This window comes from Roseateles sp. P5_E1 (assembly GCF_054049335.1).
In genome coordinates, this window is record NZ_JBFUMN010000020.1 from 1 (window position 1) to 85,637 (window position 85,637).

The window sequence follows — 85,637 nt, forward strand, 5'->3', positions numbered from 1 at the left end:
CAGCGGCCAGGTCAACAGCCTGACCACATCCCAGGTCAACACGCTGGGCACGGCGGACCTGAACAGCCTGACCAGCGGCCAGTTCGGCAACCTTTCGTCGACCCAAGTCCAGGCGTTGACCAGCACGCAGCTCAGCAACCTCGCCACCGACAACCTGAACGCGCTGGGCACCAGCCAGTTCGCTTCCCTGAACTCCGGCCAGTTCGGCTCGCTGACCACCGCCCAACTCGGCAAGCTCGAGACCGCCGACCTGCGCGCCGTCTCGACGGCCGCGCTCAACGGCCTGTCTTCCGACCAGGTCGGCGCCCTGGCCAGTGACGCCGTCGGCTCGCTGACGACGGCACAGGTCGGCTCGCTGGGCACTGCCCAGATCAAGGGACTGACGACGGGTGACATGGTCGCCCTGACCTCCGGCCAGATTGCCGCCATCAACTCCAACCAGGCGGGTGCGCTGTCCACCGCCCAGATCGCCGCCATCGAGACAGCCGACGTCAAGTCCATCTCCACCGGCGCGTTGCGCAACCTGTCGACGGACCAACTCGACGCCCTGACGAGCGACCAGCTGCGCGCACTGAGCTCGACGCAGCTCAATGCGCTGACGACCGCCCCGCAGGTCAACAACCTGTCGACGGCCGATTTGAATGTGCTGACCACCAGCCAGATCGCCAATCTGTCGACGGCCCAGGTCCGCGCGCTGACCACCGACCAGCTCGGCCACCTGACCACCGACAACCTCAATGCCCTGGGCACCGCCCAATTCGCGGCGCTGAGTTCCAGCCAGTTCGGTGCGCTGAGCACCAGCCAACTGGGCAAGCTCGAAACAGCTGACCTGCGCGCCGTCACGACCGCTGCCCTCAATGGCCTGTCCTCAGACCAGGTCGGTGCGCTGGCCAGCGACGCCGTCGGCTCGTTGACCACCGCCCAGATCGCCGCGCTCGGCACCGACCAGATCAAGGGCCTGACCACGGGTGACATGGTCGCCTTGACCTCGGCACAGGTCGCCGCCATCAACTCCACCCAGGCGGGTGTGCTGTCCACGGCCCAGATTGCCGCCATCGAGACCGCTGACATCAAGTCGCTGTCCACGGCTGCGCTGCGCAACCTGTCCACGGACCAGTTGGATGCCCTCACGAGCGACCAGCTGCGTGCCCTGTCCTCCACCCAGCTCAATGCGCTGACCACCAGCCCGCAGCTCGCCAACCTGTCGACGTCCGACCTGAACTCGCTGACGACCGGCCAGATGGCCAATCTGTCGACGGCCCAGGTCCGCGCGCTGACCACCGATCAGCTCGGCCATCTGAGCACGGACAACCTCAACGCCCTGGGCACCGCCCAGTTCGCGGCGCTGAGCTCCAGTCAGTTCGGTGGCCTCGCCACCAGCCAGCTGGCCAAGCTCGAAACGGCTGACCTGCGCGCCGTCACCACGGCGGCTTTGAATGGCCTGTCCTCCGACCAGGTCGGCGCCCTGGCCAGCGACGCCGTCGGCTCGCTGTCCACGGCGCAGGTCGCCTCGCTGGGCAGCAGCCAGATCAAGGGTCTGACCACCGGCGACATGGTCGCCCTGACTTCGGGCCAGATCGCCTCGCTGAACTCCACGCAGGCCGGCAGCCTGACCACGGCCCAGATCGCCGCCATCGAGACAGCCGACATCAAGTCGCTGTCCACCGGCGCCCTGCGCAACCTGTCCTCCGACCAGCTCGACGCCTTCACCAGCGACCAGCTGCGCGCGCTGAGCAGCGGCCAGGTCAACAGCCTGACCACGGCCCAGGTCAACGCCCTGGGCACGGCCGACCTGAACAGCCTGACCAGCAGCCAGTTCTCCAATCTGTCCTCGGGCCAAGTCCAGGCGCTGACGAGCACCCAGCTCGCCAACCTCGCCAGCGACAACCTGAACGCCCTGGGCACGGCCCAGTTCGCAGCCCTCACTTCGGGCCAGTTCGGCGGCCTGAGCACCAGCCAGTTGGCCAAGCTCGAAACCGCTGACCTGCGCGCCGTCACGACGGCCGCCCTCAATGCCCTGAGCTCCGACCAGATCGGTGCCCTGGCCAGCGACGCGGTCGGTGCCCTGTCCACGGCGCAAGTCGCTTCGCTGGGCACCGCCCAGATCAAGGGCCTGACCACCGGTGACATGGTCGCCCTGACCTCGGCCCAGGTCGCCGCCATCAACTCGGCCCAGGTCGCCGGCCTGTCCACCGCCCAGATTGCGGCCATCGAGACGGCCGACATCAAGGCCCTGTCGACGGCTGCCCTGCGCAACTTCTCGACCGACCAACTGGACGCCCTGACCAGCGACCAGCTGCGCGCGCTGTCCTCGGCCCAGCTCAATGCGCTGAGCACCAGCCCGCAGTTCGCCAACCTGGGTACCGCCGACCTGAACGCGCTGACCACCGGCCAGATCGCCACCCTGTCCACGGCCCAGGTGCAGGCGCTGACCAGCACCCAGCTCGCCAACCTCACCACCGACAGCCTCAACGCCCTGGGCACGGCGCAGTTCGCGGCACTGGGTTCCAGCCAGTTCGGCGCGCTGACCACCAGCCAGCTCGGCAAGCTCGAAACCGCCGACCTGCGTGCGGTGACCACGGCCGCCCTCAATGCGCTGAGTTCCGACCAGGTCGGTGCCCTGGCGAGCGACGCCGTCGGCGCCATGACCACCGCCCAGGTGGCCTCGCTGGGCACTGCCCAGATCCAGGGCCTGACCACGGGTGACATGGTCGCCCTGACCTCGGCCCAGGTCGCGGCCTTGAACTCTGCCCAGGCCGGCTCGCTGTCCACCGCCCAGGTCGCCGCCATCGAGACCGCCGACATTAAGTCGCTGACGACCGGTGCCCTGCGCAATCTGTCCTCCGACCAGCTCGACGCCTTCACCAGCGACCAGCTGCGTGCCCTGAGCAGCGGCCAGGTCAACAGCCTGACCACGGTCCAGATCAACACCCTGGGCACGGCGGACCTCAACAGCCTCTCCAGCGGCCAGTTCGCCAACCTGTCCACGGCCCAGGTCCAGGCGCTGACCAACACTCAGATCGGCAACCTGAAGACCGACAGCCTGAACGCCCTGGGCAGCGCGCAGTTTGCAGCCCTGTCGTCCAGCCAGCTCGGCGCCCTGACCACCAGCCAGTTGGCCAAGCTCGAAACCGGTGACCTGCGTTCGGTCTCGACGGCGGCCCTCAACGGCCTGTCGTCGGACCAGATCGGTGCCCTGGCCAGCGACGCCGTCGGCGCCATGACCACGGCCCAGATCGCCGGCCTCGGCACGGCCCAGATCCAGGGGCTGAGCACGGCCGACATGGTGGCCCTGACCTCGGGCCAGATCGCGGCGCTGAACTCCGCCCAGGCGGCCAGCCTGTCCACGGCCCAGATCGCGGCCATCGAGACGGCCGACATCAAGTCGCTGTCCACGGCAGCCCTGCGCAACCTGTCCACCGACCAGCTCGACGCCCTGACCAGCGACCAACTGCGCGCGCTGTCCTCGGCCCAGCTCAATGCGCTGAGCACCAGCCCGCAGTTCGCCAACCTGGGTACCGCCGACCTGAACGCGCTGACCACCGGTCAGATCGCCACCCTGTCCACGGCCCAGGTCCAGGCGCTGACCAGCGTCCAGCTCGCCAACCTGGCGACGGACAGCCTCAATGCGATGGGTTCGGCACAGTTCGCGGCCCTGTCGTCCAGCCAGTTCGGCGCGCTGACCACCAGCCAGCTCGGCAAGCTCGAAACCGCCGACCTGCGCGGCGTGACGACCGCGGCCCTCAATGCGCTGAGTTCCGACCAGATCGGCGCCCTGGCCAGTGATGCCGTCGGCACACTGACGACGGCGCAGGTCGGGTCGCTGGGCACCGCCCAGATCAAGGGCCTCAGCACCGCTGACATGGTCGCGCTGACCTCGACCCAGGTCGCTGCCTTGAACTCCGCCCAGGCCGGCTCGCTGTCCACCGCCCAGTTGGCGGCCATCGAGACGGCCGATATCAAGTCGCTGTCCACCGGCGCCCTGCGCAACCTGTCCTCCGACCAGCTCGACGCCTTCACCAGCGACCAGCTGCGCGCACTGAGCAGCGGCCAGGTCAACAGCCTGACCACGGCCCAGATCAACACCCTGGGCACGGCCGACCTGAACAGCCTGACCAGCGGCCAGTTCGCGAACCTGTCCTCGGGCCAGGTGCAGGCCCTGACCAACGCACAGCTCGCCAACCTGGCGACCGACAACCTCAACGCCCTGGGCACCGCGCAGTTCGCTGCGCTGGGTTCCAGCCAGTTCGGCGCGCTGACCACCAGCCAGCTGGGCAAGCTGGAGACGGCCGACCTGCGCGCGGTGTCCACCGCCGCACTGAACGCGCTGAGCTCCGACCAGGTTGCTGCACTGGCCAGTGATGCCGTCGGTTCCATGACAGCGACACAGATTGGCGCGCTGGGCACGACCCAGATCCAGGGCCTGAGTACCGCCGACATGGTGGCCCTGACGTCGACGCAGATCGCCGCGATCAGCTCGACGCAAGCCGACGTGTTGTCCACGGCCCAGGTCGCCGCCATCGAGACGGCCGACATCAAGTCGCTGTCCACGGCAGCCCTGCGCAACCTCTCGTCCGACCAGCTCGACGCCTTCACCAGCGACCAGCTGCGCGCCCTGAGCAGCACGCAGATCAACAACCTGACGACGGCGCAGATCAACACCCTGGGCACGGCCGACCTGAACAGCCTGACCACCAGCCAGTTCAGCAACCTGTCCTCCGCCCAGGCCGAAGCACTGACCACCAGCCAGCTCGGCAACCTGGTCACCGACAACCTCAATGCCCTGGGCACGGCGCAGTTCGCCGCGCTGGACTCCGACCAGTTCGGTGCGCTGACCACCAGCCAGCTCGCCAAGCTGGAAACCGCCGACCTGCGCGCCGTCACGACGACCGCCCTGGCCGGCCTGGATTCCGACCAGTTCGCGGCCCTGTCGACCGACCACATCGTCGCGCTGAGCACCGCCCAGGTGCTGTCGCTGACCACCAGCCAGCTCGACGGCTTCTCGGCGGCCGACATGACGGCGATGAGCTCGACACAGGTCTCGGTGCTGACGACGGAACAGGTGGCCTCGCTGTCGACCGACCAGATCGTGGCCATCGACGCCAGCGACCTGGCCAAGCTGTCCACGGCCTCGCTGCGTGCCCTGACCGACACCCAGCTGGCAGCCCTGACGACCGACCAGCTGACCGGCCTGGCTGGCCGCGTCAATGTGCTGACGACCAGCCAGATCAACCACCTGTCCACGGACGACCTGAACTCGTTCACGGCCTCGCAGTTCGGCGTCATGACCTCGAGCCAGGTCCAGTCCTTCAGCACCGACCAGATGAAGGCGCTGGAGACCGACGACCTGCGCGCCCTGACCACGGCCAACTTCGCGGCCCTGAGCAATGCGCAGATCGACGCGATCACCACGGCCCAGTTCACGACGCTGAAGGTGACCCAGATCACCGCGCTGACGACGGACCAGGCCGCCGCGCTGACGACCGATCAGGTCCATGCCATCACGACCGACCAGGTCGCCGGCCTGGAGACCCGCGACATCGCCGCCATGAGCATGGCCCAGCTGGACGCGTTGACCAACGCGGCCGTCGGCGAGATGAACGGCGCCCAGCTCGACGCCTACTTCTCCAAGACGCCGATCGTGCTCGACCTGGACGGCCACGGCATCAACACGCTGGCCGCCGCCCAGGGCGTCAACTTCGACCTGATCGGCTCCGGCCACGTGGACAAGGTCGGCTGGATTGCCGGTGGCGACGGCCTGCTCGTCATGGACCGCAACCTCGACGGCATCATCAACAACGGCAGCGAGCTCTTCGGCATGGGCACCATCCTGGCCAATGGCAAGCACGCCAAGGACGGCTATGCCGCCATGGCCGAGCAGGACAGCAACCACGACGGCAAGCTCGACAGCCACGACACCAACTGGAAGCAGTTGCAGGTCTGGGTCGACGCCAACCACGATGGCAAGACCGACGCCGGCGAACTGAAGACGCTGGACGAGGTGGGTGTCGCCTCCATCGACCTGAACGCCGCCAAGGGTTCGGGCAGCGACCACGGCAACCTCATCGGCCTGGTCTCCAGCTACACGACGACCGACGGCGGCAAGCATGACGTGGCCGACGTCTGGTTCGCCAAGGACGTGCAGCCGCAAAAGGCCGACGACGGCAAGGATGCGACGGTCAGCCTGAGCGACCTGCTGACCGCGCCGGCCGACGCCCTGCTGGGGGCGCCATCCGTGGACCTGGCCAAGGCTGCCCTGCCGAGCGCCGACGCCCACCTCGCCGCCATCGACCGCAAGCTGGCCGAGGACGACGAGCGCCGTCGCAACAACGGCGGCAACTGGATCTGAGCCTGATCTCCTGACGCCGGCACGGGGTGCCGGCCCATGCAGGCCCTGTGGAGCAATCCCAGGGCCTGTTTTTATGACGGGCCAAAGAAAACGGCCCCGCAGGGCCGTGCAGAAAACAGACGTGAGCCCTTCAGGGTCTGTCGTTCAGGAGCTCTTCGCACTCGACCTGAGCCGCCGCTGCGGCCTGGGCCGCCAGGCTGGGTGCCGCCACGGCAGCGCGTTCGCCGGCTTCGACAAAGGCGGCCGAGAACTGGCGCATGACATGGTCCACGCCACGCGGCGACACCTCGCGCAAATCGCCCTCGAGGTACTGCCCAAAGCTCTGCGCCGACGAGATGATCTCGAAGGAGGGGAAATAGTCGACGTCGTCATGCGCGTCCGCGAACCGCCCGGCGACTGCGCGCAGCACCGCCTTGGAATAGCTGGACGCAACGATGACCGGATGCGCCGTCGCCGTGGCCACCAGCGGCACCGGTGACACCGTGACGATCCAGCGCATGCCCGGGTTCACGCCGGCGACGAACTCGCGCACCCACTCCAGGTCGGCCAGGATCTCCGGGTACTCGAAGTTGACGAAGCCATGCCGCTCGGCATCGAACTCGCCCGCCGCCGTGCCCGGGCAGACCGGGAAGACGACACCGCTGCCCTGCTCCACCCAGGCCTCGGTCAGGCCGAGCGTGAAGACGAAGACATCGCACTCGCTGAAAAGACGCCGCACCTGGGCCAGATGCCAGGTACGGTCGGCACGCAGGTCGGCCAGCGAGTCATAGCCGCCAGCCTGGACGCGCGGGCGCAGGGCGTCGAAGATGCGGCCCTTTTCGGTCAGCACCGGCGGGTCGCCCTCACGCAGGCCGAAGGCGAATTCGACGAGCTGGCGCAGTTGGCGCACCGTGTAGACATTGGCATAGCGGGCCGAGAACACGCCGTACTGCAGCTCACGCGCCCGCTCGGGCGTGAGGCCCGCGGGCGCCTGCTCCACCACCCAGTGGCTGAGGCCGAAGCTCTCCAGGCGCCTGGCCATGTGCTGGGCGAAGCAGGAACCAGCCGTCGCGATCTTCAGCGACGGGGTCAGTTTGAACTTGGTACTTGGCTTGAAGTCGAGCTGACCCCAGGCCTGGGCGCTGACGGTCTTGCGCCAGAAGGCCTGGGCCGGCATCGCCTCATACGGATGGGACATTTGCCAGCACCTCTCGAATCTGTTGCGCCAGCAGCTCGGCATAAAGCTCATTGCCATGCAGGCAGCCGCGCGCGAATTCGGCCTTGAGGCCGCCGTTCACCGTCAGAGCGCCTGCGGGCGGCGCAATGCTGACGACGCCCACCTGGGCCAGGCGCTGGTTCAGGTCGCCGTACATCAGCCGGTAGATGCGCTGGCGCATCGCGAACGGCTTGATGCCATGCACCGCGAACAGCGCACCGAAGGCCTCGGGATTGGCCAGGATGTGCTCGTGCGACTCCACCGGCGGCGGCGCCGGCACATGCACGATGCGGGCGCGTGGGAACTGCTGGCGCAGGGCCAGATGCGTCGTCCACAGCGGCTCGGCGATCTGGCGCACCCAGGCCAGTGCATCGGTGCGGGACATCCAGCGCCGGCCCGCCCCCATCTGCCCGTCGTCGCCCAGGAAGTCGGCATGCGAAGGGTCGTCGACGAGGGCCGCGATGGCGAATTCCTGGCCGCGCAGCAGCGAGAAGATGACTTCGGCTTCCTGAGGGATGTGACCGAGCACGCCCGTCAGCACATCCGGGATGTACAGCACCCCGTCCTTGAGCATGGGCGGTGGCCCGGCCACGGGGGTGTTGTAGAGCACATGTTCGCCGCGCCAGCCGGGCGGCGCATCCAGCTCGATGGGCTCACGGAACGGCACGCCGGTCGACCAGACCGAGCGGTACTTGGCCGACGACACCGGCCCGATATAGCGGTCGATCAGGCCGAAGAGATGCGAGCTGCCGATGGCAACGAAAAGCCGTGGGGTCATGATGCTTGGGGCCGAGCATAGGGGAGGCGCGGCGCTTGCCCAGGGGGCAAAAGGGCAAGGAATGGGCCTCAGTTTCCCCCTCACGACGCCGGGCGTCGGTCGGATACTGCAACGGATAAGCTCAGGAGAGCACCATGATCCCGAAGACCCTGCACATCATCTGGGTGGGCGACGAATCCAAGCGACCGGACAACTGCATAGACACCTGGCGGGTTCACAACCCCGACTGGCAGCTCAAGGTCTGGGGCAACGCCGACCTGATGTCTTACGGCTGGTACAACGCCGACCACATCCGCGCCATGTCCGGCCGCGAGCTCAACGGCGTGGCCGACATCATGCGCTGGGAGATCCTGTTCCGCGAAGGCGGCTTCGTCGTTGACGCCGACAGCATCTGCCGCCGCCCGCTGGAGCCCTGGCTGTTCGACTGCGAGGCCTGCGCCTGCTGGGAGAACGAGATCATCCGCCCCGGCCTGATCGCCGCGGGCTATGTTGCCTCCGAACCGCAGAACCCCTTCTTCCGCCAGCTCATCCTGGACGTGAAGGAAAAGGCGACCGTCATCGACCGCATGGCCTGGCAAAGCGTCGGTCCGCTCTTCCTGACCGAGGCGCACCGCCGCTACAACTACATCAACTTGACGATCTGGCCCAGCCACTTCTTCATCCCGCAGCACTACTCCGGCATCCGCTACAGCGGCAAGGGCCCGGTCTTCGCCGACCAGGAATGGGGCAGCACACGCAAGAACTACGACGAGCTGCATACACGGAGCCTGGCATGAGCGAGACGACGATTTCCACCGACACGGACCGCGGCCCCAAGCCGGCCCTGTGCCAGCCCGAGGGCCTGCCGCCGGTGTCGGCGCTGGAGCGCGCCCACTCGCCCTATTTCGTGCACCGCATCCCGGTCAGCCGCAACCTGATGGGCCACCCCCGCGTGGCGGTGCTGCAGGAGATGTGCCGCGGCAAGCGCGTGCTGCACGTGGGCTGTGTCGACTGGCCCATCACCGACCTGAACCGCTCGCTGCACCTGCAGCTCGACAAGGTCTGCCAGCTCGACGGCTTCGACATCCATGACGAGGCCTTCCCGCACATGCTGCCGCACCTGAAAGGCCGGCTGTTCTCGTCCTGGGGCGACATCAAGGATCCCTATGACCTCGTGCTGGTGCCCGAGGTGCTGGAGCATGTGCCCGACGTGAAGGGCTTCCTGGAGCAGCTGGACCGCGTCGGCGCCAAGGAATACGTCATCACGGTGCCCGACGCCTACAGCTGCTTCGCGCGGCATTTCGACTACCAGACCGAGGCCGAGACCTTCGTCGAGGTCGTGCACCCTGACCACAACTGCTGGTACACGCCCTACACGCTGGCCAACGTCATCCACAAGTACACGACGCTGGACCTGCAGGGCATCTGGTTCTTCAACAACATCTCGCTGCTGGCCATCGCCCGGCGCAAGGCCTGAAGCATCGCGATGCAGCCCTTCTTCTCGATCGTCATGGCCACGCACAACCGGCCGGCCACGCTGGCGCGGGCTATTCGCTCGCTGCGCGCCCAGACCTGCGCGGACTTCGAGATCCTGCTGGTCGCCGACGCGCTGGACGCCGAGACCGCCGCCGTCGTCGCCCGCGATCTGGGCCAGGCCGACAGCTTCCTCAAGCGCACCGGCGCCAACGGCCCGGCCGAGAGCCGCAACCAGGGCCTGGCCCTGGCGCGCGGCGAATGGGTCATCTTCCTGGACGACGACGACACCTTCGAGCCCCAGCATCTGGCCACGCTGAAGCCACATTGCGAGCGCGCGGATGCGCAACTGCTGTTCACCGACATCACCGTCGTCACCGAAGACCGCCAGCAGCCGGGCATCCCCGAGCTCGGCCGCCAGACCACGCCGCTGGCGGGGGCCGATGTCAACACGCTGTGGGTCAAGAACTTCATCCCCCTACATTGCCTGGCCTACCGCCGCAGCCTGCTGCAGGGCCTGAGTTTCGACGCGCATCTCGCCTCGCAGGAGGACTGGGACTGGTTGCTAGGCGTCTGCTCGCGCGCAATGCCCGTGCACGTTGCGGGCGGTGGCGCCGTCATGCACAAGGACTATGTGAACCCTGGCGCCCGCCGCGGCCAGCAGGAGGCGTCCAACAACACCACCGTGGTGCTGGACTTCCTGCATGTCTACCGGCGCTGGCCGGCACCGACGGCTGAGCTGAAGGCCGCGCGGGCGGGGCTGCTCAAGGGCGTGGGGCTGGCGTTGCCGGTGGAGTGGTTCTAGGGGTACGGCTTGGAAATCCCGGTCCTATAGTCGCGCCGCGCCGCGGCATTGCGCGGTCGCTGGAGCGCTGCCATGGCGGAGAAGCAGGCGAAGAAGCAGGCCAGGAAGCCGGTCACGAAGCCGGTGAAGGGCCGTGCCATCGGGCCCCGTGCGGCGGCCAGGATCGGCGAGGTCGTGGTCGGTCCGGTTGCGCCGCCCGTCGTGGTCGGCCCGACCCCGCCGCCCATCATCATCACGCCAGGGCCCATCCCGCACGCCATCGAGTACGTCGGCAACCTGTTCAGCGGCAGCCGCCCCGGCGATGCGGTGGTGCGGCCAGACGACCTCGTCGCGCTGCGCATCGAGCTCGTCAACGTCACCCGCAAGCCGGGCAGCAAACCGCCCGTGCTCGCCGCCAGCGGCAGCGGCGCCGCCTCGCTGATCGTCCACCATCCGCCCCAGTCGATTGCCGAGGAGGTGTTCTTCGAGCAGCAGGCCGCGGGCACCGGCACGCCGGACATGCCGCCGCCACTCGACGGCAAGCCCGTGCCCTCGGCGGTGGTGCCGGACAACGACGTCGACCCGCCGCCGATCCGCGCCCGCGCGGCCAACGAGTCGCGTGTCGTGTTCGAGTGGCCCGCCGGCTTCGAATGCCCCTACACGCTGGACGGGCTGCTGGGCGCCATCCGCACGCTGGACATGCGCGTGCCACCCGGCGCGCTGCCGCGCCCGGCGCAGCGCCGCGTGCTGGAACTGTGGCCGCGCTGGCAGCGGGCCGCAGGGGTGGTGGTGACCACCAAGACCAAAGCCAAGGCGACCAGCATCACGGCGACCACCCTCCTGCCGGTGCAAGCCATGGTCGGCCTCACCGGGCCGGCACTCAACGCCTTCAGCCTGCGCCAGACACAGATCGCCCGCCGCGGCGGCGAAGCCGCCCAGGCGACGCTGCGCCGGCGCCTGGGCGACGTGATCGGCAGCCAGGCCACGCTGCCCGACGCGGTGATCGTGGAGGTCCCGCCGGTCAGGCGCGTGCTGCCCAAACCCGCGCTGCCCACCAGCACCCAGACGGCGATCGAGCTGCCCTGGCGGCTCATCATCTCGCCGCACGACGGCGAGCATTGGCGGCATGCCACCAAGGCGGCCACATCGCCCTACTCCGGCCACACCGAGCTGTGGCACACGCGGCTGCTCGGCCCGGCGGGTGTCGACTCGCCGGCCCCCGACGCGGGGCGCACGGTGCGCGCCATCTGGGCCACCACGGGCTGGGGCCAGAAGGCGATGCAGGCAGCCTTCCCGTCCGGCTTCACGGAGCTGCCGGGGCCCGACGCGGGCAACCCCTTCGTCACCAGCGAGACGGCGCTGTCGGACTACGACCGCTACCAGATCACCCACCTGTCGTCGAACTTCTCGATGACGAACTACGAGCCCCAGCCCATCGACACGCGGCTGCTGATGCTGTCCAGCCAGGGCGCCTGGCTCGACAGCCGCGGCGACTGGGAGCCGCCGGGCCTGGATGTGGAGAGCTGGGTGCACCAGGCCACGCAGGGGCGCGACCACTATGTGCGCGTCGTCTACCGCGGCGTGCTCTTCCCCTTCGGCCACCGCGCGGTGCTCATCAAGGTCAGCGAGCGCAAGTTCCACAAGCTGCCGGGCAACCCGGCCTATCTGCGCCAGCGCATGTTCATGATCGTGCGCGAGAAGATCAAGCACTACGACGACGCGTCCACGTTGCGCCCCTTCGGCGCCGGGGACGCCACCGTCGAGCACGAGCTGCCCTTCACCTCGGTGCGCATGCTGACGACGGTGACGCCCGATCTCGCGCAGCCCATCAAGACCCAGGTCGAGCCGGGCCTGGGCCAGTTGCTCTTCTGGCCCGCCACGGGCCCGGGCGACTCGCCGACGCCCTTCCCCTTCCGCATGGCCGGTACCGACCTGGACGGGCGCGAGGTGCAGTTCGAGCTGCCGCTGATCTTCATGTCCAACACCATGGCCAGCCCCCGGGACAAGGTCGGCAACAAGCTCGTGCCCAAGCATTCGGGCACCGGCGGCGCGGCGGACACGGCCAACCGCGCACTCACCGGCTGGCGCAAGTTCCAGATCGCCGACGCGGTGGACGACCCGCAGGGCACCGAGCGCGCCACCGCCCAGCTCAAGCGCCAGCGCGTCACGCTCGCGCTGAGCAGCAAGCCCGGCGACACGGCGGTGGAAGTGGCTCATCTCACCTTCGACGCCCATGTGCCGTCCACGGTCGCCACGAGCACCTCGTTCAAGGCCTTCAAGGCCTTCACGCCGGACCTGCTCAAGCCCATGTTCTACCCGCGCGTGTCGCGACTGAAGGCGCGCATTGGCGCGATGGCCCAGCTGACCGGCTCCGACGGCTTCAACCGACTGCGCTGGAACACGACCTATCTGCAAAGCGGCTTCGACCCGGGCGTCAACAAGGGCGAGGTGTTTGCCGAGGTGGTGGAGCGCGCGGGCATGGGGCGCCTCGACTTCTCCAAGCAGGGTGACCGCAGCGGCGGCTTCGTCATGCCCAACCTCAGCCCGTCGGCGTTGTCGCGCTCGCTCGGGCCGGCGGCCGGCAATGTCGCCGACGTGGTGGGCGGCCAGATCAAGGCGACCAACTTCTTCCCGCCCGGCGGCGCGGGCGACCTGCCGCTGCCGCTGCTGTTCGGCTGCATCCCGCTGAGCGCGGTGATCCACGACATCACCCAGCTCTTCGACAACATCGACAAGGCGCCCAAGTTCGCCTCCGAGGCCGGCACCAAGGTCGAGGCCTTCTTCAACGACCTGATGCGGCTGTACCAGTTCATCAGCAGCCTGGCCTCCCAGCCCGGCACGCTGGGCAGCGCCGCGCTCGAGGTCGTCAAGGGCACGATCAACGACCTGCTGCAGCAGGCGGCCGCCTTCGGTGCGGCGCAGCTCGCGCCCATCACCACCAAGGTCAACACGCTGCTCGCCACGCTGGACAGCGTCAAGGCCCAGCTCGACAACCTGGGCAGCAAGAGCCTGGACGCCGCCAACCCGCTGGCCGGCATCAACCTCGCGGACGCCCTCGACGCACCGCAGGGCAATGGCGCGCTGCGCGCCAAGCTGGTCGACCTGAAGAACACCGTCCAGGCTTCGACAGTCATCCCCGCGGGCTATCGCCAGCAGGTCAACGCCGTGGTGGCCCAGGCCCTCACGGTGCTGGACTCCATCAAGCTCATCGCCGGCCTCGTCGGCCATGGCAAGACGCTGTTCGACGCGCTGAAGAACCTGCTGGACAACCCGGCCGCCGGCCAGTCCCTGGGCGAGCTGATCACCAAGCCGGCCGAGCTGGCACCCAAGGTGGAGGCCGTCAAGAACGCGCTCGGCGCAGTGAAGGGCGACGTCGCGGCCTTCCCGCTGCTTGAAGGCCCGCCGCGCAAGACCCTGCTCGACATCCTGGGCGTGGTGGAGGACGCCCTGGCCGCGGTGGGCCCCTTGCTGGAGATGCTGGAGAACCTGCTCGGCGAGGAACTCGTCGTGCGCTTCGACTGGAAGCCCGAGATCAAGAGCTGGGGCTTCGACCCGGCTTCGCCGCTCTTTGTCGTGCACGACAAGCATGCCTTCATCGTCGCCGTCGAGGCGCGCATGAAGAAGAGCGGCGGCGCGCCGAAGATCCAGGTGCTGTGCGGCCTGCACCATTTCGACCTCGTCCTCATCGCGCCGGCCAGCTTCATCGAGCTGAACTTCGAGAAGATCGAGTTCAGCGTCGACAGCAGCGCCAAGATGAACGTCGACGTGATGCTGTCGGGCATCAAGTTCGTCGGCCCGCTGTCCTTCGTCGAGACGCTGCGCGACCTGATCCCGCTCGATGGCTTCTCCGACCCGCCCTACCTGGACATCACGGCCCAGGGCATAGACGCGGGCTTCGACGTCTCCCTGCCGGCCATCACCTGCGGCGTGCTCAACCTCAGCAACGTGAGCCTGGGCGCGGGCTTCACGGTGCCCTTCATCGGCCAGCCGCTGTCGGTGCGCTTCAACTTCTGCACCCGCGAGCAGCCCTTCCATCTGACGGTCTACGTCTTCGGCGGCGGCGGCTTCTTCGGCATCACGCTGGACCCCAAGGGCGTGCAGATCCTGGAGGCGGCCTTCGAGTTCGGCGCCGCCATCAGCATCGACTTTGGTGTGGCCTCCGGCGGCGTGTCGGTCATGGCCGGCATCTACTTCCGCATGGAGGCCGATGCGGCGAGCCTGACCGGCTACTTCCGCCTCGAAGGCCATGTGGACGTGCTGGGCCTGATCACCGCGTCGCTGGAGCTCTACCTCGAACTGCGCTACGAGTTCGAGACCGGCAAGGCGGTGGGCAAGGCGACGCTGACCATCGAGATCGAGGTGTTCATCTTCTCGGGCAGCGTGACGATCAGCTGCGAGAAGAAGTTCGCCGGCAGCAACGGTGACCCGACGCTGCGGCAGTTGCTGGGCCTGTCGGCCGACCCGACGCTGGCGCTGGCCGCCGAGCTGGCCGCCATCGACGACAGCACGCGCTACGGCTGGCGTGACTACTGCGAGGCCTTCGCCTGAAGGAGCGACAACATGGCAAAACAAACGCTTCTTTGGACGGTGCTTCCCAACGGCCAACGCGGCGGACGCTGGTGCGTCTCCGTCGTCATCTCGCCCCGGCTGGAGCCCGGCAGCACGGCGGAGCGCCTGCTGGGCAACCCCGCCTGGCAGCCCTGGGCCGACTGGCCCAGCACGGCGGCTGGGCTGAAACTGGAACTGGTGCTGCCCAACGGCGCCGTGCCGCTGCAGCCCTTTGTCGCGGCGCCCGAGCTCAAGCCCGACAGCGCGTTGTGGAAGCAGCTCTTCCCGGCTGACCTGCCGGTGGCGCCCTTCAGCTTCATGGACATCTCGGCCAAGAACCTGCGCTCCTACCCGGTCCGCAGCGTGCTGGGCCTGCTGCGCCAGCACTACACCGCGCTCGCGCAGACAGCGGGCGACGGCGACCACCCCGTGCTGCTGCCCTGGCGCGCAGCCGACCCAGCCCTCAAGGGCCTGCTCACCGACCTCGGCACGCGCACGCTGAAGCAGGACTTCGGCAATCGCACCATCGAGGTCCCGTTCCCCGGCTTCGGGCGCTTCCATGCGCTGAAGGGCAACTCGCGGGTCCACGACCGGGCCATCGACGGCGGCGTCTTCAACGCCAACAGCTGCATCCCCGCGCCGGCCCGGCTGCCGGGGCAAAAGGGCGGCACCACCACCTTCCGCCTGCGCGCGCTGCCGCCGCAGTGGGAGGACCCCGCGCTGATCCGCAACGGCAGCATCGCCACCGACCCGGCCGACCGAGAGAAGCGCGCCCAGCTGATGGAGCAGTTCAGCGGCCCCGGCGAGTACGCGCTGTGGCAGAGCGACCGCTTCTACAACCGCCGCGTGCCGACCGCCGCGCAGAAGGCCATGCGCCGCCCCGGCTTCACCGGCGTGGAGGCCTCGCCGGTTGAGCCGGACTACGACTTCCACCAGCGCATCGCCAGCTACGGCGACCACCCCCACCTGATGCGCCGCCTCGGCCTGGTGATCGACTTCGTGCTGGAGAAGAACGACCTGCTCGACGCCCTCGTCACCGCGGCCGGTGCGTCGGCCGCCGCGGGCTTCATGCAGCTGCGCATCGTCAGCGGAACCATCGGCGACAGCCAGCGCCCGTGGACGGCCTTCACGGCCACGCGCAAGCGCTTCGTCGTGCGCGAGCGCACGGCTGATCATGCCGACGGCCTGCTGCGCCTCGTCGGCGCCAACGACAACTACCTGCAGGCGCGCAGCCCCTTCGACATCTACCAGGTCGACCCCGACGGCGCGTCGCTGAAGACCGTCAACTTCCTGCTGACGGCGCAGAACCTCGTCGCCAAGCACCTGGAGATGGGCGCGCACGGCGCCGTCACCTACACGACCGGCGACCGCCAGCCGGTGGCCAACCTGCGCTCCGGCGGCATCGGCGTGTCGCGCCACGGCCGCGCGGGCAGCGTGGGCATCAACGCCGCCACCGCAGCGCTGAACAACGCCGCCATCAAGGCCGGCGGCGCGGCCGCCGCCGCGGTGACGTTGTTCGCCGAGGACGTGCTGCGCGGCTACCGCATCGACGCCTGGGACGCGTCCGATCCCAAGTGGCGCAGCCTGGTGCAGCGCCAGGGCGCTTTTCGCGCGCTGGCCCGTGGCGCGCTGCCCGAGCGGGCAGTGGACCTGCCGGCCGACGAAGGCCATGTGAAGGGTGCATCCGCCACCGCCTCGCCCGGGGCGCCGGACGACCAGTACCTGCACGAGACCCTGTTCCGCTGGACCGGCTGGAGCCTGGCCGCGCCGCGCCCGGGGCGCACGCTACGCAGCGTGACGACGCCCGGCACGCACCTGCAGACCGAGGAGGTCGTGGACACGCCCACCGACACGGCCACGCACGGCAACGGCATGGCCGTGGCTGTTGTGCCCGTGAAGGGCAGCCTGCCGCGGCTGCGCTTCGGCCGGCGCTATCGCATGCGGGCCCGCCTGGTGGACCTTGCCGGCAACAGCCTGGCGCTGGACGAACCGGGCGCCGACGAGCAGGCCAGCGAACCGCTGGCCTATGGCCGCTTCGAACCGGTGGACCCGCCGGCCCTGGTGCTGACGGCCAAGGTCAGCGAAGGCGAGTCGCTGGAGCGGCAGGTGCTGCGCACCAACTACGACAAGGATGCCGCGGGCTATGTGGCGCAGATCCAGGGCCCGCTGTCCACCTTCTACGACAACCCCGACTTCGAATACGGCGCCAGCAGCGACCGCCACGTCGTGCCGCCCAAGAGCTCGCAGCAGCAGTGCGAGCTGCATGGCATGTTCGACGCCTCTATCGGCGGCGCCACGCCGGCGCGCATCAAGGCCGGCTACGCGGTTGCGGCGCGCGAGAACGGCAGCCTGCTGCACCCCACGCCGGGCGCCACCATCGAGCTCGTGACGCCCGCCAAGGCCGCCCTGGCGGCGACTGTGCAGTCTGGCGCAATAGCGCCGCCCGAGCAGGCCGACGACACCAAGGACCGCTTCGCGGCGGGCCAGTACCTGGTGCACCGCGAGGCCATCGTGCCCGTGCCCTACCTGCCCGACCCGGCCAGCGGCGGCATCGCCATCGAAGGCGTGCCCGGGCTGAGGGCCTGGATCGTCGGCAAGCCCCTGGTGCTGCTGGCGCCGGGGCTGCACGGCTATGTGCTCGACAAGGGCGCCCGCGCGGTGTTCCTGGACGACCACAAGGACCGCCTCATCCTGCTGCTGGACTTCGACCGCGACCCGGCCAACGGCGCCCTGGCCAAGACCTGGCCCGACGACACCCGGAGCCTCCGCCTGCAGCTGCACGAGCAGCCCGGCGAGGTGGCCACCCCGCCCTGCGGTGACGACTTCACCGTGCCCGACGCGCCGAAGTGGGACTTCAACAAGGGCATGCTGCGCGTCTTCCTGCCCAAGGGCCACGTCGCCCGGCTGCGCTACGCCAGCTTCGTGCACGACGAGCTGGTGGGCCACCTCGCGCTGCCCTACTGGCAGCCCAGCACGGCCGGCGTGCAGCGGCTGCAGGCCCAGGCCCTGGCCGGCGTCAACTGGATGCTCACGCCCTGGCGCGACCTGACCTTCGTGCACGCCACGCAGCAACCGGTGTGCGAGCCCCGTGTCGAGAGCGCCAGCGTGATGCGCCAGGCCGGCTGGCAGCACGCCGACCTGCGGGCCCGCGCCGTCCTCCTGCACGGCCCGAGCACCGGCAAGTTCGAGATCGTCGGCGAGTGGGACGAGTGGGTCGACGACCCCCTGGCCGACGACCCGGCCGACCCCGGCCCCAAGCGCGTGCCTCACGAGGCTGTGCTGAGCGAGATCCGCCTCGCGGAGATGCACGGCAACCGCTTCACGCTGGAGCAGGCGGTGGCCGAGCAGACGGCCTTCACGCCGGTGGGCGGCCAGCTGCTGCCGGCCGACCTGGCCAAGCATCCCGCTGTGCCCGGCAACCGCCACGAGTTCGGCGATACCAAGTTCCGCTTCGTGCGCTACCACCTGCGCGCCACCACGCGCTTCCGCGAATACCTGCCACCGTCCCTGTTCGCTCTGACCGAGCGCATCACGCGCAACGGCCCCATCGTCGAGACCGACCGCGTGCAGATCCAGGCCCACACCCTGCTGGGCGAGGCCAAGGACGCCGGCGCGCCCATCGCCGACGTGGGCACCGGCGGCACGGTCGGCACCGTCATCCGCTCAACCAGCCCACCCGACATTCCCCAGGTGCTCTACGTCGTGCCCACCTTCCGCTGGGACCGCAGCGTGCGCGACCGCAGCACGCGGCTGGGCAACGGCCTGCGCGTCTACCTGGAGCGGCCCTGGTTCTCGTCCGGCAACGGCGAGTTGCTGGGCGTGGTGCTGCAGCCCAACGACGGCAAGTTCGCCGACCTGCCCGCCGAGCGCATCCCCTACCTGACCCAGTGGGGGCGCGACCCGCTGTGGGATTCGGCAAACGCCGGTGACGTGGCCAACGCCGATGCCTTCGGCGCGGCCGTGCGCACCGAGCAGGTGCTGCTGCTGGAGGACGGCCAGCCGGCCACCGTCGCGGGCCACCGCGTCTACTTCGACAAGCAGCGCAAGCTCTGGTACTGCGACATCGAGCTCAACACCGGCTTCAGCTACATGCCCTTCGTGCGGCTGTCGCTGGTGCGCTTCCAGCCCCATGCGCTGGCCGAGGCCAAGGTCTCACGCACGGTGCTGTGCGACTTCGCCCAGGTGCTGCCGCGCCGCGTCGCGATCATCAAGCGCGAGCGCAACACTGTGCAGCTCGACGTCTACGGTTCGGCCGCCAAGCGCGGGCCGATGCGCCGGCTCAATGCCGGCGGCCAGGCCGAGTCCCCGCTCGCCAACGCCTCGGTGATCTCCGACTTCACCGGCACCCACCTCGAAGACGGCCGCAACCGCATGGAGGCCGTGCTGCAGCGCCAGTCGCTCGACTTCGAAGGCGACATCGGCTGGCAGGACGTGCAGATGCTGGGCGGCCAGCTCGTCGGCGGCGACGCCGCGTCGCGCTCCCTGGCCATGAAGGCCCTAGAGGCCCCGGCCCCCAAGCGCGCCGCCGAAACCGTCGTGCGTACCACCCGCGGCGGCGAGACGCTGCGCTTCGACCGCCTGGAGCAGCTCAAGCCCGTCCCCGGCCTGGTGAGAGACGTCGTCGTCGGCCCTGTTGGCCCAATCGGACCGATTGGTCCTATCGGCCCGATCGGCCCGCTCTTCGATCCTCCCATCTGGTCTCACACCGGGCCCCTGCCGACCCTGGCCAGCGGCTGGCGCTACCGCGTGCTGCTGCGCGAGTTCGAGCGCTTCTACACCGACAAGACCGTCCCCGACCCGCGCAACGCGACCTGGCGCAAGCTGGTGGTGGAGGAGAGGCTGACGTATGCGGAGGCGTTCGAGGTCTGAACGGAGGGCATCGCGAGGCGGCTGAAGTCGAAAAGCAAGCCCGCGCGGTTCGGCGAGTCTTTGTTCTGGACCATGGGGGCTCACCGCACCGGGCAAGCCATCGGCCGGCAGTCCCGGCGGGCGCCCGATGGCGCGGTGCAACTGGTGGATCGCGTCATCTCGCATGTGCCGGTGCGCCAGTGAGTGTGATCGGCTTGCTGCTCGCTGACGATCAGCACCGGCCCGTACTCGTGAACGGCAACCCCGTGACGGCCCGAGGTGAGGACACCGTCATTCGACAGCTGCAGACTCGTTCTCTGTGTGCCGGTCAGGCTCCGTGGTGCGGAGGATTTCGTTCAGAACGGAAGTGGCGTAATTCCCGGCGGGCAAAGAGAACGTGAGCACCAGTTGGTTGGCTTGCGGCCATTCCCATGACATTTCCACCGGCCTGGCCACCAGGGCGCGGCGCTCCTGATCCAGACCGGCGTGTTCCATGCCGTCGCACAAGGTGGCGTGACGTTCAGCCACGCCGTTCTCCAGGGCCTGCGCTTGATCGGTGGTGATCACGCGGCCCCGTCCCCAGAGCGGTCCGGTGGGCCGGCCCGCCTCGTCCATCACGTCACCGGGCAGGGTCTTGCCCCAGAGTCCCTGCTGAATTCGCAGCGCCAGCGCTTCATTGAAGACGAAGGAGCGCACCGCCGACAGGTAGATGCCCTTCTTCTTCGGGTTGCGCACGCGGATTTCCCGCGCCAGCATGGCCCGGCCCTGTTCGACGTTGCCGCCGTCATGGCCGAAACGCTGAGCGCCGAAGTAGTTGGGCGCGCCATGTGACGCAACGGCCTTGAGATTGGCCTCCATGGCGTCGCGGTCGCCGGCCACGTCACGCAGCACGATGCGGAATCGGTTGCCCTGCAGATCACCGCGGCGCAGCTTTTTCACGTGGCGGCTCTGACTCAGCACCTTGAATTCCGGGTGCTGAAGCAGGGTCAGGTCGGGCGTCTCACCCTTCGGCAAGTAGATGCTGAACCACTGACGGGTGATGGCGTAGCGGTCCTTGAGGCCGGCATAGCCCACATCCCTTTCTTGAACGCCAGCGGCCTCGGCCAGCTGCTGGGCGACGAAGGCGGTGTTGGCACCGTTCTTTTCGATGTCCAGCCAGATGTGTTCGCCCTCACCGCAGGGCAGCTGCAGCGGCAGTTCGGTCACGATGAAATCCTCGTTGAGGAGTTTCAGGGTGGCGCTGGCGCCGCTGGCCGGATAAGCGTTGGGCCACTGCGGCAAGATCGTGTATTGAGCGTCGGTCATGAGCGGTCTGACGGCACCGGCTGTAGATAGGGATTGGCTGTCCAGCCGACAGGGGGCAGTCCAGACAGTGATTCTCTCCCTGCCCGTATGCCTTAACGAGCATCAACAGATGCGACTTCAATGGGAAGCGTTGCGCGCTACGACAGGCGGCTTCCGGGCGGCGACGTCAACTCACGGACCCGGCCAGGAGCGGAAGTGCGTCGGGCAGTGGCCAATGACTGTGCAAGGCTGGTCTGAGTCATTCGCGTGCCGATGCATAAGCGGCAGCAACTGCCAGAAACGGTCATTGAGCGTCACTGGACCTGGCCGACAGCTGGTCGGGTCTGCATGAGAGACCGGTCAGTGTGCTTGACAAAAACGAAGCCTCAACGCGCATCAGAACCCGCGCCCGTCAGATTGCACTCGGAGACAACAAGCCGTGTCCTGCCGAGCAAGCTGCCGAAGGCAGCCACCCTACATTGACCGCATTGGTCGAGAGACCACACGTGACGGCCCTCCCCCGTCGGTCCTCCCTGAATCCAGAGCGATAGGTTTGAGTTAGATGAGCGTCAACAGCCCTACCCACTCCACCGGAGCCGCTTCAATGGCGAGTGGCGATGGCTACCTTCTCCAGACAGAAAGTACGCTTGCCCAGGCCGTCAACTACGCCATTGAGCGCAGCGCTGCGTTGGGGGCTGGTGAAGCCATCGCCATGGTCAGCGAACAGGGCGGGATTACCCTCACCGTCGCTGGCGGCAAGGTTGAGACCGCTGTGCGCGAAGGCAATCAAAGCCTGCGCATCACGGTCTATGCCGATGGCCGCACCGGCGTCGCGTCGACCGAATCCCTCAGTCGCAGCGCCATTGACCGGGTGGTTGAACAAGCGGCCGCCATGGCTCGCCAGCTTGAACCCGATCCGGACGCTGGACTGGCCGACCGCGCAGCCTTGGCATGGGCGACGCCGGACGTGCCCCTTTTTTCGCCCTCCGGCCAGAACGCTGAGGATCTGACCCAAGCCGCGCTGGCCATCGAGGCGGCCGCCCTCGCCACCGCCACTCACGACGAGCTGCGAGTTTCGGAGGCAGGCGCCGCCAGCCAGGACATGCGCTTTGCGCTGGCTACCAGCCACGGGTTCTGTCGGACGGGTAGCGGCTCGATGCAGCAGCGCTGGTGCCAGACCATCGCCCAGCGTGGCGACGACATGCGCCAAGGCAACTGGTCGTCCATCGACCGGCGTCTGGAGGGCTTGCGGCCCGGCGCTGACGTCGGCCGCATCGCGGCCGAGAAGGCGCTCGGCATGCTGGGTGCAGAAGGACTGGCCACCCGCCGCGTGCCGGTGCTGGTCGATGCGCCGGTCGCTTCCAGCCTGGTGCGCGACATGTGCCGGCAACTGGGCGGTGCTGCGCAGTTCCAGCGCATGACCTTCCTGCCCGACGCCATGGGCAAGCAACTGGCCGCCTCGCACCTGACGCTGGAAGAAGATCCCTTCGAGCCCTTTGGCCTGGCCAGCAGCACATTCGATAGCGAAGGCGTGCCAGGCTCGCGCCGTGACATCGTGCGCAGCGGCATGGTAGAGGGACTGTTCCTGGACACGCGCATGGCGCGCAAGCTCGGGCGGGCTTCCACGGGTAGCGCCGGCGGCATGCGCAACCTCACCCTCACCAGCACGACCACCGAGCCGGGCGACAACCTGCCGGCCATGCTGCGCAAGCTGGGCACCGGCTTGTGGCTGACGCGCTTCATGGGCGGCGGCAGCAATCCTGCCACCGGCGTCTATTCGCAGGCGGCAGCCGGCTTCTGGGTTGAGAACGGCCAGGTCGTGCGCCCCGTCCACGGCTTCACGGTTGCCGGAAATCTGCAGGACATGCTGAAGGCCATCGTCGCAGTGGGCGCCGACGTGCACCGTGAAGGCGCGATCCGGGTCGGCTCGATCCTGCTGCCCGACATGCAGATCGCCGGCCGCTGATCGAGAACCACTTGTTGAAAGAACTGATTTCCATGCCTCTGACCGCCTCCAATCGCCTGACGCTGGCTCAGGACAGGCTGCTTGTCGCCAACGACCTCGACATCACCAAGCTTCAGCAAGCCCTGTCCGGCCTGTGGGCACGGGGCGCCGATTACGGCGATCTCTATTTCGAAATGACGACCCGCGATTCCTGGTCGCTGGAACGCAGCAAGGTGACGCGCGCCGCTTTCTCGATTTCGCAGGGCGTGGGCGGACGCACCGTGAACGGGGACAACACCGCGTTTGCCTATTCCAGCGACATCAGCAACAAGGCGATCTCCGCCATCACCGCTGCAGCGCGCGCCATGCAGGCCCATGGCCAGGATGCCGGCGCGACCGGCCGCGGCGTGGCGATTGCCGGGGTGGCTCGTGATTCGAGTGCCTACGCCACCATCGAGGCGGCCGGCGGCATGGACAGCATCGAGAAGGTGGCGATATTGCAGCGGCTCGACCGGCTGACCCGCGCCGTTGATCCGCGCATCACCGAGGTTTCGGCCACGTTGCTGGTGGAGGATTCGACCGTGCTGGTGGCGGCCACAGACGGCACGCTGGCCGGCGATATCCGGCCACTGGTGCGGCTGGATCTTTCGGTCATCGCCGAAGGCAACACCAAGCGCGCCTCGGGCTCGGCCGGAGCCGGCGGGCGGTTCGCGCTAAGCGAAATCACCGAGGCCCGGCTGGAAAAGATGGTGCAAAAGGCGACGTCCATTGCACTCACCAACCTGAAGGCCAAGCCGTCACCGGCGGGCGAGATGACCGTGGTGCTGGGCTCGGGCTTCCCCGGCGTGCTGCTGCACGAAGCGATCGGCCACGGGCTGGAAGGCGACTTCCATCGCAAGCGTGAATCGGTGTTCAACGGCATGCTGGGCGAGCGGATCGCCGCCCCCGGCGTCAACGTGTTCGACGATGCAACGCTGGCCAACGCCCGCGGCTCACTCAATGTCGACGATGAGGGCGTGATCGGCCAGCGCACCCTGCTGATCGAGGACGGCCGCCTGGTCGGCCTGATGCAGGACAAGACCAGCGCCCGGATCATGCGCGACACCGCGACCGGCAATGGCCGGCGCCAGTCCTATTCGGACTTGCCTATGACCCGCATGACCAACACCTTTTTGGAAAAAGGACCGTATGACCCGCAAGAGATCATCGGGTCGGTCCGCCATGGCATCTACGCCGTCGAGTTCAGCGGCGGCACTGTCGACATCACGTCGGGCCAGTTCAATTTCTCGGCCGAGAAAGCCTTCCTGATCGAGAACGGCAAGGTGACGGCCCCCATAGAAGGAGCCACGCTGATTGGCGTGGGGAACCGGACGCTCAAAGCCATCTCGATGATCGGCAACGACCTGGCCCTGGATGCCGGTGTCGCGATCTGCGGCAAGAACGGCCAGATGGTGCCTGTCGGCGTGGGCCAGCCGACGATTCGAATCGACAACGTCGTTGTCGGTGGGGCAGCAAGTTAAATCATGCGGGCAAAGACACAAACACCGGCACAGCGCCACAGCAAGCTCCTGATTATCGGCTCGGGGCCGGCGGGCTACACGGCGGCGATCTACGCCTCGCGCAGCGCGCTGGAGCCGATGCTGATCGAGGGCCTGCAGCCCGGCGGGCAGCTGACCATCACGACCGAGGTGGAGAACTGGCCCGGCGACACGAGCGTGCAAGGCCCCGAACTGATGACCCGCATGGGCGACCACGCGCGGCATCTGGGCACCGAGGTCATCAATGACTACATCGTCGAGGTCGACCTGTCCCTGCGCCCCTTCGTAGTCGTGGGCGATGGCGGCGCGCGCTACACCGCCGACAGCCTGGTGATCGCCACCGGCGCCAATGCGCGCTGGCTCGGGCTGGACAGCGAACGCCTCTATCGTGGCAAGGGCGTTTCGGCCTGTGCGACCTGCGACGGCTACTTCTTCCGCAAGCGCGTGGTAGCGGTGGTAGGCGGCGGCAATACCGCGGTCGAGGACGCGTTGCACCTGGCCAACTTTGCCAGCGAGGTTTACCTGATCCATCGCCGCGACAGCCTGCGCGCCGACAAGACCAACCAGGCCCGTTTGTTGGCCAACGAGAAGATCAAGCCGATCTGGAACACGGAAGTGGCCGAGGTGCTTGGCGACGGCAAGAAGGTCACCGGACTGCGCCTGAACCACCACCTGAGCGGCGAGAGCTCCACCCTCCCCCTGGACGGCTTGTTTGTGGCCATCGGCCACGATCCCGCCACCAGCCTGTTCAAGGGTCAGCTGGCGATGGACGAGGATGGCTATCTGCTGGTGACACCCGGCTCGACCGCCACCAGCGTCGCCGGCGTGTTTGCCGCCGGCGACGTGCAGGACAAGCACTTCCGTCAGGCGGTGGTGTCGGCCGGCATGGGCTGCATGGCGGCCCTGGAGGCCGAGCGCTTTCTCATCGATACCCGGCCTGGCGCCAGCCAGCCGCAATAACTCCTCGTACCGGCCGCCACTAGCGAGCGGCGCCACTGCACAAAGGATCAACCCATGTCCCTTCTCAAAATCACCACCACCGACCGCTTCGAGGCCGATGTGCTCGACTCGTCGATTCCGGTTCTGATTGATTTCCATGCCGCCTGGTGCGGCCCGTGCAAGGCCTCGGTACCCGCTCTTGAGGACGCGGCGCGCGAGTTCGAGGGCGAGATCGCCTTCGTCAAGGTGGATATCGAACAAGAGCCCAAGCTCGCCGAGGCCTACGGCGTGCGGAGCGTGCCGACTTTCATCCTGATCAAGCATCGCGAGCAGGTGGAGCGCTTCATGGGCCAGGCCTCGCGCGGCAAGCTGGCATCGGTGCTCGAACCCTATGCCGGAGGCAGCCAGTGATTGCCTACCGCGCCTTTGGCAACGAAGCCACCAAGCAGGCCCTGAGGGCCGATATCCGCGCCAAGGGGTCGGTGTACACCGCGTGGCTGACCCAGGCGTCGATGGAGGGCGATCTGACGCCGATCTCGCAGGACTATGGCCTGCACCCGGCGCTGGCCCGGCTGTTGCCCGCGCTGGGCGCCTTTGGCGAGGGCGATGAAGCCCCCGCGTTCTATGACGCCCTGCTGGATGCCATTCCGGTCGGCGCCGAGACGGGCAACCTCGCTCGCCGCGCGGTGCTGCTGGCCTGGACGGACCCGGTCTATGGTCGCGCCCAGAGCGTCGAGGCAGGCCCGGTCCGCGAGGCTTGCGAAGCGGTCATCGCCCTCGTGCGCCAGTCCATGACCACCCCGGTCGACAAGCAGGCCTGGCGCGCGGCCCGCGCCAGGCTGGCACAGGCGCATCGGGAACCCTCAGCCCCCGAGAAGGTGATTGACCTGGTGCTGTCGTTGGCCTGGGATCTTGAACAGGCGCCCGGCGCGGTTCAGGATGCGATGCTGGCCTGGACGTCGCAGCTGTCCGCAGAGGCAGACGCGGCCGACGAGGATCAGTTCACCGAGGCCGAAGCCGCGTTCTTCAAGTCCACTATGGACCGCATCAATGAAGAGATAATCGCCACCACGAGCGATAAGAGCAGCGATGACGACTTCAACTACGAAGCGTTCATGGAAGAGGTAAACAGGCGCTGGGTCGCTAATCCGGTCGCCCAGGCGCTCAGGGTGCGAGCCCTCGCAAGGCGGGCTCGCGTCAACGCCAAGCTTGCCACCTGGCGGACCGTGCTCCAGCAAAAGGTGGTTGATGACGCCGCGTCGCTGGTCGTGTAATCCGGCTATGTCCAGCTAGGGTCCGGCGAGCAGCCTGACCGATCACGGAACGTATGTCAGTGACGCCTTCGCTCGTTGCAGCCGTCTTCAACGACACCTCTCGCGGTTCTCGCGAGGGCGAGGGCTGGCGCATCAGCAGCGTTTCGCGTGACATCGCCACTGTGCACCACATCGCCGCGGGCGCCTTCGCCTGTTCCACCGAAGGCGGCGCGGCCGCAGACGGCCGGGGCTTCAGCACGCACATCATCTTCCTACGCTCCGGAAAACTGACGGTAGCCCAGCATGGACATCAGCGCAGGCTGATGGCTGGCGACATCTTTGTGGCCTGCGGGTGGCAACCCATGGCCCTGGCCGGGTCCGGCAAGGTGGACATGTTGGTCATCACCTCGCCAGGCTGGTGGGCGATGCAGCGCTTCCTGGATGGGTACCAGATGCTGCCCGACCTCTACATCAGCAAGGAATACTTCGCCGCCCCGATCATTGCCGACTTGGCGCAGCTGATCCTTGATCTCGACGAGGGCGACACGCTGACCATTCCCCAGGCACTGACGATGCTGGCAGACCTCCTGCGCACGGCGTTGGCCGCTGGCACCAAGGCTGAAAGCGTCATGCCGCGGGCACGCGGGCGCATGGGAGAAGTCCTGTGGTTCATCGCCCAGAATCTGGAGCAACGCGGCCTCTCGGCCGCAGATGCTGCCAAAAACCTCAAGTGCTCGGTCCGCACGATCTACAACACCTGTGCGGCCCATGGCACCAGCTTCAGCGCGTTGGTCACGGAAACCCGACTGGTCTCTGCACAGTACCAGCTCATTCGCACCCGTGACCGCATTTCGCAAGTGGCCTATGAGGTGGGCTTCTCAAGCCTGTCCCACTTCTCGCGTTTGTTCCGGGCGCGGTTCGGCGTCACGGCCAAGACGATGGTGGCGGGCAACCGTGCCGAGATCATTACCGGCCGCAAGGCCTGAGTAGCTCACGAGCAGAGCGTGAAACGGGGCCCGCGCTACCCCGTGGCAGACGCGGGTGCCGCCGCGGTGGGTCAGAAGTGCTTGCGCAGCGTCAGCGTGTAGCGACGCAGACGCGGATCAAGATAGGACGTCGGGCCCACGCTATAGGCAATGGCGCTGCTGATCGTCGAGCCCTGGTTGTTGAACACGTTGTTCACGCCAAAGCTGACATCAGTGCCGCGCAGGGCGCCAGCATAGAAGTCATAGCTCACGTAAACGTCGTGATACATATGGCTCGGCACCTTGCTTGCGCCCTGCCATGTCTCCCACTGGCTGCAGGAGAAGGCCGACAGGGTGGACTGGCAGGCCCGGTAGCTGTCGTAGTACTGGGCGTTCCAGCCCGCGCTCCAGGCGTTCTGGCTCCAGTCCACCCCGATGTTGGCGCGCCACTTCAGCGGGCCGTCGGAGAAGCCGGCACGATCCACCGCCGGAGCACCCGCCAGCACACTGCGGCTCAACTCCTTCGTATGGGTTGCTGCGGCATGGAAGCGCCACTGCCCCAGGGTTTCGCTGCTGGTGGCGTACTCCGCCTGGAAATCGAAGGCCCGAAGCCGAGTGCTGGCCATATTGAACAACGTCGAGTCAATCTGCGTGATGGCGCCCGGCTGCCCGCCGGAACCTGGCTCGCGGACGACGCGCCCCGGGAACGCGGCTTCGTTGTCGACAAAAAAGTTCAGCGGCAGCTTGCTGACCTCATCGGTCTTGTGAATGTCGGTGTAGTCCACCGACAGTCGCAGCCCTGGCACGATGCGCGGAGTCAGGATCAAGCCCATCGAGGTGCTCTTCGATTTTTCCGGCCTAAGCGACGGGTTGCCGTCGGCCAGCACGGTCAGCGGCCCGGGAATGAGCGCGTTGCCCAGCTTCGGATCGCGCAGGTCCAGCAGGGAGATCAGGAAGGACGGGAACAGGGCCGGTGGCGCACCGCGGATCTGGCCGAGGTCGGGCGGCAGGAAGCCCGTGCCGCGGCTGGCGCGCAGCGTGATATCGCGCGTCGGTGCATAGCGCAATCCCAGCGTGTGGCTGGTCGAGCCGAAGCTGTTGACCGAAGGCGTCTGGGGCGCGAACGGCCCGGTGGCGCTGTCGACCTCGATTGAAGAGCCCGAGAACTCCGTCCGGTAGCCGTCGTGGCGAACCGAGGCCATCAACTCCAGCAGGTTCACGAAAGGCACGTCGTTGCGGGCCGAGATCAGTGGTGCGCGCAGCTCCACATATTGCGCATCAACCTTGCGGCGTGCTTCGGGCGTCCAGTAGAAGGTGTTCGTACCTCCCACGTTGCTGGTGTTGAGGGAATCGTCGCTGGTTTCTTTGCGTCGTTCCAGGAGCGCCGTGGCGGTCAGCTTGCCGCCTGGGAGCTCCACGACGGGGCCGCTCAGCCGCAACGACAGAGTCTTCAGCGTGTTGCCCATGTCGCCGTTCTGCTTGAAGAGCGTGAACAGCGAGTCCGGATTGCTGAGAGGCGAGGCGGCAAGATCGCGGAACACCGCGCCCTGGAGGATGTCGTCGGCGTCCGGCGACGCAGCGCCGAGGACGGTGCTGTTGGCGCTGGAAGAGGTGCTGCGCAGCCAGCCGTAGTCCAGCACCGCGCTCCACTGGTAAGGCAGGCGCGCGATGACGCCAGCGTAGACGCGGGTGTTCCTGAGCGTCTGACTCTGCACCAGCCCACTGGGCACGGTGAGGTAGGAGAGCACATCCTGCTGGAAGGGATTCACCGCGGCGCTGGCCGGCGCGTACTGCAGGAGCTGCGTCGGCATCGACAGGGCATTCCTGGAATGGTCCTGCGCGAAGTCCACATAGGCTTCAATGCCGCTCGCGAACTCGCGGCGGGCATTGAAGCTGAACGTCGTGGTGTCGGGCACAGACCAGATGGGAACCGCAGCCCTGTCGAACTGCAGCTGGCCCGCCTTGTCCGCCAGCGCCGCGCCGCCATCGCCGGCCGCGCCGGTGTACTTGCCGGGAACACTGGTGAACGCCGAAGCCAGCGACGCACCGCTCTTGAGCTGCAAGGGCAAAGTGGAGCAGGTAAAGCCGTCCTCGGTAGAACAGATGTTGGCGCCCCCGAGCAAGATGCTGGGATCGGTCGGATCGTTGCGCAGCTGCTGTTGCGCACCCCGACGGGCGAAGCCGCGCTGCGATGACAGCAACACGCCGCCATCGGCGTGCGAGGCCGAGAACAGCACACGAGTTTTCCCGTCTTCCAGCGAGAAACCGCCACTGACACCGAACCGGTATTGGTTCACCGTCCCATCGAGTGCATTACCGTAGCTGGCGTCGACGTCGATCCCGGCATAGTCCCGCTTCAGGATGATGTTGATCACGCCACCCGTGGCGCCGCCCCCATAGATGCCGCTCGCCGTCGCCGGCAGGATCTCGATGCGCTCGATCTGCGATATCGAAATGCCGTTGAGGTTGGCCTGCTTGAAGGAATCGCCCGTCGAGATACTGGGCAGACGGCGCCCGTCAACCAGGATCAGCGTCTGGTCCGAGCCCAGGCCGCGCAGGTCGATGCGTCCATTCGGCGACACCTGCGGACCCAGCTGCGAGCTCGTATTCTGCTGCGCATTCATCGGCAGATAGGTCTGCAGAAAATCCTCGATGCTCCGCGCCCCGCTTTTGGCGATCTGTTCCGCATCGAACACCACATAGGGCTGGATGTCATCGCGGTCGCGGCGGATGTCCACGTTGAGCGTGCGCTTGCCGCGTACCAGAATCGTGGGCATGACTTCGTCGACGGCGCGCCCATCGATCTCGGCCTTGGCCTTGGCTGTGCTGGCCTGATCCTGAGCATGCGCCGTGCCGCACAGAGCCATCCCCATGGCCAGATTGCTCAATCCCATCAGCGTCCGAAGACGGGCGCCTTTAACGACAAATCTCATCTGCTTCATCCTCTGACAAGGGTTAATTGATTGGCGAGGCGCTAGCCCTGCCTTGTTCGATCCTGAGAAGCTGCTGGTGAAAGGCCGCGACGCTTTCACGGTGAGCCACGGAGATGAGGGCCGCCATGGGCAAATGCTCGACGATCGTTTGGTAGACCTTCGCTTCCGACTCGGCATCGAGGGCGCTGGTGCCTTCGTCGATGAAGAGAAAGTCAGGCTGGCCCAGGATGGCGCGCGCTGCCGCAATACGCTGTTGCTCACCGGGCGACAGGATGCGGCTCCACGGCTGATAGGCGTGCAAATGCGGAATGAAGCGCTGCAGGCCCAGCGCATTCAGGAGCTCGATGTATTGCTCGTCGCTGTAGTGATCCGGCCCATGCGGATAGGCCATCAGGCTGGCAATCGAGCCGTTGGGCATGTAGTTACGCTGGGGCAGGAAAGCGACCGACGCGTTGGCGGGAAGATCGACAGACCCGCTGCCGTAGGGCCACAACCCGGCGATGCTGCGCAGCAGCGTGCTCTTGCCGGCGCCCGAAGTGCCCTGCACCAACACGCGCGATCCTGCGGCGATCTCCAGTTCGCCAAGAACCACCATCGGCTTGCCATCCGGGAAGGTGATGTTCAGATCATGGGCGGCGATATGCGGCGCAGGCTTTTCGTTGATCGCGATGCCGCTGCTGAAGGACTGCTGCGACAGCGCCTCGTTCAGCAAGCGCAGACGCGCGATGGATGAGCGCCAGGTCGCGATCTCGGCATACTGCGTGATGAACGCGCCAATGCCGTTGTAGACCTGGCTGAACGAGGCCGACACGATTTGGATGTCGCCAATCTGCATGCGCCCGTCGAGCACGAACGGAATGCATAGCAAATAGGGCATCAGCATCAACAGAATGTCGGGAAGCCCGGTCGCAATCGCGATCCGCATGTTGGCGACGGTGTACGTGCGCCAATTCATCACGATCAGCAGGAAGGTGTCGGCCAGCCGTCGACGCTCAAGAGGCGCCGCGCGGACGAACGCGATCGATTCACCGTTTTCCCGGACAGCGTGCATCTCCGAACGGAACTGCGCTTCAAGCCGCTGGCGAACAACCTCGGCTCGCGTCAGCAGTGCGCCCACCCAATGCACCAGCACGGTCATCGCCACTGCAAAGCCAAAGGCGAGATAGACCAACAGGCCAGGGATGGGCTCCGTCATCCCGATCGCGGGCATAACCACCGGCGGCGAAAGCCGCCACAGCTGGCCCGTGTAGAGAAACACGCCGAACAGCGAGGCCAGGATGGACACGCCGATCAGGGTCAGCTTGTCGACAAACTGGTAGATGTCTTCCTGGATGCGCTGCTCGGGATAGTCGAGTTGCGCACGCCGCTCCAGGTGGAAGAAGCGGTTGCCGTCCATCCATCGGTCGAGCAGCGCGGTGGTCAACACGCGGCGCATGCGCATGCGCAGTGACAGGCGCGACCAGGTGCCAATGGCAGCCAGGATCGTGGTCACGGCGCCGAAAATCAGGATCTTGGTGATGATGCCCGGAATGACTTCGGCATTCTTCGCGGCGAGCGCGTTGACGATGTCCGCAAAGGCCAGCTGCATCTTCAGGAAGAAGGACATCGCCAGCCCGCTGTGGGCGAACTGGTAGGCGATCAGCAGCACGCCCATCAGCGGGTCGGCCTTGACGTATTGCGCGACAAGCGACGCGCAATACCGAAGGTCGGCCCGGAAGGACTTGCCCGCACTTTCCTGAGGCATCTCGGTCTTCACTGCATCGACTGCAGAAGGGTCTGTGATGGCGACGTCAGTCATGCTTTGCACCTGCTGCCATGCGAGCTGTCATTTCGCGCTCGCTTGAGTCTGTTCGGCGGCCTCAATCAGCCTGAGCAGGCTGTCCATCTGCTGACGCAGCACACTGTCCGACTGCGACTGCGCTTGCGGCTTGGCCGCATTGAAGCGAGCTTGCACTTCTGCTTTCATGAACCCGATCACCGCATGCTTGGTCTGCGGATCACGGTCCAGCAGCGTTTCGGTGGGCAATTGCGACAACTCAGGATCGCGCTGGGCGCGGAGCAGTTGGCGAACGCCGACCAGCGACTGCGTCAGAAGGTCCCGGTCCTCACTGGAAAGGAAAGGAGCGACAAGAAACTGACGCAACTCCTTCATGAAGATCTGGAAGATCGGCACGAATTCAGGCGCCAGCCCGCGTGCCGGCCATGCCAGGGACTCGACCAGTTCAGACAAGCCGTAACTCCAAGGATCGCTGCTTTCCTCGGAGGCTCGCAGCGCATCGGCTCGCAAGCTCCGCCATTCCTTGGGCATGACTTGCATGCCGCTCATCTCGCGCTCCCACTGGCCGCAGATGCGCTCGGCACAAGCGCGCGCGGCCGGGGACACGTGGGCAGCCATGACGAACTCGGGCGCCAGAACGCTGACAAGAAAGCCGTGCATGAAGCGCGGCACGACATCCAGCAGATCCGCACCGACCGGAATGGCATCCAACCACTCCATGGCAAACGGCAGGATGGCCTCGCTACCTTGCATGGCAAGGCCGAAGGGCGCGCTCTTGTCCTCGATGAACTCGACGCCAGCATGGGCCAGCCCTTCGCACAAGGTCGCCAGCTCGACCGGCAAGCCGGTGCGCTCAATGAACTGTTCCGGAACCTGCGTTTCAGCCAACGTGCCCGACAGCGAGACCATCCCGCCATCCGTTCGCCATTTCAGATAGGACAGCGGAAAGGCCTGCCCCTGTGTCCACTTGGCGCGAACCCGGCCGACAATGTCAGCCTTGCGTGCCGCATCGCCCTGGAATGCGCAGTAATGCGTGGCGCCGCTCATGCCTCGCCGTCCCGATCAAGGAGCGCATCGAGTTCGCTGGCCAGGCGGGTGCGGCTGCGATCATGCAACGTGGCCGTGACCTCGCCACCTTTGGCCAGGACAAGGTAGGGGATACCTTGAATGTTGAACTTCTCAGCCAGTTCAGGACATTCGTCGATGTTGACCTTGACGATCTTCAGGCTGCCGTCGTACATCGGCGCCAAGGCCTCAAGCGTCGGCATGAGGGCCATGCAGGGACCGCACCATGGGGCCCAGAAGTCGATCAGGACGGGAATCTCACTGCGCGCCACTTCGGTCTCGAAGTTCGCATCACCAACGGCAGTTATCTGTGCAGTCATTGCTGGGACCCTTGCTGTGATTGAGGTGCCGACGTGACATAAGGCATCTGGCGGAAGGCCGCCGCAGGAGGAGCGCCCCGCACGAGCCTCGACAAGCCGCCGGGATTCAAGAAAGCTCTTCTTACGCTCACGAAACCTCCTCGGATGTCACTTGACTGGCAAGACACTGGCTCAGGCGGGAATCGGCTGGCCGCATCGGTCAATCAAGCGGTTGTTTCCGTAGGGAGCATAGGGATCTACGTCGTTCACCGATTGCCCGGCAGGACCCGGTTATTTGTCTGGCAGTGCAAACTGCGAGTGGCGTGGTCGGGCTCTGTGACGTTTGTATGGAAGTTGAGCGGGCCGCTCAGGTTCTACGCGCGTGACAGGCACGGGCAAGCGATTCGCAGTCGCCTGGGCCCGCGCTCAGTCGCTTCTTGAAGGCGTCAGGCCAGGCCGCCCTGGGCGGCCCGAACGAGCAGGACGGTGGCGATACCGCCAGTCAGCAGTGCAAAGCTTCTTTGGACGAATCATGGCGACAGCCGGCATGCCAGCCGCCGTTCGCCGGCCCGCGCTCCCATTGCGGCCACAGTGCCGTACGCAGCAGTCGCGGCATGGGCGAGCCGCTTTCACGGCGCGTGCGCAGGTCCGTCAACGCCAACAGCGCCGCCGTCTGGATGCCTTCGGTGGCGCCGATGCGCCAGCGCCATTCGTCGTGAGGTCAGCGACCGCTTGTTGTCGGTCAGCGTGCGTTCGATCGATGGCGATGAGCGGCAGCACCCTGCGAAGCAGCCGATCCACCGACTGACCCAGCCTCACTTCAACGCCAGGCACCGATGCTCGGTCACCTCGTCCACCGTGCGCTCCTGCAGCTTGCCGGCCGAGCCCATGCCCAGCTTGGTACCGGTGGCGTTGATGACGCAGTCCACCTTCCAGCGACCGTCCTCCCAGCGGGTGACGTAGCCCAGGAAGTCCACCATCTCCATGTCGCCGTTCTTCCAATCCTTGCGATAGAACAGCCGCCCCGCGCCACCCACGCCGTCGGCCTTGAGGAAGCGGTAGCCGTCCAGCGACGTGGAGTACGGCGCCCCGCGCTTCAGGGCGGCGGACAAGTCCTTTTCGGAGGCCCCGCGCTGGCGCAGGTTGGCCACCGTCTCATCGATGGCGCCCTTGGCCCGGGTCTGCTTGTAGAGAGCCACGTCACCCGCCTTCTCGGCCGCCAAATGGCTCACATAGGCAGCTTCGGCCTGGGCGACGAAGGGGTCGTTCTTCTGCGTGGTGCCATGCGCCGCGGGCGTTTGCGCCAGGGCGCTGCTTGCCAGCATGGACGCGGTGAGTGCAATGGCACGAGCATGGAGGGGCACGGACTGGAGGCGCAAGTGGGTGTCTCTGGTTGATATGTGGCGTTGAGGCCGAGCCGCACGCCTGGGCGAGCGGGTTCAAGCGGAGTGTCAGCCATCATGCCGGCGCAAGCGAGGTTGCCGGGTCCCAAGCGTTGCCGGCGGCGGTTCTACCCCGCCTCAACCCGCGCGAAGTAGGCCTCCTGGGTCCGCTTCCAGGCGGGCCGGGCCAGGCAGCGGTCCCGATAGACCGCGAGGCCCGCATAGGGTGCCATCAATGCCTGGTCCTTGATGCCCGAAACGAGCACATGCGCCATCAGGATGTCGGCGATGGTGAATGCCTCGGTCGCGACGAACTCGCGGCCGGCGAGCCAGCGTTCGAGGCTCGTCAACACCCGGTGCACCCAGCCCATCAGGAACTCGCGGTGCTTGCCGCAGCTGCCGTCCGCTGTCCAGTCGAGCACCATCAAAGCGAGCATCGGCGGCTCGACCGTGTTCATCGCGGCAAAACACCAGCGCAGCACCTGAGCCTCGGCGGTGCCACCGGCAGGAATCAGCTGGCCTGACTTCTTTGCCAGGTGGACAAGGATGGCGGCAGATTCCGACAGCACCAGCCCGTCGTCGTCGATGGCGGGGATCTGCTCGAAGGGGCTGAGCCGGCGATAGGCATCGGTGTTCAGGTCATGTGCCGGGTGGTCCATGCCGGCGATCTCGAAGGGCAGTTGCATCTCTTCGAGTGCCCACAGCACACGCAGGTCGCGGGTGTGGCCTCGCGCGTCGGCGTTGACCTTGGAAAAGCCGTAGAGCCTGAGCATGTAAATTCCTTCGTTGACATTCGAGCCTAGGCGGCCCGCGGTGCGTGACGGGCGTTCATTTGCTGACGCAGGGCAAGGGACTCGCCCGTGCGGCCCGTCGCTTCGGCCGCGCGGATGGCCAGCTCGTAGGCGCGCCGCGTCGGGCGTTCGCGCAGATTGGCCTGGGCCCAGATCCAGGCGCGTTGCAGGTCGCCGCCCGCGCCAAGGTAGAACTCGGCCGCATGGTCGGCGAAGGCGGCTGGATGGCGGGTCAGCAGCGCCTCAAAACGGCGGCGCGCCCCATCGATCTCGTCCTGGCCGCGTGCCACCTCGCCCTGGCGCGCATGCAGCGCTCCCAGCAGTGCCATGGCCTCGGGCTCATCGGTGTGAATGACGACATGCAGCAGCCGGGCCTCTGCCGCGGCCTCATTGCCGCGCGCCAGCTCGATCTCGGCGAGGTGGATGCCGGCCGCCGCGTAGTCGGGCAGCAACCGCAGAGCCTCGGCGTAGAAGGCCGCCCCGCGCGCCGGGTCGCCGCCCTGCTCGGACCACATCATCCCGCGCGCGAAGGCAACGGCGGCGGCTGGAAAGGGCAAGGTCGTGTCCAGCTCGCGCAGGGCCAGGGCATAGAGGCGGTCGGCCTCCTCCAGGCGACCGACGGCGGCCACGCCGCGGGCCAGCGCGCAGTGGCTGGGAAAGCCCGGCCGGCGCTCGGCCTCAGCGTGCAACGCGGGCAAGGCTTCTGCGGCACGGCCAGTGGCCACCAGCAACGCAGCACGCTGGGCAGGCGTGGCGCCAGCGGCATCGAGATCCGCTTGCGCGTCGGCAAAGCGGTGGGCGGCCATGCGGGCCCGGGCCCGTTGCAAACGGTCGGCGGCACTGTCCGCCCTCGCCTCGGTCAGGGCCGCAGCGCGGTCCAGCACACGGTAGTCGGCCAGGAACTGCAGGCGCAGCAGCCACAGGTCGAGCGCTGCTGGATCGTCGGCTTGGCGCCGCAGCTGGTCGTCAAGATTGATCAGCGCGATGCTGCCCAGGGTGGTGGTGGCTGGCGGCGCGGCGCACCCTGAGAGAACGGCAATAGCCAGGGCGACAAGCGTGTTGCGGTTCATGGCGCGGACAGGAAGGGGAAAGCTGTGGTGGAGTGCTCGTGGTCGTCCTGCGTGACACCGTCGTCGGCGACATCTGGCGTGCCGCGGATCAGCAGCGAGCGGAACACGGCATTGACGTTCTGCAGCGGCGTGCGACCACCGCAGTCCGCCAGTGGCGGCGCCCCCAAGGCGCTGCGCTCGACGGCGAGGTAATGCAGGCAGCGCGTCTGCCGGCTGTCGACCCAGAGGCGGTCGTCGGCCAGCAGCTCGGCCAAGCGCTTGTAGCGACCGGGCGTCGCGTCCTGCGCATCGGCCAGCCACTGATTGCCGGCCACGCCGTCGAAGCTGTCATACAGCGCCAGGTTGCGGCCGATCTCGGTGGCAAAGCCTGGCCAGCCGGCGGGGTCGGCGCGGTTGTAGGCCTCCTTCAGCAGGTTGGCGATGTCTTCCTCGCCGACGGTGGCCAGCAGGGCGTTGCCGGTCAGCGCGCGGCCCATGCGGTCGATGGGCGCGCCCGGCGGCGGCGGTTCATTGGCCGGCGCGAGCTGGCGGCGCTCGCTGCGGCCCCACACGGCCAGCAGCGGGCCGCCGGTGTTGACGAGGTCGAGGTCGACCGAGGCCACGATGGCCGAGGTCGTCCACCCCGCCAGGAAGTTGCGCGCCGGGCCGCCCTGAGTTTGGCCCCACAACTGGGGAATGCGTTTGAGCGTCTCGGCATCGAAGCGGCGAAAGCCGCTGGCGTCCTGCGGTGCCTGGCCAGCCTGGATGGCAGCACCAGCGGCATTCAAGGCGCTGCGCGTGCCGCGCACGTTGTTGAAGTAGGGGTCGTCGCGCAGGCCGGCGAAGACGCGAAAGCGCCCGCCCCGACCTGCCAGGCCCTGTGGGCTGCTGACGTCGCCCTGCAGGCGATCGGCGCGGCCGGCCCAGCAACTGGCGGCGCCCGCGGCGTCGAACTGGCAGACCAGGCGGGTGGTGGCCGAGGTGCGGCCCAGGGCCTGGCCGCTGTCGACGTGGAAAACATACTGGACCTGGTCGGAAAAGCGTTTGCCGACGATGTCCATGACGAGATTGAGCCGCTTGCCGTCAGCAGAGGTCCAGGCGAAGAGATCGCCAATGTCCGCAGCCGGGTCGGCGATGACGGTGGGCGTGTCGAGGTGGTCGGCGGCCAGAGCGGGTGCCGTGGCGAACGCGGCCAGCCAGGCGAAGCGAGAGAGGAAGGAGAGGAGGTTTTTCATGGCACGAAGCCTAGGGAAGCCCGCCGCAGAAAACTTGGCAAAAACTGCGATGCCTGCTGACAGCTTCTGCACATCCGCTCTCCTACGATGCGCCGATGTCCCTGCCCCCGCACTCCCCGGCCGAGGCCGAGCGCCGCTACCGCCCGCTGCAGCGCGGCGCCGGGCTGCGGCTGATGCATTGCCAGTGCCACGCCGGCCGGGGCGAGCGGGCCGCCGATGAGGAGCACCCCGCCTTCTCGATCACGCTGGTGGACCGCGGCCAGTTCACCTACCGCACCCGCGCGGGTGGCGCCTTGCTCAACGCCGGCTGGCTGATGCTGGGCAATGTCGGCGAGGGCTATGCCTGCTCGCACGAGGACAGCGATGGCTCGGGTGACGACTGCACGGTGCTGTCGCTGTCGCCCGACCTGCTTGAGCAGACGCTGGGCGCCCTCGGTGTCGCCAAGGCGGCGAACCGCTTCTCACGGGCCTGCCTGCCGCCGCTGCCGCGGGTCGCCGCCCTCTTCCAGGGGCTGGACACCGGCGGCGACGAGGGTTTCGCGCTGGAGGAAGCCACCCTGGCCATCGTGTCGCAGGTGCATCGCGCCCTGATCGATGGCGAAGCCCCGGCCGCCTTGCCACGACAGGATGAGCGTGCCCGCGCGGCAGCGCATTGCATCGAGACACGCAGCGCCGAGGCGCTGACCCTTGATGAGGTGGCCCAGGTCGCCGGCCTCAGCCCTTTCCATCTGCTGCGCGTGTTTCGCCAGTCCATCGGCGTGACGCCGCACCAGTACCTGATGCGCACGAGGCTGATGCATGCGTTGAGCCTGCTGCGCGACACCCGCCGGCCGGTGACGGATGTGGCCTACGACACCGGCTGGGCCGACCTGTCAAATTTCAACAAGGCCTTCCGTCGCGAATTCGGCTGCTCGCCGCGCAGACTCAGGGGCACGGGCCGTCGAGAGATCTCTCTCGAAGCCTGAGCGGGCCTACTCGCCCCACTTGCCGATGTACTTCTTGTAGTTCTCGATCCAGCCGTTCGAGCCGAAGCCACCCTCGCTCTGGTGGGTGATGGCGATCGGCCAGGTGGCCAGGCGCAGGCCGGCGGTGCGGGCGCTGCGGCAGAAGTCCATGTCGTAGAAGTGGAAGTCAAAGCGCTCGTCAAAGCCCACCTGCCTGGCACGCAGCGTGTCGCGCCTGGCGGCAAGCAGCACGCCATCCAGCAGTTCGCATTCCGCCGGCACAGGCCCGAAGGCCGAGATCTGGCCGAAGGGGCCGGTACCGTGGGAGACGATGCCACTGAGGTTGGCGCGGTCGTCCCATTCGAACTTGGTGGTCGGGAAGGCCCAGGACGGCTGCATCGGCGCGCGGCGCTTGTTGCCGGCGACGCCGATGACATCGAAGGCGTGCAGGGCCGCCATCACATGCTCGTAGAAGAAGTAGTCATCCAGCCAGACATCGTCGTGGATGAAGGCCAAGACTGGCGCCGCGTCGGCCGCAGCGATGCGCTCGTTGTAGAGGATGGGCAGGCCGCGGCTGTTCTCGAAATAGACGCGGGGCAGCAAGCGGTCGTCATGGGCCATGCGGCGCAGCGACAGGCCCAGGGCGGACTTGCCCCAGAACTCATCGGGCGTGCAGCGGGTGGCGCAGACGAGGTCGATCACGAGGGCTAGCGAAGGTAGAGGGCCAGCGTGTCGCAAGGCGGGTTGCGCACCGGTGGGCAGGGAGCCGTGCGGCGGGCGTTGTTGAGCGCATAGGCCAGCTCGCGCGGGTGGTGCCATTGCTCGTAGAAGCGGCGCGAGGCCTGGGCCTGCTCGGCCAGGGATTCGGGCGTCTGCGCGGCCAGCACGCGGATGAAGTCGTCTGGCGTTTCCCACCACAGTGCTTCCTCGTAGATGAGATCGCGCGTGGAGTGGTGCTTGGACAGCGTGCTCTGCTGGATCAGCACCGGCAGGCCCGCGCCCTGGGTTTCGACCAGGCCTTTGGCCCCCTGGAAGGGAAAGGACGAGATGCACAGGTCGACATCGCCGTCGCGCAGATGGTTCCAGAGGCTGCGCACCGGCGGCTGGTATTGGAAGCGCGCCGGGTCAACGCCGGCGCCAGCCAGACGGTCCCTAAAAGCGTCGATGACGGGGCCGGGCAGCATGCCGATGTGCAGATGCGTGCCCCCCACCTCGGCCAGGCGGCGCAGGATGACGTCCAGGTAGTCGTAGCGCGCCGGGGCGATGAACTTGCCCGCCGAGCCGTGTGAGCAGGTGCGCAACTCGCCACCGGCCATGAAGGCATGCCCCGCGCGAGCGCCCTGGTCAGGCGCGGTCAGCGGCCAGTAGACCGCGTGGTGCACGCCCAGAAAGTGCTGGCATTTGTGGAAGGACAGGTTGGTGCAGTCCACATGCAGCGCATGCGGCAGGTAGACGCCCAGGGCCATGTCGTGGTCGGCATGGTGGAAATAGGCGATCTCGCGCGCCACGCCCGGCTGCGCGGCCGCGACCGCGGCCACGTCGTAGTGGTGATGGAACAGCGTCAACAGCCCGGGCTTGAGCGTGGCGAGCTGCAGGTGCAGCCACTGGAGCTTGTCGCGCAGCTGCATGGGCGGCGCCAGCAGCATCTGCACCGTGGGCGGCAGGTCGGCCAGGAAGTTCTGCAGGGGCAACTCGCGCTCATGCAGATTGGTCACCACCACGACATGGGTGAGGTCGGGCCGGGCGCGGATGACGTCCTTCAGCGCGAGCGAGTGGCCGCCCTGGCCGTCGTACAGCTCGGTGGCCACGTGCACGGCGAGGTGGTCGTGATAGCTCTCGGGGGTTGCCAGGTTGAGCTGGCGCGCGGCCAGGGCGCCCGCTGCCAGGCAGAAGCGGTCCATCTCGGCGGAGCCGAAGACCAGGCCCTTGGCCCGCGGGTCATTCAGCAGCGCGATGACGGTGTTGCTGAGTTCCATCAACATCGCCGGCCAGTCGCCCGCGGCCTGCAGGCCATCCAGGCGCTGCACCAGGTTCAGGTATTGAGTCATTGAGGGACCGGTGGGTCAGCGCGCGATGACGGCGATGCCGTCGGGCAGGTATTTCCTGTACTTCTCGAATGAGGCCTCCATGGCCTCGCGGGAGATGGCGTAGAAGTAGTCCTCGCCCTCCTCCCGTGTGCGCACGGCGCCGAAGCGTTCGTGGAATTTCCAGACCGACTCGTTGCCCAACCTCACGCTGAAGTGCGAGGCGGTGAAGCCCAGGCTCAGGGCATAGCGGTAGACCATCAGCGCCGACTCCACCGCGAAACCGCTGGGGCGGTCGTCGGCCAGGATCCAGGAACCCCAGGAAAAGGAGTCGCCCTGCGGGTCATACAGCCGCACGGTGCCGTGCCGGGTGCCGGCGTGGTCCTCGATGATGAAGTAGACCTGGCTGTCATCGCCGGCATAGGCCTGCAGCCAGGCGCGCTGCGCGGCCACGTCGGACGAGGTCTTGGAGAGGTACTGGCCTTTGACCGGATCGGTACGCAGGCCGACGATGAACTCGGCGTCATCCACCGTGGCGTCACGCAGGACGATGCTCTTGCCCAGCACGCGGGCGGGCTTGACCAAAGTGATCGGCATGGCGGCTCCTTTGCTCAGGTCAGCGCCCGTACGGTGCCGATCAGCTGGTCCACCTGGGCGTCGGGCATGCCGGGCCACAGGGGCAGGCTCAGCACTTCGCGGTGGATCTGCTCGGTCAGCGGCAGGCTGCCGGCGGCCATGCCCAGTTCGGCATAGGCCGGCTGCAGATGCGGTGGCACGGGATAGTGGATCAGCGTGCCGATGCCGCGCTCGGCCAGGGCCTGCTGCAGGCGATCGCGCTCGGGATGCCGGATGACGAACAGGTGCCAGGCCGGCTCGGCCGGCTCGGGCACGAAGGGCAGCACGAGGTTGGCGCCGGCGAGGCCGTCCAGCAGCCTCGCAGCGATATGCCGGCGCTGCTGGGTGAGCGCGTCCAGGTCGGGCAGCTTGGCCGCCAGCACGGCGGCCTGCATCTCGTCCAGGCGCGAATTCAGGCCCTTGACCTCGTTGTGGTACTTGACCCGAGAGCCATAGTTGCGCAGCACGCGAACGCGGTCGGCCACGGCGGGGTCGTTGGTCGTGAGGCCGCCGCCGTCGCCCATGGCACCGAGGTTCTTGCCGGGGTAGAAGCTCCAGGCCGAGGCATCAGCCTGGCTGCCGACGACGCGGCCGCCCCAGCGCGCGCCGTGGGCCTGGGCGCAGTCGTCCAGCACGCGCAGGCCGTGCTTGCTGGCGATGGCGTTGATGGCGTCCATGTCGGCCGGCTGGCCGTAGAGGTGCACAGGCAGGATGGCGCGGGTGCGCGGCGTGATGGCCGCCTCGATGCGTGCCGGGTCGATGTTGTAGGTGCGCAGGTCGGGTTCGACGGGCACGGGCGTGGCGCCGCACTGGCTGACGGCCAGCCAGGTGGCGATGTAGGTGTTGGCCGGCACGATGACCTCGTCGCCCTCCCCCACGCCGAGCGCCAGCAGGCCCAGGTGCAGGGCATCCAGGCCGTTGCCCAGGCCCACGGCATGGGCCGCGCCGCAATAGGCCGCCCACTGCGACTCGAAGGCTTCCAGCTCGCGGCCGAGGATGAACCAGCCGCTGCCGGCCACGCGGCTGAGCGCCGCGTCAATGGCCGCGCGCGAGGCGGCATAGGTGGGTTGCAGGTCAAGAAAGGGCAGCTTCATGCGGGCGCATTGCCGACGGCGGCAAGGAAGTCGTCGTAGTCGCGGATGTAGTCGCCCGCGTCGTAGGTGTCCGAGGCCAGCACCAGCAGCACGGCATCGGGCGAGAAGCGGTACTGGATGCCCCAGACCATGGGCGGGATGTGCAGCCCGACCTTGGGGCTGTCCAGGCGCAGCTCGTCGCGGTGCTCGCCATCGTCCAGCACGATGGTGCAGCTGCCTTTCACGCAGATGAGGAACTGATGGCAGGCCCGGTGTGCGTGCTCGCCGCGTACCTCCTCATTGGGCACGTCGTAGACGATGAAGAAGCGCCGCGGCGTGAACGGCAGGTGGGCGTCGATCTCGCCGAAGCTCAGCGCACCGCGCAGGTCGACGATCTTGGGCAGCGCATGCAACCGTGCACCGCGCGCCTGCAGGGCGGGCAATGCGTCGCCGAGCCGATGCGCCGAGATGGCGGGGCCGCTGACCTGGACCTCGGGCGTGTCGAGGTAGCCGACGATGTGGGCCGGGTTGCCGGCGACGATGGCTCGCGGCGGCACGTCGCGGGTGACGACGGCACCGTCCGTCACCAGCGCCCCCGGGCCGATGGTCAGGCCGGCCTGGATGGTGGCATTGGCGCCGATGCTGGCACCCGCGCGAACGCGGGTCTTGAGGAACTCCGTGGGCTTCCTGCGGCTGCGCGGCGCGGGGTCGTTGCTGAAGGCAGCGTTGGCGCCGACGAAGACGTCATCCTCCAGCGTGATGCCGTCCCACAGATAGACCCCGCACTTGACGGTCACCCGGTCGCCAACCGCCACCTCGTTCTCGATGAAGACGTGGTCGCAGACGTTGCAATCGGCGCCGATGCGGGCGCCGGGCAGGATATGGGCGAAGGCCCAGACGCGCGTACGCGGCCCGATCTGCGTGGACTCGACCAGGGCGTGCGAGTGCACAAAAGCGCCGCTGCCATCCATCATCGATTGATCTCCCATGCTTGGACTGTTCAGTATCCCTCGGCCGCGTCAGCGCAAGGGCGCCGCCACGCCGCGGCCCATGCTCCAGATCAGCGCGACGATCTGCTGCGCGTCGAACATCGCGTTCACATGGGCGACCCGCATCGAGTAGTAGTCGCCCTCGGCGGCCATCACGTCGAACAGCGAGCGGCGGCCGAGCTGCTGCCACTGCTGCAGCGTCGACGCGCGCACGCGGTCGCTGTTGCGCAGGATCTCGACGATGCGCCGGGCGCGATCCAGCGTGGAAGTGCCGACCTCGTTCATCTCCAAGAGGCGGTAGCGCTTGGCCTCGATGGCCTCGTCGCGCTGCAGCACGGTGGCCCGGTAGCGCTGCACGGCGGCACTGGCCTGGGCGTGGGCGCCGGGCTGGAGGATGGGGATGGTGACGGACACGCCGGCGCCAACGTCGTTGGAGCGCGACTCGCCGGGGCCGCTGCGGAACATCGCGCTGGCGCTGCCGGTCAGGTTGACCGTCGGTTTCTGGCCCGCAATGACGGACTCGGCAAAGCTGCGCTGCGAGCGCGCCTGGGCCTCGGCCTGGGCGACGTCAGCGCCGAGCAGGATGTCGCTCTGCATCTGCTCCAGGTCGGGCATCACGGACAGCTGGGCCGTCATGCCGATGCTGGGCGGCAGGGGCTCGCCCACCAGGCGCTTCATGCGCACCTCCGTCTGGCGCAGGGCCGACATGGTCTGCTCCAGCGACAGGTCGGCCTGCTGCAGGCTCTTCTGCGCCTGCACCAGCTCGCTGGCGCGGCCGCGGTCGGCCTTGGTGATGATCTCCAGCGCGTCGACCAGGCAGGCCATCTTGCGCACGTATTGCGTGTAGACCTGGCCCTGCAGCACATAGCGGCTGCGGTCCAGCGCCAGCGTGACGACGTTCAGCGACAACTGCTCCTCGGCGCTGCGCTGGCCTTGGGCTGCGACTTCGGCGAGCTCCTTGCGCCAGTCGGTCAGCTTGGCGACGCGGCCGGAGTCCCAGACCGGCATGCCGGCCGAGAGCGTTGCACCGGCTTGGCCACCCCGGCCGACGGTCACGCCGCCGACGTTCTGGTACACGCCGTTGGTGCTGATGGTGAGGTTGGCCGTCGGCAGGCCCAGTGCACGCGTCTCTTCGACGTCCGATCGGGCGGCATCGGCCAGCAGGCGCACGGCGCCCAGGGCCTTGCTGCGCGACAGCGTTGCGTTGATCAGTGTTTGCAGCGCGGCGCGCGGGTCGCCGGTCTGGGTTTCGAGGGCGCTCATGTCGCGGCCCAGGCGCGACAGGCCGGCGTCGTCCTCGTTGCAGCGGCCTTGGGACGCAGGCACCTCGACCGCCGGCGGCGGCGCAACAGTCTTGGGCGGGCGCGTCTGCGCCAGCGCGAGTGAACCGAAGGCGGCGAAGCCGAGAACGATGAGGGGGCGGAGCGAGTACAGCATGGCCCTATCACTAGACCATCCGCCCCCCTCCCCTGAAGCCCGGAAAAGCGGGCCCGCACCTGCCCTTGTTCAGCGCTAGCTACGTTGTCTTGCGGGCCGAGCGCCGGGCCGCTCCCAAGCCGGCCCTCTTGGCGATGTGCTTGCCGGTTGATCCGGCAAGCATCGCCGTCCCCCCGGGGGACCGACCAAGCTCGCCGCGTTCAGCAGGCGAGACTGGGCGAGGGGCAGCTTTACCGCTCGCGCAGCGCTTCCTGCGACTTCATCATCGGCCGCAGCAGGTAGCTCAGCACCGAACGCTCGCCGGTCTTGATCTCCACCTGCGACGTCATGCCCGGGATGACGGGCAGCTTCTCGCCCTTGTACTTGAGGTTGTTGCGCTCGGACGTGACGATGACGCGGTAATGGCCTTCGCCGCTCTTGTCGCCCTCGGTGACGGCGTCGGGGCTCATGTAGGTGACCTTGCCTTCCAGGCCGCCATAGGTGTTGAAGTCATAGCCGGCCAGCTTGACCTCGGCCGTCTGGCCCAGGCGGATGAAGCCGATGTCCTTGGGCTTGATGCGCGCCTCCACCAGCACCTTGGGACCGATGGGCGAGATTTCCAGGATGGGTGCGCCGCTGGCAATGACGCCACCGACGGTGCCGGACTTGATGCTTTTGACGACCCCATGCACGGGCGACTTCAGCACGGTGCGCGTCAGCGCGTCCTGGCGCACCACCATCTGCTCGTCCATCTGGGCCATTTCGCTTTGCACGCGCACCAGTTCCTGGCTGGCTTCCTGGCGGTAGCGCGACAGGCGCTCGGTGCGCTGCTGCTGGATCTCGTTGACCTGGCGGTTCAGCCGCATGACCTCCACGTCGCTCATCAGGCCGCTGCGGGACATGTCCTGGGCGAGCTTGAGCTCCTTGGAGATCAGCCCGAGGCTGCGGTTGATGGCGCCGACCGCCTCGTCCAGCAGGCGCTTGCGGGCGTCGAAGGATTCGGCCTCGCCCTGGGCATAGCGGGCCTTGGGGTCGATGCCGGCGGGCCAGTGGATGCTGACGCGGCCATTGGCCTCGGCATCCAGGCGCGCCGCGGCCGCCTTCAGGGCCAGCAGCTTGGCCTGGCCTTCGTTCTGCTGGGCTTCGACGCGCGTCGGGTCGAGGAAGGCCAGGTCCTCGCCGGCCTGCACTTCCTGGCCTTCGCGCACCTTGAGTTCGCGCAGGATGCCGGCGTCCAGGCTGGCGATGACCTGCTCGCGCCCATCGGGCACGATGCGGCCGTCGCTGCGGGTGATCTCGTCCACCTTGGCCAGGGCCGACCAGGTGATGGCCACCGTGACGACGGCGCACAGCAGGTACAGGGCCCAGGTCGCGCGCGGCAGGGGCTCGTCGATCTGGGCGGCATGAAGGGCACTGACGAACAGGCCTTCTTCCTTGCTCAGGGCTTTGGCGCTCATACGCTATGCCCGCTCGGCCGCCCGAAGGGCATTGCCACCCCCTCGGGGGGCAGTGAGTGAAACGAACGTGGGGGCTTCATACGCTGGCGCTGCGCTGCACGGGCTGGGCCGACGGATGCATGTGTACGCCCTCGCCGCCCTGCGCGGGCGCGGCCGGGCGCACGCCGGACAGCGCCGCCAGCACCTGGTCGCGCGGGCCGTCCATGACGACACGGCCGCCATCGACGACGGCGATGCGCTGCACCAGCTCCAGCACGGCCGGGCGGTGGGTCACGACGACGAGCGTGGCCGTGCCGGCTGCGTCACGCAGCTGGCGCAGGAAAGCCATCTCGCTTTGCGCGTCCATCGAGCTGGTGGGCTCGTCCATCAACAGGATCTGCGGCTTGGTGACCAGGGCCCGGGCCAGGGCCACGAGCTGGCGCTGGCCGCCGGACAGCAGCTGGCCCATTTCGCCGACCGGCAGGTCCCAGCCCATCGGATGGCCGGAGACGACGCGGTCCAGGCCGGTCAGCTTGGCCACCTCGACGAGGCGGCCCGCGTCCAGGTGGGCGCGGCCCATCAGCACGTTGTCGCGCAATGTGCCGACGAACAGGCGCGGCTCCTGGCTGACGAAGCCGACCCGGGCCCGGTACTCGGCCGGGTCGACCTGGCGCAAATCGATGCCATCGACCTCGACCATGCCTTCGGTGGGCTGGTAGAGGCCGCCGAGCATGCGCAGGATGGTGGATTTGCCGCTGCCGATGCGGCCCAGGATGGCGACGCGCTCGCCGGCCTCCAGGCGCATGGTCACGTTGCGCAGCACCTTGGGCGCCGCCGACTCGCTGGCCGCCTGCTGCTGGCCGTGCTGCGGTTGGGGCGGGTAGCTGAAGCCGACGTCGTGCAGACCGACCTTGCCGGTGACCTGGGACAGCGGCACGTAGTTGCGGCTGCTGTCACGCTCGACCGGCGCATTCATCATCTGGTTGAGCGCCATCATGGCGGCGCGAGCACCCTGGTAGCGCGTGGCCAGGCTGACGAGGCTGCCCAGCGGCGCGATGGCGCGGCTGGCGAACATCACTGAGCCGATCAGCGCGCCGGCGGAGATGACGCCGTCATGGATCAGGTAAACGCCCCAGATGAGGATGATGAGGTTGACCGCCTGCTGCAGCGTGCTGGACAGGTTCATGCTCCAGCTCGACAGCGCGCGCGAGGTCAGGGCCGTGTCGGCCACGATGGCCGTCGTGCGCTCGTAGCGGCGCACGAAGCGGCCCTCGGCGCCCGACGTCTTCAGGTCTTCCAGGCCCTCGAGGGACTCGACCAGGGTTCCGTGCAGGTCGGCAGTCTCCTGCATATTGGTGCTCATGGCCTTGCGCAGCGCCCCCTGGATGGCCCAGGACAGGCCCATGATGAGCGGCACGGCCAGCACCAGCACCCAGCCCAGCGGCCCGCCGATGACGAAGGTCATGCCGATGAAGATGACCAGGAAGGGCAGGTCCGACAGGGCCGACAGCGTGGCGCCGGTGAAGAACTCCCGCACCATTTCCACCTGGGCCAGATGGGCGGCATAGGCGCCGGCGGAAGCCGGCTTGTGCTCCATGCGCACCCCGAGGGTCTGGCGGTAGAGCTTGGCGCCGATGACGAGGTCGGCCTTGCGGCCGGCCAGGTCGATGAGGTGGGAGCGCAGCTGGCGCGCGAACAGGTCGAAGACCAGGGCCACCGAGGCGCCCACGGCCAGAGTCCACAGCGTGACCATGGCTTGATGGGGAATGACCTTGTCATAGATGACCGAGGTCACCAGGCCCGACACCAGCATCAGCACGTTGGACAGCAGCGCCGCCAGCATGGAAGCGCGGTAATAGGGCGTGAAGCGCTTCAGCGTGCCCCACAGCCAATGCGATTCCAGGCCCTTGTCGGCCAGCTTCAGCAGCGGCGCCTCCGAGCGCGGGGCCGAGGCGGTCTCCTGCGGCGACACGGCCAGCATGAAGCCGCTGTACTCGGGCTCCAGTTCGGCGGTCGTGGCCGGCACGGCGGCGGCTTCGGGGCCGGGGAAGACCACTTCATAGCGGCAGGCGCCCGCGGCCACCGCGGCCGGGTCATCCAGGCGGCGCACCAGCACGCAGGCGTCGCCGCCGTTGAGCAGCAGCACCGCAGGCAGCAGCAGGGCATGGATGTCGTCGATGCTCTTGCGCAGCAGGCCGGCGTTGTAGCCCGCCTCGCGCATGACGCGGATGGCGCCGTCGGGCGCGAGAACCCCTTCCACCGGCGCGCCAGCGCGCAGCGACTCGGGCGAGCGCGGCTTGCCGTGGTGGCGCGTCAGCCAGGCCAGGGCCTGCAACAGCGGGTCACCGGCAGGCTGGTTGCTCAGGTTCTCCAGCGGGTCCGGTGGCGGCGCCGGCTCGCCATTGGCGGCCAGGCGCAAGCCCGGCGCCTGCGGCTGGCCGTCAAAGAAGGGGTCGTGCTGACGCGGCATTTAGGCCTTCTGCCTCGCATCGAGCGCAAGCCGCTCGAACTCTTGCTCTATATCGCGCACGATGGCCGGGATGTCAAACAGCGGCGAGCTGCGGCCGTGCTCCGCCAGGTAACGCTTGTAAGAAGCTGCGCGGGCCGGCTGGTTGCCGATCTGTACGGCACGCTGCTCGTATTCCTCGATCGTCGTCGTGATCAGGTCGGGCAGGCCGACGGCCGTCAGCAGGCTGCCGGCCATGCGCGAGATGTAGGTACGGCCCGAGCGGGTCAGGATGGGCGTGCCCATCCACAGGCAGTCGCTGGCCGTCGTGCCGGCGTTGTAGGGAAAGGTGTCCAGAAACAGGTCGGCCAGCGTGAATCGGGCCAGGTAGTCGGCCGGCTGGGCGCGCCCGGCAAAGACGAGGCGCTCGGGGGCGATGCCCTCCTCGGCCGCAACGCGCTGCAGGTTGGCCTTGGCAAACGGGTTGTCGGCCAGCAGCCACAGCACGCTCTTGGGCACCTGGCGCAGCACGTGCATCCAGCAGCGCCAGACCTGCTCGCTCATCTTGTGGTTGTTGTTGAAGGCGCAGAAGACGAAACCGTCCTCCGGCAACCCCATCTCGGCGCGCGTTGGCGCCGGGTTGGCGGCGCGCGTACGGTCGCTGACCTGGTAGCAGTGCGGCAGGTAGATGGGTTTTTCAGTGTGATACGGCAGCGACTCCGGCGGCATCACGAAGCGGTCGGCCAGGATCCAGTCCACACCCGGCAGGGCCGAGGTGGCCGGCAGGCCCAGGTAGCTGACCTGGATGGGCGCGCCGCGATAGGCCAGGATGCCGGGGCGCGCGCCGCTGGTCAGCCCCTGCAGGTCGACGAGCACATCGATGCCAGCCTCAGCAATCATCTCTGCGGCGCGGCGGTCAGGCACGCCGTGCAGCGGCGTGTAGCTGTCCATCGCCCCCTTGATGCGGGCGCGCAGCGGCGTGCCGTCCTCGCGGCTCCAGCTGAAGGCGTGGATCTCGAACTTGCTCTTGTCGTGCAGCTCGTACAGCTCGGCCGTCAACAGGCCGACGGCATGCATGTGCAGATCGCCCGACAGATAGCCGATCTTGATCTTGCCTTCGCGCTTGCGGCCCTTGTGCAGCGGTGGCTCGGTGACCTTGGTGACCTTTTCCAGCACGAAGCGCTGGGCGGTCAGCAGTTGCAGGGCCGGGTCATCGCTCTCGTCCAGCATGCCGAGCAGCGAGGTGCTCATCAAGAGGTGGTTGTGCGTGACGTCGCCAAAGGTCTGGTAGACCGGCCAGGCGCATTGCTTCTGGCGGATGTGCACGTAATGCTGGGCCACGTCGCTCTGGCGCGGGTCCAGCTCCAGCGAGCGGCGCATCAGCGCCTCGGACTCGTCATAGCGCTTTTCCTGCTCCAGCAGGCGGGCGGCGTTGTTGAAGGCGTGCAGGCGCAGGCTCAGCGGGTCAGTGCCCAGCGCGTCGGGCGCCTCGTTGTCATAGACGGTGCGCCATTCGGCCAGCGCCTCTTCCATGCGCCCCTGGTGCTCCAACTGGTGGCCGAGGTTCAGGCGCGCCTGGGCGAAGGCCGGTGCCTGTTCGAGCGCCATGCGGTAGACGGTCTCCGCCTCTTCATGGCGGCGCAGTTCGCCCAGGACGGCACCCCAGTTGAAACAGGCCACATGACGCAGCGGCGACGCGGTGGCGCCGACCCAGTTCTGGTAGAGCAGCGCGGCCGCGTCCAGGGCGCCGGCCGCCTGCAGGCGCGAGGCGGCCTCCATGACCTGGGGCAAAGGCCATTGGCCGCTGCGGGCCAAGCCAAGCCATTGCTCGAGAAGGGCAATACCTTGGGGCGGGGCAGCGGGAGGCGTCGACATGTCCATGCGGCGGGCGGTGTGATCGGATGTTCCGCCGATTTTCAAGCCGCGCCGCCAGGTTGGGCGCGGGGAATAGGCTGCGGATTGCGCAGCATTTCCCGCCCCGGGCACCTCAAACTGGGGAATCATGCCCCGCCGCGGGCAGGCGGCAGGGCCTTCGCGAGGCGTCAGACAGGCCGTAGTGGCCTGTCTTCGGTCCCCGCTCAGCCACCCAAATAGTCCGACTTGCCCAGCGGCACGCCGGCATGGCGCAACAGCGCGTAAGTGGTTGTCGCGTGGAAATAGAAGTTGGGCAGGGCGAAATGCCGCAGATAGGTCGAGCCATCGAACTTCAGCGGGTCACCGCTGCGGCGCGGGATGACGATCTCGCGCTCCTCACTGCCGGCGAAGGCCTCGGCGGGCACGGACAGCACGAAGTCGCGGGTCTTCTTGATGCGCTCGGCCAGCTCGTCCAGCGTGGCTTCGTTGTCCTCGTACTTGGGGATCTCCTGGCCGCCCAGGCGGGCCACGCAGCCCTTGGCGGCATCGCTGGCGATCTGGATCTGCTTGGTGAAGGGCAGCATGTCGGGCGCCAGGCGCAACGTCAGGTAGACGTCGGTCGAGAACTTCCTGGTTTCGGCATGGGCCTTGGCGGCCTCCAGCCAGGTCAGCATATTGCCCAGCATCTTGGCGAATGCCGGCGCGCTGGCGGCGTGCATGGAAATCGGGGTCATCGGGTGTCTCCTTGAGGGAAAGCGATGGTAGCCATGCAACCCTGACCCCTGCTGAGCACCGTGCACAATCCCCTGCAGCTATGAACGTGATCATCCTGGACGACTACCAAGACGCCGTGCGCAAGCTGCGCTGCGCGGCGAAGTTGGAGCCCCTCAACGCCAAGGTCTTCACCAACACGGTCAAGGGCATCGGCCAGCTGTCCGTGCGGCTGCGCGATGCCGAGGTGCTGGTCCTGGTCCGCGAGCGCACGACCTTCCCGCGCCAGTTGCTCGAGAAGCTCCCAAAACTCAAGCTGATCTCCCAGACCGGCCGTGTCGGCAGCCACATCGACGTCGAGGCCTGCACGCGCTTAGGAATTGCCGTGGCCGAGGGCGTCGGCAGCCCGGTGGCGCCGGCCGAGCTGACCTGGGCGCTGATCATGGCCTCCATGAGACGGTTGCCGCAATACATCGGCAACCTGAAACATGGCGCCTGGCAGCAGGCCGGGCTGAAGGCTGCGTCCATGCCGGCCAATTTCGGGGTCGGCATGGTGCTGCGCGGCAAGACGCTGGGCATCTGGGGCTACGGCAAGATCGGCCAGCTCGTGGCCGGCTATGGACGCGCCTTCGGCATGAAGGTCATGGTCTGGGGCAGCGAGGCCTCGCGCCTGCGCGCTGAGGCCGATGGCTACCAGGCCGCCCCCAGCCGCGAGGCCTTCTTCGCCGAGGCCGACGTGCTGTCCGTGCACCTGCGCCTGTGCGACGCCACGCGCGGCATCGTCACATCCGAAGACCTGGCCCGGATGAAACCGACGGCGCTGTTCGTCAACACCTCACGGGCCGAACTGGCCGTCGAGGGCGCGCTGGTGTCGGCACTGAACCGCGGCCGGCCCGGCATGGCCGCCATCGACGTGTTCGAGAGCGAACCCATCCTGCAAGGCCACCCGCTGCTGCGGCTGGAGAACGCCGTCTGCACGCCGCACATCGGCTATGTGGAGCAAGACAGCTACGAGCTCTATTTCGACGCGGCTTTCGACAACGTGCTGAACTTCATCAATCAGCAGCCGACGAATATCGTCAACCCGGACGCGCTGAAGGTCCTGCGCTGAAGTCCAGCGCCGAGGAAGCGGCCTTGAACCGTCCCGAATCCCTGACCGAACTCTTCCTGGCGTTCTCAAGGCTGGCCCTGCAGGGCTTTGGCGGCGTGCTGGCGATAGCCCAGCGCGAACTGGTCGAGCACCATCACTGGATGAGCAAGGAGGAGTTCGTCGAGACCCTGGCCATCGCCCAAGTGCTACCCGGGCCCAATGTGGTCAACCTGTCCATGATGATCGGCGACCGCTTCTTCGGCCTGCGAGGCGCCGTCGTGGCGCTGGCCGGCATGCTGGTGGCGCCCGCGATCATCGTGCTGGCCCTGGCTGCCGCCTTTGGCCAGCTGGCCCGCCACCCCATGGCCATCAATGCGCTGCGCGGCATGGGCGCGGTGTCGGCCGGACTGATCCTGGCCACCGGCATCAAGCTGCTGCCGGCACTCAAGAAGAGCCCGTTGGGCCGGCCGCTCGCCCTGGGCCTGGCCTTGACGGCTTTCGTGCTGATCGGGCTGCTGCGCTGGCCGCTGGTCAATGTGCTGGCGCTGCTAGGCGGCGGCGGCATGTTCCTGGCCTGGTGGAGAACACGGCCATGACAACGCCCGTCGATCTTCTCGGCCTCTTCCTGCATTTCCTGACGCTGTCGCTGCTGTCCATCGGCGGCGCCATCACGACGGTGCCCGAAATGCACCGCTACCTGGTCGACAAGACCGGCTGGCTCAGCGATACCGACTTCACGTCGTCCATCGCCCTGGCACAGGCGGCGCCAGGTCCCAACATCCTGTTCGTCGCGGTGCTGGGCTACAACGTGGCCGGCCTGACGGGCGCGGCGGCTGCGATGGCCGGCATCATGCTGCCGTCCAGCGTGCTGACCGTGACGGCCACGCGCTGGGCGCGCGCCAACCGCGAGCACATCGTGCTGCGCGCCTTCTCGGCCGGCATGATGCCGCTGACGCTGGGGCTGATCATCGCCACGGGCTGGCTGCTGGCCCTGCCTTTCCTGCGCGCCGACGAGCACCGCTGGAGCACGCTGGCGATGATTGCCGTCACCGTGCTGCTGACGCTGAGGACGAGGCTGGGCCTCGTCTGGATGGTGCTCGGCGGTGGCGTGCTGGGCGCGCTGGGTCTCGTCTGAGTTCTCAGACGCCCAGGCCCGCCTGCGTGGTCACGGAGCGCTTGCTGACGGGGGACATGCCCAGCGTCACCTGCGCATAGACCTCGTCGGAGCGCGGCATGATGATGGGCGTGTGGATGTCGGCCCAGCCGACGATCTCGGTGCCGGCGTCCTCGTCGAGCTTGGCGGTGTCGATGGCGCGCTTCTCGGAGTAGTTGACGCTGCCCGCGGCCAGCACCGAGACGGCCTTGTAGGGGCGCAGCAGCAGGCCGCCGGCCAGCCAGGTGAAGGTGCTGATCAGGTCGTCGGCACCGCCGTCGCCGGAGGGCAGATGGTCGCCGGCGAGGTCTTCGCCAAAAAGCTCGATCTCCAGCCGATAAGTGCGGCCGACATCGCTCGCGTCGAAGGTCATCGTGCCGGCGACGGTCACGTCGCGCTTGCTGCCATTGACGGCGCCGAGGGTGATGGTGGGGGTGGAAAGCGTGGCCATGATGGGCTCCTTGAGTCCGTTGGATCAGGTCGATGGCTCGCCGAGATGGCTTGCCTGCCTGTACTGACGCAAGGCAGCGACCGCGGGGATCAACCCCGCGTTGGTGAAAGTTCACCCTGCGCCGACGCCACCCGGCCGAAACGCCGCCGGCGGGCGGCCCAGCAGCCGCAGGAAGGCGCGCCGCATGCGCTCGGTACTGCCGAAGCCGCATTCCAGCGCCACCCGCAGCACCGACGTCGATCCGCCCTCCAACGCCGCGCGCGCCGCTTCCACGCGCAGGCGCTCGACCGCCTGCGCGGGCGTGGCGCCCGTCTCGGCGTGAAAACAGCGCGCGAAATGCCGTGGGCTCATGCAGGCCCTGGCGGCCAACTCGTCCACGCGGTGATCGCGCTTCAGGTCGCGCCGCACCTCGTCCAGCAGCGCGCCGAAACGGCCGTCGGGGCGCTGCAGGTCCAGCAGCGGCGAGAACTGCGACTGCCCGCCGGGCCGCCGCCGCTCCACGACGAGCTGGCGTGCGGCCTCCCGCGCGAGGTCTTCGCCATGATCGTGGGCCAGCAGTGCCAGGCAGAGGTCGATGCCGGCGGTCATGCCGGCGCTCGTCCAGAGTTCCGGCAGGCCAAGCTGGCGGACTGCGGGCTCGCGGACGTAGATGCGGTCGGGCTGCAGGCGCACGGCGGGAAAGTCGCTGGCGAACTGCCGGCTGCGTGACCAATGCGTCGTGGCCGTGCGCTCATCCAGCAGGCCGGCGGCGGCCAGCACGAGGCTGCCGCTGCAGATGCTGGCTACGCGAGCGCCCGAGCGGCTGGCCCTGCGCAGCCAGGCAATGAGGCGGCTGTCGAGGCAGGCGGCGTCCACGCCATCGCCGCCGATCACCATGACCAGGTCGAGATCTCCCAGATGGCGCGGCAGCCCCTGCACCGGCCAGGCCACGCCGGCCGAACTGTGCACGGCAGGCGGCGCACTCGCCACCAGCCGCCAGTCGTAGCTGCCCGGCCGCGCCAGGCGGGCGAGCTCGAACACCGCCATAGGCCCGGCCAGGTCGAACTGCTGGAAGCCCGGGAAGAGCACGAAGGCGATGCGGCAGGTCATGCCGACATGATGGCAGGAAAGGTGGGAACTGCGTCATGGCGGCCATGGGCCAACCCACACAAACTGCTGGCCATGGACCACGAAGCACCCACCATGACCGACCCCGGACACGACCTCATCACCATCACCCGCCGCCCCGACACGGTTTTCGTCTCGGGCCAGGGCGCCTGGCTGACCGACGAGGGCGGCAAGCGCCACCTCGACCTCGTGCAGGGCTGGGCCGTCAACAGCCTGGGCCACAGCCCGGCTCTCATCACGCAGGCCCTGCTGGCGCAGTCGCAGCGGCTGCTGAACCCCAGCCCCGCCTACTACAACCGCCCGCTGCTGGACCTGGCCGGGCGCCTCGTGGATTCAAGCTGCTTCGACCGTGTCTTCCTCGCCAGTTCGGGCGCCGAGGCCAATGAAGGGGCGGTGAAGCTCGCGCGGCGCTGGGGCAGCCGCATGCGGAACGGCGCTCAGGAGATCATCGGCTTCGAGCAGGCTTTCCACGGCCGCACGCTGGCGATGATGAGCGCTTCGGGCAAGCCGGGCTGGGGCGAGATCTACCCGCCCATGCCCGGCGGCTTCGTGAAGGCGCGGCTCAACGACATCGCATCGGTGGAGCGCGCAATAACGCCACTCACGGCGGCCGTGATGATCGAATTCGTGCAGGGCGAGGCGGGCGTCGTTGTGGCCGACCCGGGCTTCGTGCGCGAGCTGCGCGCGCTGACGGCCGAACGCGGCGTGCTGCTGATCGCCGACGAGGTGCAGACCGGCATCGGTCGCTGCGGGCATGCCTTCGCCTACGAGCACTTCGGCATCGAACCCGACGTGATGACGCTGGCCAAGGGCCTGGGTGGCGGCGTGCCGCTGGCGGCCTTGCTGTGCAAGGAGGCGTTCAACTGCTTCCTGCCCGGCGACCAGGGCGGCACCTTCTGCGGCAACCCGCTGATGGCGGCGGTGGGGCTTGCCGTGGTCAACGAGGTCTGCCGCGAGGAGTTCCTGGCCGGTGTGCGCGAGCGTGCGGCGCAGTTGTCCGTCGGGCTGCAGGCCGTCGCGCGCGATCACGGCTTGCTGGGCGAGCGCGGCCTCGGGCTGCTGCGGGCACTGGTGCTGCCGTCAGACGTCGCGGGCGAGGTGGTGGCGGCCGCCCAGGCGCTGGAGCCGGTAGGGTTGCTGCTCAATGCGCCCCGCCCTCACCTCATTCGACTGATGCCGGCGCTGAACATCAGCGCGGCCGAGATGGACGAGGGGCTGGCGCTGCTGCGCCGGGCGCTGCGCGAGGTGCTGGGTTGAGGTTCAGCCCTGCGTGGTCCCGAAGATCTTGTCGCCCGCGTCGCCCAGGCCCGGGATGATGTATCCGACATCGTTCAGGTGACTGTCGATGGCCGCCGTCCAGCACCGCACATCGGGATGGGCCGCTTGCAGGGCCTTCACGCCCTCGGGGGCAGCCACCAGCACCAGGGCGCGCACGTCCTTGCAGCCGCGGGCCTTCAGCAGGTCGACGGTGGCGATCATGCTGCCGGCCGTGGCCAGCATGGGGTCGATGATCAGCGCCGTGCGGGCGTCGAGGTTGCCCACGAACTTGTCGAAGTAGTTCACCGGCTTGAGCGTCTCGTGATCGCGCGCCAGGCCCACGACCGAGACCTTGGCGTTGGGCAGGATGTCCAGCACACCGTCCAGCATGCCCAGGCCGGCGCGCAGGATGGGCACGACGGTGACCTTGCGGCCCGCGATCTGGTCGATCTCGGCGGGGCCGCTCCAGCAGTTGATCGTCGTCTTCTCCAGCGGGAAGTCGGCCGTCGCCTCGTAGCAGAGCAGCCGCGCCACCTCGCCGGTCAGCTCGCGGAACTTCTTCGTCGAGATGTCGACCTCGCGCATCAGGCCGATCTTGTGCTTGACGAGGGGGTGCTTGACTTCGATGACGGCCATGGCGGGCTTCCTATTTTTTCTGAATAGTCAGAATTATCGACGTTGACGAAGGGCCTCGTAGAGGCAAACCCCGGACGCTACCGACACGTTCAGGCTTTCGACGGCGCCGGCCATCGGGATGCGCACCAGTTCGTCGCAGGTCTTGGCCGTCAGCTGGCGCATGCCCTCACCTTCCGCGCCCAGCACGAAGGCCACCGGGCGCTTCAGGTCCAAGTCGTAGATGGAGCGCTCGGCCTGGTCGGAGGTGCCGACCACCCAGATGTCGCGTTCCTTCAGCTCATTCAAGGTCCGTGCCAGGTTGGTGACCATCAGATAGGGCACGGTCTCGGCCGCGCCGCTGGCCACCTTGGCCACCGTGGCGTTCAGGCCTACGGCGCGGTCCTTGGGGGCGACGACGGCATGGGCGCCAGCGCCATCGGCCACGCGCAGGCAGGCACCGAGGTTGTGCGGGTCGGTCACGCCGTCCAGCACCAGCACCAGCGGCGGGCCTTCCACCGCGTCCAGCACATCGTCCAGCGAATGGAGCTGGGCCAGCGCCTGCACCCGGGCCACGACGCCCTGGTGGCGCGGGCTGCCGGCGATCTGGCTCAGACGCTCGTCGTTGCTCTCCACCAGCTTGGCGCCGGCCTCCTTGGCACGCTCGACGAAGGCGCGCATGCGCTGGTCGCGCCGGGAAGGGTCGAAATGGACCTCGGCGACCGAGGCCGGATGGGTCTTGAGGCGGACGGTGACGGCGTGGAAGCCGAACAGGACGGACTTGGGGGAGCTCATGGCCGCATTGTCGGTTCAGCGGCCGGCCTGCTTCCTCGCGTTCTCCATGACGTTCACAAAGCTGTCAGTCCAGAAGCGCGCCTTGTTCTTGGCCAGATGGTCCAGCAACTGGTCATGCGCTTGACGCGTGACGCTCAGGTGTTCTGCACCCACGCCGTGAAAGAGCAGCGACACCAGCGCATGCTGGGCCGCCGCCTTTTCGACCAGGGCGATCAGTTGCTCGCCGCTCCAGCCCTCGACGAAATAGACCGGCATGGCATAGGGGTCGAGCGCGGCAGCATCGGTAGCCATGGCCGGGCCGGCAGCCCGGTAGGCGACGAAATGCGGCTTCAGTGCCGCGACGAAATCCTGGCCGCCGGCCTGCATGTCCAGGCACGGGGGCGTGAACGTGCGGCGGGCCTTGCCGTCCAGCGCTTGCAGCCAGGTGTTGGCGGCGATGACCTGCTCCTGCACCTGGGCCGGCATCTGGCGCTCCAGGTCGCGCTGCGGCTGCACCCACTCGCGGCCGGGGCCTTTGGCCGAGCAGCCGTGAAAGAGGCTGTGGTTGCCGAGCTCGTGGCCCGCCGCGGCGGCGGCCTTCCATTCGTTCTGCCGGCCGGGCAGCGTCGGCCCGTTGATGGGAATGTAGAAACTCGCCCTCAGGCCGCGCTTGTTCAGCGCCGGCACGACATGATCGAGCTGGCTGTCCAGCGCGTCGTCATAGCCCAGGCTGACGGCCGCCTGCGCGCCGTTCGGCCACACGAAGGGCGCCGCCTGGACGGTCCAGCTCATCATCAGGCCAGCGGCGGCCAGAAGCAGTGCCCGCATCACGATCCTTTCAGCACTTGAACAACCATCAGCACGCCGATCAACACCGGCTGATGAACCATGTAGAAACTCAGTGACCAACGCCCCAGCACAGCCAGCGGCCGCGGCGCGCTGCCGGCCCAGAGGCCGGGCCAGGCACGCGTGACGACAAAGCCGAGCAGCATGACGCCCAGCCACGGCAGCACCGGCACATAGTCCTCGGTGATGGGCTTGTGGGTGACGAGGCCGACCCAGTTGGTCCAACGCGTGTCGAAGAAGGCCAGCTGCACCAGCCGCGGCGCCGCAATGGCCAGCGCCGCCAGCACCAGCAGCGCCGCGTTCGGCAACCGGCTCAGGCCCATCCGCAGCAGCAGCAACATCACCGCGATGCCATGCAGCACGCCAAAGCTGATCCAGCTGTTGGGGAACATGAACCACGAGCCCAGCGAGACCAACGCCGCGCAGCCAGCTACCTGGCTCCAACGCTTCCAGAAGCGGCCAGCGCCCTGCCCCGCCAGCACCGCAAGGGCCTGGCCGCCGCCGGCGCAGAACAGGAAGAGGCTGACGATGCAGATGCGCTGCCAGGTCCAGACCGGGTCGCGGTAGAAGTCCTGGCGGATCCAGCCGAAGTGGTTCAGGTCGAAACCGAAGTGGAACGCGGCCATCCAGACGATGGCCAGGCCGCGCAGGGCGTCGAGGCGATCGGAACGGGGGGGCGATTTGTCGGCGGCGGCCGTGGGCATGCAGGGCTAGGGAGTCGGCGAGGACGCCGGATTCTGACGCCTCGGCACATAGCCCCGCTGCACGAAATCGGTCTGCATCAGCCCCTGCATCGCGAACTGCGGCCCGCGCGCGCCACGCGCCCTGGCAGCACGGCGAGGCGGCGGTGCCAGCGGTGGCTGGCTGGCGGCGTTTTCGGCGGGGCGCGCCGAAGCCGGCACGTCGGACGCTGCCGAGGCGGCGGGGCTGGGGATCTCCACCCCATTCGGTTGCAGGTTGCGCGCCGGCAGGGGCACACCACTCTTCTCGCAGGGCTGGTCGGTGTAGCGCACCTGCCCGTCCACTTCACACCGCCAGACCTGCTGCGCCCAAGCACCGCCGCATGTCAGCCACATTGCCAGACACATTCCCAACCCTGCAGCCAAGCGCTTCATCGTGGATCTCCACGCAGCCCCGGCAGCGCGCCGACTGCGCGCAGACCATCGGCAAACGCCGTGCCCCCACGGGTGAGCGCTAGGAAGCCGGCGCGGAGGCGGGGTTTTGAATTCTTTGCAGTCGCTGCTGCTGGCGACGCTGCATCTTCTCCTCGGCGATGCGGCGGCGGTTGATGCGGTCACCCTCGTCGGGGTCGGCCGCACTGTGCATCGCCTCGGCGCGAAGGCGCGCGTCATAGCGGGCGCGATCGCTCAGCTGCGTCTGCGCCGCCTGGGCCTCGCGGCTGATGACCCAGTCGGCCTCGCGATAGCGCCCCTGCCCTGCACGGCACTGGCGCACGCGGCGCACCTCGTCCTGCAGGAACTGGCGTTCCGCATCGCCCAGCGTCGTCGAATTGGCGCGGACTTCCATGCCACGAATCTCGCCGTCACCGGGGCAGGCATTGCCCGCCGTCGCGATGGGCGCCGAAGCCGCGGACGCTGCTCCCATGGTGGCGCGGATCAACTCCGGCTTGAGGCTCTCGACGACATTGGGCTGCAGGCTGCGCTCGGCTACCGGCTGACCGCTCCCCGGGCAGGGCTTGTCGCTGAAGCGCACCTGACCGTTCAGCTCGCACTTCCAGACCTGCTGCGCGCCAGCGCCAAAAGGCAGCAGCGCAAGGCCAATCGCCAACCCCAAGCACGAACTCACTCGCCGCATCTCAAACCATCCCTTTGAAGTCGATCCTCGCATAACGCACCACCGGACCATGCGCCGACAGGCCAGGCGCTGGATGCGACGCGCTGCCCTGTCGATGTTCTTTACAGTCGAAGTCAAGTGCCAAGGCCACGACCTCCCGGTGGGCACCGGACACGACAGAACATTGACGCAATGTCAGGCGCTCGGGGGCGCTGGCTTTGCCAAGACATCGTGCAAGGTGCGCTGGCACTGGCGCAAGCTCAGGCAGACGCCGTGATGCTCCCGCAGATGCTGTTGCAGCAGCTTCCCATCCCATCGCCCTTTGGCGTAACCGCAGCCACCGGGCGGTATACGAAGCTCAGCAGCCACTTCCAGCGACTTCACGCCCGTTAGCCGCGGCGGCCGCCCCGGCGGACGCTCTGCCACCGGCGTGATGGCGGCCCCACGGAAATGCCGAACCCAGCGCTGCAGGCTGCGGGGGCTGTCGCCAAACCATGCCGCAACCTCCGAGCAGCTGCGCCCGCAGGCCACCAGGCAAACGCAATGCAGACGGTGCAGCGCCTGCTCCTGGGCCGATCGATCGGATCCGATTCGCAACATCTGCCGCAGCGCATCGAGCGCCGCGTCGGGCAGTTGGGTCATGAAATACCTCCCGGGCATGGCGCCCGGCGTGCGACATGCCTTCTGACGCTTCCGTCTGGAGTCGGCAACTGGCACGTTCGATGCTCGCTACCGGAGGAATCAGCCGGCAAGGGCACGCCTTCTGACAACAGCCAATATAGGCGTTGCGATCGGTGCCTACCTCCAAGGAGACACACCATGCCCTGTCCTCACACCCGCAGCAGCCATCGGTGGATTGCCTTGCCGCTTCTGGCTCTCGTGCTGCCCGCGCTGGCCGACACCGGCCCCGAGGCCAACAGCAATGACTGCAGCCAGCGCAACGCCTATGTGATCGAGCACAACTACACCCGCACGGCGCTGGACTTCACCATCAACTACACGGATCGCCGAAACGGCGGCACCATCGTCGCCTCGGATCACGTCGGAGAAATCGCGGCGGGCGGGCAAAGCGGCAAGCGCGACATCCCCGACGCCGCCAAGACGTTGACGCTCTGCGATGTCGTCAACCACACCCGTGCCGTTGGCAACCCTGGCGGCGCAGGCGGTGGGGCCGGTGGGCCGGACGACATCTGGAGCGGCGCCGAGCACGATCAGAAGTTCGAGGTGCTCTACAAGGACCCGGCCACCGGCAAATACGTTCAGCAGAGCATCTTCCATTTCCTGGCCCTGGCTTACGGCGGCGAGGAAATTCCTTTCCTCGACTTCTGGTTCGACACCAGCGGCGATGGCCGCATCGACGCCAACGATCACATGTACGCGCTCTACGACATCGGCGAGTACACGCACAGCGGTGCCGACTCGCTCGCGGCGCTGCGCTCCCGCTTCCTGCCGGGCCAGGCGGTGGACATCCTCAATGGCCGCATCGCGGGCGTCGACGGCCTTTACTTCAGCACCACCGCCTTCACCTTTGACGAGAGCAGCGGCTACCAGGGCAGCAACTACTCGGGCAGAGGTTTCGGCGTGACAGACCACACCTTCTACAGCCGGCTGCCCGAGCCCGCCAGCTTGGCGCTGACTCTGGCGGCGCTCGTGGCGGGCCTGAGTTCTCGCCGGGTGAAGCGGCCCCGGGCTTAAGCGCGCGCCCGGGAGGGCAGCACGGGCGGCGTGAAGCGGCGGGCCTCGGGAGCCCGGAGTTGTGCCCAAAATGCGGATCGACGCCACTCCCGCCGACGCCCCCGTGCCCACCCTGCCCCGCTGCCTCACCCTCGCCGTCGCGCTGCTCTTCCTCGGCTGCGCTCCCGCTTTCGCCAAGGCTCAAGCCCAGCCTCGCGCCGTCAACGCCCGCGGCGCGCTGGACGCCGAGGAGTTGAACAACATCGGCGTCTTCAAACGCGTGTCGCCGTCGGTGGTGCACATCACCACGCTGAGCGTGCAGCGCGACTTCTTCTCGCTGCGTACCAGCGAGCAGCCCAGCGGTACGGGCACCGGTTTCATCTGGGACGACGCCGGCCACGTCGTCACCAATTTCCACGTCATCCAGGGCGGCGACCGCGCCACCGTCACGCTGAACGACCAGAGCAGCTTTCCAGCCAAGCTCGTCGGCGCCTACCCGGACCGCGACATTGCCGTGCTGCGCATCGAAGCGCCCCACGAGAAGCTGCCGGCAATCGCGGTCGGTGCCAGCCGCGATCTGCAGGTGGGCCAGAAGGTCTACGCCATCGGCAACCCCTTCGGCCTGGACCAGACGCTGACCACCGGCATCGTCTCGGCGCTGAACCGCGAAATCGAATCGGTCACGCGACGCACGATCAAGGGCGCCATCCAGACCGATGCGGCCATCAACCCTGGCAATTCGGGCGGGCCGCTGCTGGACTCGGCGGGGCGGCTGATCGGCGTCAACACAGCCATCTACAGCCCGAGCGGCGCGAGTGCCGGGATCGGCTTTGCGATTCCGGTGGACGAGGTGAATCGCATCGTGCCGCGATTGATTCGAGATGGGCGCTTCATCCGGCCCGCGCTGGGCGTGACAGCCGGGCCGGAGAACCTGGCCAAGGCGCTGGGGGCGCCGAAGGGTGTGCTGCTGGTCAACGTGGCGGACGCCAGCCCGGCTGCGGCGGCGGGCTTGAAACCCTTCGGCAGGGATCGCAGCGGGCGCATCGTGCAGGGGGACGTCATCACGGCTGTCGATGGCGTAGCGGTGGCTGACTTGGACGACATGCTGTCGCTGCTGGAGACGAGGCAGATTGGGGAGAAGGTGACGTTGACGGTGTGGCGGGCGGGGCAGACGCGGAAGGTGGTGGCGACGTTGGGTAGCTCAGACTAGAACGAGGGGAAGGCTTTGAACGATTTACCTATGGCTGATGCGCGAAATGATGATCGAGCGCGAAAGCGGACTCGTGCCGCGGTCACCACAAGGAACTTAGCCAGTGCGTCTAACAACACACGATGGAACGAGCTGATCACTCACATCCGCGCTCTTGATGGCTGGCGTCCTTCTTATCGCTCGAAATCAGTTGATGGCACCGTCTCGAATTGGGATGTCGAATGGTTTTATCACCTGCCCTTTCCGTTTGAAGCTGTCGAATGGTTTGACATCGGCCTGTCCGAGGAGGGGCCATTCATAGGAAAGCTGCTTCCTAGAGCGAGCATTGACCATCGAAACGAAATCCTGCCAATCTTGGAAAAGATTGGCTTCGACTTCGAGCAGCGTGGCGACGTCGTACGTATCTGGGGTTATTTACCAAGGTCTTACGACGATTTCGCACCTCAATAGCGCGACGACAGGGGCGAGATCGGCAAGAGCCACCCCGTAAAGTAGCGACCCGCCCGACAAGTCACGCGACTTGGGCTTACTAGACAAACGACAGGACACCCCATGGGCGCGCAATGGAAAGCCAAACACAAAGACATCGCCGCCAATGCCAAGGGTCGGCTGTTCGGCAAATTGTCCAAGGACATCATGATCGCGGCGCGCCACGGCGCTGACCCGAAGGACAACGCGCGGCTGAGGCTGGTGGTGGAGCAGGCGCGCAAGGTGTCCATGCCCAAGGAGACGCTGGACCGCGCCATCAAGAAGGGCGCCGGGCTGACCGGCGAAGTCGTCCACTTCGAGCAGGCCATCTACGAGGGCTTTGCGCCGCACCGCGTGCCGGTGATGGTGGAGGTGCTGACCGACAACGTGAACCGCGCCGCGTCGGACATGCGCGTGTTGTTCCGCAAGGGCCAGCTCGGCACGGCCGGTTCGGTGGGCTGGGACTTCGACCACCTCGGCATGATCGAAGCCGAACCCGCCACGCCCGGCGCCGACGCGGACACCGCCGCCATCGAAGCCGGCGCGCAGGACCTGCTGCCGCCCGACGAAGAAGGCGTCACCGTCTTCCTGACTGAACCGACCGACCTCGACCTCGTCAGCCGCGCCCTGCCCGAGCAGGGCTTCAAGGTGCTCAGCGCCAAGCTGGGCTACCGCCCCAAGAATCCCATCGACCCGGCGAGCCTGAGTGCTGAGCAGCTGGACGAAGTGGAGAGCTTTCTCGCCGCGCTGGACGCCAACGACGACGTGCAACACGTGTACGCAGGGCTGGCAGGCTGATTCACCTGGCTCGCCGTGCCAGACGCATGCCGCCCAGACTGACCAACCCGGCAAGCATCAACGCCCAACTGCGGTTTTCCGGCACGGCGTTCACCAGCAGCCCCCGGGCCGACGTCAGGGTGTAGCCCTCCGGCAGCGAATACTCCACGCGCGCGCTGAAGCTCAGAGAAGAGTTCAGACTGGACATCGCGAACTCGAAGCCGCGCTCAAACGGCGTGCCGACCACCGCGGTGAACGAGGCTGAATCGACGCGATGGAGGGTGGGTTGAGTGACGCCGCCACTGAAGGTTGCGGTGCGACCGAAGGCGAGCACGTCACGTGACGGGTCATTGGCAATCCGATCAGCGACTGCGTTCGCCGAGGCGCTCGGCGTCAGCGAACGTTTGCCGCTGATGAAGGTGTAGCTGGTCAGCACAAAGCCGGAAGCGCTTCGAGCCGTGGTGCCATCGAGGGTGACCGTGACGCCAACCTGCACCGTGGGCGTGGGCCCCGTGATCATGAACTGGTCGAACTGGACGGCATCGATGACGGAGGTCGGCACCGTGGAGGGTGTCGACTTGACGGACAAGTGCATGTCCATCCCATTGACGAAAACATGGGCGCTGCCGCTCGAAGGGCTGCCGTAGTAGTCGGCAAACGAAGCCGTCAGGTCGGCGCCATTCGTCAGCGTGCACGACACGAAGTCGCCGCCCAGCGGCAGCAGGCCGGTACACGTCGAGTGGTCGGAAACGAAGTTGATTTCGCGGGTGACCCCTGGGGCTAGCGGAAGCGCCCAAGTGGTGCCACTGCAGGCTGTGGCCAGGCAGGCGACGGCCAATAAGCGTCGAGCCGGTGAAAGATCGTTGTGCATTGCAAGCTCCCGTTTGCGCCGCCGGCGGTGCGCAGGCTGCAGTTCGATGATGGAAGGCGCGGCCGCGCCGCACCACCCACGGATGACCCACAGCACTTAGCATGCGGCGATGAATCCGTCGCAGCCTGAAGCGGCAGCCGCGCAGCGGTCGAGCGAGTTGCTGGGCGTCATGCGGGCGCTTTCGGCGCAGGCCCCCGGTGCGCTGGACAGCACGGCGGCGCTGGCCCTGCGGGCGCAGGCGGATGGACAGGCAGCGCTCGCTGCCGGAGCAGCCGGCCTCGTGGTGCTGGTGGAGCATCTGCAGGCGGCCATCTACCGCCACGCCATGAGCATGCTGGGCATCCTGGCCGCCGTCGGCCCGGACGCGGCTGGCACCGGCATCGAGGGCCTGCTGGCCTGGGCCGGCGCCTCGATTGCCCACGACTACGGCGTGCTGCCCGCATGGCCGCCTGCCAATGTGGCGCTGTTGATGGAACGCGCCCGCGGGGCGCCCAGCGACATCTCCCTGGCGCTGGCCTGCGCGCTGGGTGAACTCTGCGAGCGCCATGGCGAAGACGCGGAGTTCGAACTGCTGTTCGCGCAAGTCGCGTCCGTTGAGAGGCAGCCCGACGCCTCGCCCTTCTGGCGCGGCCATTGGGCCATCGTCGCGGCCTGGCATCTGTACGCCTTCGCCAAGGTCGACGAAGCGCGCGAGCGGCTGGTGCTGGCGCAGCAACTGGCAGCCGAACACCATCTACCGGGGTTGGCCGCCGTCGCGGCACTGCAGCGCGCACGCCTGGTGGAGTGCAGCAGCGACCCCACGGCGGCGCTGGCCCTGGCAGCCCAGGCCGCGGCCGCCGGCGACGCGGCCAGCACACCGCTGTGGTGGGCCGATCAGGCCGATGTGCGCTGCCGCGTGGCCCTGCTTGCGGGCGACTTCCATGCGGCCCTGGGCCACGCGAGGCGTGCCCTGGGCCATTTGCAGATGAGCGGCGCCTGGCCCGGCTATCAAGTCACCTACCTCGTGCAGGAGGGCTATGCGCTGATCGGCTGCGGCAATGCCGAGGAAGCGGCCGCGCGCTTTCAAGGCTTGGGCGAGATGCAGTTGCCGCGCTATCTGGCGGCGCGCCTGCGCTGCCTGGCAGACCTGACCGCACTGATCGCCATCGGCCAGCGCCACGGCTGGGCCGCCCTGCCGGACGCCGCCCTGGCCCGCGCCATGCGCACGCTGCGCGAACTGGAGTGGCCCGGCGTGCTGCCGCTGCTGCCGCTGCATATCGGCGAGATCTTCTGCCAGGCCCTGGTTCAGGGCGCCGAGACGGACTGGGTGCGCTCGGCCATCCGCACGCGCCGGCTCGCCGCGCCGGCCGGGGCGCCCGAGGCCTGGCCCTGGTCGGTGAAGATCCGTGCCCTGGGTGGCTTTGAGATGTGCAACGACGCCGGCGCCGTGCGTTCAGCGGAAGGGCGCAAGGCCGCCAGCAAGCCGCTCGAACTGCTGCGCTATCTGGCTTGCCGCGGCACCGAGGCCGCATCAACCGAGGCGGTGGCCCGCGAGCTGTGGCCAGGTGACGGCCGGGAAGGTCGCCAGAAGGCCTTCGAGGTCACCGTGGCCAGGCTGCGTCGCTTGCTTGCCCACGATGCGGCCCTGCTGGTGCAGGACCATGGCATCCGCTTGAACGCGGACTGCGTCTGGGTAGACGTGCAGGCCTTGAACGACCGTTTGACGGAACACGAGCACGCTGCAGCCGGCAGCGCGGCCGCCGCAACGGCCTTGGAGGCCGCGCTCAAGCTCTATCGCGGCGCCTGCCTGGCGCTCAGCGAGCAGGCCTGGGCGCTGGTGGCGGCCGAGCGCTGGCGGGCCCGCCTCGCCGCGGCGCTGTTGCGCGAGGCGCGCGACCCCGCCCGGACGCGTGAATGGATGCTGCGCGCGCTGTCGGCTGATCCCGGCATCTCAAGCCACGTGACTGCGCCAGCACCCACTGCTCGAAGGCCTTGACCGCTGGGCGCGACCCATCACTTGTAGAACGCAGCGATCTGGGGGATGAATCTCTCCGGATTGCCGCCGACCAGATTCGTCAAGACGACGACGGCCAAGCCCTCGTCCGGATAAACGATGAAGGCCGCGCGGTTTCCGCCGATGCCGGCGACCTGCCTTTTCGGGCTTGAGGCGAGCACAGGCCAGCCGGCCGCCCAGCTGCCTTCGGCACCACTGCTCAGCTTCTCGGGTGTCCACATGCGCTGCGCGCTGGCCGCGCTGATGAACCGGCCACTGGACAGCGCGACGATCCAGTTCGCCAGCTCGGTGGCCGTCGTCTGGATGCCGCCTCCCGCATGGAGGCTGTAGGGCATCTCGTAGACCCAGTGAGACAGGCGATCGGCATCGTCCGGCGCGAGCGTTCTGCGGGGAAAGTGGCTGTAGATCGTTGCAGCGTTCGCCACGAGGTCATAGCTGTCGCCGAACGTCGTCAGCGGCATGTCGGCCAGCGCGAACTGCCGCTCTTTCATGTAGCGCTCGTAGGGCATCTTGGCCTGCTTGACGATGATCTGAGCCAGCAGGCCGTAGTTGGTCTGGTTGTAGGAAAACTTCTCACCGGGCGGCGCTTCCATGGGTTGCTGTTTGACCGCCTTCCACATGGCCGCTTCAGTGCTGCCAGTGACGGGGCCGGGTTGATCGACGATGTCGGGCAGCCCCGACGTGTGCGCCAGCAACTGCCGCACGCGGATGGGCTGCCAAGCGCTCGGCAGGTCATCGAGATAGCGGGACACGGGCGCCTCAAGATTCACGAGGCCGGCCTCGGCCAGCTGCATCACCGCAACGCCTGTGAGCGGCTTGGTGCCGGAGTTGAGCGGGAACAATGTCTTGGCCGTTGCGGGCACACGGTTTTCGACGTTGGCCCAGCCGAAGCTCTCAGACAGCACGATCCGGCCGTCCTTGACGACCGCAACCTGCAGCCCCGGTATGCGCCGTTCCTTCATCGTCTGTTGAATCAGGCGGCGCGCCTGGTCGTTCGAGGTTTCGATGGCATCAGCGGCGCGGCCGAGGCCAGGCAGTGCCAACAGCAATGCCGCCGTCAGGATGACGAGGGTCTCTCTTCCAAATTTCATAGGCTGTTCAGGACGGAGCGAGGGTGAGTTGAGGTGTCGAACCTTGGCGCAACCCGTCATCGTGCGGCAGCTTCTGACCGATGACGTAAGTCAGAGAGGTTGAGGGGCGGCGCTTGATCCCACGTCACATTGCGCCAGCAACCACTGCTCGAAGGCCTTGACCGCCGGGCGTGACTTGGCCGCCGGGTCGACGATGAGGCGATAGGCCCGCGCCGACGCGATGCCGGCATCAAACGGCGTGACGAGCTGGCCGCTGGCCAGCAGCGCATCCACCAGCGGCCGCCGGCCCAGCGCCACGCCCTGCCCCGCAATGGCGGCGGCGATGGCCTCGGAATAGCTCGAGAAACTCAAGCGCGCCGCCGGCCGCAGATCGACCAGGCCCCAGGCACTCAGCCAGGGCTCCCATTCGGCCGGCATGCCGGCGCTGTCGCCGTCCATGGCCAGGTGCAGCAGCGTGTGCCGGGCCAGGTCGGGCGGCTCGCGCAGCGGCAGGCCCAGCTCGCCCACCAGCCGTGGGCTGCAGACCGGCACCATCGATTCGGCGAACAGCTGTTGGCCCTGAGCCGCGCCGACCGGGCTGTAGCGGATGGCGAGGTCAAAGCCCTCGCTGGCCAGGTTGCGGTTGCCCAGGCCGGCATCCAGGCGCACGTCGATGCCCGGGTGGGCACGGGTGAAGCCGGTCAGGCGTGGGATCAGCCACAGCGACGCGAAGCCCGGCGTCGTCGTCAACGCCAGCATCTGGCGCTGGTGCGGCTCACGCACCGCACGCACGGCCACACGCAAGGTGTTCAAGGCCGTCGAGCAGGCGGCGTGCAGGCGCTGGCCGTCTTCGGTCAATGCAAGCGCACGGTGGCGGCGCTCGAACAGCGTCACGCCGAGTTCGCCTTCCAGCGCGCGGATCTGCCGGCTCATGGCCGACTGCGTGATGAAGCGCTCTTCGGCAGCCTGGGTGAAGCTCAAATGCCGCGCCGCCGCCTCGAAGGCGGCCAGCAGCTGCAGCGGCGGAAGGTGGTCGACGGGCTTTGTTGGCATGCGATGGCGGAATGCGAAGCCTTCCGAATGATCGTTTGTCGGCAAGGTGGCCAAGCGGCACTATCCGCGTCAGACGGCCGCAACGCAAGCATGCCAACCCGGCATGCCAGTCCGCCGGCCCAGGAGCACACCATGCTGATCGACGTCCCCCGCACCCGGCTGTTGCTGCAACGCGGCCAGATCTCGCGCCTGCCCAAGGCCCGCGCCACCCATCTGTGCAGCGCGTCCGGCACGCTGTGGATCACCATCGACCACGATTCGCGCGACATCGTGCTGGAACCCGGCCAGTGCTTTGTCGTGCAGACCGATGAGGCGGTCACCGTCAGCGCGCTGAGCGGCCCGGCGGTGCTGGACCTGAGGCCGGCGGCGACCGGAGCGCGGCAGTGAACACGCTGCTGGCGCCAGCGCCCGTCGCCACCGAGGCGCCCGAGCATTGGATGCTGGCCGGCGGGCACCAGGTCCGCCTGCGCCCCATTGCCGCCGCGGATGCCGCTGCCGAGCAGGCCTTCTTCAGCGCACTGTCGCTGGACTCGCGCCACAAGCGCTTCCATATCGGCCTGCGCGAACTCAGCCCTGCCCTGCTGAAACTGCTGACCGATGTCGATCAACGCCAGCACGTCGCCTGGGTGGTCGAAGCCCAAGCCTCCGGCCATCCCGTCATTGCCGACGCGCGCTATGTGCATGACGAAGACCGCCCCGAGCGCGCCGAGTTCGCGCTGGCCGTCGCCGACGAGTGGCAGGGCCGCGGCCTGGGCCGGCGCCTCATCGCTCATTTGGCCGCCCATGCACGACAACACGGCGTGCAGCGTCTGCATGGCGACATATTGGCCGACAACCGCCGCATGCTGGCGCTGATGCGCGACCAAGGCGCCCGCTTGACGGCCCATCCAGACGGCGCACAACTGGTGCGCGCGGTGCTCTGCACAAATGATCCGGTGATTGATGCCTGAACTAAGGACACTCAGTGACGAACAAATTCAGCAACTCATTGATTTTCATTTGATTTTCGTAATAAATTGAGGACAAAATTCAGGACACGCTTCCTGAACCATGTCCGCCGACCTCACCAGCCTCGAACAACTCCTGCGGCCACGCGGCCCTCTGGGGCTGGCGGACATCGCCGCGGCCCTGGGCTGCTCGACCAAGACCGCCCAGCGATTGGTTGCAGCGGCCGGTGTCGCCGTCGTGGCGGCGGGTCAGACCCGGCGTCGGCGCGTCGCTTGGCGACGTGATTTCCGTGGCCAACGCGTTGAGGCCCAGCTCTACCGCATCGCTGCCGATGGCCGCCCTCAGGCCCTGGCCCAATTGCGCCCGATCTGGCCGCAAGGCTGCCATCTCGACACCCTGGCCGCCGCCTGGCCGGCGCCCGACGCCGCACGCGACGGCTGGTACGAGGGCCTGCCCTACCCGCTCTATGACCTGCGGCCGCAGGGCTTCCTGGGCCGCAACTTCGCGCGCCGGCATGCCGCCGGCCTGGGCCTGTCCCCCGACCCACGCAGTTGGGACGACGATGCCCTGCTATTGGCCCTGAGCAGTCTCGGCGACGACCTGCCGGGCGAGTTGCTGGTGGGAGACGCCGTCCTGCGCCGTTTTCTCGATGCCAGGCTGGCGTCGCCGGCGCCGCTGCATGAGGCAGGACTGCCAGCCCGCTACGCCGAACTGGCAGCCCAGGCCATGGAAGGCGCACTGCCCGGCTCATCGGCGGGCGGCGAATTTCCCAAGTTCACGGTGGCACGCGAACTGGCAGGCATGGCGACACCGCATTGCGTCGTCAAGTTCTCGGGCGCCGACGAGTCCGCAACGGTGCAGCGCTGGCGCGACCTGCTGGTCTGCGAGCAGCTGGCGGCGGCGGCCTTGGGGCTGGAGGCGGCGCACACCCGGCTGCTGGCACATGAGGGGCGCCACTTCCTGGAAAGCGAACGCTTCGACCGCATCGGCCCGCACGGGCGGCGAGGGGTCGTCAGCCTCGAAAGCGTCAATGCCGGCCTCGTCGGTGAGGCCACGAACGATTGGACCCGGGTGGCCGCTGCACTGGCCGCCCACGGCCTGCTGAGCACGGCGGATGCCGAGCGGGTCGCCGAGCGCCAGCTCTTCGGCCAACTCATCGCCAACAGCGACATGCATGGCGGCAATCTGTGCTTCTTCCACGACGCCGCGGGTCTGAGCCTGGCGCCCAGCTACGACCAGCTCCCCATGCGCTACGCACCGCTGGCCGGTGGCGAAGTGCTGTCCCCGCCGCTCACACCCACCCTGCCGCTGCCGGTGGAGCGGGATCGCTGGCTGCGTGTGCTGCCCCGCGCACGCGGGTTCTGGCAGGCCGCCGCGGCGGATGAGCGCATCAGCCTACCGTTTCGCATGCTGTGCGCCGACAACGCCGTGGCGCTTGAGCAGGCAGCCTCCGTCGCATGAACCGTTTGCTCCTCATCACGCTGCTGCTGGCTCTGGGTGTTGTCGTGGTCAGCCTGGCCGCCGGCGAATGGCTGACCCGCCCGGCCCGCGACTCCATCGGCCCACCACCGCCCGATTTGCGGGCCGAGGCGCTGCGCCTCCCCTACGGCGGCAGCCAGCAGGTCAGCGGCTGGTTCCTGCCCGGCCGCCCGGGTGAAGGCGCGGTGCTGTTGCTGCACGGCGTGCGTGGCAACCGGTTGCAGATGCTGGAACGCGCCCGCTGGCTGCAGCGCGAGGGCATTGGCAGCCTGCTGATCGACCTGCCCTCGCATGGCGAAAGCAGCGGTGACCGCATCAGCTTCGGGCGCCGCGAGGCGTTGGGCGTGCAGGCGGCACTGGGCTGGCTGCGCGCCCGCCTGCCGGGCGAAAAGCTGGGCGGCATCGGCGTGTCGCTGGGCGGCGCTTCGCTGCTGTTCGCCGAGCGCCAACCCGAGCTGGATGCGATGGTGCTGGAGTCCGTCTACCCCACCATCACCGATGCCGTGCAAGACCGCCTGGTGGCGCGCCTCGGCCCGGCCGGCGCCTGGGCCGCACCGCTGTTGCTGCTGCAGATCCCGCTGCGCCTGGGTCTGGGCGTGCATGAGCTGCGTCCCATCGAGGCCATCAAGGCTGTTCACGCGCCGCTGCTGGTCGCGTCGGGCACCGCGGATCGCTCAACGCGCTGGGTCGAGACGGAGCAGCTTTTCGCCGCGGCGACCGAGCCCAAGGCGCTCTGGCCGGTGCCGGGTGCCGGCCATGAGGACCTGCACGACTTCGACGCCTCGGCCTACCGCGGTCGCCTGCTGCCTTGGTTGCAATCACATTTGCGCAAAGCCGGTGGCTGACAGGGCCAAGCCGGCGCCGGCAAGATGCCTGCATGTCTACCCTGCCCCCGCTCTCCATCCTTGACCTGGCGCCCGTCGTCGAAGGGGCCACGACGCGTGAAGCCCTGCTGAACAGCCTGGACCTCGTGCGCCTGGCCGACACGCTGGGCTATACGCGCTACTGGGTGGCCGAGCACCACAACATGGAAGGCGTGGCCAGCTCGGCCACTGCGGTGCTGATCGGCCAACTGGCCGCGGCGAGCCAGCGCATCCGCGTCGGCGCCGGCGGCATCATGCTGCCCAACCATGCGCCGCTGACCATCGCCGAGCAGTTCGGCACCCTGGCCGAACTCTTCCCCGGCCGCATCGACCTCGGCCTGGGCCGCGCGCCCGGCACCGACCGGCCGACGATGCGCGCGCTGCGGCGCAGCCTGGAGAGCAGCGGCGAGGACGGTTTCCCCAACGATGTGCTGGAGCTGCAGAGCTACCTCGCGCCACTGGCCGCGCAGGCGCAAGTGCGTGCCGTGCCGGGCCAGGGCACCGAGGTGCCGATCTGGTTGCTGGGCTCGAGCCTGTACTCGGCCCAGCTCGCCGCCCACCTCGGCCTGCCCTTCGCATTCGCGTCGCACTTCGCGCCCGAGATGCTGATGCAGGCGCTGCAGATCTACCGTTCCACCTACAAGCCCAGCGCTCGCCACCCCAAGCCGCACGCGATGGTGGGCCTGAACATCATCGTGGCGCCAACCGACGACGAGGCGCAGTACCTGTTCACGTCGGCTCAGCAGCGCTTCCTGGGCATGGTGCGCGGCCGGCGCGGCAAGCTGCCCGAGCCGGTGCCAAGCATGGATGCGCTGTGGTCACCGGCTGAGCGCATGCAGGTGGAGCGCATGCTGAGTGAATCCATCGTCGGTTCGCCGGAGACCGTGCGCGCCGGGCTGGCGGAAACGAGCGAGCGCACGCAGGCGGATGAATTCATCGTCGCCTGCGCAGTGCATGACCATGCACTGCGCAGGCGTTCGTACGAGCTGCTGGCGCGGCTCTGAGTTGCGCGCGCTGTCCGAGTCACCGTGAATAAGTGCCTCGGCGTCCAGCCAGTCTGGAATTTCATAGGGAAGCTTCGCCTGAAGCGGCCCTTGCCCCATCGACGCCATCCGGGCTTGCGGCACACTGCGCGCATGCCCGCCGCCCAGCCCGCCGCCCCGGCCGAGGTCGCCCCGACGCTGTTCAAGAACGCCAGGGCCTTCGAGGCCTGGCTGAAGAAGAACCACGCGAAGTCCGACGGCCTGTGGCTGATGATCGCCAAGCGCGGCGCGGCCGAGCCCAGCGTCACCTACCCCGAGGCGGTGGAGATCGCGCTGTGCTGGGGCTGGATCGACGGTCAGAAGAAGGGGCTGGACGACCAGCACTTCCTGCAGCGCTTCACGCCGCGGCGTGCGCGCAGCGTCTGGTCCAAGATCAACGTCGAAAAAGTGGCCACGCTGATCGAGGCGGGCCGCATGCAGCCGCCTGGCCAGGCGCAGGTCGAGGCCGCCAAGGCCGACGGCCGTTGGGCCCAGGCCTACGACGGCGCGAAGACGTCCACCGTGCCCGACGACCTGGCGGTAGCGTTGGATGCGAATCCGCCGGCCAAGGCCTTCTTCGCCACCGTCAACGCGAGCAACCGCTACGCCGTGCTCTGGCGCATCCAGACCGCCGTCAAGCCCGAGACGCGTGCCAGGCGCATCGCGCAACTGGTGGACATGCTCGCCCGCGGCGAAACGGTGCATATCTTCAAGCCCAAGCCCAAGCCCGGCTAGGCCATCAGCGCTGCCCCCCCCAACCGGCCAACGCACGGAGTTGCAGTTCCGACAGCCGATAGCTGAGACGCAGTGGGTGCGGCAGATCTGAGCCCGATGCGAGCGCATGCAAACCCAGACCTACTACGCCGTCACCGCCCCGCGCCTGACCTTCCAGCCGCTGGCCGACTCGTCCACTGACGTGGAAGTGGCCGTGCTCGGCGGCGGTTTTGCGGGCCTGGCCGCGGCGCGCGGGCTGCAGGAGCGCGGCATCACCAGCGTGGCGGTGCTGGAGGCGCAGACCATCGGCCATGGCGCGTCAGGGCGCAATGGCGGTTTCGTGTTCGGCGGCTACAGCCGCGACGCGGCGGACTTGGTGAGCGACCTGGGCTTGGCAGCGGCGCGTGAGTTCTACGCTCATAGCCGCGAAGCCATCGCACTGATTCGCTCGCGCATCGAGGCCCACGCCATCGACTGCGATCGGCAAGAGGGCGGCGCTCTGCTGCTCAACTGGTTCAGGCACAGCGCACGCGCCGAGCGCCAGTTGCGCGATCAGGCGCGCTGGCTGCGCGAGAACTTCGGCGTCACCTGGGACGAAATCGAGCCTGCCCAGGTCCGGCAGTGGCTGGACACGCAGCGTTATGGCGGCGCTCTGCTGGAGCGCGATGCCTTCCATTTCCATCCGCTCAAGTACGCGTTGGGGCTGGCTCGCGTCATCGAGCATGCCGGTGGCAGGGTGCACGAGCACAGTGCCGTGATGAGCATCGAGCGCCTTGCCACCGGTGGCTTCGTGCTGCGCACCTCACATGACGCCTCGATCCGCGCGGCCCAGGTCGTCGTGGCCGGTGGTGCCTATCTGAAGGCCATGCTGCCAGCCCTGACCGGCGCGCGCCTGCCCATCGCAACCTATGTCATCGCGACCGAACCGTTGCCGCCCAACCTGCGACCGATCCGCACGCCCGCCGCCCTCTACGACAACCGCTTCGCCTTCGACTACTACCGGGCGCTCGCCGATCACCGGCTGCTGTGGGGCGGCCGCATCTCCATCCAGGAGCGCGACCCCGCGCGCATTGCGCAGATGCTGCAGGCGGACCTGCTCAAGGTCTATCCGCAGCTCGCCGCGGTGCGCGTCTCGCATGCCTGGGGTGGGCTCATGAGCTATGCCCGGCACAAGATGCCGCAGATCGGCCAGCTGGCGCCGGGCCTGTGGTTCGCTCAGGCCTTTGGCGGCCATGGCGTGGCGCCGACGACGGTGGCCGGCGAATGGTTGGCGGACGCCATCAGTGGCCGCGCGGACTTGCCCGCCGCCTTGCAGCGCTACGGATTGACGCCGGTCTTCGGCCAGGCGGGTTTGCTGGCGGCCCAGGCCACCTACAGCTGGGCCGAGCTTCGCGACGCACTCAAGGAGAGGCTGCCCGGCTGATCACTTGATGCGCTGCTTCTCGAGCTTGCGCGCCAGCGTGCGCCGGTGCATGCCCAGGCGCCGCGCCGTCTCGCTGATGTTGAAGTCGGTCTCGGCCAACACCTCGTGGATACGCTCCCATTCCAGCGTCTTGATGGACGCGGTCTGGCGCTCGGTCACTTCCACGTCGGCATCGCCCTGCTTGCGCGCGAAGGCGGCTTCGATGTCGTCTGTGTTGGCCGGCTTGGCGAGGTAATGGCAGGCGCCGAGCTTGATGGCCTCGACGGCCGTCGCGATGCTGGCATAGCCGGTCAGCACGACGATCAGCACCTCCGGGTCCCAGCCATGCAAGGCCTGTACGCAGGACAGGCCCGAAGCGCCGCCAGCCAGTTTGAGGTCGACGACGGCATGGCCGAGTTCCTCGTCCTCGGGCAGCTCGTCGAGCAGGGCCTTCATGTCGTCCAGGCCGGTGGCTCGCAGGCAACGCCAGCCGCGGCGCTCGAAGGAGCGCGTCAGCGTGTGGGCGAAGCTGTCGTCGTCCTCGACGATGAGCAGCAAGCGGTCTGCGTCAGCGGGCATGAGTGGCGGATTGTCGCGGCAGCAGCGAAGCCAGAGGCAGCGTCAGCACCACCTCTGCGCCACCGCCCTCGCGGTTGCGAGCCTCCAGCCGCCCGCCCAGGGTGCGCGCGACGTTGACCGACAGGAAGAGGCCCATGCCACGGCCCGGCTGGCCCTTGCTGCTCTGGTAGGGCTCGCCGAAATGCTTGAGACGGTCGGCGTCGAAGCCGGGGCCGTTGTCGCGCACGCTCAAGTGCAGCGTGGCTTCGTCCGGGCAGGTGGCGACGAGGGTCAGCGGCATGCCTGGCGCCGCCTCGAGAGCGTTGTCGAGCAGGTTGGCGACGACCTGCTGCAATGCGCTGTCCGAGATGATCTCGACCTCGGGCAGGTCCTTGTTGCGCAGTGCCAGATCCGCGCCTGCGTGGGCGGCCCGCCAGTCCTTGGCCAGGCTGTCGGTGAAGGCCTGCAGCGTCGTCAGCCGCGGTGCCTCGCCGCGCATCTCGCCGGCCGACATCAGGATGCCCGTGACGATGGCCTTGCAGCGCAGGATCTGGCGCTGCATCTCCTCGATCTCCTCGCGCAGCTCGGGCTCGCCCGCAAACGGGGCCATATGGGCCCAGTCGCCCAGGATGACGCTGAGCGTGGCCAGCGGCGTGCCCAGTTCATGTGCGGCGCCACTGGCCAGCAGGCCCATGCGCACGATGTGCACCTCCTCGGCCGCGCGCTGCTGCAATTCGGCCAGCTCGGCGTCGCGTTGGCGCAGGTTGCGGTTGATGCGCACGATGAAGACGCTGAGCAGGGCCACGTTCAGCAAAAAGCACAGCAGCAGGCCACCCAGGTAGTTGGGCGACAGCGTCGTTGGCGAAGAGGCATCCAGCAGCAGAGGCCGGTGCCATTGCGTCAGCAGCACGAAGCCCGACACCGCGCTCAGCATGACGCCCATCAGATAAGCCGGCCGCAGCAGCACCGAGGCCACGGCGACCTGCAGCAGATACAGGTAGATGAAGGGGTTGTCGCTGCCGCCGGCCAGATAGAGCTGGCCGGTCAGCACGCCGACGTCGACCAGCAGCGCAATGCAGAGCTCGATCTGGGACACCGGCTGCGTGAGCTTGCTGCGCCAGATGCTGAACAGGTTGAAGACAACGAGGATGCCGAGCAGGCTCAGCATCTCGGCCCAGGGCAGCGTGATCGCCAGGCCGACATGCACGACGAGCACGGTGGCGAGCTGGCCGACGACGGCCAGCCAGCGCAGCTCGATGAGCTGGCGCAGGTTGGCGCGGCCAGCGCGACGCTCGGGCGCGACGATGACTGGCTCAGCGGGTTCGGCGGTGGGGAGCAGCGGCGTGGGGTTCAAGGCAGGGAGCGGCGGCGCTCTTCGCGGAGCAGATAGATGGCGGCAGCCGCAGACATGGCCGCGAGCGCCAGCCAGGTGATGGCGTAGACGGCGTGATTGTTGGCGAAGCGGATCACCGTCAGGCCCGGGCGAGGCCAGCGCCGGGGTTGGGCAGGGTCGGCGGACTCGTCGACAAAGAAAGGAGCGACGGGACCCGTCAGGCCAAGTTCGGTCGCAATGCCAGCAACATCGCGCGAGTACCAGCGCCCTTCTGCAGGCACGTTCTTGCGCAGCGGGCCGCCACCGGTTTCGGTCAGGCGCAGCAAGCCCATCAGCTCGACGGGGCCGGCAGGCGCGGAATGCTGTTCGGGCGCGCGCTGCTCCGGCGGCACAAAACCGCGGTTGACGAGGACAGCGGTGCCGTCATCCAGCCGCAGTGGTGCCAGCACCCAGTGGCCGCCACCGAGTTCGGTCGTGGCCTGCACCAGCACCTCGCGCGGCTCGAAGCGGCCGCGCAGACGCAGGCGGCGGTATTCGTCGGCCTTCGATACCGAAACCGATGCGGCTGGCGGAGACACCGGCTCCGCATGAACCTGGCGCTCGACGCGGGCAATGAGGTCTTCTTTCCAGCCGAGGCGCTGGAACTGCCAGACGGCCAGCGCGAGAAAGCCCAGGCTGGCCAGCGCCGCAGCAACGATCAGCGTGACCCGTGCGGCGCGGCCCATACCCGGTCAGGGCATGTTGCGCATCGCGGCGGGATCGGGCGTCGGCATCATGTTGGCGTTCATGTGATACATAACCCAGACCGAGCCGGACAGCATGATGACGACCAAGGCCCCGGTGAACAGCAGCGCCAGCAGGGACCAGCCCTGCTCGACCTTGGCGTTCATGTGCAGGAAATAGATCATGTGCACGACCATCTGCACGGCCGCGAAGCCGAGGACGACCAGGCCGGTCAGCTTGGGTGTGGGCAACACCTTGCCCATGACGAGCCAGAAGGGAATCGCCGTCAGGATGACCGACAGGATGAAGCCGACGGCATAGCCCTTGAAGCTGACGTGGAAGTCGCCGTCGTCATGGTGGTCGTCGTGGTGAGCGTGGTCGGCCATCACAGCACTCCCATCAGGTAGACGAAGGTGAAGACGCCGATCCAGACGACGTCCAGAAAGTGCCAGAACATCGACAGGCACATCAGGCGGCGGCGGTTGGCCGGCGTCAGGCCGAGCTTTTGCACCTGGATCATCAGCGTGACCAGCCAGATGCAGCCGAAGGTGACGTGCAGGCCGTGCGTGCCGACCAGCGTGAAGAAGCTGGACAGGAAGGCGCTGCGGCCGGGGCCGGCGCCCTCGTGGATGAGGTGGTGGAACTCGAACAGCTCGATGCCGAGGAACCCCAGGCCGAACAGGCCGGTGACGGCCAGCCAGGCCAGCATCTGGTTCTTGCGCTTGGCCTGCATCGCGATCATCGCGAAGCCATAGGTGATGGACGAGAACAGCAGCAGGCCCGTGTTGACGGCCACCAGCGGCAGGTCGAACAGGTCGGCGCCCGACGGGCCGGCCGCGTAGTTGCGGCCCAGCACGGCGTAGACGGCGAACAGCACCGCGAAGATGAGGCAGTCGCTCATCAGGTAGAGCCAGAAGCCCAGCATGGTGCTGGGCTGCGGGTGGTGGTCGCCCGTGTCGTAGAAGACGGGCGCGGCGCCGTTGACGTGAGAGGTCACAGTTGCAGTCATGTCAGCGGTCTCCCGGTCAGGCGGCGGATGCAAGCGCGCGGGTGCGCTCGTCCTCGGTGCGGGTCACCGCATCGGCCGGGATGTGGAAGTCACGGTCGTAGTTGAAGGTGTGGACGATGGACGCGATGACGGTGGCGGCAAAGGTCGCCGCGGCGATCCAGTACATATGCCAGATCAGCGCGAAACCCATGGCCGTGGCCAGCATGGCGATGATGAAACCGGCGCCGGTGTTCCTGGGCATGTGGATGGCCACGAAGCCTTGGCGAGGGCGCTCGGCGTTGCGCTGCTTCATGTCGTGCCAGGCGTCCATCTCATGGGCGATGGGCGTGAAGGCGAAGTTGTAGTCCGGCGGCGGCGAGGATGTGGACCATTCCAGCGTGCGGCCACCCCAGATGTCTCCCGTCGTGTCGGCCAGTTCCCTGCGACGCCAGATGCTGACGGCGATCTGCACCAGGAAGGCACCGATACCGCAGGCCACGATGCCCGCACCGATGGCGGCGACGACGAAATAGGGTTGCAGCGTCGTGTCGTCGAAGTGGCTGACACGGCGCGTGATGCCCATCAGGCCCAGCACGTACAGCGGCGTGAACGCGACCCAGAAGCCGATGAACCAACACCAGAATGAGACCTTGCCCCAGAAGGCGTCCAGGCGGAAGCCGAAGGCCTTGGGGAACCAGTAGTTGATGCCGGCGAAGGCACCGAACACCACGCCGCCGATGATGACGTTGTGGAAGTGGGCGATCAGGAACAGGCTGTTGTGCAGCACGAAGTCGGCCGCCGGCACGGCCAGCAGCACGCCGGTCATGCCACCGATGGTGAAGGTGATCATGAAGCCGACCGTCCACAGCATCGGCACCTCGAACTTGATGCGGCCGCGGTACATCGTGAACAGCCAGTTGAAGATCTTGGCGCCCGTCGGGATCGAGATGATCATCGTCGTGATGCCGAAGAAGCTGTTCACGCTGGCACCCGAGCCCATCGTGAAGAAGTGGTGCAGCCAGACGAGGTAGGACAGGATGGTGATGACGACCGTGGCATAGACCATGGACGCATAGCCGAACAGCTTCTTGCGGCTGAAGGTGGACACCACCTCCGAGAAGATGCCGAACACCGGCAGCACCAGGATGTAGACCTCGGGGTGGCCCCAGATCCAGATCAGGTTCACATAGAGCATGGCGTTGCCGCCAAGGTCGTTGGTGAAAAAGTTGGTGCCGAGATAACGGTCGGCCGTCAGCAGCGCCAGCGTTGCGGCCAGCACGGGGAAGGTCGCGACGATGAGCACGTTGGTGCACAGCGACGTCCACGTGAAGACAGGCATCTTCATCATCGTCATGCCCGGCGCGCGCATCTTGATGATGGTGGCGATCAGGTTGATGCCCGACAGCGTCGTGCCCACGCCCGCGATCTGCAGTGACCACAGGTAGTAGTCCACCCCGACATCCGGGCTGGCGAGAATGCCCGACAGCGGCGGATAGGCCAGCCAGCCGGTCTTGGCGAACTCGCCGATGAACAGCGAGATCATGACCAGCACAGCGCCGCCGGCCGTCATCCAGAAGCTGAAGTTGTTCAGGAAGGGGAAGGCGACGTCGCGTGCGCCGATCTGCAACGGCACGACATAGTTCATGAAGCCGGTCACGAAGGGCATCGCGACGAAGAAGATCATGATGACGCCGTGGGCCGTGAAAACCTGGTCGTAGTGGTGCGGCGGCAGAAAGCCGGCGTTGTCGGCGAAGGCCATGGCCTGGTGGGCGCGCATCATCAGCGCGTCCGCGAAGCCGCGCAGCAGCATCACGACACCCAGGATGATGTACATGATGCCGATCTTCTTGTGGTCGATGCTGGTGATCCAGTCGGTCCACAGATGGCCCCAGAGGCGGAACTTGGTGATCAGCGCGAACACCAGCGCGCCGCCCAGCACCACGGCAATGAAGGTGGCGATGAGGATGGGCTCGTGCAGCGGCAGCGAGTCCCAGCCGAGGCGGCCGAGGATGGGATGCAGCTGATCGAGCGTCTGGTGTTGGGCAACGACGGGATTGGACATCGGTCGGTCTCAGTTCTTCAGCGCGACGGGTGAAGCCTCGGGGGCTTCGACAGGCAGGCCCAGCAGGTTGGTCGGCGTGCACAGCGCGGCCACCACCATGCGGTCGCGCTTGTTCCCTTCGGCATCGCGCCAGGGGCTGCGCATCGTGCTGGCCACGCCGCCCTTGCCGGCACCGCCGGCTGCGTCGATGGCCATCATCTGGCTGGCGCACATCTTCTTGCCGTCGACGCAGCGGTCGACGATGGCGCTCCAAAGGCCGGGCTCGACACTGGCGAAGCGGCGAATGGGTTCCTTGGTGCTGGGCTGCTCGAGCTTGAGGTAGTCGGCACGGGTCAGCGTGTTGCCGCCGGCCTTGTTGCCGTCGACCCAGCGCGCGAATTCTTCGTCCGTCAGGCCGTGGAATTTGAAGCGCATGTCCGAGAAGCCGGCACCGCTGTACTGGGCCGACAGGCCGTCATAGACGCCGGCCTTGTTGATGACGGCGTGCAGTTGGGTCTCCATGCCCGGCATCGCGTAGATCATGCCGGCCAGGGCGGGCACGTAGAAGGTGTTCATCACCGAGGTCGACGTGAAGCGGAAGTGGATGGGGCGGTCCACCGGCGCGGCCAGTTCGTTGACGGTCGCGATGCCCTGCTCGGGGTAGATGAACAGCCACTTCCAGTCCATGGACACCGCATAGACCTCCAGCGGCTTCACGTCGGCGGCGACGGGCCTGCCCTCGGCGATGCGGTCCAGCGGGCGGAAGGGGTCGAGCTTGTGGGTGCTGATCCAGGTGATGGCGCCCAACGCGATGATGATCAGCAGCGGCGCGCCCCAGATGACGAGTTCCAGGCGCGTGGAATGATCCCAGTCCGGCGCGTACGTCGCCTCCTCATTGGACTGGCGGTAACGGTATGCAAAGAGCAGCGTCAACGCGATCACCGGGACGATGATCAGCAGCATCAGCAGCGTGGATGTGACGATGAGCTGGGCCTGCTGTTGCGCGATGTCGCCATGCGGCTTCATCACGATCCAATCGCAGCCAGACAAAGCGAAGCTGGCTGACAAGACCAGGGCGCTGTTGAGGAGAGACTTGTTGGGGTACATCCTGAGGCGCGCGCAAGGGTTAACGATCTTGCTCGCAGCGATGGAATGTAAGTTGATTGAGGTAAATCAACGATTGGACATTTTGTCCAAGGCACAGACGGAGACAAGCCCGAAATGGCAGTTGCAGGTAGTACTTTCCATCACCCCAATTCCGGTCCCGTGACCACCCGGACGGACGAGGATCTGGCCCCCGGCGATATCGCAGTCGGCGTCATCATCGGCCGCGCGTCGGAGTATTTCGACTTCTTCGTCTTCGGCATCGCCTCGGTGCTGGTCTTCCCGCAGGTCTTCTTCCCCTTTGCCGACCGCCTGACCGGCACGCTTTACGCCTTCCTGGTCTTTGCGCTGGCATTCGTCGTCCGACCGGTCGGCACGCTGATCGGCATGTCCATCCAGCGCCATTTCGGCCGCTCCGCCAAGCTGACCGCCGCCCTCTTCCTGCTCGGCTGCTCCACGGTGGGCATGGGCCTGCTGCCCGGCTATGCCGAAGCCGGTAGCGCGGCCATCTGGCTGCTGGCGCTGGCCCGCGTCGGCCAGGGCCTGGCCTTGGGCGGCTCCTGGGACGGCCTGCCCTCGCTCCTGGCCCTGAACGCGCCGCCGCACCGCCGCGGCTGGTACGCCATGCTGGGCCAGCTCGGCGCGCCACTGGGCTTCTTCGTCGCCTCGGGCGTGTTCCTGTACGTGTTCGGCAGCCTGGACGCCAAGGATTTCCTTTCCTGGGGCTGGCGTTTCCCCTTCTTCACGGCCTTCGCGATCAACGTCGTCGCGCTGTTCGCCCGGCTGCGTCTGGTCGTCACGCACGAGTACGAGAAGCGCATGGAAGAGCAGGAACTCGACCCCGCCTATCTGCGCGAGCTGCTGCCGGCCCAGGGCCACCACATCGTCATCGGCGCCTTTGCAGCCCTGGCCAGCTATGCCCTCTTTCACCTGGTGAGCGTGTTCCCGCTGTCCTGGGTGGCGCTGTACGGCACCGAGGGGATCGAGGACTTCATGAAGATGGAGTTGCTCGGTGCGGCCTTCGCTGCCGTGGCCATGCCCATGTCCGGGCTGATCGCCGACAAGATCGGCCGGCGCAGCTACCTCGGCACCATGGCCCTGGCCATCGGCGTGTTCGCACTGTTCGCCCCCTTCATGCTGGGCGGCGGCAAACCCGGCCAGGCCGCCTTCATCCTGATCGGCTTCGTGTTGCTGGGCCTGTCCTACGGCCAGTCCGCAGGCTCGGTGACGTCCAACTTCCTGCCGCACTTCCGCTACACCGGCGCGGCGCTGACGGCCGACATGGCCTGGCTGCTGGGCGCGGCCTTTGCGCCCGTCGTGGCCCTCTTCCTGTCCTCACGCTTCGGCCTGGTGTCGCTCAGCCTCTACCTGCTGTCGGGCGTGGTTTGCACGCTGGTGGCGCTGCGAGTGAACAAACGGCTGCAGGCGGCGGCCGTCGTTCAAGACTGAGGACCCGCGCTCCGGCAAAGGCGGGCTCTGGCCCGCCTTTATTTTGGCGCGACAGTTTCCTTTATCTGAAAGTTTCCATACACTTAGCCATCACGGAAACTTTAGAGCCGCCATGTCCCTGACCCTGCACTACCACCCGCTGTCCTCCTACTGCTGGAAGGTCCTGATCGCCCTCTACGAGAACGGTGCGCCGTTCGAAGCCCGCAATGTCAATCTCGGCGACCCGGTGGCACGCACGGCCTATGCAGCGCTCTGGCCCACGGCCAAGATCCCGCTGCTGGTCGACGGAGACCGCGTGGTGCCCGAGACCTCCATCCAGATCGAATACCTGGACCGCCGCCACCCCGGCCGCGTGCAGTTGCTGCCCGATGACTTCGAGGCGCAGCTGGAGGTGCGCTTGTGGGACCGCGTCTTCGATCTGCACGTGATGACGCCCATGCAGCGCTTCATCGCCCAACAGCTGCGCCCCGAGGCCGAGCGCGACGCGGCCACGCTGACCGGCACTGTCAACGACTTGGGGCTGGCCTACGACCTCATCGAACGCCGCCTCGGCGACCGCGAGTGGGCAGCAGGCGAGTCCTTCACGATGGCCGATTGCGCAGCTGCACCGGCTCTGTTCTATGCCGCCATCGTGCGGCCCTTCTCGCCCGCGCACGCCAAGCTCAGCGCCTATTTCGAGCGCCTGCTCGCCCGCCCCTCGGTCTGGCGCTGCATCGTCGAGGCTCGCTCGGTCTTCCAGTACTACCCTCTGCGCCATGCCCTCCCCGCTCGCTTCCTCGCCGACTGACGCGCGCCTGGACCGCCTCTTCGCGGCGTTGGCCGATGGCAACCGGCGCGCCATGGTCGACCAGCTCAGCCGCGGGCCGGCCTCGGTGTCGGACCTCGCCAAGCCCTTG

Annotated in this window: 71 protein-coding genes; 31 read left to right on the plus strand and 40 right to left on the minus strand. The window is 67.7% G+C overall.

Annotation, left to right across the window (positions count from 1 at the left end; genetic code table 11):
• A partial coding sequence (locus tag ACXJKJ_RS16420) for a heme utilization protein (RefSeq protein ID WP_457391046.1) occupies positions 1–6,349 on the plus strand: 6,349 nt, incomplete at its 5' end.
• Positions 6,350–6,479: 130 nt separating this feature from the next.
• On the opposite strand, the gene ACXJKJ_RS16425 is transcribed toward ACXJKJ_RS16420, so the two are convergent.
• Complete coding sequence (locus ACXJKJ_RS16425; RefSeq protein WP_457391047.1) at positions 6,480–7,526, minus strand: GSCFA domain-containing protein; 1,047 nt, start codon at positions 7,524–7,526, stop codon at positions 6,480–6,482.
• Entirely contained in the window at positions 7,510–8,322 is an 813-nt protein-coding gene (locus tag ACXJKJ_RS16430; RefSeq protein ID WP_457391048.1) for a hypothetical protein, read from the minus strand. The genes ACXJKJ_RS16425 and ACXJKJ_RS16430 overlap by 17 nt, the downstream gene beginning before the upstream one ends.
• 134 nt (positions 8,323–8,456) lie before the next feature.
• Between ACXJKJ_RS16430 and ACXJKJ_RS16435 the strand changes: the two genes are divergently transcribed.
• From ACXJKJ_RS16435 to ACXJKJ_RS16455, 5 genes are all read left to right on the plus strand, one after another.
• The gene (locus tag ACXJKJ_RS16435) at positions 8,457–9,098 is read left to right on the plus strand and encodes a glycosyltransferase family 32 protein (protein WP_056196558.1); all 642 of its coding nucleotides are present in this window, start codon (positions 8,457–8,459) and stop codon (positions 9,096–9,098) included.
• Positions 9,095–9,778: a hypothetical protein gene (locus ACXJKJ_RS16440; RefSeq protein WP_457391049.1), complete on the plus strand. Its 684-nt coding sequence runs from the start codon at positions 9,095–9,097 to the stop codon at positions 9,776–9,778. Before ACXJKJ_RS16435 ends, ACXJKJ_RS16440 begins: the two co-directional genes overlap by 4 nt.
• 9 nt (positions 9,779–9,787) lie before the next feature.
• Positions 9,788–10,579, plus strand: a complete 792-nt coding sequence (locus tag ACXJKJ_RS16445) for a glycosyltransferase family 2 protein (RefSeq protein ID WP_457391051.1) — start codon at positions 9,788–9,790, stop codon at positions 10,577–10,579.
• Positions 10,580–10,651: 72 nt separating this feature from the next.
• Positions 10,652–15,106: a hypothetical protein gene (locus ACXJKJ_RS16450; protein WP_457391053.1), complete on the plus strand. Its 4,455-nt coding sequence runs from the start codon at positions 10,652–10,654 to the stop codon at positions 15,104–15,106.
• A gap of 12 nt (positions 15,107–15,118) precedes the next feature.
• On the plus strand, positions 15,119–19,975 hold the full coding sequence (locus ACXJKJ_RS16455) for a hypothetical protein (protein ID WP_457391055.1): 4,857 nt from the start codon (positions 15,119–15,121) through the stop codon (positions 19,973–19,975).
• 270 nt (positions 19,976–20,245) lie between these two features.
• Here the strand turns inward: ACXJKJ_RS16455 and truD are convergent, their stop codons facing one another.
• The gene (truD, locus tag ACXJKJ_RS16460; RefSeq protein ID WP_056196547.1) at positions 20,246–21,259 is read right to left on the minus strand and encodes a tRNA pseudouridine(13) synthase TruD; all 1,014 of its coding nucleotides are present in this window, start codon (positions 21,257–21,259) and stop codon (positions 20,246–20,248) included.
• Between the two features lie 583 nt (positions 21,260–21,842).
• Between truD and ACXJKJ_RS16465 the strand changes: the two genes are divergently transcribed.
• The 6 genes from ACXJKJ_RS16465 to ACXJKJ_RS16490 are packed head-to-tail and all read left to right on the plus strand — an operon-like array spanning position 21,843 to position 27,899.
• The gene (locus tag ACXJKJ_RS16465) at positions 21,843–23,204 is read left to right on the plus strand and encodes a TldD/PmbA family protein (protein WP_457391056.1); all 1,362 of its coding nucleotides are present in this window, start codon (positions 21,843–21,845) and stop codon (positions 23,202–23,204) included.
• A 32-nt stretch (positions 23,205–23,236) separates the two neighbouring features.
• Positions 23,237–24,703: a metalloprotease TldD gene (tldD, locus tag ACXJKJ_RS16470; protein ID WP_457391135.1), complete on the plus strand. Its 1,467-nt coding sequence runs from the start codon at positions 23,237–23,239 to the stop codon at positions 24,701–24,703.
• A gap of 3 nt (positions 24,704–24,706) precedes the next feature.
• Entirely contained in the window at positions 24,707–25,681 is a 975-nt protein-coding gene (trxB, locus tag ACXJKJ_RS16475) for a thioredoxin-disulfide reductase (protein ID WP_457391058.1), read from the plus strand.
• Between the two features lie 54 nt (positions 25,682–25,735).
• The gene (trxA, locus tag ACXJKJ_RS16480; protein WP_457391059.1) at positions 25,736–26,071 is read left to right on the plus strand and encodes a thioredoxin; all 336 of its coding nucleotides are present in this window, start codon (positions 25,736–25,738) and stop codon (positions 26,069–26,071) included.
• Entirely contained in the window at positions 26,068–26,934 is an 867-nt protein-coding gene (locus tag ACXJKJ_RS16485; RefSeq protein WP_457391061.1) for a hypothetical protein, read from the plus strand. The genes trxA and ACXJKJ_RS16485 overlap by 4 nt, the downstream gene beginning before the upstream one ends.
• A 59-nt stretch (positions 26,935–26,993) precedes the next feature.
• Positions 26,994–27,899, plus strand: coding sequence for a helix-turn-helix domain-containing protein (locus ACXJKJ_RS16490; protein ID WP_457391063.1), 906 nt, complete (start codon positions 26,994–26,996; stop codon positions 27,897–27,899).
• 71 nt (positions 27,900–27,970) lie between these two features.
• On the opposite strand, the gene ACXJKJ_RS16495 is transcribed toward ACXJKJ_RS16490, so the two are convergent.
• The 8 genes from ACXJKJ_RS16495 to ACXJKJ_RS16530 all read right to left on the minus strand — a co-directional run bounded on the left by ACXJKJ_RS16495 (position 27,971) and on the right by ACXJKJ_RS16530 (position 38,409).
• Positions 27,971–30,811, minus strand: a complete 2,841-nt coding sequence (locus ACXJKJ_RS16495; protein WP_457391065.1) for a TonB-dependent receptor domain-containing protein — start codon at positions 30,809–30,811, stop codon at positions 27,971–27,973.
• A gap of 22 nt (positions 30,812–30,833) precedes the next feature.
• Complete coding sequence (locus ACXJKJ_RS16500; RefSeq protein WP_457391066.1) at positions 30,834–32,609, minus strand: ABC transporter ATP-binding protein/permease; 1,776 nt, start codon at positions 32,607–32,609, stop codon at positions 30,834–30,836.
• Positions 32,610–32,636: 27 nt separating this feature from the next.
• Positions 32,637–33,635, minus strand: a complete 999-nt coding sequence (locus ACXJKJ_RS16505; protein ID WP_457391068.1) for a hypothetical protein — start codon at positions 33,633–33,635, stop codon at positions 32,637–32,639.
• On the minus strand, positions 33,632–33,973 hold the full coding sequence (locus ACXJKJ_RS16510; RefSeq protein ID WP_457391070.1) for a thioredoxin family protein: 342 nt from the start codon (positions 33,971–33,973) through the stop codon (positions 33,632–33,634). Before ACXJKJ_RS16510 ends, ACXJKJ_RS16505 begins: the two co-directional genes overlap by 4 nt.
• Before the next feature lie 794 nt (positions 33,974–34,767).
• Positions 34,768–35,316, minus strand: a complete 549-nt coding sequence (locus tag ACXJKJ_RS16515) for a hypothetical protein (RefSeq protein WP_457391071.1) — start codon at positions 35,314–35,316, stop codon at positions 34,768–34,770.
• Positions 35,317–35,462: 146 nt separating this feature from the next.
• Complete coding sequence (locus tag ACXJKJ_RS16520; protein ID WP_457391073.1) at positions 35,463–36,107, minus strand: glutathione S-transferase family protein; 645 nt, start codon at positions 36,105–36,107, stop codon at positions 35,463–35,465.
• Between the two features lie 26 nt (positions 36,108–36,133).
• The gene (locus ACXJKJ_RS16525; protein WP_457391075.1) at positions 36,134–37,195 is read right to left on the minus strand and encodes a hypothetical protein; all 1,062 of its coding nucleotides are present in this window, start codon (positions 37,193–37,195) and stop codon (positions 36,134–36,136) included.
• Positions 37,192–38,409: a hypothetical protein gene (locus ACXJKJ_RS16530; RefSeq protein WP_457391077.1), complete on the minus strand. Its 1,218-nt coding sequence runs from the start codon at positions 38,407–38,409 to the stop codon at positions 37,192–37,194. Before ACXJKJ_RS16530 ends, ACXJKJ_RS16525 begins: the two co-directional genes overlap by 4 nt.
• Before the next feature lie 95 nt (positions 38,410–38,504).
• On the opposite strand from ACXJKJ_RS16530, the gene ACXJKJ_RS16535 reads away from it, so the two are divergent.
• Positions 38,505–39,374, plus strand: a complete 870-nt coding sequence (locus ACXJKJ_RS16535) for a helix-turn-helix transcriptional regulator (RefSeq protein WP_457391079.1) — start codon at positions 38,505–38,507, stop codon at positions 39,372–39,374.
• A gap of 6 nt (positions 39,375–39,380) precedes the next feature.
• On the opposite strand, the gene ACXJKJ_RS16540 is transcribed toward ACXJKJ_RS16535, so the two are convergent.
• The 10 genes from ACXJKJ_RS16540 to ACXJKJ_RS16585 all read right to left on the minus strand — a co-directional run bounded on the left by ACXJKJ_RS16540 (position 39,381) and on the right by ACXJKJ_RS16585 (position 51,940).
• Entirely contained in the window at positions 39,381–40,055 is a 675-nt protein-coding gene (locus ACXJKJ_RS16540; protein ID WP_056196531.1) for a glycosyltransferase, read from the minus strand.
• A gap of 5 nt (positions 40,056–40,060) precedes the next feature.
• Positions 40,061–41,401 carry a hypothetical protein gene (locus ACXJKJ_RS16545; RefSeq protein WP_457391080.1) on the minus strand — a complete coding sequence of 447 codons (1,341 nt, stop codon included), beginning with the start codon at positions 41,399–41,401 and terminating at the stop codon, positions 40,061–40,063.
• A 15-nt stretch (positions 41,402–41,416) separates the two neighbouring features.
• Positions 41,417–41,974 (minus strand): GNAT family N-acetyltransferase, encoded by a 558-nt coding sequence (locus ACXJKJ_RS16550; RefSeq protein WP_457391082.1) that lies wholly within the window; start codon positions 41,972–41,974, stop codon positions 41,417–41,419.
• Between the two features lie 14 nt (positions 41,975–41,988).
• Positions 41,989–43,086 carry a DegT/DnrJ/EryC1/StrS family aminotransferase gene (locus ACXJKJ_RS16555; protein ID WP_457391084.1) on the minus strand — a complete coding sequence of 366 codons (1,098 nt, stop codon included), beginning with the start codon at positions 43,084–43,086 and terminating at the stop codon, positions 41,989–41,991.
• On the minus strand, positions 43,083–44,054 hold the full coding sequence (locus ACXJKJ_RS16560) for a WxcM-like domain-containing protein (RefSeq protein WP_235531951.1): 972 nt from the start codon (positions 44,052–44,054) through the stop codon (positions 43,083–43,085). The genes ACXJKJ_RS16555 and ACXJKJ_RS16560 overlap by 4 nt, the downstream gene beginning before the upstream one ends.
• 30 nt (positions 44,055–44,084) lie before the next feature.
• A complete protein-coding gene (locus ACXJKJ_RS16565) occupies positions 44,085–45,491 on the minus strand; it encodes a TolC family protein (protein ID WP_457391085.1) in 1,407 nt (468 codons plus the stop codon).
• Between the two features lie 230 nt (positions 45,492–45,721).
• Positions 45,722–46,927 carry an HlyD family type I secretion periplasmic adaptor subunit gene (locus tag ACXJKJ_RS16570; RefSeq protein WP_457391087.1) on the minus strand — a complete coding sequence of 402 codons (1,206 nt, stop codon included), beginning with the start codon at positions 46,925–46,927 and terminating at the stop codon, positions 45,722–45,724.
• Positions 46,928–47,003: 76 nt separating this feature from the next.
• Complete coding sequence (locus tag ACXJKJ_RS16575; RefSeq protein ID WP_457391088.1) at positions 47,004–49,376, minus strand: type I secretion system permease/ATPase; 2,373 nt, start codon at positions 49,374–49,376, stop codon at positions 47,004–47,006.
• Positions 49,377–51,233 (minus strand): O-linked N-acetylglucosamine transferase, SPINDLY family protein, encoded by a 1,857-nt coding sequence (locus ACXJKJ_RS16580; protein WP_457391090.1) that lies wholly within the window; start codon positions 51,231–51,233, stop codon positions 49,377–49,379.
• A gap of 197 nt (positions 51,234–51,430) precedes the next feature.
• Positions 51,431–51,940: a DUF1993 domain-containing protein gene (locus ACXJKJ_RS16585; RefSeq protein ID WP_457356429.1), complete on the minus strand. Its 510-nt coding sequence runs from the start codon at positions 51,938–51,940 to the stop codon at positions 51,431–51,433.
• Positions 51,941–52,020: 80 nt separating this feature from the next.
• On the opposite strand from ACXJKJ_RS16585, the gene ACXJKJ_RS16590 reads away from it, so the two are divergent.
• Genes ACXJKJ_RS16590 through ACXJKJ_RS16600 form a run of 3 tightly spaced genes read left to right on the plus strand, consistent with a single transcriptional unit; the run spans position 52,021 to position 54,142 of the window.
• The gene (locus tag ACXJKJ_RS16590; protein ID WP_056196506.1) at positions 52,021–53,028 is read left to right on the plus strand and encodes a D-2-hydroxyacid dehydrogenase family protein; all 1,008 of its coding nucleotides are present in this window, start codon (positions 52,021–52,023) and stop codon (positions 53,026–53,028) included.
• A gap of 23 nt (positions 53,029–53,051) precedes the next feature.
• Positions 53,052–53,603 (plus strand): chromate transporter, encoded by a 552-nt coding sequence (locus ACXJKJ_RS16595; RefSeq protein WP_457391091.1) that lies wholly within the window; start codon positions 53,052–53,054, stop codon positions 53,601–53,603.
• Positions 53,600–54,142 (plus strand): chromate transporter, encoded by a 543-nt coding sequence (locus ACXJKJ_RS16600; protein ID WP_056196499.1) that lies wholly within the window; start codon positions 53,600–53,602, stop codon positions 54,140–54,142. Before ACXJKJ_RS16595 ends, ACXJKJ_RS16600 begins: the two co-directional genes overlap by 4 nt.
• 4 nt (positions 54,143–54,146) lie before the next feature.
• On the opposite strand, the gene ACXJKJ_RS16605 is transcribed toward ACXJKJ_RS16600, so the two are convergent.
• Both ACXJKJ_RS16605 and ACXJKJ_RS16610 read right to left on the minus strand, forming a co-directional pair.
• A complete protein-coding gene (locus ACXJKJ_RS16605; RefSeq protein WP_056196495.1) occupies positions 54,147–54,611 on the minus strand; it encodes a hypothetical protein in 465 nt (154 codons plus the stop codon).
• A gap of 111 nt (positions 54,612–54,722) precedes the next feature.
• Entirely contained in the window at positions 54,723–55,700 is a 978-nt protein-coding gene (locus tag ACXJKJ_RS16610) for a GlxA family transcriptional regulator (RefSeq protein WP_457391092.1), read from the minus strand.
• 93 nt (positions 55,701–55,793) lie between these two features.
• Between ACXJKJ_RS16610 and ACXJKJ_RS16615 the strand changes: the two genes are divergently transcribed.
• On the plus strand, positions 55,794–56,975 hold the full coding sequence (locus ACXJKJ_RS16615; RefSeq protein ID WP_457391094.1) for an aminotransferase class III-fold pyridoxal phosphate-dependent enzyme: 1,182 nt from the start codon (positions 55,794–55,796) through the stop codon (positions 56,973–56,975).
• Between the two features lie 3 nt (positions 56,976–56,978).
• Here the strand turns inward: ACXJKJ_RS16615 and upp are convergent, their stop codons facing one another.
• The 7 genes from upp to ACXJKJ_RS16650 form a co-directional block, all read right to left on the minus strand.
• Positions 56,979–57,611 (minus strand): uracil phosphoribosyltransferase, encoded by a 633-nt coding sequence (upp, locus tag ACXJKJ_RS16620; RefSeq protein WP_056196489.1) that lies wholly within the window; start codon positions 57,609–57,611, stop codon positions 56,979–56,981.
• A gap of 33 nt (positions 57,612–57,644) precedes the next feature.
• Positions 57,645–58,382 carry a 23S rRNA (guanosine(2251)-2'-O)-methyltransferase RlmB gene (gene rlmB, locus ACXJKJ_RS16625; RefSeq protein ID WP_056196486.1) on the minus strand — a complete coding sequence of 246 codons (738 nt, stop codon included), beginning with the start codon at positions 58,380–58,382 and terminating at the stop codon, positions 57,645–57,647.
• Between the two features lie 15 nt (positions 58,383–58,397).
• Positions 58,398–59,189, minus strand: a complete 792-nt coding sequence (locus tag ACXJKJ_RS16630; RefSeq protein ID WP_457391095.1) for a polysaccharide deacetylase family protein — start codon at positions 59,187–59,189, stop codon at positions 58,398–58,400.
• Positions 59,189–59,911, minus strand: a complete 723-nt coding sequence (locus tag ACXJKJ_RS16635) for a DUF1624 domain-containing protein (RefSeq protein ID WP_457391097.1) — start codon at positions 59,909–59,911, stop codon at positions 59,189–59,191. Before ACXJKJ_RS16635 ends, ACXJKJ_RS16630 begins: the two co-directional genes overlap by 1 nt.
• Before the next feature lie 6 nt (positions 59,912–59,917).
• Positions 59,918–60,322 (minus strand): hypothetical protein, encoded by a 405-nt coding sequence (locus tag ACXJKJ_RS16640; RefSeq protein ID WP_457391098.1) that lies wholly within the window; start codon positions 60,320–60,322, stop codon positions 59,918–59,920.
• Positions 60,323–60,401: 79 nt separating this feature from the next.
• On the minus strand, positions 60,402–61,013 hold the full coding sequence (locus ACXJKJ_RS16645; protein WP_457322591.1) for a DUF4124 domain-containing protein: 612 nt from the start codon (positions 61,011–61,013) through the stop codon (positions 60,402–60,404).
• Positions 61,014–61,196: 183 nt separating this feature from the next.
• Positions 61,197–61,643, minus strand: a complete 447-nt coding sequence (locus ACXJKJ_RS16650) for a helix-turn-helix domain-containing protein (RefSeq protein WP_457391100.1) — start codon at positions 61,641–61,643, stop codon at positions 61,197–61,199.
• A gap of 177 nt (positions 61,644–61,820) precedes the next feature.
• Between ACXJKJ_RS16650 and ACXJKJ_RS16655 the strand changes: the two genes are divergently transcribed.
• From ACXJKJ_RS16655 to ACXJKJ_RS16670, 4 genes are all read left to right on the plus strand, one after another.
• A complete protein-coding gene (locus ACXJKJ_RS16655) occupies positions 61,821–62,696 on the plus strand; it encodes a PEP-CTERM sorting domain-containing protein (protein WP_457391102.1) in 876 nt (291 codons plus the stop codon).
• Between the two features lie 103 nt (positions 62,697–62,799).
• Positions 62,800–63,885 (plus strand): S1C family serine protease, encoded by a 1,086-nt coding sequence (locus tag ACXJKJ_RS16660; RefSeq protein ID WP_457356418.1) that lies wholly within the window; start codon positions 62,800–62,802, stop codon positions 63,883–63,885.
• 15 nt (positions 63,886–63,900) lie between these two features.
• Positions 63,901–64,335 (plus strand): DUF6678 family protein, encoded by a 435-nt coding sequence (locus ACXJKJ_RS16665; RefSeq protein ID WP_457391103.1) that lies wholly within the window; start codon positions 63,901–63,903, stop codon positions 64,333–64,335.
• Positions 64,336–64,437: 102 nt separating this feature from the next.
• Positions 64,438–65,151, plus strand: coding sequence for a YebC/PmpR family DNA-binding transcriptional regulator (locus ACXJKJ_RS16670; RefSeq protein ID WP_457391104.1), 714 nt, complete (start codon positions 64,438–64,440; stop codon positions 65,149–65,151).
• Position 65,152: 1 nt separating this feature from the next.
• On the opposite strand, the gene ACXJKJ_RS16675 is transcribed toward ACXJKJ_RS16670, so the two are convergent.
• A complete protein-coding gene (locus tag ACXJKJ_RS16675) occupies positions 65,153–66,001 on the minus strand; it encodes a hypothetical protein (RefSeq protein ID WP_457391106.1) in 849 nt (282 codons plus the stop codon).
• A 109-nt stretch (positions 66,002–66,110) separates the two neighbouring features.
• On the opposite strand from ACXJKJ_RS16675, the gene ACXJKJ_RS16680 reads away from it, so the two are divergent.
• Positions 66,111–67,976, plus strand: a complete 1,866-nt coding sequence (locus ACXJKJ_RS16680) for an AfsR/SARP family transcriptional regulator (protein ID WP_457391107.1) — start codon at positions 66,111–66,113, stop codon at positions 67,974–67,976.
• A gap of 17 nt (positions 67,977–67,993) precedes the next feature.
• Here the strand turns inward: ACXJKJ_RS16680 and ACXJKJ_RS16685 are convergent, their stop codons facing one another.
• Together ACXJKJ_RS16685 and gcvA are read right to left on the minus strand one after the other, a co-directional pair.
• On the minus strand, positions 67,994–69,145 hold the full coding sequence (locus ACXJKJ_RS16685; RefSeq protein WP_457391109.1) for a serine hydrolase domain-containing protein: 1,152 nt from the start codon (positions 69,143–69,145) through the stop codon (positions 67,994–67,996).
• Between the two features lie 30 nt (positions 69,146–69,175).
• Positions 69,176–70,117 carry a transcriptional regulator GcvA gene (gcvA, locus tag ACXJKJ_RS16690; protein WP_457391111.1) on the minus strand — a complete coding sequence of 314 codons (942 nt, stop codon included), beginning with the start codon at positions 70,115–70,117 and terminating at the stop codon, positions 69,176–69,178.
• A gap of 132 nt (positions 70,118–70,249) precedes the next feature.
• Here gcvA and ACXJKJ_RS16695 point away from each other — a divergent pair, with 132 nt between their 5' ends.
• From ACXJKJ_RS16695 to ACXJKJ_RS16725, 7 genes are all read left to right on the plus strand, one after another.
• Positions 70,250–70,504, plus strand: a complete 255-nt coding sequence (locus ACXJKJ_RS16695; protein ID WP_457391113.1) for a DUF2917 domain-containing protein — start codon at positions 70,250–70,252, stop codon at positions 70,502–70,504.
• Positions 70,501–71,067, plus strand: coding sequence for an N-acetyltransferase family protein (locus ACXJKJ_RS16700; RefSeq protein WP_457391115.1), 567 nt, complete (start codon positions 70,501–70,503; stop codon positions 71,065–71,067). The genes ACXJKJ_RS16695 and ACXJKJ_RS16700 overlap by 4 nt, the downstream gene beginning before the upstream one ends.
• A gap of 100 nt (positions 71,068–71,167) precedes the next feature.
• Complete coding sequence (gene yjjJ / locus ACXJKJ_RS16705) at positions 71,168–72,526, plus strand: type II toxin-antitoxin system HipA family toxin YjjJ (RefSeq protein ID WP_082532605.1); 1,359 nt, start codon at positions 71,168–71,170, stop codon at positions 72,524–72,526.
• Positions 72,523–73,389: an alpha/beta hydrolase gene (locus ACXJKJ_RS16710; protein WP_056196443.1), complete on the plus strand. Its 867-nt coding sequence runs from the start codon at positions 72,523–72,525 to the stop codon at positions 73,387–73,389. The genes yjjJ and ACXJKJ_RS16710 overlap by 4 nt, the downstream gene beginning before the upstream one ends.
• Positions 73,390–73,430: 41 nt before the next feature.
• Positions 73,431–74,411 carry an LLM class flavin-dependent oxidoreductase gene (locus ACXJKJ_RS16715; RefSeq protein WP_056197227.1) on the plus strand — a complete coding sequence of 327 codons (981 nt, stop codon included), beginning with the start codon at positions 73,431–73,433 and terminating at the stop codon, positions 74,409–74,411.
• Between the two features lie 132 nt (positions 74,412–74,543).
• Positions 74,544–75,164: a YdeI/OmpD-associated family protein gene (locus ACXJKJ_RS16720; protein ID WP_457391117.1), complete on the plus strand. Its 621-nt coding sequence runs from the start codon at positions 74,544–74,546 to the stop codon at positions 75,162–75,164.
• Positions 75,165–75,270: 106 nt separating this feature from the next.
• Positions 75,271–76,566 (plus strand): NAD(P)/FAD-dependent oxidoreductase, encoded by a 1,296-nt coding sequence (locus ACXJKJ_RS16725; RefSeq protein ID WP_457391119.1) that lies wholly within the window; start codon positions 75,271–75,273, stop codon positions 76,564–76,566.
• On the opposite strand, the gene ACXJKJ_RS16730 is transcribed toward ACXJKJ_RS16725, so the two are convergent.
• Genes ACXJKJ_RS16730 through cyoA form a run of 7 tightly spaced genes read right to left on the minus strand, consistent with a single transcriptional unit; the run spans position 76,567 to position 83,295 of the window.
• Positions 76,567–77,124: a response regulator transcription factor gene (locus ACXJKJ_RS16730; protein WP_457355074.1), complete on the minus strand. Its 558-nt coding sequence runs from the start codon at positions 77,122–77,124 to the stop codon at positions 76,567–76,569. It lies immediately after the preceding gene.
• Positions 77,114–78,457, minus strand: coding sequence for an ATP-binding protein (locus ACXJKJ_RS16735; RefSeq protein WP_457391120.1), 1,344 nt, complete (start codon positions 78,455–78,457; stop codon positions 77,114–77,116). Before ACXJKJ_RS16735 ends, ACXJKJ_RS16730 begins: the two co-directional genes overlap by 11 nt.
• Positions 78,454–79,161, minus strand: coding sequence for an SURF1 family protein (locus ACXJKJ_RS16740; protein ID WP_457391121.1), 708 nt, complete (start codon positions 79,159–79,161; stop codon positions 78,454–78,456). Before ACXJKJ_RS16740 ends, ACXJKJ_RS16735 begins: the two co-directional genes overlap by 4 nt.
• A 6-nt stretch (positions 79,162–79,167) precedes the next feature.
• Complete coding sequence (cyoD, locus tag ACXJKJ_RS16745; RefSeq protein WP_457391123.1) at positions 79,168–79,545, minus strand: cytochrome o ubiquinol oxidase subunit IV; 378 nt, start codon at positions 79,543–79,545, stop codon at positions 79,168–79,170.
• Positions 79,545–80,168, minus strand: a complete 624-nt coding sequence (cyoC, locus tag ACXJKJ_RS16750) for a cytochrome o ubiquinol oxidase subunit III (protein WP_457391125.1) — start codon at positions 80,166–80,168, stop codon at positions 79,545–79,547. Before cyoC ends, cyoD begins: the two co-directional genes overlap by 1 nt.
• A 16-nt stretch (positions 80,169–80,184) precedes the next feature.
• Complete coding sequence (gene cyoB / locus ACXJKJ_RS16755; protein ID WP_457391127.1) at positions 80,185–82,209, minus strand: cytochrome o ubiquinol oxidase subunit I; 2,025 nt, start codon at positions 82,207–82,209, stop codon at positions 80,185–80,187.
• 9 nt (positions 82,210–82,218) lie between these two features.
• On the minus strand, positions 82,219–83,295 hold the full coding sequence (gene cyoA / locus ACXJKJ_RS16760) for a ubiquinol oxidase subunit II (protein WP_457391129.1): 1,077 nt from the start codon (positions 83,293–83,295) through the stop codon (positions 82,219–82,221).
• A 114-nt stretch (positions 83,296–83,409) separates the two neighbouring features.
• Here cyoA and ACXJKJ_RS16765 point away from each other — a divergent pair, with 114 nt between their 5' ends.
• Together ACXJKJ_RS16765 and ACXJKJ_RS16770 are read left to right on the plus strand one after the other, a co-directional pair.
• The gene (locus tag ACXJKJ_RS16765) at positions 83,410–84,741 is read left to right on the plus strand and encodes an MFS transporter (RefSeq protein ID WP_457391131.1); all 1,332 of its coding nucleotides are present in this window, start codon (positions 83,410–83,412) and stop codon (positions 84,739–84,741) included.
• A gap of 112 nt (positions 84,742–84,853) precedes the next feature.
• Positions 84,854–85,528, plus strand: a complete 675-nt coding sequence (locus ACXJKJ_RS16770; protein ID WP_457391133.1) for a glutathione S-transferase family protein — start codon at positions 84,854–84,856, stop codon at positions 85,526–85,528.
• Positions 85,529–85,637 lie beyond the last annotated feature (109 nt).

What these genes read in the sequence shown, in the direction of transcription:
- ACXJKJ_RS16590 (WP_056196506.1), top strand. Translation starts at nt 52,021, where the DNA reads ATGAACGTGATCATCCTGGACGACTACCAAGACGCCGTGCGCAAGCTG.
- ACXJKJ_RS16445 (WP_457391051.1), top strand. Translation starts at nt 9,788, where the DNA reads ATGCAGCCCTTCTTCTCGATCGTCATGGCCACGCACAACCGGCCGGCC.
- ACXJKJ_RS16450 (WP_457391053.1), top strand. Translation starts at nt 10,652, where the DNA reads ATGGCGGAGAAGCAGGCGAAGAAGCAGGCCAGGAAGCCGGTCACGAAG.
- ACXJKJ_RS16555 (WP_457391084.1), bottom strand. Translation starts at nt 43,086, where the DNA reads ATGAAGCTGCCCTTTCTTGACCTGCAACCCACCTATGCCGCCTCGCGC.
- ACXJKJ_RS16455 (WP_457391055.1), top strand. Translation starts at nt 15,119, where the DNA reads ATGGCAAAACAAACGCTTCTTTGGACGGTGCTTCCCAACGGCCAACGC.
- ACXJKJ_RS16685 (WP_457391109.1), bottom strand. Translation starts at nt 69,145, where the DNA reads ATGACGGGTTGCGCCAAGGTTCGACACCTCAACTCACCCTCGCTCCGT.
- ACXJKJ_RS16495 (WP_457391065.1), bottom strand. Translation starts at nt 30,811, where the DNA reads ATGAGATTTGTCGTTAAAGGCGCCCGTCTTCGGACGCTGATGGGATTG.
- ACXJKJ_RS16510 (WP_457391070.1), bottom strand. Translation starts at nt 33,973, where the DNA reads ATGACTGCACAGATAACTGCCGTTGGTGATGCGAACTTCGAGACCGAA.
- ACXJKJ_RS16720 (WP_457391117.1), top strand. Translation starts at nt 74,544, where the DNA reads ATGCCCGCCGCCCAGCCCGCCGCCCCGGCCGAGGTCGCCCCGACGCTG.
- ACXJKJ_RS16465 (WP_457391056.1), top strand. Translation starts at nt 21,843, where the DNA reads ATGGCGAGTGGCGATGGCTACCTTCTCCAGACAGAAAGTACGCTTGCC.
- ACXJKJ_RS16585 (WP_457356429.1), bottom strand. Translation starts at nt 51,940, where the DNA reads ATGACCCCGATTTCCATGCACGCCGCCAGCGCGCCGGCATTCGCCAAG.
- ACXJKJ_RS16655 (WP_457391102.1), top strand. Translation starts at nt 61,821, where the DNA reads ATGCCCTGTCCTCACACCCGCAGCAGCCATCGGTGGATTGCCTTGCCG.
- ACXJKJ_RS16615 (WP_457391094.1), top strand. Translation starts at nt 55,794, where the DNA reads ATGACCGACCCCGGACACGACCTCATCACCATCACCCGCCGCCCCGAC.
- cyoD (WP_457391123.1), bottom strand. Translation starts at nt 79,545, where the DNA reads ATGGCCGACCACGCTCACCACGACGACCACCATGACGACGGCGACTTC.
- trxA (WP_457391059.1), top strand. Translation starts at nt 25,736, where the DNA reads ATGTCCCTTCTCAAAATCACCACCACCGACCGCTTCGAGGCCGATGTG.
- ACXJKJ_RS16695 (WP_457391113.1), top strand. Translation starts at nt 70,250, where the DNA reads ATGCTGATCGACGTCCCCCGCACCCGGCTGTTGCTGCAACGCGGCCAG.
- ACXJKJ_RS16560 (WP_235531951.1), bottom strand. Translation starts at nt 44,054, where the DNA reads ATGGGAGATCAATCGATGATGGATGGCAGCGGCGCTTTTGTGCACTCG.
- rlmB (WP_056196486.1), bottom strand. Translation starts at nt 58,382, where the DNA reads ATGAGCTCCCCCAAGTCCGTCCTGTTCGGCTTCCACGCCGTCACCGTC.
- ACXJKJ_RS16740 (WP_457391121.1), bottom strand. Translation starts at nt 79,161, where the DNA reads ATGGGCCGCGCCGCACGGGTCACGCTGATCGTTGCTGCGGCGCTGGCC.
- ACXJKJ_RS16575 (WP_457391088.1), bottom strand. Translation starts at nt 49,376, where the DNA reads ATGCCGCGTCAGCACGACCCCTTCTTTGACGGCCAGCCGCAGGCGCCG.
- ACXJKJ_RS16580 (WP_457391090.1), bottom strand. Translation starts at nt 51,233, where the DNA reads ATGGACATGTCGACGCCTCCCGCTGCCCCGCCCCAAGGTATTGCCCTT.
- upp (WP_056196489.1), bottom strand. Translation starts at nt 57,611, where the DNA reads ATGGCCGTCATCGAAGTCAAGCACCCCCTCGTCAAGCACAAGATCGGC.
- ACXJKJ_RS16520 (WP_457391073.1), bottom strand. Translation starts at nt 36,107, where the DNA reads ATGCTCAGGCTCTACGGCTTTTCCAAGGTCAACGCCGACGCGCGAGGC.
- ACXJKJ_RS16765 (WP_457391131.1), top strand. Translation starts at nt 83,410, where the DNA reads ATGGCAGTTGCAGGTAGTACTTTCCATCACCCCAATTCCGGTCCCGTG.
- ACXJKJ_RS16770 (WP_457391133.1), top strand. Translation starts at nt 84,854, where the DNA reads ATGTCCCTGACCCTGCACTACCACCCGCTGTCCTCCTACTGCTGGAAG.
- ACXJKJ_RS16440 (WP_457391049.1), top strand. Translation starts at nt 9,095, where the DNA reads ATGAGCGAGACGACGATTTCCACCGACACGGACCGCGGCCCCAAGCCG.
- ACXJKJ_RS16640 (WP_457391098.1), bottom strand. Translation starts at nt 60,322, where the DNA reads ATGAAGCGCTTGGCTGCAGGGTTGGGAATGTGTCTGGCAATGTGGCTG.
- ACXJKJ_RS16710 (WP_056196443.1), top strand. Translation starts at nt 72,523, where the DNA reads ATGAACCGTTTGCTCCTCATCACGCTGCTGCTGGCTCTGGGTGTTGTC.
- ACXJKJ_RS16535 (WP_457391079.1), top strand. Translation starts at nt 38,505, where the DNA reads ATGTCCCTGCCCCCGCACTCCCCGGCCGAGGCCGAGCGCCGCTACCGC.
- ACXJKJ_RS16650 (WP_457391100.1), bottom strand. Translation starts at nt 61,643, where the DNA reads ATGACCCAACTGCCCGACGCGGCGCTCGATGCGCTGCGGCAGATGTTG.
- ACXJKJ_RS16630 (WP_457391095.1), bottom strand. Translation starts at nt 59,189, where the DNA reads ATGCGGGCACTGCTTCTGGCCGCCGCTGGCCTGATGATGAGCTGGACC.
- ACXJKJ_RS16505 (WP_457391068.1), bottom strand. Translation starts at nt 33,635, where the DNA reads ATGAGCGGCGCCACGCATTACTGCGCATTCCAGGGCGATGCGGCACGC.
- ACXJKJ_RS16550 (WP_457391082.1), bottom strand. Translation starts at nt 41,974, where the DNA reads ATGCCGATCACTTTGGTCAAGCCCGCCCGCGTGCTGGGCAAGAGCATC.
- ACXJKJ_RS16435 (WP_056196558.1), top strand. Translation starts at nt 8,457, where the DNA reads ATGATCCCGAAGACCCTGCACATCATCTGGGTGGGCGACGAATCCAAG.
- ACXJKJ_RS16500 (WP_457391066.1), bottom strand. Translation starts at nt 32,609, where the DNA reads ATGACTGACGTCGCCATCACAGACCCTTCTGCAGTCGATGCAGTGAAG.
- trxB (WP_457391058.1), top strand. Translation starts at nt 24,707, where the DNA reads ATGCGGGCAAAGACACAAACACCGGCACAGCGCCACAGCAAGCTCCTG.
- ACXJKJ_RS16545 (WP_457391080.1), bottom strand. Translation starts at nt 41,401, where the DNA reads ATGACTCAATACCTGAACCTGGTGCAGCGCCTGGATGGCCTGCAGGCC.
- ACXJKJ_RS16610 (WP_457391092.1), bottom strand. Translation starts at nt 55,700, where the DNA reads ATGACCTGCCGCATCGCCTTCGTGCTCTTCCCGGGCTTCCAGCAGTTC.
- cyoA (WP_457391129.1), bottom strand. Translation starts at nt 83,295, where the DNA reads ATGTACCCCAACAAGTCTCTCCTCAACAGCGCCCTGGTCTTGTCAGCC.
- ACXJKJ_RS16670 (WP_457391104.1), top strand. Translation starts at nt 64,438, where the DNA reads ATGGGCGCGCAATGGAAAGCCAAACACAAAGACATCGCCGCCAATGCC.
- ACXJKJ_RS16565 (WP_457391085.1), bottom strand. Translation starts at nt 45,491, where the DNA reads ATGCTGTACTCGCTCCGCCCCCTCATCGTTCTCGGCTTCGCCGCCTTC.
- ACXJKJ_RS16680 (WP_457391107.1), top strand. Translation starts at nt 66,111, where the DNA reads ATGAATCCGTCGCAGCCTGAAGCGGCAGCCGCGCAGCGGTCGAGCGAG.
- gcvA (WP_457391111.1), bottom strand. Translation starts at nt 70,117, where the DNA reads ATGCCAACAAAGCCCGTCGACCACCTTCCGCCGCTGCAGCTGCTGGCC.
- tldD (WP_457391135.1), top strand. Translation starts at nt 23,237, where the DNA reads ATGCCTCTGACCGCCTCCAATCGCCTGACGCTGGCTCAGGACAGGCTG.
- ACXJKJ_RS16430 (WP_457391048.1), bottom strand. Translation starts at nt 8,322, where the DNA reads ATGACCCCACGGCTTTTCGTTGCCATCGGCAGCTCGCATCTCTTCGGC.
- ACXJKJ_RS16525 (WP_457391075.1), bottom strand. Translation starts at nt 37,195, where the DNA reads ATGAACCGCAACACGCTTGTCGCCCTGGCTATTGCCGTTCTCTCAGGG.
- ACXJKJ_RS16600 (WP_056196499.1), top strand. Translation starts at nt 53,600, where the DNA reads ATGACAACGCCCGTCGATCTTCTCGGCCTCTTCCTGCATTTCCTGACG.
- yjjJ (WP_082532605.1), top strand. Translation starts at nt 71,168, where the DNA reads ATGTCCGCCGACCTCACCAGCCTCGAACAACTCCTGCGGCCACGCGGC.
- cyoB (WP_457391127.1), bottom strand. Translation starts at nt 82,209, where the DNA reads ATGTCCAATCCCGTCGTTGCCCAACACCAGACGCTCGATCAGCTGCAT.
- ACXJKJ_RS16425 (WP_457391047.1), bottom strand. Translation starts at nt 7,526, where the DNA reads ATGTCCCATCCGTATGAGGCGATGCCGGCCCAGGCCTTCTGGCGCAAG.
- ACXJKJ_RS16605 (WP_056196495.1), bottom strand. Translation starts at nt 54,611, where the DNA reads ATGGCCACGCTTTCCACCCCCACCATCACCCTCGGCGCCGTCAATGGC.
- cyoC (WP_457391125.1), bottom strand. Translation starts at nt 80,168, where the DNA reads ATGACTGCAACTGTGACCTCTCACGTCAACGGCGCCGCGCCCGTCTTC.
- truD (WP_056196547.1), bottom strand. Translation starts at nt 21,259, where the DNA reads ATGACCGACGCTCAATACACGATCTTGCCGCAGTGGCCCAACGCTTAT.
- ACXJKJ_RS16675 (WP_457391106.1), bottom strand. Translation starts at nt 66,001, where the DNA reads ATGCACAACGATCTTTCACCGGCTCGACGCTTATTGGCCGTCGCCTGC.
- ACXJKJ_RS16530 (WP_457391077.1), bottom strand. Translation starts at nt 38,409, where the DNA reads ATGAAAAACCTCCTCTCCTTCCTCTCTCGCTTCGCCTGGCTGGCCGCG.
- ACXJKJ_RS16730 (WP_457355074.1), bottom strand. Translation starts at nt 77,124, where the DNA reads ATGCCCGCTGACGCAGACCGCTTGCTGCTCATCGTCGAGGACGACGAC.
- ACXJKJ_RS16635 (WP_457391097.1), bottom strand. Translation starts at nt 59,911, where the DNA reads ATGCCCACGGCCGCCGCCGACAAATCGCCCCCCCGTTCCGATCGCCTC.
- ACXJKJ_RS16570 (WP_457391087.1), bottom strand. Translation starts at nt 46,927, where the DNA reads ATGAGCGCCAAAGCCCTGAGCAAGGAAGAAGGCCTGTTCGTCAGTGCC.
- ACXJKJ_RS16725 (WP_457391119.1), top strand. Translation starts at nt 75,271, where the DNA reads ATGCAAACCCAGACCTACTACGCCGTCACCGCCCCGCGCCTGACCTTC.